The sequence below is a fragment of the Citromicrobium bathyomarinum genome, assembly GCF_038594605.1.
Lineage (GTDB): Bacteria > Pseudomonadota > Alphaproteobacteria > Sphingomonadales > Sphingomonadaceae > Alteriqipengyuania > Alteriqipengyuania bathyomarina_B.
The window spans coordinates 229,225-337,559 of the sequence record NZ_JBCFZM010000003.1 but is presented as its reverse complement, the minus strand read 5'-3'; the positions used below and the strand labels follow the sequence as shown (position 1 = coordinate 337,559).

Sequence of the window (108,335 nt, the reverse complement as noted above, 5' to 3'; positions counted from 1 at the left end):
CGTGCCGCATGCGGTCCTGTTCGGCCTTCGCCGGGCGCAGAGCGACGCCTCCATGGATGCCCACGCCTGGGTGATGGCCGGTGACGTGACGGTATGCGGCGGCGGCGCGATCCCCCATTATACCGTGGTGCGCTGTTTCTCGAGCGACTGAGAAGGGCGCGGGAAAGCGCCTCGGCTAATCGGTGCGGTGCACCCAGCAATTCACCGAAAAGCGCCCGTCCGCCCATTCGCCCGAGGGAACGGACACGGGCAACACCTCGTGCAGGAACATCGACGGGAAGAGAACCATCGTGTTGTCTTCCGGCTCGACCGTGATCGATCCGCTGCGATCGAGCGAATAGAGCTTCAGCTGGCCACCCGAGAAGGCCGCAGGCGTCCGCGAATAGTAATAGACCGCGCTGATCACCCTGCGCGAGCTTTGGGGCCCGCGATTGGTATCGATATGCGCGGTGAACAATGCGCCGTCGCCGCTGTGGACCGATTCGATCTCGAACCAGCGCTCGGCGGGAAATTCGACCCCGGTCGTCGCCTCGATCATGCTCTGGAGCGACACGAGCTTCGCCTCGAATATCTCGCGGAAGGCTTTCGGCAGCTTGCGGACATGCGAATGGCGCACACTCGGATCGACCTGACCGTTGACGCGCGTCATGTCCTCTTCGTATCGCGATATGGTGCTGGATTGATAAAGCGCCTGCGCCTCGAGCGTTTCGGCCAGCAGCGCGGCGTGCTCCTCCGGCGGCAGGAAACCGCGCTCCACATGCACGCGCGGCAGGCGGGCCATGATCCTCGAGCCTGGGCTCTTCACCGAGCTGTCCGACGCCTCCATCGCGCCCGAATATCAAGCGCGACACAAGCCGACAAGCAGCGTTGCGCTGCCCGTCAGATCGCGATCCAGCCCAGCGCCTTGGCGCCCATCCACAGGCCCATGCCGATCATGAACAGGTTCTCGGTCAGCGAGACGAAGCCGAGCGGCACGTTGCTGCCCCCGCCCACGCAGGCGCATTTGAGCTCGCGCTTGTCGACGTAGACGGCCTTGAACACGCTGACCGCGCCGATGGTCCCGATGAACAGCGCAATGGGGACCGAGACGATCGGCAGCGCATGCGCCACCATCAGCACCCCGGCCAGCGCTTCGCCGAAGGGATAGAGGAAGCCGTAGCGCACCCAGCGCCGCGCCAGCAGGTCGTAGTTGAGGAACATGGTCGAAAAGCTGCGCACGTCCTGCAGCTTCTGGATCGCGAGCAGCGCCATCGAGAGGCTGACGAACCACTCGGCGGCCTGCACCGTGAAGACCGTGTCGAAGACATACCAGCTGATCGCGAGGGCGAGCAGGAAGGCCACGCCGAAAATCGCGATGACCGGCTGATAGCTGGTCTCGCCTTCCTTGGGTTGGCTGCGCGACTTGCCGAAATATGCGCGCAGATCGTCGTAGCCACCGATCCGCTCGCCATCGATAAAGGTCTGCGGCGTGGTTTCGACGTTGTGTTTTTCCTTGAAGGCGTCGGTCTCCTCGCGCGTTTCGAGGTGATGATCCTCGATTTCGAACCCCTCGCGCTTCAGCAGGTCGACGGTCTTGAGACCGAAAGGGCACAGATGGTCGGGCATGACCATCCGGTAGACGGTGGCTTTCTTGCTGCTCACGATGCGCTCCCGGGGTAGCTGGCCCACACGCTGCGGCCTTCAGGCCCGAATGCGACGACCTGGAAGGGCTGGCGGTAATTGCCGTGCTCCATCCCCGGCGAGCCCATCGGCATTCCCGCGACGGCCAGCCCCTTCACGCCTGCCGGTCGCTCAACAAGCAGCCGCTCGACATCGGCAGCGGGCACATGGCCTTCGATCAGGTAGCCTTCGACGATCGCCGTGTGGCACGACTGCAGATCGGCGGGTACACCCTTGGCGGCCTTCACCTTCGCCATGTCGGGATGCGCGACCGCCTTGACGTGATGCTTGTCGCCCCGTTCGATGTGCTCGGCCCAGGCGAGGCAGCAGCCGCAATTCGCATCGCGATACATGGTGAAGCTGGCGGCCTGTGCGGCGCAGGCGGTCAGCGCCGCGCCGAGCACCAGCGTGCCGGCGAAAGTGCGGCGCGCGATGGCCGATCCGAGTGTGGCAATCATGGAATTCTCCTCCTGGAAATGGGCACGCACCTAGCGCTTCGTCTTCTCGAACAGCGTCACCAGTTCCTCGAACTTCTCGCGCTGCTCGGCCTCGTCGCCGCTGGCGATGGCTTCGGCGACGCAACAGGCGGCGTGATCTTTCAAGACCTGCGTCTCGACCTTCGCCAGCGCCGACCGGATCGCCTGGATCTGGTGCAGGATGTCGATGCAATAGCGATCGCTCTCGATCATCTGCGCGACGCCGCGCACCTGCCCTTCGATCCGGCTCAGCCGATTGATCTTCGCGCTCTTCATGTCCGACATGGCCCAAGGTCCGATTGTAATACCCTATGGGGGTATATATGGCCCGTATCGGATTTTCAATCGGAAGCACCATCGCATGGTCCAACTGTCCCGCCGCACCCTCATCCGCAGCACCGCCGCGCTCGCCGCCGTGTCTGCCCTCCCCATGCCCGCATGGGCGCGCGGACAATCGCTGGGTCACGCCCGCAACGGGTTCGGCGAAGTCTCGGGCGAGGACATCGAGCTCACCATCGGCAACCACCATTTCAGCACCGGTGGTCGCTCGGGCCACGCGGTGGCGGTGAATGGCACGGTGCCCGGGCCGCTCGTCCGCCTGCGCGAAGGCCGGAACGTGCGGCTCAACGTGACCAACAATCTGGCCGAAGACAGCTCGATCCACTGGCACGGCCTGCTGGTGCCGTTCCAGTTCGATGGCGTGCCCGGCGTCAGCTTCCCCGGCATCCGCCCGGGCGAGCGCTTCACCTACGAATTCCCGATCCGACAGAGCGGCACCTACTGGTGGCACTCGCACTCAGGCCTGCAGGAGCAGGCCGGGCACTACGGTCCACTCGTGATCGAAAGCGCCGAGCCAGACCCGCGCTACGACCGCGATTACGTGGTGCTGTTGAGCGAATTCACCCCGATGCATCCGCACGAAATCATGCGCAAGCTCAAGGTGGGCGAGCACTACTTCAACTATCAAATGCAGACCGCGACCGAGGGCGAGATGTCCGGCGCAATGCGCCGCATGTGGGGCCAGATGCGGATGAACCCGCGCGACATCTCGGACGTGACGGGCAGCACCTATACCTTCCTCATCAACGGCCACGGCCCGGCGGACGACCTGCAATTCGCCTTCCGTGCGGGCGAGCGGGTGCGGCTGCGGATCATCAACGGATCGGCGATGACGTTCTTCAACGTGCGCATTCCCGGCGTGCCGATGACCGTAATCGCCGCCGACGGACAGGATGTCGCCGAGGTCGAGGTGGACGAGTTCCAGATCGGCGTCGCGGAAACCTACGACGTGATCGTCAGCCCGCCCGACGGCAGCCATGCGATCGTCGCCGAGGCGATGGACCGCAGCGGCATGGGTGTCGCCAGCCTGACCAGCCACAAGGGCCATCGCGCTTCTCCGCCGCCGCTGCGCGAGCCGGTAACGCTGACCATGGCCGACATGGGCATGATGGACCACGGCGGCATGGCCGGGATGGAAGGCATGGACCACTCCATGCGCGATACCTCCACCCTGCCCGCTGATGTAAAAGTCGGCCCCGGGCACGACATGGTCTCGCCCATGCCGATGGACCGGATGGATTTCCCCGGCCTCGGCCTCGACACGGTCAATCACCGCGTGCTGCGCTACACCGATCTCAAGGCCAAGCGGATCAACCCGCATCGCGAGGTGGACCGCGAGATGCGCATCCATCTCACCGGCAACATGGAACGCTACATGTGGAGCTTCGACGGCAAGACATTCACCGCCGTCACCGACGATCCGATCCGCTTCGGGTTCGACGAGCGGGTGCGCGTGACGCTGGTCAACGACACGATGATGGCGCACCCCATCCACCTGCACGGCCATTTCTTCGAGCTGGTCAACGGCGCGGACCATATGCACCAGCCGCTGAAGCACACCGTGGTCGTCCAGCCGGGCGGCACCGCGACCTTCGACCTGACCGCCAACGAGCCGGGCGACTGGGCCTTCCACTGCCACCTGCTCTACCACATGCACGCAGGCATGATGCAGGTGGTGACGGTGCGGCCCTTCCCGGCGGGAGACGGCGCATGATCCGCGCGATGCTTCTCGCCGGGGCCGTGCTGCTGCCCGCTCCGCTCGCCGCGCAGGATCATTCCGCCCATGGCAGCAAGAGCGAGCCCGCGCCTCAGATGGATCACTGCGCGATGGGCCATATGCCGCCTGAGCAGTGCGGCAAGCAGGAAGAGAGCGAACCGGCCCCGGCGATGGACGACAGCATGGCAGGCATGGACCACGGCTCTCACGGAGCGATGACCGATAAGTCCGCGGCGGGAGCCGCTCCGGAAGAGGCCGTTCCCGCGCGTGCGCTGGAAGGGCCGCGCCATGCCGCCGACGCGATCTGGGGCGAGGAAGCAATGGCGCCCGCGCGCCGGGAACTCGCGCGTGGAAATGGCGGCATGACCACCGGCATGGTGCTGGTCGAGCGGCTCGAGGCGCGCATTCCCACCAATGGGGGCGACACCGGCTACCTGTGGGATGCGCAAGCCTGGTACGGCGGCGACCTCAACCGCTTCGTCCTCAAGACCGAGGGCGAAGCCGAATTCGGCGGCGCATTGGAAGACGCCGAGATCCAGGCGCTCTACAGCCGCGCGGTCGGGCCGTTCTTCGACTGGCAGGTGGGTGTGCGGTTCGATCCCGAGCCCGACAGCCGCACGCATCTGGTGCTCGGCGTGGCGGGGCTGGCGCCCTACATGTTCCATGTCGACGGCGCGCTGTTCCTGTCCGACCGGGGCGATCTGACCGCTCGGGTCGAGGCGGAATACGACCAGAAGATCACGCAACGCCTGATCCTCCAGCCCCGGATCGAGGCGGAGTTCGCCGCGCAGGACATTCCCGAGCGCGACATCGGCGCAGGCGTCACCAGGGTCGAGCCGGGGCTGCGCCTGCGATACGAAATCGCCCGCGAGTTCGCGCCCTATGTCGGTATCGAATACGAGGCGAAGCTGGGCGAAACAGCCGACCTCGCCCGCGCGGCCGGCGAAGACCCGGATGGCCTGAAAGCGGTCATCGGTCTGCGCACCTGGTTCTGACCGGGGCGTCGCGGCGCGCCGTCAAGCGTAACCGCAGCCTCCGCTTTCGCGCCGACCCGCATAGGCGGTCGCCAGCAAAGGCGCAGCTATACTTATGTTTTCATGGTAAAAAGCTGGATGCCCCGTGAGGATTCGAACCTCAATAGACAGAGTCAGAGTCTGCAGTCTTACCATTAGACGACGGGGCAAGAGCCGTGCGGAAACGATCGCGAAGGCGAGTCTCCGGCTGGGCGAAGCGCGCATTTAGAAAGCCATGGGCGCAGCGTCAAGCACTCAAACTGCTGCCAGCCTTGCCGAAATGCGCCTGGCCGGTTAGCATTGGCGCCAGGTCCCCGCAGGATTTAGGCTGCGGGAGGAATGGAAAAAGTATCATGGCGGACATCGTGCCGCCGGACGATGGCAAGAGGGCTTGCAACACGGAGGGCGATACGTCCGGCGAGGTGACCGAAAAGCGGCACCTCCACTCTCCGAAGCCCGCCGAACCGCGCAGGCGCCCGCGTTCCACCGAGGGCAGGCGGCGCAATCCGGCATCCAAGCAGCCGTCGACCGGCAAACACCAGCCTGCCGGCGCGCATCAACCCGCAGGCCGCCGGCCCGCCCGCTACGGGCGACAGGCCTATGCGGCGCTGGACCTCGGCACAAACAATTGCCGCCTGTTGATCGCGCGGCCCTCGGGACAGGATTTCACGGTGATCGACGCCTTCAGCCGGGTCGTGCGGCTGGGCGAAGGGCTCGCGCTGTCGGGCAGATTGTCGGACGAGGCGATGGACCGCGCGCTCGGCGCGCTGCATGTCTGCGCGGAGAAGCTGCGGCGCCGCAATGTCTTCCTCGCCCGCTCGGTCGCGACCGAGGCATGCCGCAGGGCAGCCAATGGCGAACGCTTTATCGAGCGGGTGCGCGAGGAAACGGGCATCGCGCTCGACATCATTTCCGCACAGGAAGAGGCGCGGCTTGCGGTGCTCGGCTGCCACGTCCTGCTCGAACAGGGCGATGGCCCAGCGCTCATCTTCGATATCGGCGGCGGATCGACCGAGCTCATCCTCGTTGGGCCCGGCGAAGGCGCGATCCCGCGCATTCTCGACTGGCAGAGTGTGCCGTGGGGTGTCGTCTCGCTGACCGACACGGTGATGCGCGAAGGCCAGAGCGCCGAGAGCGAGGCAGACCGCCTCGCGCTCTACGCCGCGATGCGCCAGACGGTGGACGACAGCTTTGCACCTTTCGCGCAGCGCATTGCCGATGCCGCGGAAGATGAGGATATTCGCCTGCTCGGCACCAGCGGCACGGTGACCACGCTGGCCAGCCTCCATCTCGAGCTGCCCCATTACGACCGGCGCGCAGTCGACGGGCTGATCGTGCCCTCGGCCTCGATGCGGAACATCTCCGCACGGCTTTCGCGCCTGAGCCTCGAAGAGCGCGGGCGGGTGCCGTGCATCGGGCACGACCGGGCGGAACTGGTGGTGGCGGGCTGCGCGATCCTCGAATCGATCCTCGACCTATGGCCCGCCGACCGGCTGGGCGTCGCCGACCGGGGCATCCGCGAAGGCATCCTGCGCAGCCTGATGGCGGCCGATTTTGCAGGCCCGGGGACGGGCCAGACTTCCAATAGGAGCGCAAGCTAAGATGGGCAGATCACGCAGTGATCCCGACAAGCGCGTGCGCACCGCGAAGCGGCGCACCGCGTCGTCCACGCGCTGGCTGGAGCGCCAGCTCAACGATCCTTACGTAAAGGAAGCGAAGGCTGCGGGCTATCGCAGCCGCGCGGCCTTCAAGCTGATCGAGCTGGACGAGAAATTCGGCATCCTGCGCGGGAGCGAACGGATCGTCGACCTCGGCATCGCGCCGGGCGGCTGGGCGCAGGTGGTGCGCAAGCAGCGCCCGCAGGCGCGCATCGTCGGCATCGACCTGCTGCCGACCGAACCGATCGAGGGCGTTGCGATTCTGGAAATGGATTTCATGGCGGACGAAGCACCCGACCGAATCATGGAACATCTGGGCGGCGCGCCCGATCTGGTGATGTCGGACATGGCGGCCAATACCGTGGGCCACAAGCAGACCGACCACCTGCGGACCATGGGCCTCGTCGAAACCGCCGCCGATTTCGCGATTGCGACGCTGACGCCCGGCGGGCAGTTCATCGCCAAGGTGCTGGCCGGGGGCACCGATGCCGAATTGCTCACGCTGCTCAAGCGCAACTTCAAAACCGTGAAACACGCCAAACCCCCGGCGAGCCGCAAAGGCTCGTCCGAGTGGTATGTCGTCGCCCAAGGCTTCAAGGGCTAGTTTTCGAAACTAACGCGTCGGACGCGTCGGCGGTCAGCCGCCGACGCGAAAGAACCTAGTTCTCGCCCGCAGCATTGGCCGCAGGCACCGGCTGGTCCGCGCCCATCGCGCCCGCAGCTTCGGCTTCGCCCGCATCGGCGCCTTCGACTGCGCCGGGACCTTCGCCCGCACCGTCGACCTCGTCACCTGCCTCTTCGCCTGCATCCTCGGGCTCAGGCTCGGGCAGCGGCGGGCCTCCGCCATTTTCGAGCAGGTAGAGAATCACATTGGCGCGATCTTCCGGATTCGAAAGGCCGGCAAAGCTCATCTTGGTGCCATTGGCAAAGGCGCGCGGGCTGGTGAGCCACGCGTCCATGTTCTCGAAGTCCCACTCGCCACCATGGCCCGACAGCGCAGAGCTGTAGGCGAAGCCGGCAGCATGCTGGCCGATGCCCGTGCCCATGACGCCGTAGAGATTGGGGCCGATCCCGTCGGCGCCGCCCTGGGCGATCGTGTGGCACGCGGTGCACTTGGCAAACACGCCTTCGCCCGCAGACGCGCTGCCCGAAGCGAGCAGAGTGGCGAGCGAGGGCCCGCTATCGGCGCCGCCCTCTTCCTCTTCGGACTCGATGAAGAAGCCCGGCTTCGCGCCTTCGGGCAGTTCGTGATCGTCGGCCTTGAAGTACATCGAGCTGAGGCTCGACGCGCCGAGGGCGATGATGCCCGAGAACAGGATCCACCCGAAAGCGGTGTTGCGATCGTCTTTCATCGAATTATGCCTGGCCAAGTCTAATGGGAAAGGGTGCGCGCGCGATCTAGCCACCACTCGGGATATGCGCAAGTGCCACGGACCCGGTCCCGAAGCTGCATGCCCCATAAGGAACGGCTTGCGGCACCGGTTGGCGCATGCCAAGCCTCGCACCTGTGACGATCGGGGCAGGCACGGATGAGGGGGCACAGGAAGCCTGGCGCGCGGTACGCGACGATTCCGACATCCAGTTCGAGCCCCTGCCTCCGCCCGAAATGCCCGAAACACCCGCATGGCTGCGCGCCATCGCGGAATTTCTGGCGGAGATCTTCGCCCCTCTCGCCCACGCCTTCGTCGGCGCGTGGCCGGTGCTTCAATGGGTTCTCGTTGCGGTCGGAGTGATCCTGCTGGTGCTGCTGATCGCGCGCATTCTGGGCGTGCCGCTCGCCCGGCTGCACGGCAAAGCGCCCAAGGACGAGCCCGATCTGGTGCCCGACCGCGAAGAAGCGCAGAGCCTGCTGAGCGATGCCGACGCGCTGGCCGCGCAGGGCCGCTACGGCGAGGCGGTGCGCCTGCTGCTCGCCCGTTCGATTCGCCAGATCGCACACCGCCGCCCCGATCTGGTCCAGCCCTCCAGCACGGCGCGCGAACTTTCGCGAATCGAGGCGCTGCCCGAGGCTGCGCGGCGCGCCTTCAGCGCCATAGCCCGCGCCGTGGAGCGCGCGCTGTTCGCACTCGAAGACCTGAGCGAGCGCGACTGGCACGAGGCCCGCGCCGCCTATGCGGATTTCGCGCTGGAGGGTCGCTGAGATGGCTGCGGTCCCGACGCAGGGCGCATCTGGGGGTGCAACCGGGGGCGCATCCCGCGCGGCTTTCGGCAAGCGCGGCACGCTGGCGCTGGTCGGATTCGCGGTGATCGCGTTCGTCGCCTTCCTCTATCTTACCGGACAAGGCGGCCTTTCCGGCTCTGCCAATAATGGCCGCGCCCATGCGGCCGGAACCGGGCTGAACGGATTCGTCGGACTGACCCGGATGCTGGAAGCGGACGATGTGAGTGTGATCCGCTCGCGCGATCGCGGCGCGCTCGACACGCCGGGTCTGCTGGTACTGACCCCGCCGAGCGAGGTGGACGGCGAAGAGCTGAGCGGGATCGTCGATCGCCGCCGCACCATTGGCCCGACGATGATCATCGCGCCCAAGTGGTTCGCGATGCCCGCGCAGGAGCGCGCCGCCAAGCGCGGCTGGGTGCGCCTGACGGGCGCGAGCGGCGATTGGGAGATCGAGATCGCCGGGCGCACGATCGAAGTTGCGGGCGAGACCGACCGCAAGAGTGCAGCCCGGTGGGAGGGGCTGGGCCGCGAGGGCACCATGCCGAGCGAGCAGACCTTGTCGATGGTCGGCTCCGACAGTGCCCCGGGAGCCATCGCACCGCTGGTTACCGATGCGCAAGGCAACATCCTCGCCGGATACCTGGCCGACGACGGCAGCTATCTGGACGGCGACCTCTATCTCGATCCGGATTCGGACGACGCGACGGCCGTCTATGGCGTGATGCTGGTGGCCGAGCCGGACCTCGTCAACAACTGGGGCCTTGCGGACCGCACCCGCGCCGCCGCGGCGCGCGAGCTGGTCGCCATTGCCCGCCAGGGCACCGAGGAATCGGTCCGGTTCGATCTGACGCTCAACGGCCTGGGCGGTTCGCGCAACCTCCTCACCCTCGCGTTCGAACCGCCGTTCCTCGCCGCCACGCTGACCCTGCTGCTGGCGCTCGCCATCGCGATGTGGCGCGCCTTCAACCGCTTCGGCCCCTCGCTGCGCCCCGCGCCCGACATTGCGCCGGGCAAGAGCCAGCTGGTCGCCAACGGCGCGCAGGTGATCGGGCGTAGCGGAAGGTGGCACCTGCTGCGCGATCCCTATGCCAACCTCGTCGCCACCCGCGCCGTCCGCCGGCTCGGCCTGCGCGAGACTCCGGGGCAGAGCGCCGAGGAAACGCTGCACGAACGCGGCGAACACGATCTTGCAAACGCCATTACCGCCCTGCGCAATGCGCGCGGGCGAGCCGAAACCCTGCGTGCCGCCCGTGGGCTGCGCGCATCAGAAAGGACGACCCAGCAATGACGCAAGCTCTCGAAACGCTTCGCGGCCTCGCCGCCGATGTGAAGGCCGAAATCGGCAAGGCGATCGTTGGCCAGGAAGAGGTGATCGACCATCTGCTGGTCGCGCTGATCGCGCAGGGCCACGTGCTGATGGAGGGCCCTCCGGGCACGGCCAAAACCTTCCTTGCGCAATGCTTCGCGCACGCCACGGGGCTCGACTACGGGCGCATCCAGTTCACGCCCGACCTCCTGCCGGGCGATATCCTGGGCTCCAACCTGTTCAACTTCCAGACCAGCCAGTTCACGCTGACGCGCGGCGCGATCTTCACCGAACTGCTGCTGGCGGACGAGATCAACCGCACCCCGCCCAAGACGCAGGCCGCGCTGCTCGAAGCGATGCAGGAGCGCCGCGTGACGCTGGACGGCGAGACGCATGTGCTGCCCGACCGCTTCATGGTCGTGGCGACGCAGAACCCGATCGAGAGCCAGGGTGTCTATCCGCTGCCCGAGGCGCAGCTCGACCGCTTCCTGTTCAAGCTGATCGCCGCCTATCCGACCGAAGAGGAAGAGGCGAACATCGTCGCCCGCTTCGGCGCCGAACAGGGCCCGCCCCGCCCCGAGACCTTCGGGATCGAGGCCGTGACCGGGCGCGAGGCGCTGCAGGAAAGCATAGCGAGCGTGAAGGCGGTGACACTGGCACCGGAGAATGTCGACTACGTCGTGCGGCTGGTGCGCGCGACCCGCGAACACGCCGACCTTGCCACCGGCGCAAGCCCACGCGCCGCCGTGCTGCTCGGCAATGCGGCCCGTGTGCGCGCCGCACTCGACGGGCGCGACTATGTGGTGCCCGACGATATCAAGGGCCTGGCGACGGCGGTGCTGCGGCACCGGCTGATCCTCTCCGCCGCCGCCGAGATCGAGGGCCGTGAGGTCGAGGCGATCGTGGGCGACCTGATCGAAAGCACGCAGGCGCCGCGCTGATCGCAATGGCCGCGCTGCTCCCCACCATCCGCACCGCGCGCCTCGTCGCGCTGGCCGCGCCGCTGGCGCTGGCGGTCGCGCTGCTCGCGCCGCAGGCGTGGCTGGCGGTGCCGGTGGTGGCGGGGATATTGCTGCTGCTGGTGCTGGTCGACGGCGCGCGCGCGGGCACGCTCAGCGAGTGGAAGCTGGAGCACGATGCCGATGTCGAGATCGGCCAGCCCTCTCCCCTGCGCGTCTCCGCCGATCTTTCCGGAACGCCGGGCTCGGCGCGCGCCGCGCTCTCGCTCGATCCGCGCATGGCTCCCGGCGGCCGGGTCGCGCTCGATCTGGCACCGGCGCAAGGCGTGTGGAGCGGCGAGGTGGATCTCGAAGCCAATCGGCGCGGGACAGCGGATGTCGACGGGCTCTGGCTCGCATGGGACGGGCCCTGGGGCCTCGGCGGGCGGCAGAAGCATATCGATCTCGACCGTGCGATCCGCGTCTGGCCCGATCTCTCGCCGATCCGCAGCCGCCCGTTGCAGGCGCTGCTGCGCGACGCGGAGCTGGGCATCATTTCGCGCAGGCGACGTGGGCAGGGCACGCAGTTCGAGGCGCTGACCGAATATCAGCCCGGGATGGACCGCCGCCGGATATACTGGAAGGCGAGCGCGCGCCACGCCGCGCTCTATGCGCGCGAGAACGAGGCGGAGCGTAACAACCAGATCGTCTTCGCCTTCGATTGCGGGCAGGCGATGTGCGAACCGATCGACGGCCTGCCGCGCCTCGACCGCGCGGTGAGCGCAGGCCTGACCGCCGCCTATGTCGCGCTCAAGGGTGGCGACCGCACGATGCTGTTCGGCTTCGCCCGGCGGCCGGTGCTCGCCAGCCCCTTCGTCAGCGAGACGCGCGCCTTTGCCCGCCTGCAACAGGCCGCCGCCGGGCTGGATTACATGCAGGGGCAGGAAGCGAACTACACGCTGGCGCTCGCGACGCTGGCCGCCCGGCTCAAGCGCCGCTCGCTCGTCGTGCTGTTCTCCGACTTCAGCGACACCACCGCCGCCGAGATGATGATCGAGAGCCTCGCCCGTCTGACCAAGCGCCACGCGGTGGTCTTCGTCACACTCGAAGACCGCGAATTGGCAGGCTTCACCGAAGCCGAGCCGGACGATGTCGATACCATCGCCCGCGCGGTCACCGCCGATGCGCTAGCGCGCCAGCGCCAGCTGGTGCTGAGCCGGTTGCGCCGGATGGGCGTCGAGGTGATCGAGGCACCGCACGACAAGCTGGGCTTTGCGGTGATCGACCGCTACCTCGCCCTGCGCGCGCAGGAGGCGATCGCCGGATGAAAACGCCTCTTATTTCTGGCACGATCCGCAATCCCTTCGCGGCGAAACCGCTGCCCGAGCAGCCCGATATCGAGGCCGCGGCGCTGCGCTCCGATCGTTTCCGGCTGGAGCGCGAAGGCGACTGGCGGCGGCTCGAACGGATCGTCTCGCGGCTGGAGAAGAACAGCATCCGCCGTCTTTCAGACGAGGATATCGCCGACCTGCCGGTGCTCTACCGCCAGGCCGCCTCCAGCCTTGCGGTCGCGCGCGAAACCTCGCTCGACGCGGCGACGCTCAGCTTCCTCGAGGATCTGGTCGAGCGCGCGTGGTATCAGGTCTACGGCCCGCGCAACGGTCTCTTCCGCTGGCTCGGCAGGTTCTTCCGCGGTGGCTGGAGCCGTGCGGTCCGCCGCATCTGGATCGACATCGTCCTCGCCGCTGCGGCGATGATCGCGGGCGTGGCGGCAGGCTGGCTGCTCGTCGCGCGCAATGTCGAATGGTATTTCACGCTCGTTCCCGGCGCGCTGGTCGGCGGGCGCATGCCGGGCGCGAGCCGCGCGGAGCTGGCGCAGACGCTGGCGATAGAAGACAGCGCGGGCGGCCTCTCCGCCTTCGCCGCCTATCTGTTCTACAACAATGCGAGCGTCTGTATCCTCGCCTTTGCGCTGGGCTTCGCCTTCGGCGTGCCCACGCTGCTGCTGCTGATCTACAACATGGCGATGCTGGGCGCGATGATGTGGCTGTTCGGCTCGGTCGGCCTGCTGCCAGAGTTTCTCGCCTGGCTGAGCGTCCACGGCACGACCGAGTTCGCGGCGATCCTGCTGGCGGGCGCAGCGGGCGTGCATGTGGGGCGGCAGATGGCCTTTCCGGGCACGGCGAGCATCCTCGCCGCCACGGCGGAGGCGGGCCGCCGGGCCGCGCTGGTCATGCTCGGCTGCATCTTCATGCTGATCGTCGCCGCCCTTCTCGAAGCTTTCCCGCGCCAGCTTGCGGGGTTCGAAACGCGCGCGCTGATCGGCGCATTCATGCTGATCGTGTGGCTCGCGCTGTTCACACTCGTCGGACGCGACAAGGCCGAACGCGGCAGGGCCGAACGCGGCGGGGCTGGCCGCCGTGCCCGGCAGGAGGACGCGGCATGAGTGCGGCACGGCGCGACGCTGAGGAAAAGCGGCGGCGGCAGGTCGTCACGCCCGAAGGCGTGCCGCTGGACATTGTGCTGGCCACGAGAGGCTCGCGCCTGCTCGCGCTGATCCTCGATTACACGTTCATCTCCCTGACGATCTTTCTCGTCACGGTGGCGCTGATCTTCCTCGGCATCAATCTGGAGAAACTCGACCAGCTCGACAGTGGCGGCGGGGAGTTTCTGCTCGTGCTGTTCATCGTTTCGCTGTTCCTGCTGCTGAACGGCTATTTCATCTTCTTCGAGATGGGTCCGCGCGGCGCGACGCTGGGCAAGCGGATGGTGGGCATCAGGGTCGCCGCGAGGCCACAGGGGCAATCGGGCGAACGGCTGACCGCAGAGGCGATCATCGCGCGCAATCTGCTGCGCCAGATCGAAATCTTCCTGCCACTGAGCTTCTTCAGCGCGGCGGGCGAAGGCGGCGCCGGTTCGGCGTGGATCGTGGGATCGCTGTGGTTCGCGGTGTTCATGCTGTTCCCCTTCTTCAACCGCGACGCCCTGCGCGCGGGCGATGTCGTCGCAGGCACCTGGGTGGTCGAGGCTCCGCGCCGCAAGCTGGCCGACGCGCTATCGCTGCATCAGGGAACGCAGGCCGATGCCGCGCCCGCTTATCGCTTCGGCAACGAAGAGCTGTCGGTCTATGGCGAGTACGAGTTGCAGCAGCTCGAACGCGTGCTGCGCGATGGTGACGACAAGACGCTGGAGGCCGTCCACGCGGCGATCGTGCGCAAGCTCGGCTGGCAGGCCGGATCGGGCGACGAGCGCGAGTTTCTGGAAGCGTTCTACACCGCGCTGCGCGCCAAGCTGGAAGGCGACATGCGCTTCGGCCAGCGCAAAGCGGACAAATATGCCGAGGCCGAACGCTGAGGGCTAAGAATGCCGGGCGGGCTCATGATTGCACTCGTCGCACCGCTCCGATAATATCGGTGGCGGAGAGAGACTTATGAGACACGCCCCGGCAATCCGCGATTACATCACCAATGGCGAAGTCGCCGCGCTGAGCAGGAAATCCGACTCACGCGCCGCGACGACCGTGCTGTTCCAGGCCGCGCTGGCGGTGGCTGCCTTCGCGGTGGCGATCGCGTGGCCCAATCCGCTGACGATCCCTGCTGCCATCATCGTGCTGGGCGGGCGCATCCAGGCTTTCGGGATCATCACGCACGACTGCGCGCATGGTGCTTTCTTCCGCACGCCCAAGCTCAACACCTTCGTGGGCAAATGGATCAGCGGCGCGATCGCGCACGTCCCGCTCGATCTCTATCGCCGCTATCATCTGAACCATCACAAGTTCGCAGGCACGCCCGACGATCCCGACAAGTGGATGGTGAAGGCCTACCCGGTCACGCGCGCATCGCTCAAGCGCAAGCTGATCCGCGACATCACCGGCCAGACCGGCTTTCGCGATCTGCTGGGCGAGATCAAGGGCTTCAAATGGAGCCAGACCGGCCCTTCGGTGCTGTTCCATGCGCTGCTGTTTGTGGCGCTGCTGGCGGTGGGCGCGCCCTGGGCTTACCTGATGTGGTGGGCCGCGCGGATCTTCGTCTATCCGCTGACCATGCGGCTGCGGCAGATTTCGGAGCATGGCGTGGCGAAGGATCGCGATGCGATGGACGCGCGGATCAACACGGGCACCACGATCCCGCGCTGGTGGGAGGCGCTGCTGCTGAGCCCGTGCAATGTGAACTACCATCTGGAGCATCACATCTTTGCGGGCGTGCCACCCTATCGGTTGGCGCAGCTGCACCACCTGCTGAAAGAACGCGGCTATTACCGCGACCACGACTGCATCGCCTACGGCTTCGGCGACGTGCTTCGCAGGGCGACACGGGCGGCCTGACCAAAAAGTCTCCCCTCCCCTTGGGGAGGGGTTGGGGTGGGGGTTCGCAACCATCGGCCTGGGCACCACCCCCTCCCAACATCTCCCTTAAAAGGGGGAGGAGCAGGTTGCGCCAAGCGCTTCCGGCGGATTTTCCTACTTCACGCGCACAAGCTAAAGTGGCGATGGCTCTTTCCCATCGTCCTCCCTCCGTCCCGCGCACGCACCACGTCACGGCCCCGCGCGGCGCAAAACCGGCAATGCGTCATCCGGCTTTCCGCAAGCCTTTGACAGACATGACTTTTCCCAGGGTGACACATGGGTGACACGTGTCACCCGTGTCGCGCGCGTCCGATCAGTCGCCCTAGATCGAACCTCGCGCACGACTTCTAAGCCCAAAACACCGAACCACGATCGGGTCTGGCAGACGCTCTACTCGCCCTCGCCGTAGATCGCGATCTCGCGCACGCCTTCGCTGGTCGAGCGGGCGCGATACATGCCGGGCGTGTTGAAGCTGAAGATCGCGTCGCCATCGGGAGTGACGAGGATCACGCCGCCATCGCCGCCGAGTTCCTCGACCTCCGCCAGAACCTCATCGGCGATAAGCTGCGCCTCGTCCGTTGCAAGGTGGAGCGGCCCCCAACACTCACGGAACACGCCTTCTTCCCGTACCCCCGGACAGTCGACCTGTTCGGCCACTCGGAGATAGCGAATCTCCGTACAAATCTCCTGCGCCACGCCGACGCGGATAAAGAACTCGCCCCACCCGGTCGCGGAGACCGCGCAAGAGCGGTTGTCGGCATAGGTCCCCGCACCGATCACCGGCGCATCGCCGATCCGGCCCCAGCGCTTGCCGGTCATCCCGCCCGTGCTGGTCCCCGCCGCAAGGTTGCCTTCCATATCGAGCGCGACCGCGCCGACCGTGCCGAACTTCAGATCGACGTCGATGGACGACAGCGCCTCGGCCTTCATCCGTTCGAGCGACTGCCGGCGCGCATCGGTCGCGAACCATGCGTTCGGCACGCGCTCCAGAGCGGTGTCGTCGGCGAAGGTCTCCGCGCCCGCCCCGCTCAGGAACACGTGCCGCCCCTCGCGCATCACCTCCTGCGCCAGCAGGATCGGATGGCGCACCGTGCTAGTGCCGGTGATCGCGCCCGCCGCCCGGTCGCGCCCGTCCATCAGCGCGGCGTCATGCTCGATCGTGCCATCCCAGGTGAACACCGCGCCGCGGCCCGCGTTGAACTTCGGATCGTCCTCCATCAGCGTGATCGCGGCGGTCACCGCGTCCATCGCGCTGCCGCCGCCCTGCAGGATATCCTCGCCAGCGCTCAATGCCGCATCGAGCGCGGCGCGATACTGCGCCTCCTGCTCGGCGCTCATATTCTCGCGCAGGATCGTGCCCGCCCCGCCATGGATCGCGAAGGACCAGCGCGGCTCGTCCTGATCGGAACCGTCCTGCGCCATCGCGGGCGCGGCGAAAAGCATCGCGGCAAGTGCAAGAGCGAACCTGAAGTGCATGATTGATTCTCCCCGAAAACCGCGCCGATCATGCCCGCAGCCAGGCGCCCGGTCCAGCGCTTCCCTTTTTCGCCACGAACGTTAGTTCGGGCTCATGATCCTGCGACCTGCCACCCCTGAGGATACCGCTGCGCTCGCCACGCTGGGGCGAGAGAGCTTTTGCGCCGCGTTCGAGCATCTCTACCGGCCCGAAGACCTCGCGACATTTCTCGCGGAGACCTATTCCGACGAGGCTGTGGCGGAAGAGATCGCGGATGATCGCTGCATCCACCGCCTCGCCGATGATGGCGCCAGGCTGCTGGGCTTCGTCAAGCTGCGCGCACCCAGCTGGTATGTCGAGTTTTCGGACGCCCCCAATCCGATCGCGCTTGGCCAGCTCTACACCCAGCCGGACCTGACCGGGCGGGGGATCGGGACAGCGCTGACGGACTGGGCGATGGCCGAAGCACGTACGCGCGGCCACGACGCGGTCCAGCTGTCGGTGTGGAGCGAGAATTACCGCGCGCAGGCTTTCTATCATCGCTACGGCTTCGCCAAGATCGCCGATATCTCCTTCTGGGTCGGCGAACATCGTGACGACGAATTCCTCTTCGAGAAGCGGTTCTAGCGCAGACGCACGCGATCCGGCAGCGATGACCATTCGTCGAGAGCGGCCTTGCCAATCCCACGGCATGGGCGCACGCCCCGTGGCCGAAAAGCAATCGGGGAACCGACATCATGAAGACCTTCGCCGCCGCCATCGCGCTCGTCGCGCTGCTCCCCGCCGCGCCCGCTTTCGCGCAAGCCGAAACGACGCAGAGCGCGCCCGCTGCGCAGCCCGACTGGGTCGAAACGAGCAATGCCTACACGGAAAAGCTGATCGCCTTTGAGGCGGAGTTCTATCCCGAAGGCGCTTCGTCGTCGGGTTACGAGCAGTATGACGGGCAGACCTTCGACTATTCGCTCGATTCAGACGAACGCTACGTCGCGGGTGCGAAGGCGCTGAAGGCGGAGTTTACCGCCGCGATGGCGCGGGAGAGCAACCCCTTAGTCAAGCAGGACCTCGCGATCCTGATCGACAGCCTCGAACGCAGCATCGCGTCGAGCGAACTGAACGACAAATACATGCTCGAATGGAGCGAGCTTCCGCAGAGCATCTTCTATTCGATCGGTTCGATGCTGTCAGACCAGACTGCGGAGGACCGCCGCGCCTCGGCGCTTCAGCTGCTGCGCAAATATACCGGCGTCGAAGACGGCTACGAGCCCTATACCGAGCTCGCCAAGGCGCAGTTCGAAGCGAGCCGGAGCTCAAATGGAAGCGGCGGCAAGATCGGGCCGTACCGGGTCGAGGTGGAGGAATCGATCGCCAAGATCCCGACCTTCGTCGCCGGGATTCGCGAGCTGTTCGACAAGTACGAGATCGACGGAGCGGACGAAGCGCTCGACGCGATGGAAGCGCAGTTCACCGATTACGGCGAGTGGACCCGCGAAACCGTGTTGCCGCAAGCCCGCGACACCGCCCGCCTGCCCGAAGAGCTCTATGCGCTCAACCTGCGCAATGTCGGGATCGACATGGACCCGCGCGAAGCGATGAGCCAGGCGCGCCGCGGCTTCTACGAAATCCGCGCCCAGATGGAGGCGCTCGCGCCGCAGATTGCGGAGAAGAACGGCTGGCCGGAAACGGACATGGCCGGGGTGATGAAGCGGCTGAAGCAGCAGACCATCCCCAACGACGAGATCGAGGAATTCTACCGCGGCATCAACCGCCAGCTCGAAGCGAAGGTGCGCGAGAACGACATCGTCAGCCTGCCCGATACCGAGCTGCAGATGCGCGTCGCGAGCGCGGCGGAAAGCGCGGCCCAGCCCGCGCCGCACATGCGCCCGCCCCGGCTGATCGGGAACACCGGCGAACAGGGCACCTTCGTGCTCACCGTCGGCAACCCGACCGCCAGCGCGGACGATGCCTACGACGACTTCAATCACCCCGCCGCCGCCTGGACGCTCAGCGCGCACGAAGCGCGGCCCGGGCACGAGATGCAGTTCGCCGCGCTGGTGGAACAGGGCGTGTCGCTCGCCCGCATGCTCTACGCCTTCAACAGCGTGAACGTGGAAGGCTGGGCGCTCTATACCGAGGCCGAGATCATGCCGCACGAGCCGATCGAGGGCCAGTTCATCGCCCAGCAGTTCCGCCTGCTGCGCGCGGCGCGCGCCTTCCTCGACCCGGCGCTCAACCTCGGCCTGATGACCCGCGACGAGGCAGAATACGTGCTGCGCGAGGAAGCGCTGTTCTCCCCCGGCATGACCAAGCAGGAGCTGGATCGCTACCAGTTCCGCAGCCCGGGCCAGGCGGGCTCATACTACTACGGCTATCGCAAGCTGATCGACCTGCGCGTCGAAACCGAGCTGGCGCTGGGCGCGGCGTTCGACGAGAAGGCGTTCAACGACTTCCTCCTCGCCCAGGGGATCATCCCGCTCGAACTGATCGCCAAGGCGGTGCGTGAGGAATTCATCCCGGCACAGCGCGCCGGGGCCTGATCCTCACAGCCACTTCAGCCGCTTGAAGATCACCAGCAGCACCGCGATGATCGCCAGGCACGCGCCCGCGACCCACCAGAATGCGTCGCCATCGTTCACGCCCGGCATTCCGCCGACATTGATACCGAGCAACCCGGTGAGGAAGCCCAGCGGCAGGAAGATGCCCGCCACGATGGTGAGCATGTAGGTGGCGCGTTCGTTGCTGGCGAGCGCGCGGGTGCGCAGCTCGTCCATCAGCACGACCGCGCTTTCCTTGCTGATGTCGATATCGTCGAGATAGCGGCGCAGCCGGTCGATCGTCTCGGCGATCTCGCGCCGGTCGTGCTCTTCGAACCAGGGCGGCGCCTCGCGGCTGATCGACTCCAGCGCGACGTGCTGTGGCCCCATGTGGCGCTGGAGCCCCAGGCAATTGCGGCGAATGCTGGCGATCTTCTGCAGCATTTCTTCCGGATCATCGTCCATATCCTGCTCTTCGAGCGCGTCGATATGGTTGTTCATGTCGACGATCGAGGCATTCATCCGTGCCACCATCGCTTCGGTCAGCGCGGTGACCACCGCCCCCACGTCGCCCGGTCCCGCTCCGCGATCGATCTGCGCGAGGATCTGGCGCGGCGTCTGTAATGGGTGCCGCCGCAAGGTGATCAGGCGTACGCCGTCGCTCCACACCTGCATGCTGATCATGTCCTCGGGCTGCGCGCCGGGGTTGAAGTTGATCCCCCTCAGCGTCGCGACCAGCGTGTTCCCTTCGCGGAAGGCGCGCGGCCGGGTGTCGTCGCTGGTCAGCAGCTCGGCGGTGGGTTCCGGAATGCCGGCATGGTCCTGCAGCCATTCGTAGACGCCCGGCGTGTTGCGGCACAGGTGCATCCACAGCACGGGCCCGTCGGGGCGCGGCTCCCATTCCCGGATCCCCGCCCAGTCGATCGCGCGCCCGCCGCCCTGCCCGTCCAGCACGCGGGCGAACAGCAGCGGCGTGCCCGGTTCGAGTTCGGTCGGATCGTTCATCGGGCGATCATTGCCCCAGATGCGCGCGATTTCCTACCGGGACGATCGCATGTTAAGGACATTGCCATGTCAAGGGTCGCAAAATCGCAGCATCGCAGCCATATGACAGACGGCGAAGTCCACGAGCGACCCGCTGGTTTTCTTCCCCTGGACACTGTGTCAGGTGTGTCAGCAGTCCGGCACGAAAGACTAAGAGCATGAATGCAATCCGCCCCTGGCGCACGATCGAACGCCGCCAGTCCCGCCAGATCATGGTCGGCAATGTCGCCGTAGGCGGCGATGCGCCGATCACCGTGCAGACGATGACCAACACGCCGACCGAGGATGTCGGCGCGACGCTCGACCAGATCCGCCGGTGCGAGGATGCGGGCGCGGACATCATCCGCGTCTCGTGCCCCACCGAAGAGGCAACGCGGCATTTCGACAAGATCACCCGCGCGGCGAATGTGCCGATCGTCGCGGACATCCACTTCCACTACAAGCGCGCGCTCGAAGCCGCCGACAAGGGCGCGGCCTGCCTGCGGATCAACCCGGGCAATATCGGATCGAGCGAGCGCGTGGCCGAGGTCGTCCGCGCCGCCAAGGCCAATGGCTGCGCAATCCGGATCGGTGTGAATGCCGGCAGCCTCGAAAAGGACCTGCTGGAGAAATACGGCGAGCCTTGCCCCGAAGCGCTGATCGAAAGCGCGCTCGATCATATCAAGCTGCTGCAGGACCACGATTTCCACGAATACAAGGTGGCGGTAAAAGCCTCCGACGTGTTCCTCGCGGTCGCGGCCTATCACGGACTCGCCGAAGCAGTGGACTGCCCGCTCCATCTGGGCATCACCGAAGCGGGCGGGCTGATCGGCGGGACGGTCAAATCCTCGATCGGAATCGGATCGCTGCTGTGGGCAGGGATCGGCGACACGATCCGCGTCAGCCTCTCCGCGGAGCCCGAGCAGGAAGTGCGCGTCGGGTTCGAGATGCTGAAAGCACTGGGCCTGCGCACCCGCGGCGTCCGCGTCGTCTCGTGCCCGTCGTGCTCGCGCCAGGGCTTCGACGTGATCCGCACGGTCGAGGCGCTGGAAAAGCGGCTTGAGCACATCAAGACGCCGATGAGCCTTTCGGTTCTCGGCTGCGTCGTCAATGGCCCGGGCGAAGCGCGCGAGACCGACATCGGCATCACCGGCGGCGGCAAGGGCAAGCACATGGTCTACCTGAGCGGGGTGACCGACCATCATGTCGAAGACGAGAGCATGCTCGATCACATCGTCCGGCTGGTGGAAGAGAAAGCCGCGCGGATCGATGCGGGCGAGGACGTCGCGTTCGATCCGCACGCGGCACCGGCGGTGGAAGCGGCAGAGTGAAGCGCCTCGCAACGCTGGCAATGCTGGTCGCGGTGCTGCTGTTGCCGGGCCACGCCTTCGCCGAGACAGTGGCGGGCGTGCCGGACGCGGCACCCTACGATGAAAGCGTAAGCGAAGCGGAACAGGCGCAAGCGCTGGAGCGCACGATCGCCCAGCTTGAACCGGGACAAAAGGTGCTCGCGGTGTTCGGCGCGAACTGGTGCCACGACAGCCGCGCGCTCGCCGGATGGCTCACCAGCCCCGGGTTCGAGCCGTTGCTGCGCGATCGGTTCGAGGTGGTCTTCATCGACATCGGCACGCCGCAGACCGACAAGGGGCGCAATCTCGATCTCGCAGCGCGATACGGCGTGAGCGATATCGAGGGCACGCCCAACCTGCTGGTGATCGACAGCGAGGGCGCACTGGTGAACACGCCCGAAAGCGCGAAGGGGTGGCGCAATGCTGCGAGCCGCAGCGAAGAAGCGATCTACGCCATCATCGAAAGCTATGCGGGCGAAGCGGGCGCGTTGGATGCGACCGCCGCCGACGCCGCTGGGTAACCCGCGAAGACCTTGCTCGAAGTCCTTTTCCTCGCCCTCGCGCTCGCCATGGATGCCTTCGCGGTCGCCCTCACCCAGGGCGCCCGCTTTCGCCCCGCCGCGGGTGGCGGTGCGGCCATCGCGCTCACCTTCGGCGTGTTCCAGGGGGTGATGCCGCTGATTGGGTGGGGCATCGGCGCGCTCGCGATGGCCTATGTCGCGGCAATCGACCACTGGATCGCCTTCGGCCTGCTGACTTTTCTCGGCGCGAGGATGCTGCGCGGCGATGTGGGCGAGGAGGAAGCGGCGCACGTGCTGACCGGGCGTGCGCTGCTGATCGCGGGAGTGGCGACGAGCATCGACGCGCTCGCCGCCGGGGTAACGCTTCCCACGCTCGCGGTCGATCCGCTGTGGGCCGCTCTGGCGATCGGGGTCGTGACCCTGCTGCTCAGCGCGTTCGGCGTGGCGCTGGGCCGGGTCGCGGGCGACCGCTTCGGCGCGTGGGCCGAACGGGCAGGCGGCGTGATCCTGATCGCGCTGGGGTGCAAAATCGTGGTCGACCACATGGGGTGGGCCTGATGCTCCACGTCGTTCACCACGTCGACTACATGGCCCCCCGGCCCGAGCGCGGGACGTTCAAGTTCGACAAGTACTATCTCGTGATGGAAGCGCTGCGGGCAAGCGGTGTGGCGATGACCGAGCATGCGCCCGATCCCTGCCCGCGCGAATGGCTGGAGGCGGTGCATTGCCCCGACTATGTCGAGCAAGTCTTCACCGCACAGGTCCCGCGCCAGAAGGAACGGCGGATCGGCTTTCCGGTTACGCCCCATATCGCCAGCCGGGTGCGGCACACCAATGGCGGCACCTGGCTCGCCGCACAGCTGGCGTTTGCGCATGGCTACGCCGCCAACAGCGCGGCGGGCAGCCACCATGCGCTCTATGATACCGGCGCAGGCTTCTGCGTGTTCAACGACCTTGCGGTGTGCGCCAACCGCCTGATTGCGGAAGGGGACGCGGCGCGCGTGCTGCTCCTCGATTGCGATGTGCACCAGGGCGACGGCACCGCCAGCCTTACCGCCGGGCGCGACGAGATCTTCACGCTCTCGATCCATGCAGAAAAGAACTTCCCTGTCAGGAAGGCCCGCTCCACCCTCGATATCGCGCTGCCCGACGGAACGGGCGACGCGGAATACCTCGCCACTCTCGCTGATCGTCTGCCGCGCCTGCTGGACGATTTCGCACCCGATATCGTGCTTTACCAGGCTGGCGTCGACCCGCACGAGCGCGACAAGCTGGGTCGGCTGTCGCTGAGCGATGCCGGGCTCGAGCGCCGCGATCGGTATGTGGTCGAGACGGTCCGCCAGCGCGGGCTGCCCGTCGCGAGCGCGCTGGGCGGTGGCTATGGCGAGGACCAGCGCGAGGTGGCCGCGCGGCACGCACGTTCGATGATTGCGATGGCCGATGCCAATGCAAGCTCGCAATTCACTCGGGAGGATGCAGGTTGCAGCACCTAGGAACAGGTCGGCGGCTCGGTCTGTCGCATCCTGATACCGTCCCAAAGGCCGTAGGGTGAATCGGCTTCAAGCATCCATTAAGCTGGGTTATAGCATATGCCGGATATGAAACGTCGCGATCTCATCAAGACGGGCCTTGGCACCGGTATTGCGCTGGGTGCATCTGTCAGCCTGCCGACGCGCGTGTTCGCGCAGCCGATGGCAGGCAGCCCGCGCGACCGGGAGCTGTCCAAGATCGCCAAGCGCGAGCTGGACAAGGCGGGCGATGTCATCTGGCGCAAGGACATCGTCGGGATTGCCGATTTCGGGCTCCATTCCGCCGAACGCCGCTTCCACTTCGTCAATCTGGAGCGGCAGGAAGTGAAGAGCTTCCACGTCAGTCACGGCACGGGTTCCGACCCCGAGCATGACGGCTGGCTCAACACCTTCTCCAACGTCGAAGGTTCCAACGCGACCAGCCGCGGCGCTTACGTTACATGGGAATGGTACACCGGCAAGTTCGGCACATCGGTGCGGCTTGGCGGGCTCGACCCGACCAACAACCACGCGCTGCAACGCTATATCGTGATGCACCGCGCGACCTATGCCGAACCTTCGCATGTCGAGCGGTGGGGTCGGCTGGGCCGCTCCAATGGCTGCTTCGCGCTGGGCGAGGAGCAGTTCAAGATCGCGCTGCTGAATCTCTCGGGCGGGCGCCTGCTCTATGCCGAGGCGCTGGGGCTGAAGGAAGACGGCACCCGCGCCTACCCGCCGACGACCATCGTGGGCGAGCCGGAGAACGGCTACCACATCCTGCGCCAGCCCAAACAGAAAACTTTCGAACAGACCAATCCGGGCGTATTCTAGGGCGATGCCCTACAGGCCGCAGTTCGACAGCAGTCATCTATGGCCCCCGATCGCAGCGCTAATTCCGGCGACGGGATGTGCAGCGATATTCGTCGCGCTCTCGGTATTGCCGGCAGCCGTCGTCGAACCTGTGGTCAAAGGCGCAACACCACTGATCCCCGTGCCTCAGTCCTTCGCCGACGTACCGGGTTTTGCGATCACGAGTGCGATGGTGTTGGTCGCAATCGCAGTGTTCGCATTCATCGCGATCGGGTGTGCGCTGGTAGTGGTCGGCGTGCCCATAGCGTGGATGATCGGCAGACACATCCGCCACCCGGCCTCACTCCTGGCCGCCGTGCTGGCAGCGACCCTGGCATTCTGGTTCGGCTTCGGAAGGTCGGGGTCGCTGACCCAGCAGCCGCTCGTGCTGGCGCTGGGCCTCTGGTGCGCGTTGGGATCGGCGATGATCTACCGCTATTTCCTCATCCGCTTTCGGGACGAGTTGGAGGAGGATTGAGCGCCCCTCACGCAATATCGCGCGGATCGTTCACGATCTCGATCACTTCCTCGTCGGTCACCCGGCTGCGATTGGCCTTGCGCGGTGCATCGAACGCGGCGAGCACCGGTGCATCGCGGTCGTAGATGTCTTTGAAGGTCGCCATCTCGCCCTCGATGTTCGTCGCCATCGTGAAATAGGTGATGTAGGCGGGCATCTTGTTGTTGAACTCGACGCGCGTGTATTCGCCGCTCGCCAGCAGTTCGACGCCTTCGTCCGCAGTCAGTCCGGCCTGCAAAATCGCCAGCGTCAGCGCGAGCTCGGTCGCGCGTTCGGTGCGAATGCAGCCGTGGCTGAGCGCCCGGTTCTCCTGTTTGAAGAAGCCGCGCGACGGCGTGTCGTGGAAGAAGATCGCATGCCGGTTGGGCATGTCCAGCTTCATCCGGCCCAGCGCGTTGCCCGGCCCGGGGCCCTGCACCACCGAAACCCAGCCATTGGCACCCTTGGTCGCCGTGTAGCCCTTGGACTTCGCCCAGGCCGGATTGCCGAGGACGCGCGCGCCCAGCCCTTCGCCCTTCACGATCGACTGCGGCACGGTCCAGTTCGGGTTGAGGATCACGCCCTCGACGCTTTCGGCCAGCTGCGGGGTCGCGGTGCGACCGGGCTTACCCACCACGGTACGATAGGTGCGCATGATCTTGTCGTTGACCGTCAGGCGCAGCTGATATTCGGGCACGTTGGTGATCAGGTACTGGTGCCCCAGATCGCGGGGCAGCCAGCGCCAGCGGTCCATGTTGGCCTGCACCAGCTTGTAGCGCTTGGTACCCGGCGTCGCCTTGGCCAGCTCCGCCTTGAGCGCTTCGTAATCGGGATGCAGCGGCGCAACGCCCTGCAGCGTGCCCATGATGTCGTCGCTCGCCAGTGCCTGCTTCAGCATCGTACCGCTGCGATAGCGGTCCGCATCCGGGTCCATCACGAACCACTGCGTGCGATTATCCATCGGCGTGCGGCCATCACGCATGTCTTCCACCAGCCACACGAAGCGGCGGCTGGCTTCCTGATCGAGCAGCTGCCCCGCACCGGCGGAGATGGCATTGCGCAGCCCGGCAAGGTCGTAGTCGGCGGGGATGAGTCCTTCGGCATCAATGCCCTGAATAACCTCGGCCAGCGCCTCGGCCTGTGCGACGGTCCATTGCTGAACGGTCGGATCGATCTGCTGGACGACCGGATTGCTCGACATTTCGACCGGCCCCGTCGCGGTGCTGGTGCTCACCGCATCGTCGGGCTCGGGCACATCTTCCTGCTCGTCGGGCAACAGGTTCGTCGGTGCCTGCTGCGCGACCAGTGCCGCTGGGAGCGCGAGCCCGGTACCGGCGAGGAGAAGGAACGGAAGTGCAAGCTTTTTCATGGTGATCGGGTGACCCTGTACATCAAATCCGTCGCTGATCGCAGCGACAGGCCGTGGCGAGAACTCTCGCCAAAATCGGCGCAATCTTCAAGCCTTACGGCTTTACCAAGCATGAATTTACCAGCCATCTGCGGCAGAAGAGTGACGCACCTATCGTGCTGGGCTAGTCGCCATCGCCATGCCGCGCCTCGTCCTTTCGACCCCGTTTCTGGCCCCGTTCGCGATGGCGCTGGCCGGTGTCGCGATGCTATCGGCGATGGACGCCTTCATGAAAGGCGCCGCGCTGGCGATCGGTGCCTTTTCCGCCGCACTGCTCCGCGCCGCGATCGCTACCGGGATCGCCGCGCCGCTGTGGCTCGCCCACCGCAAGCACTGGCCCGACCGAGCGACGCTGAAGCTCCACCTGCTGCGCGGTCTGTGCTCGGCCTTCATGGGCCTCACCTTCTTCTATGCGCTGACAAAGCTGCCTATCGCGGAGACCATCGCGATCTCCTTCGTCGCTCCGCTGATCGCGCTGTATCTCGCGGCGATCCTGCTGGGCGAGCAGGTGACGCGGCGCGCCGTCATCGCCTCGCTCGTCAGTTTCGCAGGGGCGCTGGTCATCGTGGGAGCGCGGCTTGGGCAAGGCGAGATGGATGGCGATGCGATGATCGGCTTCGCGTCGATCCTCGTTTCGACCGTGCTTTATGCACTCAACTTCATCATCATCCGCCAGCAGTCGCAGCGGGCCGGACCACTCGAGGTCGCAGCCTTCCATGGCGGGGTTTCGACGGTGGTGCTGGGCCTCGCTGCGCCATGGTTCTTCGTGGCACCGCCTGCCGCTATCCAGCCGAACCTGCTGATGGCAGGCGTGCTCACGGTGGGCGGCTCGATGGCGATCGCCTGGGCCTATGCCCGGGCGCAAGCTCAGGCGCTGCTCCCGGTCGAATATTCCGGCTTCGTATGGGCGGCGCTGCTGGGCTGGCTGTTCTTCGCGGAAGGCGTGGGCATCGGGACGCTGGCGGGCGTCACGTTGATCGTGATCGGCACGTGGATCGCCGCTACGAAAGGGCGCGCACCCGCCCGCGCGGCAGGCGGCGCCGAAACCGGCGCGCCATGACAGCCCGCAGAAAAGCTTGATTTTCGCGCCGCCACACGCCAAGCGCGGCACATCTTCGCGACCCGCCCGTTAGACAGGTGACAGGACGCACGACATCAAAGAACAGAAAGGACCGCCTCCCACATGACCCAGGTCGGCAAGGACACCCTCGGCACCCGCAGCACCCTCACCGTAGAAGGCAAGGATTACGCCTATTATTCGCTCGCCAAGGCGGCAGAGCAGATCGGCGATGTTTCCCGCCTCCCGTTCAGCCTCAAGGTGCTGCTGGAGAACATGCTCCGGTTCGAGGATGGCGGCCATACGGTCTCGGTCGAGAATGCGAAGGAAATCGCGGATCGGGTCAACAACCCCGTCACCGGCGGCGAGATTCAGTATCGCCCCGCGCGCGTGCTGCTGCAGGATTTCACCGGCGTTCCCTGCGTGGTCGACCTCGCCGCGATGCGCGACGCGATCAAGGCGCTGGGCGGCGACACCCAGAAGATCAATCCGCAGGTCCCCGTGAACCTCGTCATCGACCACTCGGTGATGGTCGACGAATTCGGCCATCCCAAGGCGATGGAAGCGAACATGGAACTCGAATACGCCCGCAATGCGGAGCGTTACGACTTCCTCAAGTGGGGCTCCAAGAGCTTCGAGAACTTCTCCGCCGTGCCTCCGGGCACCGGCATCTGCCACCAGGTGAACCTCGAATATATCGCGCGCTGCACGTGGTCGAGCGAAGGACCGGACGGCCAGATGGTCGCCTATCCCGATACCTGCGTCGGTACCGATAGCCACACCACGATGGTCAACGGCCTCGGCGTGCTCGGCTGGGGCGTTGGCGGGATCGAAGCCGAAGCTGCCATGCTCGGCCAGCCGATCTCGATGCTGATCCCCGAAGTGGTCGGCTTCAAGTTCACCGGCAAGCTGGCCGAAGGCGTCACTGCGACCGACCTTGTGCTCACGGCCACGCAGATGCTGCGCGCCCACGGCGTGGTCGGCAAGTTCGTCGAATATTACGGCCCGGGCCTCGAATCGCTCAGCCTCGCGGACCGTGCGACGCTGTCCAATATGTCGCCCGAATACGGCGCGACCTGTGGCTTCTTCGGCATCGACGACAAGACGCTCGAATACCTGCGCCTCACGGGCCGGGACGAGCACGAGATTGCGCTCGCCGAAGCATACGCCAAGGAGCAGGGCCTGTGGGTCCACCCCGATGTGGAGCCGGTGTTCTCCAGCACGATCGAGCTCGACCTGTCGAAGGTCGTGCCGAGCCTCGCCGGACCCAAGCGCCCGCAGGACAAGGTTGCGCTTCCCGAAGTGGACGAGCTGTTCAATCGCGACCTCAAGGAAATCTATGGCAAGTCCGAACCGCACCGCGTCGATGTCGAGAACACCCACCACGATGTGGGCGACGGCGACGTGGTCATCGCGGCGATCACCAGCTGCACGAACACCTCCAACCCGGATGTGCTGATCGCCGCCGGGCTGGTTGCCAAAAAGGCGCGCGAGAAGGGCCTCAAGCCCAAGCCTTGGGTCAAGACCTCACTCGCTCCCGGGTCGCAGGTGGTCACCGACTACCTCGAAAAGTCCGGCCTGCAGGACGACCTCGACGCGATGGGCTTCGATCTGGTCGGCTATGGCTGCACGACCTGCATCGGCAACTCGGGCCCCCTCGCCCCGCCGATCAGCAAGGCGATCAACAGCAACGACATCGTTGCCGCCTCGGTGCTCTCGGGTAACCGCAACTTCGAAGGCCGCGTGTCGCCCGATGTGCGCGCGAACTTCCTCGCCTCGCCGCCGCTGGTGGTCGCCTACGCGATCAAGGGCACGGTGACGCAGGACATCATCGACACTCCGCTTGGTGAAGACCAGCACGGCAAGCCGGTGATGCTGGCGGACGTCTGGCCGACCAACCAGGAAGTCGCGGACCTGCGCGCAGCCAATGTCAGCCGCGACATGTTCGTCGAGCGCTACGCCAACGTCTATGACGGTGACGAGCACTGGCGCGCGATCACGGTCGAAGCGTCGGACACCTACCGGTGGAACCCCGGCAGCACCTATATCGCCAGCCCGCCGTTCTTCGACGGGATGAAGATGGACCCCGAACCGGTGGCGGACATCGCCGATGCCAAACCGCTGGCGATCCTGGGCGACTCGGTCACCACCGACCACATCAGCCCCGCAGGCTCGATCAAGGAAGACTCGCCCGCGGGCGAATACCTGAAGAGCCACCAGGTCGCGAAGGCGGACTTCAACTCCTACGGCTCGCGCCGCGGCAACCATGACGTGATGATGCGCGGCACCTTCGCCAATATCCGCATCAAGAACGAAATGGTTCCGGGTGTCGAGGGTGGCTATACCACCTACAAAGGCGAACAGATGCCGATCTACGACGCAGCGATGCGTCACAAGGAAGACGGCACCCCGCTGGTGGTGATCGGCGGCAAGGAATACGGCACCGGCTCCAGCCGCGACTGGGCGGCCAAGGGCACCATCCTGCTGGGCGTGCGCGCCGTGATCGTCGAAAGCTACGAGCGGATCCATCGCTCCAACCTCGTCGGGATGGGCGTGCTGCCACTGCAGTTCAAGGATGGCGACACGCGTGAGACGCTGGGCCTTGCGGCCACCGACAGCTTCACCATTCGCGGCCTTGCCGACCTGAAGCCCGCGCAGGACGTGACGGTCGATGTGACCCACGAAGACGGCAGCACGTTCAGCTTCACGGCGAAGTGCCGCATCGATACCGAGAACGAGCTGGACTACTACCGCAACGGCGGCATCCTCCAGTATGTGATCCGCAAGCTGGCGAGCTAAAGGCTCACCCGCACCGGAAAAAACGGGGCTCGGTCAGCGATGGCCGGGCCCCTTTTTTGTGTTTGGAATCGAAAGGGCGGAGGCTGCTCCTGGCAAGCGGCCTCCGCCCAAGTCGCAGCGCCTTGCAGCGCCGAACTGTCAGATCGGGATCGACGCGAAACGGCGATCAGTCGTCACTCTTCGATGCCCACTTGCGGCGGGTGATGATCGCCAGCGCGGCCGCGCCGAACAGCAGGCCGACCGGCGGTGCCGGAACCGGCGTTCCGCTGGTTCCCCCGCCCGTCGTACCGCTGGTGCTGGTGTACCCCGTGCTGCCGGGGTGACCTGTGGAGCTGACATCGCCGGAAGACGAGCTCGAGACGTCGCCCGAGCTGCTGCTCGAGACGTCGCCCGACGAGGAGCTCGAAACGTCGCCCGAGCTGCTGCTCGAGACGTCGCCCGAAGACGAACTGGAAACATCACCCGAGCTGCTGCTCGAGACGTCGCCCGAAGACGAGCTCGACACATCGCCAGAGGACGAAGTCGACGAGCTGCTTGAAACATCGCCCGAAGACGAGGTCGACGAACTGCTCGATACGTCACCCGAGGTGGAGCTGCTGCTCGAGACATCGCCCGAACTGGTGGTGGTCGAGGTCAGCCCGCCCGTGGACGTCGAAGTCGAGGTAGAACCGCCCGAGGTCGACGTGGACGTCGATCCGCCCGAAGTCGAAGTGGTGCTGCCGACGTCGATGTCGATGTCGATCCCGCCCGAAGACGAGATATCGCCGCTGGACCCAACGCCTGACGTCGTCGTGCTGATCGCAATATTGCCGCCACTGCCGCCGCCGCCGAAGAAGCCGCCGAAGAAGCCGCCGCCGAAACCGCCGCCGCCGCTGCCGCCGATCACGGTGGTGCCGCCACCCTGGCCGCCGCTGCCACCCGCGAAACCGCCGCCATAACCGCCAATCTGCGCAGCCGCAGGCGCGACCGCAACGACCGTGCGCGATGCGCCATCACCGAACTGTGCGCAGGCTTCCGCCGCAGCGCGCAGGTCCGCGTCGTCGTGCGAGATGCGCGCGGTGCCGGAACGTGCATCGTAGACAATCTGTTCGTCCGCGCCGACGCCAGCATAGCCGCCTGCCATGCCCGCGGGGACGCATTCGACGGTGCGCTTGACCACCCGGCGCTTGCGCAGCGTGGTGCGCGGCACCTCGCGCTCGACCACGCGGTCTTCCTTGATGTAGCGGAGCGCAGGTGCCTCGGCGGTCTGCGACACTTCTTTGACGGACTTGCCGCCGCTGTATGCGGCCTGCTCTTCAGCAACGTGGAGCGCTCCGCCCGCAACGAGGGCAGTGCCCGCGGCGGTCGCGGAGAGTTTTGCGAGGGCAATCTTGATCGACATAGGTCGGGCTCTTTAGTTCAGGAGCGCTTTATAAACCGTTGCCATCGGCGGTTCCGACGGAAGGCTTGCATTGCGCCTATGTGACTTAGAGCCCCTCGCGGCAGCCTTCTGCAACGCGATTAACCATGAAAAAGCATTGCTTTGCGAAGATCTTGCCGGCCGGGGGCTGCAACCCTGCCCACGTGTCCCACGCTGGCACCCTGCCTCGCGAAGAAGTTATGCTTCGGTCAGGGTTTGCCGCCGAACAGGTCGGGCGATTGCCCCTTCTGGCCATCGGCGACGGGCGATTCGAGCCCCAGATGCCGCCAGCCGCCCGCATTGAGGCACCGCCCGCGCGCGGTCCGCGCCACCAGCCCGAGTTGGATCAGGAACGGCTCGACCACATCCTCCAGCGTGTCGCGCGGCTCGGCGAGGCCCGCCGCCAGCGTCTCGATCCCCACGGGGCCACCGCCATAGGTTTGGGCGATCATGGTGAGGTAGCGGCGATCCATCGCGTCGAGCCCCAGCGAATCGACCTCCAGCTTGGTCAGCGCGCTGTCGGCGACCTGCGCGGTGATGCTCGGCGCGTTGTCGACACTGGCGAAGTCGCGCACGCGGCGCAGCAGCCGCCCGGCGACACGCGGCGTACCACGCGAACGCCGCGCGATCTCGCGCGCGCCATCGGGCTCGATGCTCAGCCCCAGCTTGTTCGCGCCGCGCGTCACCACCCGCTCCAGCTCCTCGTGCGTGTAGAAGTTCAGCCGCACCGGAATGCCGAAGCGATCGCGCAAGGGCGTGGTCAGCAGGCCCTGCCGCGTGGTCGCGCCGATCAGCGTGAACGGCGGCAGGTCGATCCGGACGGATCGCGCCGAGGGCCCCTCGCCGATCATCAGGTCGAGCGCGCGGTCCTCCATCGCGGGGTAGAGCACTTCCTCGACCACCGGATTAAGGCGGTGGATCTCATCGATGAACAGCACGTCGTGCGGTTCGAGATTGGTCAGCAGCGCGGCAAGGTCGCCCGCCTTGGCGATGACCGGCCCGCTGGTGGAGCGGAACCCCGCCCCCAGCTCGCGCGCGACGATCTGCGCCAGCGTGGTCTTGCCCAGCCCCGGCGGCCCGAAGAACAGCGTATGATCCATCGCCTCGCCGCGGCGTTTGGCGGCGGCGATGAACACGCCGAGGTTCTCGCGCGCAGCCTCCTGCCCGATGAACTCGGTAAGGCTCTTGGGCCGCAGCGCCGCGTCCGGGTCGTCCGGCAGGCGTTCGGGGGTGTGGAGGGGTTGGTCGGTCATAGTACTAAGTCGTCACCCTGAACTTGTTTCAGGGTCCAGCCAACGGCAGTCTCCAACTCATGCCGACCGAGAAGCAACCTTGCGTCTACATTCTCGCGAGCAAGCCCTTCGGCACGCTCTACATCGGCGTCACGTCCGATCTGGTCGCGCGGCTGTGGCAGCACCGCGAAGGCGCGGTCGAGGGGTTTAGCAAGCGCTACGCCGTACATCGGCTGGTCCACTTCGAGCTGTTCGAGACGATGGAATCCGCAATCAAGCGCGAGAAGCAGCTCAAGAACTGGCACCGCGACTGGAAGCTCAACCTGATTACTCGCGAGAACCCGGACTGGCGCGACCTCGCGGTCGGATTGGGCTTCGAGCCGCTCGGATCGCGCGAAAGGCAAACTGGACCCTGAAACGAGTTCAGGGTGACGAGTAACGAAGCGGAGCTCAAACCAGATTCACCTTATTATTCCGCCGAGCAAGGGGCAGGATATGGTCGCGGCTAAGTGGAGCCAGTTCGAGCGCTCCAGCCGCTGCCGGATCGACCCATTGAGCTTCCGCTATCTCCGCTGCGATCGAGATAGCTCCAATCGTACGAACCTCGAAAATCTCGGCGTGAACATCCGTGTCCGGCTCGTTCGCGGCGGGCGCGACGGCATGTCCGATAGGAATAAGCGCGTCAGGAGCGACTACCATCGACAACTCCTCCGCCAATTCCCGGCACAACGCATCCGCCGCGTGTTCGCCGTCTTCGATCTTCCCTCCGGGTTGCATGAATGCGCTGGTGCCCTGCTTGCGGACGAGCAGGACATGCCCGTCCTCATCGCGGATGATCGCGACCGCAATCCGCAGGATGTTGCTCGCGCCCATCAAAACGGGTTCACCGTGTAGCCCTGCTGCTGGAGCAGCGCGTGGGCGGTCATGGCGGAGAGGGCGAGTTCCACTCCGGGGAGCAGCTCGGACTTTGCCACGCCCTGCCCCGCCGCGCTCTGGCCGCAGACGATGAAGCGCACGCCCTGGTCGATCATTGCGCGCACCGCCGCGCCTGACGGGTTCGCCTCGCCGCGATCGCGCGCGGCCCAGGCGGCGTCGGTCAGCAGGTCGAACACCGCCGCGCCATGCACGACCACCGCTGCGCGGTTCTCCATCGGCGCCACCCCGGCGCGCGCGTGCATGTTGATGAGGCGCGCCGCGCTCTCGAAGCCGCGGTTGAGCTGGCCATCCTGAGCAGCGCGCGAAACGTCGAACGCGACGTGGAAGCTCGCACCCTCGGGAATGGCGAAGTCGGCATCGGGCACGTCGGCGACCGGGCCGAAGTCCTCGAACACCGGGCCGTAGGAGACCTCCTGCGCCGCCGCAGGCGCGCCGATTGCCAGCGCCGCAGCCGTCAGCAGTGCCACTCTCATACCCATCTCCTTCACCCCGCCGCCTTCTTGAGCGCGACGCGGATCAGCTCGCCCTCACTTGCGCCCTCGCCCAGTTCGCCTGCCGCCTCGGCCACGGCCTTCGCCGCAATCGCAGGCTTGAAGCCGAGATTCTCCAGCGCAGAGACCGCGTCGGCGCTCGTCCCGCCCTTGGGAGCGGCCACCGGCACCCCGCCCGGAGCCACAGTGAGCGCGCCTGCCTTGTCCTGCAACTCGTTGACGATCCGGCCCGCCAGTTTGGGGCCCACGCCGTTCGCCCGAGCGACCATCGCCGCATCGCCGCCAGCACAGGCCGCCTGCACCTCGCCCGCCGACAGCACGGAGAGGATCGCCAGCGCCACCTTGCTGCCCACGCCCTGCACGCTGGTGAGCAGCCGGAACCAGTCGCGCTCCGCCGCTTCGGCGAACCCGAGCAGCCGCATGTCGTTCTCGCTCACCTGCAGGTCGGTGAACAGCCGCGCCTCGCCGCCTTCCGATCCCAGCGCGTCGAGCGTGCGGGTCGAGCAGTGGACGAGGTAGCCCACCCCGCCCACGTCGATCACCGCCCAGTCGGGGCCGGTCGCGTCGAGCACTCCTGTGAGCTTTGCAATCATGGTTTGTTCTTGCCCGAGTCGAACGCGCATTGCCAGCGCAGTGCGCAGGTTTTGCCAATCCGGAAGCGCGCCTGACACACCTGACACAGTGTCCAGGGGAGGAAATCCGCTCGATCAATGGGCGGCGTTCAATCGCGTGGAGCGATCACTCGCGCGGATGCCGCTGAACCGACGATGGCAAAGAGCACCCGGCACGCTACTGCGCCCCTGCGGAGTAGGAAAACGCGCTCGCCCGGCGCGGGGCGTGGACAGCACCGGGCTGTTGAGGCAACGCTTTACGCCATGAGCTGGAACACATTCGGGCGGGTCTTCCGCTTCACCACCTGGGGGGAAAGCCACGGGCCTGCGATCGGCGCGGTCGTCGACGGGTGCCCGCCGGGCATTGCTTTGAGCGAGGACGACATCCAGCCGTGGCTCGACAAGCGCAAGCCGGGGCAGAGCAAGTTCACCACCCAGCGGCGCGAGCCCGATGCGGTGCGGATTCTATCGGGCGTGTTCGAGGGCCAAGACGGAAAACAGCGCACCACCGGCACGCCCATCAGCCTGATGATCGAGAACGTCGATCAACGCTCGAAAGACTATTCCAACGTCGCGCAGGCCTATCGTCCCGGCCACGCCGACTACACCTACGACGCGAAGTACGGCTTTCGCGACTATCGCGGCGGCGGCCGGTCGAGCGCGCGCGAGACCGCGATGCGCGTCGCGGCGGGTGCGGTGGCGCGGCTGGTCGTCCCCCAAGTGAGCATCCTCGCCTATGTGGCGGAGATCGGCGGCGACCGGATCGACCCGGCCAAGTTCGATGCCGACCAGATCGGGCAAAACCCCTTCTGGTGCCCCGACGCCGACGCCGCGGCGCGCTGGGAAACGCTGGTCGACGAGGCACGCAAGGCAGGCTCCTCGCTCGGCGCGGTGGTCGAATGCGTGGCGACCGGCGTGCCCGCAGGCTGGGGCGCGCCGCTCTACGCCAAGCTCGACAGCGAGCTGGCGGCGGCGATGATGAGCATCAATGCGGTCAAGGGCGTCGAGATCGGCGACGGCTTCGACGCCGCGCGCCTCTCGGGCGAACAGAACGCCGACCCGATGCGGCCCTCGACGGACGGCGAGGCGCCCGAGTTCACTGCCAACCACGCGGGCGGCATCGCGGGCGGCATCGCCACCGGCCAGTCGGTCACCTGCCGCGTGGCGTTCAAGCCGACCAGCTCGATCCTGACCCCGGTCGACACGATCACGCGCCCAGATGAGACAGGAAAATCCGAGGCAACCCGGATCAGCACCAAGGGCCGCCACGATCCCTGCGTCGGCATTCGCGGCGTGCCGGTGGTCGAGGCAATGATGGCCTGCGTGCTGGCGGATCAGGCGCTGCTTCATCGGGCGCAGTGCGGGTAGGGAGTGGGCCGCCAGCGATCCGGCCGAGGCGCGTTGGGTGCGTAATGGCTTTCGATACCCGCCAAACTATTACCGGGTCCGGCCAGGGTCTGTTCGAGTTACCGATAAAGCATGTCAGCGATGGTGCGTCTGCCGGGTGGCGAATCCGCCTTGGGCAGCGCAAACTTCTATCCGGAGGAGCGTGCGGTAAGGTCGGTCAAGGCACCTGCGTTCCAGATCGATGTTGCGCCCGTCACTAATCGCGAATTCGCCGCTTTCGTGAAGGCGTCCGGACACAGAACTGTCGCCGAAACGCCGCTCGATCCCGCATACTACCCTGGCGCCGACATGGAGAGCCTGCAAGCCGGGTCCATGGTGTTTACAGCTCGGGCGCGCCGTTCATGGCGGTCTTCAACTCGATGATTACCGACGCATCGCGGCTGTTTGGCGAAACCGGCGGTGCCGTATCTCCGGACGATGTGCGGGTGCCTTCATACCTGCCCGACACGCCCGAAGTGCGGCAGGACTTCGCCAGCTATTACAACCTAATGGAGAAGATGGACGATTTCGTGGGCGGCCATCTGCGCGAGCTGGAACAGGCCGGTCTCGCCGACGACACGATCGTCTTCTATTATTCCGATAATGGCGGCTGCCTCCCATGATCGAAGCGCTACTGTTACGAGGAGGGGCACCGCGTCGCGATGGTTGTGCGCGTGCCGGAGAAATGGCGACACCTGGCCCCGGTGCCTTCCGGCAGCGAGATCGCCGCGCCTGTATCATTCATCGATTTCGTGCCGACGCTGCTTTCCCTGGTGGGCGAGGAACAACCGCACGAAATGCCGGGCACGCCGTTTCTGGGGCGCAATATCGCCGATCCGAAAGTCTATGCCTTTGGCATGCGCAACCGGATGGACGAGCGTTACGATTTCATTCGGACGGTCACGGACGGACGCTATCGCTACATCCGCAACTACATGCCGCACCGGCCGCTGAGGCAGGTCGTCGCGTTTCCGTGGATGCTGCAAAGCTACCAGTCATGGCACTCGCAGCACCTTGCGGGGCTCTGTCGCCCGTGCAGGCGCGGTTCTTCCAGCCCAAGCCCTTCGAGGAGTTCTACGACCTTGAGGCCGATCCCGACGAGGTGAACAACATCGCGGACGAGCCTGACGAGGGCGCCGCGGTCCTTTCTGCCATGCGCCGCGCGCTGGACGATCACCTGTTGGCGATCAACGATAACGGCTTCATTCCGAAAGGATGCGCGCTGGAAGGCTATCTCGCCAGCAGGCAACCGGGAAGGTACCCGCTTGGGCAGGTGATCGCGGTCGCGGAGCGCGCTGCCTCTGGACGGGAGGGGGAGGTCCCCGACCTCGTGCGCGATCTGGGTTCAGACAACGAGGTCATCCGTTACTGGGCGGCTACCGGTTTGCTGATCCGCGCCAGCGACGCTGCATCTGCGGTTGGGGCCATGCTGGATGCACTTGAGGCTGAAAGCACCCCCCAGGTTCGCGTTGTCCTGACAGAAGGGCTGGCTCATGTCGGACATACAGATTTGGGAGTAGCAGAGCTGGCCAGCCTGCTATCCGACGACCAGCCCGAAATGGTGCGCCTGCAGGCGCTCAACGCCCTCACCTGGCTTGACGATCCCTCGCCCGCAATGCCGATGGTAGAGCGGCTGGTCGACGATCGCGGCTACCTGGGCCGCGCGGCCACCTATCTTGCTCGCGTGCAGGACGAGACCTTTGATCCGTCCGCGTCGCTGCTGCCGCCGTGGAATGGCTAGACTGGCAGCGAGAGGTCGAAGACCGGCAAATGACAAGCGATCAGACGGTCGTGTCGGAGCAAGTGCCCCGGTTTGTCAGCGTCCCGATACCGGCTGTCGGGCCGCCTCGAATTCCGACACCCCCGTGGGTTTGGAAATGCGGTGAACAGAGCGACCTGATCGCCTGGCGAAGTCGCCTGCGGTCCAGTCGGAGCGCTTTCTTTCGAAATAGCTATCCGCCCGCCGTGAAGGATGCCCCAGGAGATAACCCTGCAGGCAATTTACCCCCATACCGATCAGGGTATCGAGCTGGGCGTCCGTCTCGACACCTTCCGCCACGACATCAAGCTCGAGCCGGTTTGCGATCATGATGATACTCTCGATCACCGCGCGACCGTTGCCATCCAAGTCGGCGACGAAGGACTGGTCGATCTTCACCGCATTGACCGGCAGGTTTTGCAGACGCGAAAGGGATGAATAGCCAGTGCCGAAATCGTCGATCGCGATGAAAACGCCCAATGCGCGCAAGCTGGAGATCGTCTGTTTGATGATCGCCGGGTGATCGTTTTCGAACAGCGACTCGGTCACTTCGATTTCGAGACGGCCCGGGGGAAGCTTCGCACGGGCCAGGATGCGCATGACCTTCAGGGCGAAGGTGTCGTCGCGCAACTGCTTGACCGATACATTGACGGCAACCTTGGGCGCATGATCGCTGCAGGGCCATGTCGCCGCTTCAAAGCAGGCCTTCTCCAGCACGAGATCGCCAAGCGCATTGATCCGGTCCGTGGTTTCCGCCAGTTCGATGAACTCTGCAGGATTGATCTTGCCCAAGGTGGGATGCTGCCAGCGGGCCAGAGCCTCGAATGCGTGGATCCGCCCTGTCGAAGAATCCACGATCGGCTGATATTCGAGGAACAGGTCTCCGTTTTCGATAGCCGCCCCGAGCGCCCGGCCGAGATCGAACCGACGTCGCTGGACCAGGCTCAGCGTCTCGGAATATTCGAGGCTTGCGCCGCGCCCGTTGCGCTTGACCTCTGCCATGGCGAGATCCGCCGCCAGGATCAGGGCGCGGTGATCGCTTGCATCGGTGGGGTAGAACGATACGCCGACCGATAGCCCGATACTCATCGCATGATCGTCGATCAGGAAAGGCCGGCTGATGCCCTCGATCAAACGGGTGGCAACATCCCGGGCAGTGGCTCTGACATTCGCGTTCTGTGGCAGGACCATCACGAATTCGTCGCCACCCCAGCGCGCCAGCACCGCACCCTCGGGCACGCAGGCCGTCATTCGCTGCGAGGCGACTTTCAGCACCTGGTCGCCGACGGAGTGGCCCATCGCGTCGTTGATATGCTTGAATCGGTCGAGGTCCAGGAACAGCGCCGATGCTTCGCGCGGGTCGTCCGGATCGAGGTTACGCTTCATCCACTCGATCAGGCCGCGCCGGTTTGCCAGCCCGGTCAGGTCGTCGCTGTTCGCGGCATTCGCCAGTTGCCTGGTGCGCCTGGCGACCGTGTCTTCCAGGCCCGCATTGACCGATTGCAGTTCCTCGACCAGCCGCCGGTTTTCGACCGAGAGTTCCAGCGCCCTGCGCGTAACCTTGTGATTGCGATCGTGGACCACCAGCATGACGGCCAGAAAGACGAGGCCGAGCGCCATCAGTACCGTGCCGTCCTCAAAGCCCCGGAACATGAGGATCGACGCTGGGCCCAGCATGATCGCGATATAAGTCCGTCCCTCGCGCAACAGGGCGGCCATGATGCCCGTCCCGCCGGCCGCCAGTGCGGAGAAGATTATCGCCAGCGTATAGATCGACGCAACGGAATCATGCCCTACCAATGATATCGGAGCCAGCCACAGCGCCGCCGAAGCATATAGTCCGATTGCATAGGTCCGGCGGTAATAGCCGACCGTAGCCATTTCGGCTCGCTGAATTTTTGCATCCGACACGCCGCGGCTGAGTGCAAACCGGACGAGGTTGAGAAAAACCACCCCGACAAACCAGAACCAGATCCACGTGTATCCGGCCCCGCTCAGCACCACCGACGCACCGAGCGATGCGACCACACTCATGACGAGCAAGGTAGGAAGGTTGCCATAGGCGATCGACAAGAGACCGCGCTCGACCTCGACCGGGTTTGGCTTCGACATCTCTAATTCCTTCCGCAGGAACCGTAATCGAAATCGGCCTTGCGATTGGTTAAAGGCAGAGCGGGTATTTTGAGCCCTAATCAAGGTGTTAGCCCAAATTCGGATATCGAACGCACAGCGTTAGGTATTACCCCCAGGGTCGGTCCATGCCTGGCAGAGGCACGAATGCATCGCGCAAACGGCGTTCTGGGCCGGATATGCCAAGGGGGGAATAGAGCAGATTCCATGGTTCAACCGGCGAGTGTCCAGTTACATTATAGCGCAAATGTGGCCCGGACATTCCGCTCTCGGCCGATTTCTGCTTCACGACCCCGACAGGGCGAACCGGAGGTGTTCCGGTTGAGACAAACCTGCGCAGCGCACGGTAAAATCGCCTTGCACCCCCGCGCAGGAAAGTTCCAACAATTTCATCGATAATTCCGATTGGTGCCATCGCCACAAATCGCTTTTGTGCGTCGCAGCAGCCCCTATCTAGGCTCCGAGTTTCAACCCTGACAGGAGACACGCAATGGGTATCATCGGAAGCCAGATCAAACCGTTCAAAGCCACCGCATTCCAGGCCGGCAAGGACTTCTTCGAAGTCACCGACGAGGATGTGAAGGGCAATTGGGCGGTCTTCTTCTTCTACCCGGCCGACTTCACCTTCGTGTGCCCGACCGAGCTCGAGAATCTTGGCGAGCAGTACGACATGCTCCAGAAGATGGGCGTGGAAGTCTATGCCGTCAGCACCGACACGCATTTCAGCCATAAGGCATGGCACGACACGTCCGAAAAGATCGGCAAGCTGAAGTTCCCGTTCCTCGGCGACCAGCTGCACACCCTCTCCAAGAACTTCGACGTTCTGCGTGAGGAAATGGGTCTTGCCGACCGTGCGACCTTCGTGGTCGATCCCGACGGCGTGATCCAGATCATGGAACAGACCTGCGAAGGCGTGGGCCGCAATGCCAACGAACTCGCCCGCAAGATCAAGGCGGCGCAGTACGTCCGCAACAACCCCGGCCAGGTCTGCCCGGCTGCGTGGGAAGAAGACAGCGACACGCTGACGCCTTCGCTCGACCTCGTGGGCAAGCTCTAAGCGATACTACCGGAGGCTCGGCACAGGCCGGGCCTCCACTCCCCCGCTCGATAGGGGCATCATGACGAAACGATCCATCTTCCAACGCATCGCACGACCGATGCGTTCGACGATGGATTGCCGGGCCGGATGAAACGGCACGCAATCACCAAACAGGATGGAGTTTCCCCATGCTCGACGCTCAGATGACGCAGCAACTTAAGCAATATCTCGAAAACCTGCGCGAGCCGGTAGAGCTTGTCGCATCGCTGGGTGACGACGAGACCTCGGCCAGGACGCGCGAGCTGCTCGAAGAGATCGCCGCGCTGCACGACCTCGTTTCGGTCGATTTCGATGGCGACCACGAGCGCAAGCCCAGCTTCATCATCCGCCGCGGCAGCGATGCCGAAAAGTGGGTCCGCTTTGCGGGTCTGCCGATGGGTCACGAGTTCACCTCGCTCGTCCTCGCGCTGCTGTGGGCGGGCGGGCATCCCCCGAAGGTCGATGCCGATGTGCTCGAGGATATCCGCCGGATCGAGACCGATCTGGAGTTCGAGATGTTCTTCTCGCTCTCGTGCCACAACTGCCCCGATGTCGTTCAGGCGCTCACCCTGATGGCGCTGGAGAATTCCCGCATCACCGCCACGCTGATCGAAGGCGGCGCCTATAAGGACGAGGTCGAGGCGCGCGACATCATGGCCGTGCCCGCGACCTTCCTGAACGGGGAGAGCTTCTACAACGGCAAGATCGAGCTGCCGCAGATCCTCGAACGGCTCGACACCGGATCGGGCGCGAAGGCAGCGGCCAAGCTGAACGAGCGCGAGCCTTACGAAGTGCTGATTATCGGCAGCGGCCCTGCGGGCGTCGCCGCGTCGGTCTATACCGCGCGCAAGGGCTTCCGCACGGGCATTACGGGCGAACGCTTCGGCGGACAGCTGCAGGACACGCTCGGAATCGAGAACCTGCCGGGCACCGCCTATACCGAAGGCCCCAAGCTTTCCGCCGACCTCGACGAGCAGGTGAAGGCCAACGAGATCGACAAGATCGACCTCGTCCAGGCCGAGGAGCTGATCCCGGCGAAGCAGGAAGGCGGGATGCACAAGGTCCGCTTCGCCAATGGCGGCGAGTTGTCGGCCCGTGCGATCGTGCTTGCCACCGGGGCACGCTGGCGCAATCTGGGCGTGCCGGGAGAGCAAGACTATCGCAACAAGGGCGTGGCCTACTGCCCGCACTGCGACGGGCCTTTGTTCAAGGGCAAGCGGATCGCGGTGATCGGCGGCGGCAATTCGGGCGTCGAAGCGGCGATCGACCTCGCCAAGATCGTCGACCACGTGACCCTGATCGAATTCGACACCCAGCTGCGCGCCGATGCGGTGCTGGTGAACAAGCTCGAGAGCCTCGACAATGTCGAGATCATCACCAACGGCCAGACGACCGAGATCACCGGCGACGGCAGCCGCGTGAACGGGTTGATCGTGAAGGACCGCGACAGCGGCGAAGAACGCACGATCGAACTCGCGGGCGTGTTCGTCCAGATCGGACTCGTCCCCAACACCGAATGGCTGAAGGACTCCGGGCTCGAACTCTCGAAGCACGGCGAAATCGTCACCGACGAGCGCGGCACGACCAACCTGCCCGGCATCTTCGGCGCAGGCGACGCCACGACAGTTCCTTACAAGCAGATCGTGGTGGCGATGGGCCAGGGCGCGGAAGCGGGCCTGACCGCCTTCGACTACCTCATCCGCACCGAACCGGCCGACGAAATCGCGCAGGCGGCCTGACGCCTCTCACCTATGCCCACACAAGCGGCGTCACCTGTTCGAGCAGGTGGCGCCGTTTTGCGTTACGCTACGGCAAGCGCCACCACCTATCGCCAAAACAAATCAGTTAGAGCCAATTAATCGATTGGACCAATCACAGCGTCGAGCGCATTCTCCCATCATCAGCGACACGAGTCGCACAAGTGATGGAGAGTACGATGGACGCGAAGACTGGTTCGATGGGCGGCGGATGCCCCTTTCATGGCGATGGCGGCGTGCGTGCGCTGCTGGGGCGCACCAACAAGGACTGGTGGCCCGATGCGCTCGACCTGCATATCCTGACGCAAGGCGGACAGTCGCCCGATCCGATGGGCGAGGATTTCGATTACTGCGAGGCGTTCAACGCGCTCGACTACGATGCGTTGAAGAAAGACCTCCACGCGCTGATGACCGATAGCCAGCCGTGGTGGCCGGCGGACTATGGCCACTACGGCCCGTTTTTCATCCGCATGGCGTGGCACGCGGCGGGCACCTATCGCACCGGAGACGGGCGCGGCGGTGCCTCCAGCGGCCAGCAGCGGTTCGCCCCGCTCAATTCCTGGCCCGACAACGGCAACCTTGACAAGGCGCGCCGCCTGCTGTGGCCGATCAAGCAGAAATACGGGAAGCACATCAGCTGGGCCGACCTGTTCGTGCTGACCGGCAATGTCGCGATCGAGAGCATGGGCGGGCCGGTGTTCGGCTTCGGCGGCGGCCGCAAGGACGTCTACGAGCCGGAGAACGACATCTACTGGGGCTCGGAGGAAGAGTGGGTCGACGAAGGCGTCGAGACGCGCATCATTCCCGATGAAGGCAAGGCGCTCGAAAACCCGCTCGCCGCGATCCAGATGGGGCTGATCTACGTCAATCCCGAGGGCCCTGGCGGCGACCCGCACGATGCGGAAGGGATGGCGCGCGACATGAAGGAAACCTTCGCGCGCATGGCGATGAACGACGAGGAAACCGTCGCGCTGACCGCGGGCGGCCACGCCTTTGGCAAGTGCCACGGCGCCGTCCCGCCCGACCAGCTCAGCGGTGCGCCCGAGAGCGAGGCGCTGCAGCTGATGGGCTTCGGCTGGGCCACGGACGCCGGGCAGATCGAGCAGGGCCACATCACCACCTCCGGCCTCGAAGGCGCATGGACCCCCAACCCGACGCAGTGGGGCGGCGACTATTTCCGCCTGCTGTTCAAGTACGACTACGAGCTGGTGGAAAGCCCGGCGGGCGCGAAGCAGTGGCAGCCGGTCAACCCGGACCCGGAGGACATGGCGCCCGACGCGCGCGATCCTTCGAAGAAGGTGCCGACCATGATGACCACCGCCGACATGGCGCTGAAGCGCGACCCGGATTATCGCAAGATATCCGAACGCTTCCGCGACGATCAGGCCGCGCTCGACGATGCCTTCGCCCGCGCGTGGTTCAAGCTGACCCACCGCGATATGGGCCCCAAGGCGCGCTACCTCGGGCCCGATGTGCCCGCCGAAGACCTGATCTGGCAAGACCCGGTGCCTGCGGGCCGCGAAGTCTCCGATACTGCCGTCACCCTGTTCAAGGACAAGGTACTACGCAGCGGGCTCTCGGTGAGCGAGTTGGTCAAGGCGGCGTGGGCTTCGGCCAGCACCTACCGCAAGAGCGACCATCGCGGCGGCGCCAATGGCGCGCATATCCGCTTCGCCCCGCTCAAGGATTGGGCGGTCAACGATCCCGAGGAACTGGGCAAGGTCCTCGCCAAGCTCGACGAGCTGCGCGACGATATCTCGATGGCCGACGCCATCGTGATTGCCGGTTCGGCTGCGGTCGAGAAGGCGGCGAAGGATGCAGGCTTCGACATTTCCGTGCCCGTCACCACCGGGCGCGGCGATGCGAGCGAGGAGCAGTTCGATGCCGAAAGCTGGGAGCCGCTTGAGCCCTTCGCCGACGGCTTCCGCAACTATCTCAAGACCAAGGCGAGCGTGAAGACCGAGGATCTCCTGATCGACCGGGCCAGCCTGCTCGGCCTCTCGATCCCCGAGATGACCGTGCTGGTCGGCGGGATGCGCGCGTTGGGCGCAGTGAGCAAGCATGCCAAGCATGGCAACAGCATTGGGGTGCTGACAGATCGCCCGGGCCAGCTGACCAACGACTTCTTCGTGAACCTGCTCGACATGGGCACCAAGTGGGCGACGGTCGATGAAAGCGGTGACGAGGAATTCGTCGGCGCCGACCGCGCCTCGGGCGAAGAGAAGTGGCACGCGACCCGCACCGATCTGGTCTTCGGATCCAACTCGCAGCTGCGCGCCGTGGCGGAGGTCTACGCCGAGAACGGACACGAAGCGAAGTTCGTGCGCGATTTCGTGGCGGCGTGGACCAAGGTGATGGACGCCGACCGGTTCGACCTGACCTACGCCAAGTATCGGTAAGCCGGTTGCGGCGTCCGGCTCGCCGCGACGTTATCGAAAAAGCCCCCGGGAGCATCCGCTTTCCGGGGGCTTTGCTTTGCGCATTTCAGGTCGTCCCGCGCTCGCGGGCGCACTCACCCTATGCTTTCGGCCATGTCAGCCGCGCACGGGAAACAAGCGGCGGCGCGCGCCGTTCGACCAGCATGACACATTACGACAATCTCGATTCGATCTTCCTCGCCGGCGAACGCCGCACAGGCTCCGGCGACACCCTCAAGAACATCTGCCCGTGGGACGAAAGCACGATCTTCGAAATGGCATCCGCCACCGAAGACGATGTCGACGAAGCCTGTCGCGCCAGTGCGAAGGCGCAGCGCGAATGGGGCGCGATGCCGCCCGCCGCCCGTGCGGCCAAGATGCATGCCATCGCGGACATTCTCGAAGCGCGGAAGGACGAGATCGCCGGCTGGATCGTGCGCGAGGCCGGCGGCACCAAGCTGAAGGCCGCGCTCGAGCTGATGCTGGTGACGCAGGTTGCCCGGTCCGAAGCCGCGACCCTGCCCTATATGGCAAAGGGGGCGATCATGCCGGAGGATATCCCGGGCAAGGAATCGCGCGCCTATCGTGAGCCTGCGGGCGTCGTGGCGCTGGTCAGCCCGTGGAACTTCCCGCTGCAGCTGACCGCGCGCACGCTGTTCCCCGCGCTCGCGCTGGGCAATGGCGTGGTCATCAAGCCAGCCAGCGACACGATCGTTACCGGCGGCACGATCTTCGCCGCCATCTGCGAGGAGGCTGGCCTGCCCGAAGGGCTGGTCGCGGTACTGCCCGGATCAGGCTCCAGCATCGGCGATGCGCTGATCCGCCATCCGATCCCCACAGTCGTCAGCTTCACCGGTTCCACCCCCGTCGGCCGGGGCGTGGGCAAGGCCGCGCTCGATGGCGATCGGCTCAAATCGGTCGAGTTGGAGCTGGGCGGCAACAGCCCGATCGTGGTGCTCGACGATGCCGACATCGACCGCGCGGTGGAAGCGAGCGTGTGGGGCAAATTCATGCACCAGGGCCAGATCTGCATGATCGCCAACCGCATCGTGGTCGAAGACGCGATCTACGACGCGTTCGTCGAGAAGTTCGTGGAGCGGGTGAAGCAATTGCCGGTCGGCGAGCGTGAGAATCCCGAATGTTTCATCGGCCCCATCGTCAACCGCGACCAGTTCGACGGGATCACCGAGATGATCGCCAAGGCGAAGGAAGAGGGCGCAACGTGCGCTCTCGGCGGCGATGCCGCTGGCCTCGTTATCCCGCCGCATGTCTTCACCGATGTCGGGGAGGATAGCTGCCTCGTCGCGAACGAGATCTTCGGCCCCGTCGCGCCGATCCAGCGCGCACGCGATGAAGACCACGCGCTCGAACTCGCCAACGCCACCGAGATGGGCCTCTCGAGCGCGGTCTTCAGCCGCGACGAAGGCCGCGCGCTGGCCTTTGCCAAGCAGGTCCAGGCGGGGATGACGCACATCAACGACCAGACGGTCAACGATAGCCCCTTCGCCCCGTTCGGCGGGGTCAAGAATTCGGGCATCGGCCGGTTCAACGGCGAGTGGGCGATCGAAGCTTTCACCACCACGCGCTGGATCAGCGTCCAGCACGAGCGGCGCCAGTATCCCTTCAGCGCCGACGATATCGGCTGACATTCAGGCGCTATGGGCCGGTGTGCGCGAACGGGCTTGGCGCCACCGCCGTTATAGCTAAGCCTATTGAAACCAAGGTATTTTCCCATGGCCAAGACCGTCCCCCCCACCACCACCGATGCCGGTATCCGCGTCCAGAGCGACGAGCATTCGCTGACCGTCAGCCCCGACGGCCCGATCGTGCTCAACGATCATTACCTGATCGAGCAGATGGCTAACTTCAATCGGGAGCGGATTCCCGAACGCCAACCGCACGCCAAGGGTTCGGGCGCGTTCGGCACGTGGAAGACGACTGCGGACGTCTCGAAATACACCAAGGCCTGGTGCGCGATGTGATGGACGACGCCCAGCGCGATCGCTTCGTCTCCAACGTCTCGGGCCACCTTGCCGATGGCGTCAGCGAGAAGGTGCTGGTGCGTGCGTTCGACTACTGGAAGAATGTCGACCACGCGATCGGCGAACGGATCGAGAAGACCGTCCGCGACATGATCGGCGGCAAGTCGGACGCTCCGGGTATGGCCAGCGCGAAATCTATCGAACAAGGCTAGCATCGAAAATCAGGCGCTTATGCGCATGTCGATGGGCCGACCGAAAATCGCCCATCGACACGCGTGCCAGCGCTGTTAATGCGAGTCCTTCGCAAAAAGAAAGGCACATCATGCGCAAACTGAAATATCTTGTCCCCGTCGCAGCCACCGCACTGGCGCTCGCCGCCTGCTCGGAAGCGCCCGACGCGACGACCGACGATACCGTTGCGGCCGATGAAGCAACCTCCGATGCCGACGCGATCGAGGCCGTCGACTCCGAGTCCGCCGTGCTCGACGCCAGCACGGCCACCGAGGACGAGCTTGCCGCCATCGATGGCATTTCGCCCGAACTCGCTGCCGCGATCATCGCCGGCCAGCCGTATGACAGCGTTACGGACTTCAACGCCAAGCTGATGGAAAGCTTGAGCGAAGACGAAGCCAAGGCCGTTCTCGTGAACGTCTTCGTACCGATCGACCTCAACTCCGCCAGCGAAGAGGAAATCCGCCTCGTCCCCGGCATGACCGACAAGATGGTCCACGAGTTCGAGGAATACCGCCCCTATGCCGACATGGGCGTGTTCGATCGCGAGATCGGCAAATATGTCGACGAAGCGGAAGTCGCGCGCTTCCGCCAGTACGTCACGCTCTGACGCTGGCGCTGGCCGGGCGTTTTTGACGCCATTGCAGCCAGACCCTGACGATCTCGATCGCCGCCAATATCGCGATGTTGATAGTGGCGGTGGTCGGATCGAAGGCCGACAGGGCCCAGTGCACGAACACCAGCACCGTCGCCGGATAGACCAGCCGGTGCAGCCGCTTCCAGCCCCTCTTGAACTTGCGCATCGAAGCATCGTTGGATGTGATCGCCAGCGGCACGAACAGCGCGAAGGCGATCCACCCGGCGAGGATATAGGGCGTCGATACCTCGTCCCAGATGATCGCCGGATCGCTTTTGCGCCACAGGTAGATGATCGTGTGCCCGGCGGCATAGGCAAAGCTCGCCACGCCGAGGTCGCGCCGCCTGCGCATCAGGTATTGCGCAATCCGGCTGCGGCGAAACGCCAGCCGGATCGGCGTTACCGCGAGCGTTGCCATCAGCAGCCACGCCGCCCAGTCCCCGCTATCGCCGATGATGTGGCCGTAGCCATAAAGATCGGGCGTCGCCCACCAGCTCGCCAGCATCCACGCGCCCGGCAGCGCGAGCGCCAGCCACAACAGCGGTTGCGAGCGGAGAATGGTCTTCATCGCTCATCCCGGTAGGGCGCAAACGCCTCGGGCAAAAGCGCGCGCAAGGCACCGTAATCGGCAGCCACGGCCTCCGCGCCGGCCTTGATCAGCGCCTCGTCGTAGCCGTGTGGAAGGTGCCCCGCACCGGTGAAGCCCAAGACGCGCATCCCGGCTGCGCGGCCGGCGCGCACACCGTTGACGCTGTCCTCTAGCACCACGCACTGGTCGGGCTGCCAGCCCGTGCGCGAAGCCGCATAGAGGAAGATGTCGGGCGCGGGCTTGCCGTGCTCGACCCGGTCGGCGCTGAACACCGCCTCACCGAAAATGCCTGCCAGCCCGGTCGTCTCAAGCTTGAAATGCAGCTCCTCCTCCGCGCTGCTCGACGCGACGCAGACCGCGCAAGTCATCGCGTCCACCGCGTCGTGCGCGCCGCGCACCGCGCGCAAATCGGCACCGGCGCGGGCCCGCACCTCCTGCTTCACCTGCGCGAGATAATCGGCGGGCAGCGCGTGGCCCAGTTCGCCCTCGATCGTCGCGATCATCGCGCGGTCGGTCGTCCCCAGGAACCGTTCGATCAGCTGCGCCTCGTCGATCGCGTAGCCCGCGCGCCGCAGGTTCGCCACATGCACCGCCGAGACCAGCGTCTCGCTGTCCACCAGCACCCCGTCGCAATCGAAGATCACCAGCATCTTAACGGTTACGCGCCGCGCCGAAGCACGACGTAGAGCGCCCCATCGCCCCCGTGGCGGCGGTGGGCCTTGCGGATCGCGGCGATGGAGGCGCCGTGCTCGCTCGCTGCCAGCCAGTCGAGAATCTTCGCGCGGATCGCGCCGCGCCGTTCGCCCCGGTCGGCGGCATCGCCGCCGCGCGGCTTGCCGGTGACCACGAGCACGGTGCGCGCGCCCATCGCGTGTGCCTGCTCCATCCCGTCCATCAGGCGACTATAGGCGCGCTCGAGGCCGTGGTCGTGCAGGTCCAGCTTGAGCTCGGGCGCGATATCGCCAGCCTTCAGTCGCCGGTCCCAATGCGAATCGAGATTGCCGCCAACGCGGCGCGGCGGCGTGCGGCCGGCAGGCTTCGAAGGCACTGCGGCAGGTTTGGGCACGGGTGGCGGGCTGCGCCTGGGACCCGCGGCGGGCGATATGCTCTTGGGCGCAGAGACCGGCGCTGCGAGGCGCCGCGCGGGCGCATTGGGATTGAGCGGCGTAACGCTCTGCGCCAGTTCCGCCCATGCGGCGCTCTCCTCCTCGGAAAGCCCCCTCGGGAAGTTACGCGGCGGTTTCACCGCCCGTTGAGGCGCGCGAGCGTACCCTTGGGCAACAGCACGAGGGCTGCACCGCGCGCGCTCATCCCGCCAGCGACCTCGGCCGCATCGCCGCCATTGCCCCAGAAGGTATCGAAACGGTTGGCGCCCTTGATCGCGCCGCCGGTATCTTGCGCCACCCACATGCCGTCGGCAATGTCGCGGTCCATGTCGAGCACGACGGGCGCGCCATAGGGCACGAAACGCGGGTCCACCGCCACGCTGTTCTGCCGTGTCACGGGCACGCCAAGCGAGCCGAGCGGTCCGCTGGTGTCGAGCTCGCGGAAGAAGATCCAGCTTTCGTTCTCGCGCATCAGCGCGCGCCCTGCGACCGGGTTCTCGTTGAGATATTGCACGATGCCCTGCATCGATCCGGGGTATTGGCCCGGCCCGTCGCCCAGCAGGCCGCGCTCGCGCATCAGGCCGCCGATGCCGGTATAGCCGCGCCCGTTCTGCCCGGCATAGCCGATCCGCATCCGGCTGCCATCGGGCAGGCGCAGCAGGCCCGAGCCCTGGATCTGAAGGAAGAACATCTCCACCGCGTCGGCCGCCCATGCGATTTCGAGGCCGCGCCCGGCGAGCGCGCCCTCCTCGATCTCGGCGCGGCTGTAGTAGGGCACGAAGTCGCCATTATCGTCGTAGCGGCCGAGCGGCGGGCGCCCTTCGCGCTCGCTTTCGGGCGTATCGGCGGGCCACGCGCGCACCAGATCCTCGGGCACGCGATAGACCGGCACGTCGTAGCCGGGGCGACGCGTACGGCTGCCGAGAATTTCGGGTTCGAAATAGCCGGTGGCGAAGGCTTCGCCGTTACCGATCTGCGCGGTTTCGAAATATGTCTCGAAAAACGTCAGCGCATCGCCTTCCCAGCGCAGCGCGGCGGTGCAGATCCCCAGCCAGTCTTCCGTCCGGGTCAGCCCGCTGACGTCTTCCTTGCCCGACGGCCAGTCGCAACTCGACCTGAATGCGATGAGCGCGCTCTGCGCGTCCTGCGGGTCGATCCGCAGCGAGCGGAAGGAGGGTCCGGCAGCGACACCGGCGGAAACGGCATCGCCGACTGCGGGTGGAGGCCGGTCGATCGGGTCGAACGGAGGCTTGTCGCCACCGGGGCCGACACAGCTGGAAAGGGCTACGAGGACCGCGAGGGGCCAAATCCACTTGAACATCGGTCCCCCCTCAAAGGCGCGCTAGAGCGCACGCCACTGGTTGCAGAACTAGCCTTCGTCGGTTTCGACCAGCTGCCAGTCGGGCGTACGCGAATCGGTCCGCCGGGCGAAGGTCCAGATGTCGCGGGTCTCGATCGCATCGTCGAGCGAACCGGCGATCACATTGCCCTCGCCATCGCGCGTCACCGCCGCGATGTCCGCGACGAAGCGAACGGTGATACGCGCTTCCTTGCGCTCCACTTCGGCGTCGCGAACGGTCGCGTCCTCGATCCGGATCAGGCGATTGTCGACCGTTTCGCCCGCGGCTTCGCGCGCATCGATCGCACCGGCGAAACCTTCATAGACCGATTCGTCGCACAATTCGCGCAGCGTTTCCCTGTCGCCGTTCCAGTAAGCTTCGAGGATCATGCCATAGGCACCCTTGGCGCCTTCGAGAAACGAGACGATGTCGAACCCGCGATCCGCCGCGATGATCGACTGCACGCCGCGCTCCACCTGGGGCAGCACATCGGGCTTGGCCTGCTGCTCGGTCACGGCGCGGGCGGGAGCCTGCGTCGCGGAGGCGGCGGGCACCACGTCGGGCTTGTCCTGCGCATCGAAGCGATGCGGCACGGGCTCTTCCTCATGCTCGGCCCGGCGGCCGAGAACGGAATAGAGCCTCAGGCCCAGAAAGACCGCGATCATGGCGAGGATTACGATTTCGGGAATCACTTGCAAGGCACCTGGCTAATCATCGGGCGCGCATCGAACGACAACCGCCGGACGCGCCCTTCACGTTTCGCATTCATTCCCACAGATAGGGGCCGATATCAAATGCACAACGTCCGCCCGAGTGCCTGGAAGCGGCGAAATGTGTCTCATAACGCTGATTCGTTGCCGTTGCGGGGCGTCCAAGCGGCTGCTAGGCGGCTTGCGACCCATCCGGGCGCCCGCGCAAGCGAGCGACCGGCCTTTCAACCTTGCAGACCAGAGAAACCTCACATGGCCGACGAAGGCGACGTTCTGACCAATCTCGACAACCAGCCGGGTGCCAATGGTGCCGACACCCAGCCGACCGCCGGGTTCATCAACCAGTACATCAAGGATCTCTCGGTCGAAAATCCGAGCGCGCCGGCCAGCTTCCAGTGGAAGGATGCGCCGAAGATCGATCTTCAGTTCAACATCGGCGCCAATCCGGTGAACGACGAAGTGAACGAGGTCGAGCTCAAGATCAACGCGACCGCCGAGTGCGATGCCGGGCAGCTTTATGTGATCGAGCTGGTCTATGCCGGCCTCGTCGGCATCCGCAATCTGCCCGAGGATCAGGCGCACATGTTCCTCTATGCAGAGGCTCCGCGCATCCTGTTCCCCTTCGCGCGCCGCGTGATTGCCGAAGCTTCGCGCGATCTGGGCTTCCAGCCGCTGATGATCGACCCGATCGATTTCAACGGCCTCTACGTGCAGCGCCTGCAGCAGAAGCAGCAGGAAGACGCTGCGGCGGGCGCGGCTCCGGCGGGCAACGCCTGACGGCTGCGGCCAAGGGCGAACCCCAGCGGGAGGCGGGCGGATGAGCCTGCTCAAGAATGTCGGTACGATCGGCGGGCTGACCATGGTCAGCCGAGTCGCGGGGCTTGCCCGGGAAATGATCTTTTCCCGGGTGCTCGGCGCCAATGCCGTCACCGATGCATGGTTCCAGGCCTTCATCATCCCCAACGTCTTCCGCCGCCTGTTCGCGGAAGGCGCGTTTTCCGCCGCCTTCGTGCCAATGTTCTCCAAGCGGTTGCACGGCGAGGGCGGGATCGAGGATGCGCGCAGCTTTTCCGACGATGTGCTGAGCGTTTTTCTGCCGGTTCTGATCGCGCTGTGCGCGGTGATGATGCTGGCGATGCCGCTGGTGATCCGGCTGCTGGGCGATGGCGATTCGCCGCCCGCCGACTTCGCGATGGAAGTCGACTTCGCACGGATCATGTTCCCCTACATCGTGCTGGTCAGCCTGGTGACGCTGTTCACGGGGATGCTCAATTCGGTCAGCCGCTTCGCGCCGGGTGCCAGCTTCCCCATCATCCTCAACCTCGTCCTGATCGCCGCGCTGCTGTTCGGCGATTACGCGATGAACGAGTGGGGCTGGACCACACGGCAGGTCGGCTACACCCAGGCCTGGGCGGTGACGGTGGGCGGGGTGCTGCAGCTGGTCTGGCTCTACATCTGGACGCGGGTCGAAGGCTTCCGGCCAAAGCTGCTGTGGCCGCGCATCACGCCCGAGGTGAAGCGGCTGAGCATCATCGCCCTGCCAGCCGCGATCGGCGGCGGGGCGTACCAGATCAACACGCTGGTGCAGCTGTACTTCCTCAACCAGCTCGATGCCGGATCGATCAGTTACATGAATTATGCCGACCGGCTGAACCAGCTGCCGCTGGGCATCATCGGGATCGCGCTGTCGACCGCCATCCTGCCGACCCTGTCGAAGTTCGTCGGCTCCAAGAACAAGGAAGGGACTGACCGGATCCAGTCCGACGCGATCGAGATCGCGATGCTGCTGACGATCCCCGCCGCCGTGGCGCTCGCGATCTGCGCAGTTCCCTTCGTCACGATGATCTTCCAGGGTGGCCGCTTCAGCCTCGATCAGGCGAGCCTTACCGGCAACGTCCTCGGCATGCTCGTCCTCGGCCTGCCGGCGTACGTGCTGGTGAAAGTGCTGGTGCCCAATTTCTACGCCCGGTCGGACACGCGCACGCCGGTCTATGCGGCCTTTATCTCGCTGGTGGTGTTCACCGCGATGAACTTTGCCCTGATCGCCGACTGGGGCGTGGTCGGTGTCGCATTTGCCAGCGTGATCGGGGCATGGATCAACGTGGCCTACCTCTACGCCGTGCTGGTCAGGCGCGACTACTACACGATCCCGCTGAAGCTCGTGGGGCGCATTGCGCGCCAGCTCGTCGCAGCAGCGGCCATGGGCGCGGCCCTGTGGTTCGCGCGCGACCTGCTGACCGGCTGGTACGATGCCGGCCTGTTTGCGCGGGCAGGCGCGCTGATCGCGCTCGTGATCTGTGCAGGCGCGGTCTATTTCGGGGTCGCCTTCGCGATCGGCGCGATCGACAAGCAGCGCATCGTCACGCTGACGCGCAAGCGCCCGATTCCCGAAAGCGGCGGGCCTGAGAGCGGGGGGCCCAAGGCGGGCGGGCCCGACGATCTTGCCCCATGACGGGCCTGTGCTATGCCCCGCAACCATGACTGATACGCCATTCTCGACCCGTTCGGCCCCGGCGCGCTTCGTGCTTCGCGGGCGGGCAGCCTGGCGATGGTTTTGGTAAGCCTGAACCCGGCAACCGACCTTGCCAGTGCGCTCGCTGGCCCCAATTCAGTCTTCCAAGGAAATACCCCCATGCGCGTCGTCTCCGGCATTCAGCCCACCGGCAATCTCCACCTCGGCAACTACCTCGGCGCAATCCGCAACTGGGTGCAGATGCAGGACGATCTCGATGAAGGCAGCGAATGCCTGTTCTTCCTCGCCGACATGCATGCGATCTCCATGCCGCACGATCCGGCAGAGCTGCACAAGGGCACGCTGGAGATGGCCGCCGCGCTGATCGCCTGCGGGATCGATCCGGACCGCTCGGTCCTGTTCAACCAGGCGCAGGTACCCCAGCATGCGGAGCTGCAATGGCTGCTGACCGGCACCGCCCGGATGGGCTGGCTCAACCGCATGACCCAGTGGAAGGACAAGGCGGGCAAGAACCGCGAGGGCGCCTCGGTCGCGCTGTTCGCCTATCCGGTCCTCCAGGCCGCCGACGTCCTGCTGTACCAGGCGACGCATGTGCCCGTGGGCGAGGATCAGAAGCAGCATCTCGAGCTGGCGCGCGACATCGCACAGAAGTTCAACAACGACTTCTGCGCCGAAGACGCGCCGCTCTTCACGCTGCCCGAACCTTTTATTCCGCCTGCCGCTGCCCGGATCATGAGCCTGCGCGACGGGACGAAAAAGATGTCCAAGTCCGACCCTTCGGAAATGAGCCGGATCGCGCTGGTCGACGATGCCGATACGATCATGAAGAAGGTCAAGAAGGCGAAGACCGACCCCGATCCCCTGCCCGACAATCTCGCAGCTCTGGAGGCCCGGCCCGAGGCGCTCAACCTCGTGACGATCTACTGTGCGCTTGCCGACCGCGAGCCCGATGCCGTGCTGGCGGAGCATGCAGGTCAGGGTTTCGGTGCCTTCAAGCCAGTCTTGGGCGAGCTGCTGGTCGAGACGCTCTCGCCGATCTCGGCACGGCTCCGCCAGTTGCTGGAGGATCGCGAGGCGATCGAGGCGGCGCTGGCCCGTGGGGCCGCCAAAGCTCGCGAGCGGGCAGGCCCCACGCTTGCCGATACTTATCGCGCGCTCGGCCTGCTGCGGGGCTAACATTGCGCAATTCGAGAAACCACAGAAGCTTCAAGGGGTTAAAGCAAGGTTCATGATGACCTTCGTAATCCTTTGAACACGATTGGCAGGGCCTCGCCCTCTGTGGCGAGCCCGCAACAAGGGGCCCGACCTATGAAACGACCAAGATTCCTCGCCGCGCTCGGCGTACTCGGATTGCTCGGCGGCAGCCTCACGGCCTGTGCGACCGGCTTCCAGGCCGATGTTTCGCGCTTCCAGGCGCAACTTCCCGCCCCGCAGGGGCAGAGCTTCGCGATTGTCGCGGACGACGCCTCGCTCGCCGGTGGTATCGAGTTCGGCCAGTACGCCGATCTCGTCAGCCAGGAATTGAGCCAGCTCGGTTACGTGCGCGGCAATCCCGAAACCGCCGACCTGATCGTGCGTTTCGACTATGAAGTCGATAACGGCCGCGAGCGCGTTCGTTCAACGAGCAGTTCCTTCCGCGATCCCTTCTACGATCCGTGGTATCGCTATCGCCCGTTCCGCTCGCGCGGATACTGGGGCTATGGCTTCTACGACCCGTGGTTCCACGACAACGACGTGCGCAGCTACACGGTCTACACCAGCGAGATCGAAGTCGACATCGACAACCGCGTGACCGGAGAGCGCCTGTTCGAAGGCACGGCAAGTGCGGTATCGCCAAGCAACCGGCTGCAATATCTGGTGCCGAACCTCGTCGACGCGATGTTCACCGACTTCCCCGGCAATTCGGGCGAAACCGTGCGCATTTCGATCAAGCCGGAAGAGCGGTAGGCGCGGAAATCAAACCGGAACAAGGAAAGGCGGGCCATACGGTCCGCCTTTTTTGTATCAGAGCTTTGCGTGTCCGCCCGTCGAACCGAAGCCCCCCGCCCCGCGTTCGGTCTCGTCCAGATCGTCGACCTCGGTAAAGGCCGCCCGGGTAACGGGGGCGAGCACTAACTGCGCCACGCGGTCGCCGCGCTGGATCGAAAAGCTATCCTGCCCATGGTTGATCAGCAGCACCTTGAGCTCGCCACGATAGTCCGAATCGATCGTGCCCGGTGCATTGGGCACGGAAATGCCGTGCTTGAAGGCGAGACCCGAGCGGGGCCGGACCTGAATTTCATAGCCATCGGGAATCGCCACCGCGAATCCCGTGGCGACCGCATGGCGCGCGCCAGCGGCGAGCTCCACATCCTCCGCCGCGCACACATCCATGCCTGCTGCGCCATCGGTCGCGTAGGCGGGCAAAGGCAGCCTCTCGCCATGGGGCAGACGCTTGATCCGGACGCCGACATCATACGCCATTGGTCGTCTCCATCTCGACCGCGATCCGCTCGACCAGTTTCATCGCCACCTCTTCCTTGGGCATTTCGGGCCAATCCTCGACACCATCCTGCATCACGAGATGCACGCGGTTGTCGGCACCGCCCATGACGCTTTGTCCGACGCCGCCTGACACATCGTTCGCGACGATCCAGTCGGCCCGCTTGCGCTCCCGCTTGGCCTTCGCATGCTCGACCACATCTTCGGTCTCGGCTGCGAAGCCGATGAGTAGCGCGGGCCGCCGGTCCGAGGTGCCGAGAGTGGCGAGGATATCGGGGTTCTCCTCCAGCCGCAGTGCGGGCGGTGCGGAGGAGCGTTTCTTCATCTTCTGGTCGCGCATATCGGCCGCTCGCCAGTCCGCCACGGCAGCCGTCATCACCGCGACATCGGCGGGCAGCGACTCGCGCACCGCATCGGCCATCTCGCGCGCGGTCTGCACGTCGACGCGCGTAACGCCGGGAGGCGTGGCGAGCGTGACCGGCCCGGCGACCAGCGTCACTCGAGCACCCGCAGCGGCAGCCGCCGCGGCGATGGCAAAGCCCTGCTTCCCGCTCGACCGGTTGGCGATGTAGCGGACCGGGTCGATCGGCTCGTGCGTCGGCCCAGCGGTGACGAGCACATGTTTTCCTGCGAGCGGCGTGCCTTCGAACCGGAAGGCGAAGCCGGGCGCGCTTTCGGTCAGTTCGGGCATCGATGCGGTGGCAGCGCCCTTCCCTGCCAGCAGCGGGCCTTCGGCGGGCGCGGACTTTGTCTTTCCGCGCGGGATCAACGACGCAATAAGACCGCCCAGCCCGCCATGCGCGTCCTCGCGAGCAGCCTCAGCTGACGGAGAAGCGACCTGCGGCTCGCCGCCTGCGGCCCAGTCCGCAATCGCGCCCCAGATCGCTGCGGGTTCGGGCAGGCGGCCCGGCCCGTATTCGCCGCAGGCCATGGCGCCTTCGTCCGGGTCGATCACCGCGATGCCGCGCGCGCGCAACGTCGCGACATTCGCCTGCACGGCATCGTGCTGCCACATGCGCACGTTCATCGCGGGCACCGCCATCACCGGCTTGTCGGTCGCGAGCAGCAGCGTGGTCGCCAGATCGTCCGCAATCCCCGCCGCCATCTTGGCGAGCATGTTCGCGGTTGCGGGGCACACCACCACCAAATCCGCCTCGCGGCTGAGCTGGATGTGACCCATCTCGACTTCGTTCCTGAGGTCCCAAAGCGTCGTGTGAACGGGGTTTTCGGAGAGCGCTGCGAGCGTCATCGGGGTGACGAACTGCGCGCCTCCATCGGTCAGCACGCAGGTAACTTCGCCGCCATTCCTGCGGATCAGGCGGACCAGCTCGCACGACTTGTAGGCCGCGATCCCGCCGCCGATCACCAGCAGCACCTTGATGCCGCCCGGCCCCGCCATTAGCCGATCACTCCCGCCGCGAACAGCGCGGCCATGATCCCCGCCCCGCCCAGCACCAGGGCAGCCTGCCCGAACCAGCCGGGCCCTTCGCGGCTCGCCGCCGCGCGTTCCTTGCGCTCCCACATCAGCTCGATCTCGGGCAGTGGCGCGGGCTCCGGAGCGCCGCCCTTGGGCGGGTATTTCTCCTCGAGCCGACGGACGAGCGCCGGTATCCGCTGGAGCGTGTCGAAATCCTCGCGCAGCCGGTCGGCAATCGCAGCCTCCGGCCCCAGCTCATCGCGAATCCAGTTGCGCACGAAGGGCGCGGAGACATCCCACATGTTGATCTTGGGATTGAGCTGGGTGGCGATGCCTTCGACCATCACCATCGTCTTTTGCAGCAGCAGCAGGTGCGGCTGGGTCTGCATGTCGAAATCGCGCGTGATCGCGAACAGCCCGTCGAGCATCTGGCCGACCGACAGCTCGCTGACCGGCTTGCCGCGCATCGGCTCGCCCACCGCGCGCAGCGCCGTGGCGAACTCGCCCACCGAATGGTGGCTGGGCACATATTGCGCTTCGAAATGGATTTCAGCGACGCGGCGATAATTGCCCGTGGTCAACCCGTAGAGGATCTCGGCGAGCCATTGCCGCGCGCGCCGGTCGATCCGGCCCATGATCCCGAAATCGATCGCCGCGATGGTGCCGTCGCCTTCAACGAACAGGTTCCCCTGGTGCATGTCGGCATGGAAATAGCCGAAGGTGATCGCCTGGGTGAGAAAGGCGAGCACCAGCCGCTCGGCCAGCTGCTCAAGGTCGTGCCCGGCGGCGACCAGCCCTTCGCGGTCGCTCATCTTGATGCCGTCGATCCACTCGATCGTCATCACGCGGCCATTGGTGCGATCCCAGTCGACTGCCGGGATGCGATAGCCCGCAAAGCCCTTCATCGCCTCGGCCAGTTCGCTGGCAGAGGCGGCCTCGCGCCGCAGGTCCAGCTCGGAATTGGTCCACCGCTTGAAGTTGGCGATGGTCAGCGAAGGGCGCAGCCGCGCGGCCTCCCCTCCCATCGCCTCGACATGCGCGGCGGCCCATTCGTAGGTCGCGATGTCGCGCGCGAACTGTTCGCGGATGCCCGGGCGCAGCATCTTGACCGCGACCTGGCGCCCGTCCGTTGTCACCGCCCGGTGCACCTGCGCGATGGAGGCCGCGCCCACAGGCTCGGGGTCGATTTCACGGAACAGCTCGCCCAGCGGCTGGACGAAGGTGGATTCGACCACCGGGCGCAGCTTCTCGAACGGCACCGGCGGCAGGTTGTCCTGCAGGCTGAGGAGATTGATCGCCGCCTCGTCCCCGACGAGGTCGGGCCGGGTGGCGAGCGACTGGCCTAGCTTGATCGCCGCCGGGCCGATCGCGCGAAACGCGCCCGCATAGTCGGGCGTCTCCGGCTGCCGCGTGCCGAACCGCGCCACGCGCAGCAGCGACTTGACCGGCGCGGGCGCGTTCGGGTCGTTCTCGATCCCGCGCAGCGCGCCGTGCCGCGCGGCGGTCCGCCCCCACTTGAGGAGGCGCCAGATATGGGTCGCCGGACGTGTCACCGGATCAGATTTTCCAGCCGGAATGAATGTTCACCGCTCCGCCAAGGATCGTCTCGACCCGGGTCTGCGCGAAGCCCGCCGCCTGGATCATCGCCTCGAACTCGGGCGGCCGCGGGAAACGGCGGATCGATTCGGCGAGGTAGCGATAGCTCTCCTCGTCGTCGGCGATCAGCTTGCCCATCAGCGGCATCAGCCGGTGCGAGTAGAGGTCGTAAACCTCCTTGAAGCCGGGCCAGTCCGTGCTGGAGAACTCCATGCAATAAAACCGGCCGCCATGTTTGAGCACGCGGTGCGCCTCGGCCAGCGCCTTGTCGATATGGGTCACGTTACGGATGCCGAACACGATCGTGTAGGCATCGAACTGCCGGTCGGAGAAGGTCAATTCCTCGGCGTTCTGGCACGACCAGACGAGGCCATCGATCCCGCGTTCCATCGCCCGCTCGACGCCCACGTCGAGCATGTCCTGGTTGATGTCGGACACGATCACGTCCGCGCCCGCCGCCGCCATGCGGAACGCGATGTCGCCGGTGCCGCCCGCCATGTCGAGAATCGCCTCGCCCGGCTGCGGCTTGACCCGGCGCACGAAGCGGTCCTTCCACAGCCGGTGCATCCCGCCCGACATCGCATCGTTCATGATGTCGTACTTCGCCGCGACGTTGGAGAATACGGCACCGACGCGCGCGGTTTTCTCGGTCGGGGCAACATCTTCGTAGCCGAAGGAAACGGTTTCGCCGGAAGGCTTCTGGACAGCATCGCTCATGAGTTTGGGCCTTAGGAGGATTTGCCGGAGGCGCAAAGGCTGATAGCCGCAGATACATGCCCGAATTACCCGAGGTCGAGACCACCGTGCGCGGACTCGCCCTGCATCTTCAGGATCGCGTGATTACCTCGGTCCGCACCGCGCGGCCCGATATGCGCCGCCCCTTTCCCGAAGGTCTGGGGCAGGCGCTGGTCGGCGCGCGGGTTACCGGCCTGGCGCGCCGTGCCAAGTTCGGGCTGATCCACACGAGCCGCGATCAGACGCTGATCTTCCATCTCGGCATGAGCGGACGCTGGCGGATCGACCCCGACACGCCCGACAAGCACGATCACCTGCTGATCGAGACCGAATCGAATCGCTTCGCACTCAACGACCCGCGCCGATTCGGCTGGGTCGATATCGTCGACACCGCGCAGCTCGAGACCTGGCCCAGCTTCGTGAGTATGGGCCCCGAACCGCTCGGCCCAGCGCTGACGGCGCAGCACCTCAAGACCGCGCTCGCTGGGCGCAAGCAGGCGATCAAGCTGCTGCTGCTCGACCAGCGAATCATCGCCGGCCTCGGCAATATCTACGTGTGCGAGGCGCTGTGGCGCGCAGCTATCAGCCCCAAGCGCGCCGGCAGCCGGATTTCCCTCGCCGCGCTCGAACGGCTGGTCGTGGCGATTCGCGAGGTTCTGGAGCAATCGATTCGCGACGGCGGTTCGAGCCTGCGCGACTATGCCCGGCCCGACGGAGAGCTGGGCTACTTCGCGACCCGCTTTCACGCCTATGGCCGCACCGGTGAGCCGTGCCACCGCGAGGATGGCGGGCATATCGTCAGATTCGAACAGGGTGGACGCAGCACATGGTATTGTCCAAGGTGCCAAAGGTAAGCACGAGGCGAGCCCGCTTCCCCGGAAATCCTTGACGAGGCCGCGCTTGGACCTTATGTGCCGCGCCTTCCGGCGAGCAATCGCCGCTCCCGATTTGACCAGAGACACTCACGGCCGCGCCACTCGCGGCACGAAACAAGGACGACCATGGCCAATACGCCGCAAGCCCGCAAACGCATCCGTCGCAACGCGCGCCGCGCCGAAATCAACGGTTCGCGCATGAGCCGCATCCGTACCTTCGTGAAGAAGGTCGAGGCGGCGATCGAAGGCGGCGACAAGGAAACTGCGCAGAACGCGCTTCGCGCGGCGCAGCCCGAACTGGCTCGCGGCGTGGCCCGCGGAGTTCTCCACAAGAACACCGCCTCGCGGAAGATGTCGCGCCTTTCCAAGCGCGTTTCGGCTCTCTAGCCTCTTCCCAACAACGAAATTGAGTGCAATTCCGGGGTCGTCGCTGCGTGCGGCGGCCCTTTTGCGTTGTTGTCGTACGTCTGCCGCAGGGCAGCAATGATTCGGCCAAGGAAGTCTGCCGATTCGAGGTCTGCGCGCAGACGAAATTTAACGTTTACAACTAGTTAAACGACGCTCCGCCAGTAACCGCATGTCAATCCGCTTTATTTCAGTTATGCGACGATTTCGCCCTTGCGACTCCCCCCTCCGACCTGCTTATTAACTGCATCGGCGGGAAGGGGACTCTCCCGGCGCTACAAGGCAGATGGCCACCAGGGCCCGTACAGATCCGCTCGCAAATCATGCGATTGCGGCAACGGGCAGGCTGTATGCATCGGTTATGCGGTGACGAAATCCGGGGGCGATAGGCGCTTCCGGAAACGGAGGTTTAGTAGCAGGTTATGGCACGGATTTCGGACAACTCGGGCCCCGCGCGCAAGCGCTCCAAGGGCGACGGCGAAGACGATATGGAGCGCGTCGCGCTGACCGCCGACTGGGACGATATCAGTGCCGGCCTGCGCAAGGACCTGGGCCATCAGTTGCACAGCCAGTGGATCAAGCCGGTCCAGCTCGGCGAGTTCGACTCCGCCACCGGCACGCTCCAGCTGTTCCTGCCTTCCGAATTTGCTGCCGAGTGGGTGCGCAAGCATTTCGCCGATCGCCTCTCGCTTGCGTGGAAAATCATGCGCTCGGAGATCAAGACCGTCGCGATCGAGGTTCACCCGAGCCGCAAGCGCATGGCCGACATATCGCTGAGCGATTCGCGTCGCCCCGCCAATGACGGGCCCGACCTGCGCGTGGTGCCCGACGGGGGCTTCGGCGATCCGGGCTTCAGCTCGGTCGGCCTCGACGCCTCGCTTACCTTCGCCGCCTTCGTCACCGGCGATGCCAACGTGCTCGCCCGCAACGCCGCGCAGCGTATGGCCGCGAACGAGAAGCCGCAATTCTCGCCGCTCTACATCAAGGCCGCCACCGGCCAGGGCAAGACGCACCTGCTCCATGCTATCGGCCACCAGTTCCTCGGCCAGCACCCGCGGGCGCGCATCTTCTACTGTTCGGCGGAGCGCTTCATGGTCGAGTTCGTCCAGGCGCTGAAGCAGAACCGGATGATCGAGTTCAAGACGCGCCTGCGCGGGTTCGACCTGCTGCTGGTGGACGACCTTCAGTTCATCATCGGCAAGGCGAGCGCTCAGGAAGAGCTGCTCTATACGATCGATCACCTTTTGTCGGAGGGCAAGCGACTGGTCTTCGCCGCCGACCGTGCGCCGCAGGCGCTCGATTCGGTCGAACCGCGTCTGCTCAGCCGCCTCTCGATGGGCCTGGTCGCCGACATCCAACCCGCCGACCTCGAACTGCGCCGCTCGATCCTCGAATCGAAGCTGACCCGCTTCGCGCCTTTGAGCGTGCCCGACGATGTGGTCGATTTCCTCGCCCGCACGATCACCCGCAACGTGCGCGAGTTGGTCGGCGGCCTCAACAAGCTGATCGCCTATGCCCAGCTGACCGGCCAGCCGGTTTCGCTGCAACTGGCCGAAGAACAGCTGACCGATATCCTCTCGGCCAACCGCCGCCGGATCACGATCGACGAGATCCAGCGCACGGTCTGCCAGTTCTACCGCCTCGACCGCTCGGAAATGAGCAGCAAGCGTCGCACGCGTGCGGTGGTCCGCCCCAGGCAGGTCGCGATGTACCTTTCGAAGGTGCTCACCCCGCGCAGCTACCCGGAAATCGGGCGCAAGTTCGGCGGACGCGACCACTCGACGGTGATCCACGCGGTCAAGCTGATCGAGGATCTGCGCACCCGCGATGCCGATATGGATGGCGACGTGCGCAGCCTGCTGCGCCAGCTCGAGAGCTGAGCCCCTCCCCTTCCGGCACGCAGCCGATCGACATCTTGCGAACCGCCTATCGACGGCCCTTCCACAGGGCTGTCGACAGGAAGTGCACAGGCTGCCAACAGGCTTGTCCATGGTCGAGCCACCCCACCCCCACGCCCAGCCGAAGCTCCCTGCCGCGGTGGGTGAGGCGCTGCTGCGCGGCGTGCGCGGCACGTGCCCGCGCTGCGGCGAAGCGCCGCTGTTCCGCAAATGGCTCAAGCCGGTCGATACCTGCGCGCATTGCGGGCAGGACTGGTCGATCCAGCAGGCCGACGATTTTCCCGCCTATATCGGCATCTTCGTGGTCGGCCATCTGCTGGCGCCGATCGTGATCGCTATGATCGGCAGTTTCGGCATGTCGGCGTGGCTCACGCTAGCGATCATCCTGCCCGTCGCGGTCGTCATGCTGATCGCGATGCTCCATCCGACCAAGGGCTCGGTGATCGCGTTCCTCTGGTGGCAGGGAATCGGCGGCTTCCGGCAAGAGCGACGCCCCCCGGGTTCGGACGCGGGCCCGGACGAGCCGTGAGCATGCCTCCTGAACGACTCGAGCGGTTCGCACGCCATATCGTGCTGCCCGAAGTCGGCGGCGCGGGGCAGGCGGCGCTGGCGCAAAAGCATGTTGCGCTGGTCGGCCTCGGCGGGATCGGCAGCCCGGTGCTGCAATATCTCAGCGCGGCCGGCATCGGGCGCTTCACGCTGATCGATGCCGGCGATGTCGAACTTTCCAACCTCCAGCGCCAGACGATCTACACCACCCGCGACATCGGCCATGCCAAAGCGGTCGCCGCGCGGCGCTGGCTCGCCAATTTCGACGGGGCGATCCCCGCAGATGTTTATGACGACCGGATCGATCCGGCGAACGCCAGGCGGCTGATCGAAGGCGCGGACCTCGTGCTCGACGGGACCGACAATTTCGCGACCCGGCTGGCGGTGTCCGATGCCTGCGTGAGGGCGGGCGTTCCCTTGCTGAGCGCCGCCGTCGGCCGTTTTCAGGGCCAGGTCGGCGCTTTCGCAGGGCACCTGCCCGACCAGGCCTGCTATCGCTGCTTCGTCGGCGATGCCTTCGACGCCGACGATTGCGACACCTGCGCGGAGGACGGCGTGCTGGGCGCGATGGTCGGCTGGGTCGGCAGCTTCGCCGCGATGCAGGCAATTCGCGTGCTGCTGACGGGCGCGGGCAGCCTCGGCGATCCGCACTGGGCAAAGCTCTACCTGATGGATGGGCTGGACCCCGAGATGCGCAGCTTCAGGATCGCCAAGGACCCGGCATGCAAAGGATGCGGCTCAGGCGCCTAGCACCTCGTCCACCCAGGCGGGGACCAGCTCGCCCGCCCTGCCCTGCCGCGATTCGTCGAACCAGTGCGAGCCTTCGCTGCGCTCTAGATTGAGTTCGAGCGTGCGCGCGCCTGACGCCGCAGCCTCCTGCACGAAGCCTGCTGCAGGATACACCGCCCCGCTGGTCCCGATCGAGACGAACAGGTCGGCCCGCGCGAGCGCGTCGTAGATGCGCCGCATCTGGTAGGGCATTTCGCCGAACCAGACGACATCGGGCCTCAGCGCGGGGGCGCCGCACGCCAGGCACGCGGGCGCATCGCTCAGCGGACCGTCCCAGCGCGAGCGCGCGCCGCATGCACCGCACAGGGCGCTGAGCAATTCGCCGTGCATGTGCAGAACGTCCTGTACGCCGCCCCGCTCGTGCAGGTCGTCGACATTCTGGGTGACCAGCAGCAATTCGTGCGGCCATTCCGCTTCGAGTCGCGCGAGCGACCGATGCGCCGCATTGGGCTCCACGGTGGCCAGCGCCGCGCGGCGGGCATCGTAGAAACCCTGCACCAGCGCTGGATTGCGCGCGAATGCCTCGGGCGTTGCCACATCCTCGATTCGGTGCTTTTCCCACAGGCCCCCGGCATCGCGGAAGGTGTCGATTCCGCTTTCGGCGGAAATTCCTGCGCCGGTCAGGATGACGATGTTGCGAATGTCTGCCATGCACCCATCAAACACTCACGAAGCGAGAGCGCAATGGCGGCAATCGGAATCATCGGGCGCGAAGGGCGCATGGGGCAGGCAATCGCGGCGGCGGTCGAAGCGAGCGAGCACAAGCTGGCAGGCGGAGCCGACAAGGGCGAGGATGTCGCAGGGCTCGCCGATGCCAGCAATGCTCTGATCGACTTTTCCGCGCCCGCCGCGCTCGAGGGCAACCTGCACGCCGCGATCGGCGCCGGAATCCCGATCCTGATCGGCACGACCGGGTTAGAGGATCGCCACCACCGCGCGATCGACGAGGCCGCGCATGCCGTTCCGGTGCTCCAGACAGGCAATACCTCGCTCGGCGTGACCATGCTGGCCAAGCTTGTGCGCGAGGCGGCAGGCGCGCTGGGGCCAGGCTGGGATATCGAGATCGTCGAGATGCATCACCGCAACAAGGTCGATGCGCCCAGCGGTACCGCCTTGCTGCTCGGCGAGGCGGCGGCGAATGCACGCGGCGTCGACCTGGCCGACAATGCCGAACGCGGCCGCGACGGGCACACCGGCGCGCGCGGCGACGGCGCCATCGGTTTCGCGAGCCTGCGGGGCGGCACGGTCGCGGGCGAGCACAGCGTGATCCTGGCGGGCGAGAACGAACGTATCGTCCTGTCGCATGTCGCCGAGGATCGTGCCCTTTTCGCACGCGGTGCGCTCACCGGTGCGGCGTGGCTGATCGGGCGCGAGCCGGGGCGCTACACGATGGAGGATGTGCTGGGGCTGTGAGCAAGGTGACGGCGGCGGCGTGCCGGTGGCGCGAGGAAGGCGGCGGCGAGGATGCGGCCGCGCGATGTCTCGCCTTTCTCGAAGAGGTCGGGCTCGAAGTCGACTGGATCGGCGAAGACGACGAAGCGCAACTGCTCGACGGGCTTGCGATTATCGGCGGGCGTCTGTTGATCGATCCCGGCACCCCTGTCTGGCCAAGCGATCTGCTGCACGAGGGCGGACATATTGCTGCCGCAGCACCCGAAGATCGGGCCACGCTCGGCCCGATCGAACCCGATCCGACCGACGAAATGATGGCGATCGCCTGGTCTTTCGCAGCGGCGCGTCAGTGCAACCTCGCGCTCAAACAGCTGTTCCACTCGGGCGGGTATCGCGACGACAGCGCGAAGCTGATCCAGTCCTTCGCGACCGGGCATTATATCGGCGCGCCCATGCTCGGCTATTACGGGATGTGCGCCGACATGCAGACCGCGCTGGAGCAAGGCGTCCCGTCCTTCCCCAACATGATCCGCTGGCTGCGGTGAGGCGCGTCGATCGATGACCAAAGACCAGATCTTCGAGTTCTTCCGCCGTCTGGCCGAAGGCAATCCCGCGCCCGAGACAGAGCTGGAATATGGCAACCCGTACCAGCTGCTGGTCGCGGTAACGCTGAGTGCCCAGGCGACCGATGTCGGCGTCAACAAGGCGACGCGCGCGCTGTTCGCGCAAGTGCAGACGCCTGCACAGATGCTCGAACTGGGCGAGGACGGGCTGAAGGATCGCATCAAGACGATCGGCCTGTTCAACTCCAAGGCCAAGAACGTGATCGCGATGGCGCGGCTGCTGGTGGATGAACATGATGGCGAGGTGCCGCAGACGCGCGAGGAATTGGTCGAGCTGCCCGGCGTGGGCCGCAAGACCGCCAATGTGGTGCTCAACTGCGCCTTCGGGCAGGAGACCTTCGCAGTCGACACGCATATCTTCCGCGTCGGCAACCGCACCGGGCTTGCCAAGGGCAAGACGCCCGAAGCGGTCGAGGCAAAGCTGGAGAAGCGTGTGCCCGGCCCCTTCCGCCTGCATGCACATCACTGGCTGATCCTGCACGGGCGCTACACCTGCAAGGCGCGCGCGCCCGAATGCTGGCACTGCGAGCTGGCCGACCTGTGCAGCTTCCGCAAAAAGGTGCTAGAACCGCCCAAGGGCCGCTAAACAAAGCGTATTCAGTGCCCGAGGAGAGCACAACATGAAGCTGGCATTGGTATCTCTGGGTTCGCTGGGCGCCCTCGCCGCGCTCGCCTCCTGCGCACCGGTGGGCGACCGGTCGCTCGACTTCCGCAATGTCGCGGACGACCAGCCGGTGCGGGTGCTGGGCGAAGCGGAGAGCTGCATCACCACCTCCGCCCTGCGCGAAACGCGCGTTCGCGACGAGCAGACGATCGATTTCGAGGTCGCGGGTGGCAAGGTGTATCGCAACACGCTCCCCTCGCAATGCCCGCGCCTCAGCTTCAATCGCGGCTTCACCTACGATACGCCGACCGGGCAGCTGTGCCGGGGCGAAGTGATCTACTCGATCGAGCGCGCAGGCGCCGATCTGGAGCGCGGCGTTGCCTGCGGCCTCGGCCAGTTCGTGCCGATCGAATATGTCGAACCGGTGAGCGACGCGCCGGCGACGATGGGTGAATGAGGGCTAAAGGCAGCCACCACAGCAGTGGCATCCCCACACCAGTGTAAAAACGAAGATCGCTGCTGCACCAAGTGGGACATACAGCGCGCTCAATCCGGCCTTCATCCATCGGCCAACCGGCAAGAAATGAATTCCAACGATTCCTGCGATCAGGAAGCCTGCCAAGGCCAACCACCAGCCGTTATCACCTAGCCAAGCCGCGACCGTACCTTCGGACGGGCCCGATTTGCTGAAATCCGGGGGCGCAGCGAAGATGATGATTGCCGCGATTGGCAGGACCACGACGAGCAGGAAGCAGACGGCAATTCGCCATGCCTTCTCGCCTGCCGAGTAGCTACGCTCCTCGCTAAACATCGTCCGCGCTGGCGAGCTCGGCCTTGTCGATCTCGCCCAGCATGGTGGCGGTCGCGACGGTCACGGTCGCATCGCCGGTGACGTTGGTGGCGGTACGCATCATGTCCATGATCCGGTCGACACCCGCGACAAAGGCGATGGTCTCCAGCGGCACGCCCACGGCGGTGAAGATCGCGCCCATCATGACGAGCCCGCCGCCCGGAATGCCCGCCGCGCCGATCGAGCCGACCGTCGCCAGAAGCGCGATCATGCCGTAGTCGCCCCAGCTCAGGTCCACCCCGAAAATCTGCGCGCCGAACAAGGTCGCCAGTCCCAGATACATCGCGGTGCCGTCCATGTTGATGGTCGATCCCAGCGAAACGATGAAGCTCGACGTGGGGCGGCTGACACCGAGGTTGCGCTGCGTGCAGCGCAGGGTCACGGGCAGCGTCGCGCTGGAGCTGGCGGTGGAATAGGCAACCGCGATCGCATCGATCATCCCGCGGAAGAAGCCGATCACCGAGACCCGCGAGAGCAGCAGGATAAAGACGTACATCACGAAGATGATCAGCAGGCAGCCGCCGTAGTTGAGCGCGACCAGCTTGCCGAGCGCGGTCACGGCATTGAGGCCGAGCGTGCCGACCACCCACGCCATCAGCGCGAAGACGCCGAACGGGGTCAGCTCCATCACCACCATGGTGATCTTCTGGAAAATCACCGCGCCCGCGTCGAAAGCACGGGCCACGGCCCCCACGGCGCCCCTGGTGGCGCCGGGAGTGTCCACCGTCTCGCTATCCTCATCCCGCTTGGCCAGCAGGATGCCGATACCGACCAGCAGCGAGAATACGATCAGCGGCAGGACGTTGACGTCCGCCATCACCTTTACCGGGCTGACCGGGATCATCGAGCGCAGCATCTCGCGCCATTCGAACGGCGCGGGCTCGGGCACCGGCCCCATGTCGATGCCCGAGGTGTCGAGGCCGACACCGGGCATGAAGAAGGTGCCGAGGCCCAGCCCCAGCCACACCGCGACCTGTCCGGTCACGACGAACAGCAGGATCGCGCGCCAGCCTACGCTGCCGAGCTTGCCGAGATCGCCGATGGCGGCGACGCCGCCCACGATGCTGAGGAAGATCAGCGGGACGATGAGCATCTTGATGAAGTCGATGAAGATATCGCCGACGATCTTGATGCTTTCGGCCCCGGGGCCCCAGAAATATCCGGCAACCGCGCCGAGGATCAGCGCGAGCAGCACGCGCGCCCACAAAGGCGTCGCAAACCAGAGCTTGAACATTGGTGTCCCCTAGAAATCCCTTGGCGGCATAGTGCCGGGGCGCGAGGGGCGCGGCAAGTGGGCGCGTTCGCTATGCCCTCAATTGTGGAGCGCGGCGCGGGCAATGCGCGCATAAACCCGCGCGAGCACCGCGAGATCCGCGACCGCCACCGCCTCGTCGCGCTTGTGCATCGTCGCGTTGACCAGGCCGAACTCGATCACCGGACAGACGGCCCGCAGGAACCGCGCATCCGACGTGCCGCCGGTGGTCGAGGCTTCGGGAGCGATCCCGGTCTCCGCTTCCACGGCAGCGCTGACCATGGCGGAGAATTCGCCCGGCGGGGTAAGAAAGGGCTCGCCCGAGATGACCGGGTTCACATCGACCTGGTGCTTGGCGCAGATCGCGGTGACCTTCTCGCTCAGGCTCGCGCCCGAATGCAGGTCGTTGAAGCGGATCGAAAGGCGCGCGCGCGCTTCGCCGGGGATGACGTTATGCGCCGGATTGCCGACCTCGATGTCGGTAATCTCCAGATTGCTCGGCTGGAACCAGTCGGTCCCTTCGTCCAGCCTGAGTGCCTCCAGGTCTGCCATCGCAGCGACGAGGCGCGGGATCGGATTGTCGGCCAGATGCGGATAGGCGACATGGCCCTGCGTGCCCTTGGCGCTCAGCCACATGTTGACCGATCCCCGCCGGCCGATCTTCATCATATCGCCCAGCCGGTTGACGCTGGTGGGCTCGCCGACGAGGCACAGATCGGGCTGGTGACCAGCCTCCTCCATGAAGTCGATCAGCGCACGGGTGCCGTGCAGCGCAGGCCCTTCCTCGTCGCCGGTGATGATGAAGCTGATCGTCCCGGCATCGGCGGGAATATCGGCGACGGCGGCGACCATGCAGGCAATCGCGCCCTTCATGTCGACCGCCCCGCGTCCGTAGAGGAGGTCGCCTCTTATCTCCGGTTCGAACGCACCGCTGGCCCAGCCCTCGCCCGGTGGCACCACGTCGAGATGGCCCGCAAAGGCGAGATGCCTGCCGCCTCCTTCGCGAATGGCAAAGAGGTTTTCGACCGGCGCTTCGTCCGTTCCAGCAGCGCCTTCACCGCGGCTAAAACGGTGCACAACGAAGCCTAGCGGTATCAGCATCGCTTCGAGAGCGTCGAACACTGCGCCGGTGGCCGGGGTGACGCTGGGTGCGGCGATCAGCCGCTTGGCGAGGTCGAGAACATCGGTCATGCTCCGAGCGCTAGCAGGAGACTTCGCCGATGCCCAAGCTCGATCTTGATGCGATCCCTCAGACCAACGCCACCGGCTACCCGGCGCCCTTCGACGATGAGGTTCAGGGACGCTGGTATCGCCGCCTCGCGCCGGTTGCCGGGCTGACCCGGATGGGGGTGAGCCATGTGACGCTCAAACCCGGCGCCTGGTCGAGCCAGCGGCACTGGCACCGCGAGGAGGACGAGCTGCTGGTGATGCTGGAAGGAGAGGCCGTGCTGGTCGAGGACCCCGGATCGGGGTCCGGGGCAGGCGACGGCGAGAGCATCGTGCGCCCAGGCGATGTCGTTGCATGGGCGGCGGGCGCGAAGAACGGCCACCACCTCCAGAACCGCAGCGATGCCGATTGCATCTTCGTGGCGATCAGCGCGGGTCCGAAGGACAAGGACTCGGGCGAATATCCCGATATTGATATGGTCTTCGATGCCGAGGGCTATGCGCGAAAGGACGGCACGCGCTACGCTGCAAAGCGCACGCCCTAGTCGCGGGTCGGCTCGGGCAGCGGGCCGGGCTCCATCGCCCTGTCGAGCAGGTCCGCAATCCGCAGGCCCGCCTGCGTCACGCGGCGCTGCGATACCGGGATCGCGGCCTCGATATCCTCTTGCGTCAGCGCGGTCTTATCGGGCAGCGGCCCGTCGAGCGGGCTGCGGTCGAAGGCATTGGGATAGACGAAGTCGCGCGCGGTCTCCCAGCTTTCGCGGCCCCAGTCGGCCGGTTCGCCACCCGCCAGCTCGGCACGTTCGGCAGCACTGTAGCGGCGGACCAATGATGTCCGCGCGGATGTGATCGCGCGTTCGGCCAGCGGACCGTCCCAGATCCAGTGCAGGTTCAGGCCAGGGGCGATGCCATAGGCCGCTTCGCGGTCGTTCCCGCCCCGGTCGTCGAGATCGCCCGAATGCAGCGGCATGTGGATGTCGCCCGCGAAATGGACCACGAAGGCGAGCGCTTCCAGCCGGACATTGTCGGGCAGGCTCTCGTCGGCAAGGATGCGGAAATTGCGCGTCACCTGCGCGCTGACGCAATTGCCGCCGGAGCAGTTCTTGCGCACGTCGTACTCCTCGGTCACAGGCTCGGTCTGGTAATGCCAGGCGGAGGTATAGCCCCAGCGCCAGCCCTCGCGGCGGATGCAGTCGGGCCAGGTCGCCGCCTCGACCAGATTGCCCAGAGCGCAGTCGGGCGTGCCGATCAGCCGCTCGGCAGCGAACAGCCAGTCCAGCTTGGTGCGCGTCTCCGGCTTGATATTGGCGAGCGCGATTTCGGCGGTAATGCCGTGGGCGTAGAAGCCCCAGGCCGAAAGCGGTGCGGGCACCACCAGCGCAACCAGCGCCAGCAGCGCGATCAGGCGCGTTCTCAGCAGGTTTCTCAGGCCGTCGGCACGCTTTCGTATTGTTCGATCACCCATTGCTCGTCCTCGGCTGCGGCGATCCATTGCTGGAGCCAGTCGTGGGTCCAAACCGCCTGCATGTAGCTTTGCGCGAAGCCCGGTACACCGAAGCCATAGGTGATGAAACGGCTGACGACGGGCGCGTAAAAGATATCCGCCGCGCCGAAGGTGCCGAACAGGAACGGCCCGCCACTGCCGAAGCGCGCGCGTGCCTCTGCCCACAGGCCGAGGATGCGGACCACGTCGTGCCTGGTGGTCTCCGAAATCTTCACGTTCTCGTGCCGGACACGGATGTTCATCGGGCATTCGCGGCGCAGCGAGAGGTATGAGCTATGCATCTCGGCCACCATCGCGCGGGCCATCGCGCGGGCCGCATCTTCCTTGGGCCAGAACCGATCGCGTCCGACCTTGTCGGCCAGGTATTCGAGGATAGCGAGACTGTCCCACGCCACGGCGTCGCCATCGGCATCGCCGTCCCACAGCACGGGCACCTTGCCCGACGACGGGGTGAGATCGCCTTCCGCGCGCTTCTTCGCTTCCCAATCCTCGCCGAACATCGGCACCAGGATCTCGTCGAAGGAGAGGCCCGACTGCTTGCACGCAAGCCAGCCGCGCAGGCTCCAGCTGGAATAGTTCTTGTTGCCGATGATCAGTTTCATAGCGTTCCGGACCGGGCCTTCGTCTCTCGGTACACGCGCCTAGAGCGAGCCCTGCGCAGTGTCGAGCTTTCAGCCTATGGCGTCAGCGCGTCGGCCACCAGCGAAGCGCGCAAATGCGCGATCCCCTGTCCCTTTTCGGCACTGGTCAGGTGGATTTCCGGGAAGGCGGCGGGGTGCTTCTTCGCTTCGGCGGCCACCTTTTCGTGCGTCTCCGTCAACGCGCTGGCCTTGATCTTGTCGCTCTTGGTCAAGACGATGCGGTAGCTCACGGCCGCTTCGTCGAGCATCTTCATCATCGCGCGGTCGTTGTCTTTGAGCCCATGGCGGCTGTCGACCAGCACCAGCGCGCGCGCGAGCACGGGCCGCCCGCGCAGGTAGGTGCGCACGAGGCCCTGCCATTTCTCGACCACCGACTTGGGCGCCTTGGCAAAGCCGTAGCCCGGCATGTCGACCAGCCGGAACCGGGTGGGCTCGCCGACCTCGAAGATGTTGAGCTCCTGCGTGCGGCCCGGCGTGACCGAGGCGCGCGCGATGCCCTTGCGCATGGTCAACGCGTTGAGCAGCGAACTCTTGCCGACATTGGAGCGACCGGCCAGCGCAATCTCGGGCACGGTCGGTTCGGGCAGGAACCTGAGCTGCGGTGCGCTCAGCAGGAATTCGACCCGGCCCGAGACCATCCGCGCGGCGGCGACTTCCTCGGGCGTCTGCGGGCCCTGGCCGTGCGCGCTCACGCTTCGGCCTTCGAGCCGTCGGATGCCTTGTCCGCCCGGGCTTTCGCTTCCTTCTCCGCCTTTTCCTTATCCATCGCGGCCTTGAGCTGCGGATGCTTGGAATAGAGGTATTTCTGCTGCGCCAGCGTCAGCAGGTTGGACGTGTTCCAGTAGAGCAGCAGGCCAGCCGCAAAGGGCGCCATGACGAACATCAGGACCCACGGCATGATGCTGAAGATCTGCTGCTGCATCGGGTCCATGCTCGACGGATTGAGCCTGAAGGTCAGCCACATCGTGAAGCCGAGCAGCAGGGCGAGCGGGCCCAGCGCGAGGAAGCCCGGCACCTCGTAAGGCAGCATGCCGAACAGGTTGAGGACATGCGCCGGATCGGGTGCGGAGAGATCCTTGATCCAGAAGATGAAGGGCTGGTGCCGCATCTCGATCGCGAGGACGAGCACCTTGTACAGCGCGAAGAACACCGGAATCTGCAGCACCATCGGCAGGCACCCCGCGACCGGATTGACGCCGCGTTCCTTGAACAGCTTCTGCATTTCCTGCTGCTGGGTGACCTTGTCGTCCTTGTGCTTCTCCTGCAGCTTTTTCATGTCCGGCTGGATCGCCTTCATGCTCGCCATGCTGGCAAAGCCGCGCTGTGCCACCGGGAACATCAGACCGCGTACGCAGCAAGTCAGCAGGATGATCGCGACGCCGAAATTGCCGACCAGGTCGAACAGCGTGCGCAGCAGCCACAGGATCGGCTTTTCGAACCAGCGGAACCAGCCCCAGTCGATCGCGAGGCCGAACTGCGCGATGCCCGCTTCCTGATAGGCGTCGAGCACCTGGCTTTCCTTGGCACCGGCAAACAGCTGCGAGGTGCGCGTCATCTGTCGCCCGGGGCGCAAGGTCATCGGATCGTAGATCATGTCCGCACGGAACAGATCATTGCCGAGCGAGCGGAAGCCCGTATCCAGCCCCGCGCCACCTTGGGGGACGAGCGCGCCCAGCCAGTAGACATCGGTGAACCCGAGCCAGGCCGGATTCGCCGCGCCGGCGATCGCGGTCTCTTCAGCCAGATCGTCGTAATCGGGGCCGTAATCGACCGCGCCGTCGAAGCTGCCGATCGGGCCGGAGTGCGAGATCCAGGTGCTCTGGCTGGCGGTCAGACTGGTGCGGGTGATGGTCGCGAAGGGGGACACCACCACCGGCCCGGCGCCATAATTGGCCACGGTCTGCTCGGCGGTGATCATGTAATTGTCGTCGATCGACAGGCGGATGAGGAAGCGCTGCCCCTCGTCATTGTCCCACCGCAGGTCGACCGGATTGCCCGGCGAGAGCGTGTCGCCACTCGCCTGCCAGACGGTGCTCGCATCGGGCACATTGGTGCCTTGGCCCACGAAACCGAATTGCGCGAAGTTCTGGATCGGCGTGCCCGCAGGTGCGAACAGCTGCACCGGGCCGCTATCCTTGTCGACGGTCGCGCGGTGATCCTTCAGTTCGATATCGTCGACGCGTGCGCCGACGAGGTTGATCGATCCTTCGACGCGCGGGGCTTCGATACGGACCCGGTCGCCCGAGGCCAGCGCCTCCTCCAGGTCCACCGCCTGCTGCGCCACACTGGGCGCGGTGCCGGTTTCATTGGCGATTTCCTGGGCCGCGCGCTGTTCGGGCGTGGTCGCACGCTCGACCTGCTCGGTCTCGGGCGGAGCCGGATAGAAATAGCTGATCGCCGAATCGTACAGCAGGATCATGAGGCCGCACAGAACGACGGCGAAGATGAGATTGCGCTGGTTGTCCAAGAAACTGCGGTCCTGCTAGCTATTCAAACGGTGAAAATGGATGGCTGGGCATCGGCTAGGGTACCGGATCGTGCCCGTGCCCGCCCCACGGATGGCAGCGCATTATACGCTTGAAGCCCAGCCATCCACCCTTGATTGGCCCATGCTTCTCGATCGCCTCGATGGCGTATTGCGAACAGCTTGGCTGGAACCGGCAACTGGGCGGAAGGATCGCGCTGGGGCCGATCTGCCACCCCCGGATCAGCAGGACCATCGCGCGCTTGACCGGCTTCATCGCACGCGCCTCCTGCGCGGGGGGCGACCGCGCTGGCCCTCGCCCCGCGCCGCGCGGCCCAGTGCGCCGGTCAATTCCTCGGCAAGCTTGGCGAAATCACGCTCCACTCCGCCTTCGCGGCCGATTAGCACGTGGTCGTGATCGGGCAGCCCCCTGGTGGGAAGGTGCGCCCACAGAAGCTCGCGAAAGCGCCGTTTCATCCGGTTGCGGACGACGGCATTGCCGATCTTCTTGGTGACGGTGATGCCATAGCGCATGCCCTGCCCGTCATTGGGCCGCACCAGCAGCACAAAACCGGCCATCGGCACTCGCAGCCCGCGATTCGCCGCAAGGAAATCCGCCCGCTTGGTGAGCACATTCTTGGCGGTGACGGGTGAATTCATGGCGCTTAGATAGGCAAACGGGCCCCCGATTGGGAGCCCGCAAGCACATCAACTTGTCTCGTGGGTCGACCGCGATGCGCAATGCACCGCAGGCATCCCTACCGAATCAGGCGCAAAGCTTCTTGCGGCCACGCTTGCGGCGTGCGGCAAGAACCTTGCGGCCACCGGTGGTCGCCTTGCGTGCGAAAAAGCCGTGGCGACGCGCACGAACGAGATTGCTGGGCTGGAAAGTCCGCTTCATAATACCCTCGAAAAAACAGGCAAAAAATGGATCGACCAACCGCGCCCGGCGCGAATCGGCCCAAAACTGTTCCGACCATAAGGCCGGAGCTTCAAGCGCGCGCTACTACGGGGTGGCCGCGCTTACGTCAAGATAGGCGATCCGCGGCGCATTGTCGTTGGCAGCCTGTCCGATCGTCCGCGCCAGCCAGCCGCGCATGTCGCCCGCGTCGAGCCAGCGCGCCCGGGCATGCGGCGCCTGGTTGGTCATCGCGTAGAAGCTGCGCGCGCCATCGGCGCTCATCCCCATTTCGCGGTAATAGTCGAGGTAATAGCGATGCTCGGGCGCACCTTCGGGGAAGTCGCTCGCCTCGCGCCCGCGATTGTCGCGCCACGAATGGACCGCGAAGCGCGCGCCGTCCTCGACCTCGCGCCGGGCCCCGGCAAGAAACAGCTCGACCGCGCCCGAACGCACCGATCCGCCGCGCGGCACCCGCGTGGTCAGCCCCGCCTCGCGGATCATCCGCCCGACGGCGAGGTTGGCGCGGTCGTTCTCGGTCCCCGGGGCCTCCACCAGATCGAGCGTTTCGAGCTGCGGATAGGCCCGCAACAGCGCGGCGAACTGCGCCGGGGTCGCCGTGTTGGTGGTGCCGACCAGCACCGCGCGGGTCGGGCCTACCACGCGGAACGGGCCGAAAGCGGCGAGCGCGGTAGGGGCGCTGGCGCGGAACGACGCGATCGCGCGGTCGGCGGTCTCATAGGCGATGCGCGGCTCGGCTTCTATGAAGTCTTCGGCATAAAGATAGGTGTCGGCAGGCTCGGCGTCGGCGAAGCGCGGATCGCTTTCGTCGATCCATTCCTCGGTGACGGTGACCTTTACCAGCCAGCCCTCGGCCTGGAGGGGGGAAGCAGCCAGGCCGAGGGTGGTCATGAGGGCCGGTATCAGGGGGGTTAGCCAGCGCACCGGCAACGTATTGCCGCCCGCCCCTTACCATCCCCACAGCAAAAGTGGTTTCCGCGCCGGTAACATTCTCCGATTCCATGAGAAACGCCGGAAATCCGCGGCCTCGACAAGCGGGCGGCAAAGCGGCAAAACATTGCCGGGGGGCACGGCAGTCGCAATGCCCCGGGGGGAGGGCCCGCTTGTGGTCGCACTGGTTCGCACGGTCGCCTATCTCGGGCTGGAGGCCCGCCCGGTCGAGGTGCAGTGCCAGCTCGCCTCCGGCTTGCCGCGCTTCAGCGTCGTTGGCCTGCCCGACAAGGCGGTGAGCGAAAGTCGCGAGCGGGTGCAGGCCGCGCTCGCCGCGATGGGCCTTGCGCTGCCGCCCAAGCGGATCACGGTCAACCTCTCGCCCGCCGATCTGCCCAAGGACGGATCGCATTACGACCTGCCGATCGCGCTCGCGCTGCTGGGTGCGATGGGCGTGGCGGACCGCGAACAGCTGGCGGACTTCGTCGCGGTCGGCGAACTCGCGCTGGACGGGCGGATCGTCGGCTCGCCCGGCGTGCTGCTGGCCGCGCTACATGCGAGCGAGGCGGAATGCGGGCTGATCTGCCCCGCCGCGCAAGGCGCCGAGGCCCGCTGGGCGAGCGGCATCCCGGTGATCGCAGCGCCCGATCTGGTCAGCCTGCTCAACCACCTCAAGGGCACGCAGCAGCTCGACCAGCCGCAGATCGGCGCGGTGGAGGATGCCCCGCCGGGCCCCGACCTCAAACAGGTCAAGGGGCAGGAGACCGCCAAGCGCGCGCTCGAGATCGCGGCCGCCGGGGGCCACAACCTGCTGATGAGCGGGCCGCCCGGTGCGGGCAAGAGCCTGCTCGCCGCTTGCCTGCCCGGCATCCTCCCTCCGCTCTCCCCGGCAGAGGCACTCGGCATTATGTAGCAGACGCACCAAGACGGGGATAGATGCCATCGCCTGTTATGCCCTATGTATCGGGGACGATGACAGACTATATGGTAGAGGGGTTGGTCAAGAAACGGGCTGCACTGGCGGGCGAGATGAAGCGCACGCAAGAGGCGCTATCCCGCATGGCCCGCGATCTTGAAACGCTCGACAACGCGATAAAGCTGGTGGCTCCTGAACTGGACATTCCGGCGATAGCGCCCAAGATGGTGCGTCCACCCGAGGATTGGTCCAAGCGCGGTGAAATGTCGCGTCAGATATTCGCCATCCTGCGTACGTCACAGCGTCCCCTCACGAGCCGGGAAATAGCCGCAGCGATGATCGTGCAACGCGGCATGGCTTCGACACCGCAGCTCCTGAACCTGATGACGCGCAGGGTAGCCACCAATCTACGGGACAGGCGCGAACAAGGGCTGGTGGTCAATCCCGAACAGCGCAGCGGGCAATATCTGGAATGGCAGATCGCCTAGAGCCAGCTAAGCGCCCACAGGGCCAAGCCTAGCAGCGACAGGGCTAGCAGCAGGGCAAATTCGAGACGGGTGCGCACTTTTTCCCAGAACAAAAGGTGTCAATTAGCGACCAGACGAGCAGGTCGCTAATTCTTGTCTAACGGAAAGTCAAGTTTTCTGCGGTCCCTGATTGGCAGGCACATATCGCAAACGATGATGTTCCTAGATTTCCTATTTCAGCCCCTTGCGGGCCATTCGCGAATCGGTCATACGGGTCCGGTCTCTGGCCCGATGGCGGAGTGGTCCAACGCATTCCCTTCGCAAGGGGAGGCCGATGTGGTGTCGGCGATCGAGGGTTCGAATCCCTCTCGGGTCTCGGAGGCAGGGTGGGATCACCACTACCACCCACTATAAACCGCGTTTGGCGGTTGTTAATGTCGTGCGCTTATTGTATTGAACGATAGACGCGCACGCCTGCCACACCACCTGCATCGCAGGGCAGTCTTGTGAAAGTCGAGCGAGCTACGGCTTGTCCTAAGTGAGAGACTTAGGTTGGAGACCCGCCAACGGTCAGAGACAATGGAAAGGCCCAGCGCTCTCGCTGGGCCTTTTTGCATTACCGCTGCCAATATCCCGCCCAAGTGCGACTCTGGCGGCTAGCCATCGCACCAAACGTCAGCTTCATCGCCTGCCCGCCGTTATCGACGCGGCGGTTATCCTCGCGCCATGCGGCTTCACCAGCATAGGCGTAGAGATACGGCCCCGCGATATGGTGGTGCGTGCCGGTTTCCATGCGGCGCAGGCGGCTGAAATAGCTCTCCGCTTGGTTGGTGCAGACACCTTCGTCCATGAACGCAACCGAGTGATTGACGCGGCGGGTATCCCAACCAGCATGCAGCGCATCCCAGCCCGACCCCTCGTCAGCGTAGATCGTGGCGAGGTTGGCAGCGTGGTCGCGCACGAACGGAACCGCATCGCCTTCGTTGCGGACCACGAAGGGAAGCGAGCGACCCTTGCGCTCACGCATGATGACGACGCACTGGCGCTTGCCCGAACGGTTGAGCGACAGGCGGCGGTCTTTGCGGTCGGCTTTGCGGTTTTCCGGCTTCACGTAGCCTCCGAAATAGCCGCCGTCGATTTCCACGACACCTTCCAGCTTCGCTTCCGCGAACTCGCGCTGCATCGCTTCGCGCAGCTTGTGAAACAGCACGAAGGCGGTCTTGTATTGAACGTCCAGATCGCGGCTCGCCTGTAGCGCGCTGATGCCCTTCGCGCCGTTCACGAACAGCACGATCGCTGCCAGCAGGTCTGTGTAGGACAGTTTGCGCGAGGCAAAGATAGTGCCGCTAGTGACGCTGAACTGGTGGTGGCAGGCAACGCACTTGAACTTGCGGCGCGTGCTGATGTGATAGCTTTCCGTGCAGCCGCAACGCGGGCAGATCGGCTCGCCATCGGTTTCAGGCCAGCGCATGTCACAGAACACACCGTAAGCCGCATCCTCGCCCATCTTGAAAACTTTCGCGAGAGAGAGGGTGCGAGCCTTAGCGGAGAGGAGGAAGTGCTGTGCCATTGTAACTATATCCGTTGCCTATGCATCGTCTATAGTGGCATTGACGTATCTTGTAAAGTGCTAATGCATCGTCTATGATGATATTTATCATCTAGGAGGCGACATGGCAGACGTGCAGGAAAAGCAATGGGAAGAGCGGGTCAAGACGCTCTTAAAGGTCGAGCTAAAGCGCCAGAACGTGACCTATGCCGAGCTGGTAGGAAAGCTGGCTGACATTGGCGTGATGGACTCTGAGCCGAATATCAGGAACAAGATCAGCCGGGGTAAATTCACGGCGGTGTTTCTTGTACAATGTCTGACAGCGATAGGGGTGACGGAACTGAGGATGTAGGCCGTGGCTTTGCTTTTCTCGTAACGATTGTCCTTTGCTGCCTGATAACTGCTGTTTTAACCTACGCTTGGATAAACAACGCCAGTGGCGACAGAGAGCGCGCCGCCCATTATCAGAGCGAAGCCAAGCATAACCAAGAGACCATCTGCATCGGTCGAACGGGCAGTCTGCTGGCGGAATGCCTTGAAAAACAGCGCGCAGCCGCTCGCGAAGCCTATCAAGCCGAGCAAGATTTGAACGCTCAGCGGAACATGGCGATCTGGGCCATGTGGATGGTAGTAGTAAGCATCATCACTGCTGGCGTCACTGTATGGGCGCTCGTCTATGTTCGAGGCACCTTGCTGGCCACTCGCGAAGCGCTCGCCGACACTAGCAAGGCGACTAAAGCCATGCAGGATGCCAATGCAATCGCCGATAAGGCGACGCGAGGCTGGCTTGAAATCAAGATAAATAAGATTGGTCCGGTAACTCGACACAAAACCGGAGAATTGAGCGTAAGAGTTGAAGCTGTCTACGCAAATCGAGGGAATTATCCTATCGTTCAAGGAAGTTTTGGAGCCCGAGTTTTCGCCCTTTTTGACCACGATGCCCCCTTGGCAAAGAGGATTGCTGATTATTTGGAGGGAAAGCGACGGAGCGGGCTTGCCACGGTCGCGCTGGCACCTGGCGGGACGGTAAATCTCCTTGTTGACGTCTACGTAGAGCCGGACCAAGTCCAAATAACCGATCGGAAGGGGGGGAGCGGTATTTTCCTTCAGGCATGGTTGGGCGGCACATACTACACTAAGGGTGTGTTCGGTTCGACTTTTGCAATCGCTATGCTCAAAGCTGTTGGTCGTGACGGCTTCCCCACCGCAGAGGGTGAATGGGTTCACGATGCCGACTACTTTCAAACCGGTAGCCATTTGTCCTAACACCCCGCAAACGATGACAACCGCCACCAGCAGCGCAGACAGACGCCTACGCATTGGTGCGCTTGCTACATAATGCCGGAGGCACTGGAGGTGAGCATGGTGCAATCGGTCGCCGGGCTGCTCGAGGGCGGGCGGATCAGCCGCGCGCGGCCGTTTCGCGCGCCGCACCATTCGGCGAGCATGGCGGCGCTGACCGGCGGCGGGCTGAAGGTGCGGCCGGGCGAGGTCAGCTTCGCGCATCTGGGCGTGCTGTTCCTCGACGAGCTGCCCGAGTTCCAGCGGCCCGTTCTCGATTCGCTGCGCCAGCCACTCGAGACCGGCAAGGTCGATGTCGCGCGAGCCAATGCGCATGTCACCTTTCCCGCGCGGGTCCAGCTGATCGCGGCGATGAACCCGTGCCGCTGCGGGCACCTCGGCGATCCCGCGCTCGCCTGCAGCCGCGCGCCCAAGTGCGCCGCCGACTACCAGAGCAAGGTCAGCGGCCCGATGCTCGACCGGATCGACCTGCATGTGGAAGTCGAGCCGGTCAGCGCCGCCGACCTCGCCCTGCCCCCACCCGCTGAAGGAAGCGACGAGGTCGCCGCGCGAGTACTTGCAGCGCGGCAGGTGCAGACCGCGCGCGCGAAGGAGAGCGGCGCGCGCACCAATGCCGAGCTCGACGGCGACATGCTCGAACGCTTCGCCACGCCCGACGAGGCGGGCCGCACGCTGCTGATGCAGGCGGCCGAGGCGATGCGGCTATCGGCGCGAAGCTACGTGCGGATGCTGCGGGTGGCGCGGACGGTGGCGGATCTCGGCGGCGCGGAGCAGGTCGGCCGGGTGCACGTGGCCGAGGCGCTGAGCTATCGACGGCAGGCGCCGCGGGCGTGACGGGCGGTTGCGGCGCGCCCGTGTAGGATCGCTGACACACCTGACACACTGTCTAAGAGGTAAAAACCGCCGGCCCTGACGGCGTAGATTTGCGGGGCGGATCGACGGTTTGAAAGAGCGCTATACGGGGTAGCCCCGTGGGGGCGTGTAGGACAGTGGGTAGAGGTCGTCAGCGCAGCAACACCGAGAAGCGAAATTGAAGGGAGGTTTCGAGTCCTCTTTCGAATTGCCAGCCATTCGGTAAGCAAAAGGAAAGAAGACTTTTCGGCCTTCAGTCCAGTCTGGTGATCGGTCAAAAACCGATCAGGCTTGGGAGCCGCGGCCTTATCACCAGCATAGTTCCCACATTATCTCACAGCTTCATTCTTCGCCCTCGTCGGGCAAGACTTCATGAATATGAAGGACGCGATAATAGCGCGGCAGATCATGTCGATCCAGTTCGACGTTAACGTCAACTCGAAAAGCTGCCTTAAAAGGGTTCTGGTTAGGATCGCCTTTCATGTCGTTAATGCGTGCCTGATCGAGTTCAGACGCGAAGTGAACGGGCAAAGCGTCCTTTGAAATCGAACGGATTATCGCTTTATCCGCGGTTCGTCCCACCGCTTTGGCATCGTCGGTGGAGGTTTGTTGGAAATACAGCAACACGTTCGAGTGATCCGCGCCCCCCCGGTAGTCTAATACCTTTTTCGCGATGAGTGCGCCTCTCTGAGCCTCAGCCGCCTCGTCGCTTGTCAGTTCGATTTCAGCATATACCTTGCGCCCGTCCGACGTTTCGGATCCAGCACGCGCACGCAAAGCGAACTTCCCGCTGCGGTTTTTGCCCACCACGCCCATCAGGTCGGCGATCGCTTGGGCGCCAGCCTTAGTTGTTTCTATCTCCGCTGCTCGAACTTCTTTAGCCTTGGACAAGCCCCTGAAATACGTCACCGTGTCACGAAAATTGCGAACATAATCAGTGAAGATGTTTTGGTAGTCCATCACGCTGTAGACCGCGCCGAGAATGGACGAGCCACCAGCCAATTCCGCGAGGATGCAGTTGGATTCGATTTTCGTGATGTAGAGCTTCACGTCCTCGACGTTTATTTTCTTACCATCAGACCGCGCTCGGTCGTGCAAGAAGCGCTTATAGTCGCGCCCAAGCCCCTGAAAGGCGAGGGTCAACTCGACCAATTCAACTGGCTCGTGAACATCAAAATGTATTTCGATGCGGTCGTCGCTATAGCTCATAATTCCCCCAATTTAGCGTCACGGACGCTAATACCCTCTGAACCAGCGAGCGCGGCAGGAGCGGTAGGACGTGCTGAATTTGAGTCAAGCGCTACCCATACGTGAGGGAATGCACTGCGAGATTAGGCGTGGCAGCATGGACCAGCAAGACACCTGCACCCCCCTTGACCTCCCCGCCCCCACGCGGGACCACCCCGGCATGACACAGCCCATCACCCTGTGGGGCCTGCCCCATTCGCTCTATACCGGCCGCGCGCGTTCCTATCTGCGCACGCAGGGGATCGCTTTTGTCGAGCGGCCGCCGACCGATCCCGACTTTGCCGCGCGGATCATGCCCGCGATCGGGCGGGCGATCATCCCGGTGGTCGAGCTGGCCGACGGCACGATCATTCAGGACACGGTCGATATCATCGACCATTTCGAGGGGGAGGACAGCGCGCCCGTCCCCCACCCCGCCTACCCCGGCGACGCGCGGTTGCTCGCGCTGGCGCATCTGGTCGAACTCTACGCGGTGGTCGCTCTGACGCGCCATGCGATGCATTACCGGTGGAGCTATCTGGCCGAGCAGGAGCTGTTCCTGCGCGATGCCTTTGCCACCGGCGGCGATGAAGAACGCGCCGAGGCGACGATGGCGCGGATGCATTCCTACCTGCCGATGCTGGGCGTCGATGCCGCGACAATTCCTGCGATCGAGGAAAGCTATGGCGAACTGCTTGCCACGCTCGATGCGCATTTCGCGGCCTTTCCCTTCCTGCTGGGCGCGACGCCGAGCATCGCAGACTACGCGCTGTTCGGGCCGCTGTTCGCGCATCTGGGGCGCGATCCGGTCCCGCTGGCGATCATGCAGAAGAGCGCGCCGCGCGTGTTCCGCTGGGTCGAGCGGATGCATGCGCCCGGCCTCGACCTGGTGGACTTCGCGCAGCCTGCGCCCGCATTTCCCGAGGACGCGCTGCCCGCAACGCTCCCCCCGCTGCTCGCGCAGATCGCGCGCGAGTTGACGCCCGACCTGATCGACCGGCTGGCCTTCCTGCGCAGCTATGTCGCCGAGCACAAGCCGCAGCCGGGCGAGCCGGTGGCGGACAAGCCGCACCGCCGCGTGATCGGGCAGGTGGAAACCTCGTTCCGCGACGTCGCCTATACCGGCGGCGTGCAGCCCTACACGGTCTTCCTGTGGCAGCGGCTGATCGCGGCAGGTCGCCACCCGGCGGCCAAGGCGCTGTTCGCGGAGCACGACCTTAGCCCGCTGGTCGACGTCGACCTGCCGATCCGCGTCGAACGGCGCGACAATATCGAAGTGTGGGGCTGAGGGCGGCAAACGGAGCGGGCGGCAAGCCCGCCCGCTCCGCGTTGCAGCTCAGAACGCCTTCTGCCAGCCGACCGTCAGCATCCAGTCGCCCGCCATCTGCGGGCCGTTGAGGTTCTGGTAGACCGGCGCGCCAAGCTCGATCCCGAGGCGGTGCCCCGCCAGCGGGCCGTGCGTGCCGACCAGGTTGATCCCGCCGATCAGGTCGATCCGGTCGCCGCCCTGGAAATCGGGATTGGCGGTTTGCACCGGACCCATGATGTTGGGATCGATCCCGTCGATGCTGGCCATGGTCCGGCCCTTCACCCTGCCCGAGAGGCTGATGAACTTCGCCGGGCGATAGCTGAGCCATGCGGTCGCTTCGTAGGTGTCGCCGAAGGCATAGCCCCACTTGTTCTCGTCCAGCTTGATCGAAGCAGCAGCCTGCGCGCCGAAGCCCAACTTCCCGCGCCGACCCTTGTAGGTGAGCGCAGGCTCGAGATCGAAGGTCCCGGTGCCCGCCTGCATCATGTAGGGCGCGCGCACCGTGGGGGTCCCGCCCATCGGGGTGAGGATCTGCGCGGTCTCGTCGGTCGATCCGGTCGGCAGGCTGACACCCGCCTTCAGCGTCAGTTCGTCGCTGTCGATCGCGCCCTTCGCGGGCAGGCCGAGCAGCGGGAACAGTGCGGAAACCTTGGTGTCGCCGAAGGCCTTGGGATTGGTCTCGAAATTGCCGCGCACCGTGGTGCCCATGCCGCCCATATAGGTGACGTGGTCCATCTCCTTCTCGACATAATTGCCCATCACCATCAGCGTGACCGAGTCCGACGGCGCATACATCGCGCCGAGCATCACCATGTCCGTCCGCATCTCCAGCGGGACGATGCGCAAGGTCGGCGGCTGGCCGGGCATGCCGGCGAAGCGGTTGGGGATGGTGGTGACGATGGTGTCGGGCGACACGTCGTCGGTGTCGATTTGGTTGCCCTGCATTTCCATGTGCATCACGCGGGCGGAGAACATGAACTCGCCCTTCGCGTGCGCATGGTCGCCCATGACGCCGATCGGTGCGTGATCGTCTGCATACACATCGTGTGCGTGGGCGGGAGAGATGGCGGCACTGCTCGAAAGGGCGAACGCCAGCGCGGCGCCGCCCGTGAAATATACGGGTTTCATAAGTGATTTCCTGAATGATCGTGAGCTTGGGATGCGGCGCATGGCCGCGTCGCGATCAGGCGGAAGGAGGCCCGGTGGACGGGGGGAGATGGGGCGGGAACAGCCCCGTCAGAGGATGCTGGACAAGCGGCTCGTCGGCGAGCGGCAGGACGATCCGGTCTTCGACCAGCGCGGCCGCAGGCATCGCGGCAAGGCCGGGCACCGCGTAATTGCAGCGGATCTCGTGCTGGTCCGACGATGACTGGTCCTTCTTGTCATGGGCACCGTGATGCATCGAGCCTGCAGATGCCTCGTGCCCGCTGCGATGGACCATCGGCATCGTGCCGCCGCAGATCCGTAGGACGAAGCCTCCGTCCGCACCCCGATCCGGCATGTAGCCGAAGGGCATGCTGGCGAGCGAGAGGATCGCCAGGGCTGCCATCAAGATGCGGAGGCGGAACACGCACGGCTCGCTAGAGCGCCGCGCAGCGAATTGCCACCGCGTTCGGCAAACGAATACGCATGCGCCCGATCCGAACCAGCGTCCAACCCATCAAATCCTGACGGCATTTGTAACTGGAGCCAGCACGCGCACCGGCTAGGCTCGTCCGGGTCAAGAACACCGGGAGTCCCCTTGCATGAGCATCGCCTTGGCCATCGGCCTCACCCTGTCGCCCGTCATCGCCCTACAGGCGATTACGTTTTACGATGGCCCCAAGATCGACGAGAACGGTCTGGCCATCGAGTATAACAACGGCGTCTGCCGCGTCGCCGTAAAGGGCAAGGACAGCGACGGAGAGCGGATTTTCGCCGAATTCTCGCGCCGCCTGCGCGACGGCAATCTCAGCGTCTCGCTCGAAGGGCCCTTCATGCAGCAGTTCAGCGATGCGGACCCGAACGCGAACCACCCCGTCACCGTCGTCTTCGATACGGGCAGCAGCGCGCCATCGCGCTCGGGCGGATATGATGTCGGTGGGTTTCGCGAATCTGCGTGGGGCGGCTGGGGCCCGGGTGAAGCGTCCGACGCTACCTACGCGGCGCTGCGGGGGAAAAGCGCCTTCTCGGTCGAGATGGATGGCAATACCTACGGCCCGTTCACCTGGACCGGTTCGGGCGCGCTCTGGACCGCGCTGGACGATTGCGAAGCCGACAACAGCTGATGCTTGTGCGGCTGACAGCGGGGTTGCTGGCATTGCTGCTCGCGATGTCGGCCGGGCCGATCGCCGCGCAGGCGCCATCGGTGGACGCGAAGTCGCAATGGTGGGCCAGCCTCGAAGCGTGCAGTTCGACAAACCGCGCTGCCTGCTACAAGGCGATCGACCTGGCCGCGCAGCTCTTCGGCCGGACCGACCGCGATGTCGCGACGACGTGGATGAAGGCCTGTTCGGCAGGCGATATGGACCGCTGCGAGATCGGCTATCGCCGCTTCAAGAACACCAGCTTCGAAGGCGACGATCGCCCGATCTCGCACATGTTCGCGCGCATATCCTGCTTCGGCGGGATGTATGACCTGTGCCGCCCGTGGGACGATTTCGAAACCACCGACCGCGCCAAGCGGGCGATCGTGATGGCCGATGTCTGCATGCTCGGTGCTGCGCCCAGCACCTGTTACCAAGCGCTGGCCTATTTCAAGAACGAGGCGGGCTTCTACAACGCGATCACCTACGACCTCTCGCAGACGCTGTGCGAACGCTACGAATCCGGCAGCGCATGCCGCGCCTGGGCGCAGGCGCTGGAGGCGAACTGGGGCTACCGCCGCGCCTACAAGTACCACACGATGGCCTGCCGGACGGGTTTGCAGGAAAGCTGCCCCGATGCCGCACGGCTGAAGAAACGGGTCGATTACCTTAACCGACAGCAGCAGGCGGCGGACGAGGCGCGGATGCGCGCGCAGATCGCAACGCAGCAGACCAACACCTGGCGATCGCAGGCCAACAACGCGGGCTACACCTCGCCCGGACGGGTGCGCCAGCCGATCACGCCGTTCGGCAGTTCGTCACGCGATATCGCGAATTGGAGACGATATGAGAAGAACCTGTGCCTCGGAAATCCGGTCAACAAGTATTGCTAGCCCGGCCCGTCCGAAGCGGAGCGGTTCAATGAGCGCGCTGCTGGTGGCGGCGGCTATGCTGGGCCTGTCGGGTGTCGCCCCGGTCACCGCGTCCGCCCGCGACCTGCTGCCATCCAACCTCTTTGACGCCCGGATCATCGCCGCCAATCGGTGCAACACTGCTGCCAAGCAGGGTGGCTTCGCGTCGATGGTGCTCGACCAATGCCGCGCCGTCTACGATGAGACCGTGCGGTTCGAACGCTCCGTGCCGGAGATGACTGCAGCGCAGCGCAACACGCTGATCGTCGCAAAGGGCCTTTCGATGATGACGCTCGCCGGTGGCTATCTGAACCTGGACGGAGTGATGAGCGCACGGGTGTGCCAGGCCGTCATGACCATCGATCAGGCCTTGTCGGGCTACGACCCGAGCGCGCCCAACGGCTTGGAAAAGCTCCACCAGATGCTGGCGAACACGCGCGATGGCGCCGTGCCCAAATGCCGCAAGGGCGGCCACTGGCCAGACTGAACGCCGGTTAGGAACCGGTGCCGACAGCCGACGCCGGAGCGGCTCGTCTGAATTCTACTCCGCCGCCTCGCGCGGCTCGTCGTCCAGCTTGCTATCCGGATCGTCGCAATTGTGGAGCGCGTGCGGGGCGTCGGCGGGCGCACCCTCGCGCCGGTCGCGGCCGGCCTCGGGCAGGTCCTTGCGCGCAATCATGTTGAGGTCGGCGGGGCCGAGGATTCGGCCATCATGCGCCAGCATCGCGACGGGGCCGATCGGCATCCGGTCGCGCTCGTCTACGATCACCGGGTCCATCCCGGCGGTCTCGATGCCGTATTTGAGGCCCCAGTGCCGCAGCGAGACCATCGCGGGCAGCAGGTCGAAGCCCTTCTCGGTCAGCGCATATTCGACCCGCCGCCGATCCGCCTCGTCCTGCACACGGTCGAGGATGCCGTGCTCGACGAGACGGCTGAGCCGGTTTGAGAGGATGTTGCGGGCAATGCCCAGCTCGCTCAGGAATTCTTCGAAATGATGCACGCCGTTGAAGCTGGCGCGCAGGATCATGAAACTCCACCGCTCGCCCATCACTTCGAGCGCCGCCGGAAGGCCGCAGGCACTCAGTTCCTTCAAGGGCTCGCGTACGTCAGTACCCATGATCGATCATCTCCAAGCAGCAAGACCTACCGCAATTCGCGATAGGCACAAAATCGAAACTAAGTTTTCAGTTGCAACCTGCAACCTAGGAAGATAGGTGGTGATTCGCAACCTAATGTGGTTGCCCTTCGACACACCGCCCCTAGGGAGCCCGCCATGACCCTCTTCAAGACCCCCCTCCGCCAGACCGCCATCGCCGGCGTCGCCATTTTGACCACCGCGCTGACCTTCGGTGCCGCGCTCGCCCCCGCGCCTGCGCAGGCACTCCCGTCCAAGGGCTCGAGCGTCTATTACCGCGCGACGCTGGAACAGTCGGTCGAACGGCGGACCGAAGTGATCCGCGGGGGCACCTTCATCTGTTCGGACACGATCTGCGTAGGCAGCAAGGCCCGCTCGCGCCCCGAAGTGGTCTGCGAGCGCCTGGCCCGCAAATTCGGTCCGGTCGCGACCTTCACCTTCGACGGCACCGAGCTCGATGCGGACGCCCTCGCGAACTGCCGTGCGGCGGGCGCCGACGCCTGATCGCATCCTGTCCCGGCCGGTCGCTCACCCACTGCGGGGCGAGCGGCGCGGCCGCAACGAAAAAGCCCTCCGGCCGTTAACGGCGCGGAGGGCTTTTTCGTGCGTGGCGACCACGCGCAACAGCGATCGCGCAGCACGTATCGTGCGCGCGTCGCGAGAACGACCTAACCAGCGTAAGGCGCGGGTTCCATGGGCATCAGCCCGAGGATCAACCCTGGCGCGCCTTCATCCGCTTGTTGGTCTTGTTGATCACATAAGTGCGGCCGCGACGGCGAATCACGCGGTTGTCGCGGTGACGCTTCTTGAGCGACTTGAGGCTGTTGCGAATCTTCATGGTACTACCCTGAATCTAGCTAGGTCCGGGGAAAACGGAGCCTATACAAAACAAATCGGCACCGCAGATCAGCCTGCGATGCCGCCATCGTTGCGGGCCCATTTATGGCGCAGCGCCAAAAAGTCAAGCAGGACTGCGTGCAACCCGCGCTTCAGGGGGCGCGAAGGGCTGGCCCGATGCGTGGTGCCGTCGGCACGGATTGCCAGTGTCGTGCGTTGCCCGCAACAAGCACCTTCTTTGCAACAGAAAGGCCCCGCCATGAAGGCTCGCCGCAGACTCGCCATCCCCTTCGCCGCCATCGCCCTCCCGCTGGCGCTGAGCGCCTGCTCGACCACCAAGCCCGCAGGCCCGATCGAGGTCACGCGCTTCGTCGATGCCGATGCGCGCTCGCAACTCGGCAATACGCGATTATTCGTGGAGACCGCACCCGGTTCGCCCGAGCAAGGCCTCGCGCTGACGCCGTACAAGGCTGCGGTCGCGGGCGAACTCGCGGCCTACGGCTATAACGAAAGCGCGCGCAGCAGCGCACGCCAGACCGCCAGCGTCAGCGTGGAGCGCACGCAGATCGACAGCCGCGGACGGCGCAGCCCGGTAACCGTGGGTGCGGGCGGATCGACCGGCAGCTACGGTAGCGGCGTGGGCATCGGCGTCGGCATCAATCTGGGCGGCGGCCCGCAGCCGCGCGTCGTGACCCGCATGGAAGTGCGCATCCGCGACGTGGCCACCAACGAAGTTCTGTGGGAAGGGCGTGCGCGACTCGATGCGCCAGCCAAGTCGCCACTTGCGAAAAACGAGCCCGCAGCAGCCGCGCTGGCAGACGCCTTGTTCCGCGGCTTTCCCGGTAATAATGGCGAGACAATCGAAGTGGAGGTCAATCCTTGAGCAATATCGTCATCGACAGCGTATTCGACAGCGGCAGCATCGACGTGATGACCGTGCATCAGGGGAGCGCGATGCTCCGCCTGAAGCCCGATCGCGACAGCGAATTCAAACAGTGGTTCCATTTCCGCGTCGCCAACACCGGCGGGCGCGAACTGGTGCTGAAGATCGTGGGGCTGAACGACAGCGCCTATCCGGCGGGCTGGCCCGACTACAACGCCTGCGTTTCCGAAGACCGCGATTTCTGGGGCCGCGCTCCGTCGACCTTCGACAAGGACGAGGAAGGCGGTACGCTTACGATCCGCTATACGCCCGCCGGCGATCTCGTCTGGTTCGCCTATTTCGCGCCCTTCTCGATCGACCGCCATCACGATCTGATCGCCGAATGCGCGAGCGGCGAGGGCGTATCGCATCGCAAGCTGGGCGACACGCTCGACGGGCGCCCGCTCGACTGCCTCGAAATGGGCGAAGGCGAAACGCAGGTCTGGCTCTACGCGCGCCAGCATCCGGGCGAGAGCATGGCTGAATGGTGGATGGAAGGCGCGCTGCAACTGCTGTGCGATCCGGCGGACACGCTGGGACGGGCGCTGCGCGAGAAGTGCCGCTTCCACATCGTGCCCAACTGCAACCCCGATGGCAGCGCGCGCGGGCACCTGCGCACCAATGCCAGGGGCGTGAACCTCAACCGCGAATGGGCCGAGCCCAGCGCGGAACGCTCACCCGAAGTGCTCGCCATCCGCAATGCGATGGACGAAACCGGCGTCCACTTCGCGATGGACGTCCACGGCGACGAGGCGATCGACGCGGTTTTCCTCGCCGGGTACGAAGGCATCCCGAGCTGGAGCGACGAGCATGGCGAGCGTTACTACCGCTACCAGCGCATCCTCGACCGGCGGTGCCCCGACTTCCAGACCAAGAAGGGCTATCCCAAGTCCGGCCCGGGCAAGGCCAACCTCGCGATCAGCACCAACCAGGTGGCGGAACGCTACGCCGCGACCGCGATGACGCTGGAAATGCCGTTCAAGGACAATGCGGACTATCCGGACGATCTGCAGGGCTGGAGCCCGGACCGCTCCAAGATGCTAGCCCGCGAATGCCTTGGCGCGCTGCTCGAATGGCTGGAGAGCGAGGAGGACTAGAAACCCTCTGGAAAAAAGACCCGCTCATCCTGAGCCTGTCGAAGGATCGTCCTTCCTTTTTGAGCCAAGATCTCAGGAAGAAGAACAGCCCTTCGACAAGCTAAGGGCGAGCGGTATCAGGTTACCGGTGCGCCCCACCCCCAGATGCGCCTAATCGAGATGCGCAGGCCCGAAGCCGTGCGGCAGCAGGTCCGACAGGCGCAGTTCCATCACCTCATGCGCGCCGACGCACAGGATCAGCGGATCGGTGCCGCCGAGTTGGGCGATCTCGTTGAGCACCTGGCGGCAGCGCCCGCATGGCGTGATCGGCGCATCGCCGCCCTTGCCCGTCGGTCCGGTCACCGCGAGCGTCACCAGCCCGCCGCGCCGCCCTTCGGCCAGCGCCTTGGCTACCGCGACCGTCTCGGCACACAGCGACAACCCGTAGCTCGCATTCTCGATATTCGTGCCGGTGACGATCGCGCCATCGGCAAAGCGCAGCGCCGCGCCCACCGCATAGTCCGAATAGGGCGCATAGGCATGACCCGCCGCGCTGCGCGCCGCTGCGATCAGATCTTCGTCGCGTGTCTTGCTCATGGTCTCACCACTGCCCAGGCGACCGGCTGGTCGCTCGCCCCGCTCTCGTATTTCTCGTTCGCCGTCCAGATCAGCCACGGGCGCCCGCCATAGTCGGGTTCCAGCCGTGTGCGCACTAGCCACAGGTTGCGCTCTATCCGCGCGGCGACGCCGTGCGTCTCCTCGAACTTGCGCCCCAGTTTCAGGATCGCGGGGCGGCCCGCATGCGCCTCGATCTGATTGGCGAGGATCGTCAGCTCGCTGCGCACCTGCCCGCTGGTGACCGGCTCCAGACACTCCTCGCCCGTATCGATCAGCGCGATCGCCGGCGGCAGCAGATCCGCGTCGCGCGGGACGATGGTGACGAAATTCGCCGCCTGCCCGTCGGCGGGGACGCAGGGGTCGAACAGGTGGACCGCGCCCACCTCCAGCCCTTCGGCCCGCGCGGCGGCGAGGTTGCGGGTGAAGCTGGCCGAGCGTTCGCCCTCGCCCCCTGTAGCGGGGAGATAGACGAAATCGGCTCCATGGCCCTTGAGCACCGCGAAATTCATCTCGCCGGTGCCGCCGGAAAGGTCCGCGCCCTGTTCGGGATATTCGCTCTCGGGCGGCTGCCAGGTTCTCAGGTCCCACCATAGCCAGGCGCCGCCACCCAGCGGCGCGAGAATCAGCACGACAAGCATCAGCTTGAGCCACAGCGGGCGTTTCGAAGTCCGGGCCACCGCGATCACCCCCGGATGTGAAGCACGCAGATCAGCGTGAAAAGCCGCCGGGCGGTCGCGAAGTCGGTCTCGACCTTGTCTTCCAGCCGTTCGACCAGCAGCTCGGCGGCGTTGTTGTGAACGCCGCGCCGGGCCATGTCGATCGTCTCGATCTCGGCCGGGGTCGCCTTGCGGATCGCCTGGTAATAGCTGTCGCAGATCGCGAAATAGTCGCGGATCGGGCGGCGGAAGCGCGCGAGGCCGAGCATGATCGTCTCCAGCGGCTCGCCATCCTCGGTCGCGATGTCGAGCGCGAGCCGGTCGTCGCGCACGCCCAGCCCGAGGTGATAGGGTCCGGTCGCGCCTTTTTCCGCCGCGCGGACAGGCTTGAAGGTGTTCTCCTCGATCAGATCGAAGATCGCGACGCGCCGCTCCTGCTCGACGTCGGCATTGCGCCACAGGATCGTCGAGTCGTCGAGATCGATTTTCGAGATGCGGTGGTCGGCCATGTGATCGCGACTGCCTTCGCAGAAATGTGATAGCCCCGGCAAGGCCTCATCGGCTTGTTTGCCTTATTCACAGGGGGGAGAAGATTTTGCGCGCGCGGGATGGGTTGCGGGCCGCCGCGGGTTCGCACACTGTCCCGCAAATGCCCGACGACACACTCATGCTCAATCCAGCCGCAACCGATTCCCAAGCCAACGCCGCCACGCCGGGCACTGCCGCGACCGAAGTGGGCCGCGCCTTGCCGTCCAACGTGGAGGCGGAGGCGGCGTTTCTGGGCGCGATCCTGATCGACAATTCGGTCTACGAGGAACTGCCCAACCCGCTGCGGCCCGATCATTTCTTCGTGCCCGCGCACCGCCTGATCATGGAACGCGTGCTGACCATGATGGAGCGCGGCAGCACCGCGAGCCCGGTGACGCTCAAGCCCTATTTCGAAGGCAGCGAGCATCTCGAGCAGCTGGGCGGCACCAGCTATCTGATGCGCCTGACCGCCGACGGGCAGGGCCTGCTCGCGGTACGCCAGCTGGCCGAACAGATCTACGACCTGGCGCTGCTGCGCGAGCTCGTGACGGTAGGCCGCACGCTGGTGACCGACGCGCTCGACACATCCGAATCGGTCGAACCGCTCAAGCAGATCGAATCGGCGGAAGCCGCGCTCTACGAGATTGCCGAGGGCACCAACATCGGCAGCGACGCGAGCACCTTCAAGGACGCCTCGATCGCCGCGCTGAAACTCGCGCAGAAGGCGATGAATTCGGATCGCGGCCTCTCGGGGCGCACCACTGGCCTCGCCACGATCGACGAGAAGACCGCCGGTCTGCACAATTCCGACCTCGTGATCCTCGCCGGTCGTCCGGGCATGGGCAAGACCTCGCTGGCGACCAACATCGCGTTCAACACGGCTTACGAATATCTCAAGCAGCAGCGCGACGGCGGCCCCGATTCGGGCGGCGCGCCGGTGGCCTTCTTCAGCCTCGAAATGAGCGCCGACCAGCTGGCCACGCGTATCCTTGCCGAACAGGCCGAGATCAGTTCGGAAAAGCTGCGCTCGGGCGATATCGGGCGCGACGAATTCACGCGCCTCTCCGAAGCGAGCCAGCGCCTGGCCGACCTGCAGCTGTTCATCGACGATACGCCCGCGCTCACCATCGACGCGCTGCGGATGCGCGCGCGGCGGCTGAAGCGGAAGAACAAGATCGGCCTCGTCGTGGTCGACTACCTGCAGCTGCTCCAGGGGTCGGGCCGCGCGAGCGACAACCGGGTCAACGAAATCTCGGAAATCAGCCGGGGTCTCAAGACGATGGCGAAGGAGCTGGAGCTGCCGGTCATCGCACTCTCGCAGCTGAGCCGCGCGGTCGAACAGCGCGAGGACAAGAAACCGCAGCTGGCCGACCTGCGCGAATCGGGCTCGATCGAGCAGGACGCCGACATGGTCTGGTTCATCTATCGCGCCGAATATTACCACAAGGCGCAGATGCCCAACGTGCCGGACGGCTCGGAATCGCCCGACGAAGCGCAGAAGTATCAGGACTGGATGGAAGAGCACCAGAGGCTGGTGAACAAGGCGCTGCTGATCGTCGCCAAGCAGCGTCACGGCTCCACCGGCAACGTGCCGCTGATCTTCCAGAGCGAATACACCAAGTTCAGCTCGCCCTCGTATCGCGATTATTCAGACTTCGGCGAAGAATAGGGGCGGCGAAGAACACTCAGCGAGGATCAGGCGCGCAGCGGCGCACCGGATTTGCGTTGAAAATCGCCGCACCTGTCGCTATGTGGCGCGCTCGATCCCGAAATGACCGTTTGTATGGAGTGCCCCGGATATGGCGCGCGTTACCGTTGAAGATTGCGTCGACAAGGTTCCCAACCGCTTCGACCTCGTCCTGCTGGCCGCCGAGCGCGCGCGCGAAATCTCGGGCGGAGCCGAAATCACGCTCGATCGGGATCGCGACAAGAACCCGGTCGTCGCGCTGCGCGAAATCGCCGAACAGACCGTCAAGCCGAAGGACCTGCAGGAAAGCATGGTCACCAACCTGCAGAAGATCCTGCCGGACGACGATGACGAGATCGATGAAGTCGGCTCGCTCAGCCAGTCGGCCGAAGCGCTGCGGGTGACCGCCGCGACCCCGACCCGTTCGACCTCGGTCGGCGGCGACTACGAGGGCTGATCGCCCACACGAAATTACGCGAATGCGGGGCGGGCCTCTAACGAGGTGCCGCCCCGTTTTCGTTTCGGCCCACTCCTGGCCCGGCATGGCACCCTCGGGCTCCCCGATTTGCGGGCTTTTCGATTGCATGTCCTGCGCGGTTGAAACACTATCAAAAGCGTTCGCGGCAAGGGAGAACGGCGAGAAATGGCGGTCGTTGCGATCTACAGCGTTAAGGGCGGGGTCGGAAAGACGACCTTCGCTGCCAACCTCGCGTGGTGCGCAGCCAATCAATCGAGCCGGCGCACTTTGCTGTGGGATCTCGATGCGGCAGGCGGCGCGGGCTTCCTGCTGGGCGTCGACCCGAAGAAGAAGAAGCGCGCGACCAGCGTGATCGCCAAGGAAATCGATCCCGCAAAACTCATCCGCAAGACCGACTATGCGCGGCTCGACCTGCTGCCCGCCGATGAATCGATCCGCGCGCTGGACGTGCAGCTGGCCGAGATCGGCAAGAAGAACCGCATGGCGAAGCTGACCGCCGAGATGATGAAGGATTATGACCGGCTGATCCTCGACTGCCCGCCGGTGCTCAGCGAGCTCTCGAGCCAGATCGTGCGCGCCGCTGATCTGATCCTCGTGCCGATCCCGCCCTCGCCGCTATCGGCCCGCGCGCTCGAAACCGTGCGCGAGCAGGTGAGTGCGCAGGGCAAGAAGGCCCCGCGAATCATGCCGGTGTTCTCGACGGTAGATCGCCGCCGCACGCTCCACCGCGAAGCGGTTGCGCAAGCCCGGGAATGGCCCGTCATCCCGGCCGCAAGCGCGATCGAGCAATGCGCGACGAAGCTCGCCCCCGTCGGTGCCTTCGCTCCGCGCAGCGCCGCGGCGCGTGCCTTCAAGAAGCTATGGACCGACGTGGAGCGGCAACTGGCGCAGGGTTAGGGGCCGGGCGCGGTTACGCGTCGTCGCTGCCCCGGCCGGTTGTCTGCTGCAATTCGTCGATCCTGACCGATGCATCGGCCTTGCTCAGACCCGGATCGTAGGCCTCGGGCGTGCCCGCTTCTTCGGCCAGCGTCTTGAGGTAACTGGCCTGTGCGCCGGTCATCGCCTCGTCGCCGGTCGTCCAGTTCTCGGGCGCCTTTTCGGCATTGGAAGCAGGGTCCGCCTTGGGGTGTTCGCCGATCTTGTTCATGGGTTGTCTCCTTTTCCGATCAACGGGTTATGTTCGCCGTTCGTTCCCGTGTGCGTGCGGGTAATTCGCCGAGCGGTCTCTGGCCTTCGCGCGCGGGCGCGCTATGACGATTGACGATGCCCGAGCCCCGCGCGCCCTCTCCCGAAATGTCTCGTCGTACCCGGCTGCTCGACGAACCGGTGCTGCGCGCGCTCGCGATCTTCGTTGCGGGGATGGCGCTGCTGCTCGCCATCGACCTCGCCAGCGAGCCGGCCGGCGAAATCGGGCAGGACCGTGCCGTCGAAAGCGCACTGTCCGCCAGCAACAGCGCGCTGGCCGACATCGTCGGGCCGGTGGCATCGCCCGACGACACCCCCGAAGCGGCAGAGCGGCGCGAACGGGCCCAATCGACGGCGTTCTTCCTCGAGCAGGCGAACCTCGCGTGGCGCCGCGGCGATACCGCCTTGCCCCGGGAGGTGGCATTGGAAGTGGGCGCGGCGGCCATCCTCGCGCTACTCGGCAAGCTATGGATGGGGGGTTGGCTGCTGCTGCCGCTGGGTGCGCTCGCCGCGCGGCTCGCCTGCCCGCGCACCGAAGGACGGCACGCACACTGGGTGCTCAGTTTCGCCGCCCGCAGCCTCGGCGGATCGGCCGGACTGATCGGTCTTGCGCTAACCGCCTATGCCCTTGGCGCACCCGCCCCCTTCGTCCTTGCCCCGCTGGTCAGCGCCATCGTCGCGCTCAACGCATGGCTGCTGAGCGAACATGCCAGGCTAGACCGGTCGGCGACGCTGCTGCGGCTGGCCCCGCTGCTCGTGCTCGTCACGGTGTTGCTGGTGCTCGCGCGCGAGGTGCTGGTGCGCCTAACGATCCTCCCCTGACCGCCGCCGAACGACTGAAGTCTCGACCCCGCCGGTTACGGCGACTAGAAACACCTGCGGAGGGCCTACGATATGAGCGACATTCCCGATGCCTTCGGCACCGCGATGGAGGGCGGGCTCTATGCACGCGCGGTCCAGCGGGAGACCGGCGAGGGCTCGCCCGGCAAGATCGAGACCGACGAGAACGGGCATTTCGTCGAACAGGCCTGCCTCAACTGCGGCGCCAAACTGATGGGCCGCCACTGCCACATCTGCGGTCAGCAGGCGCATCTGCACCGCACGCTCTCCGCCGTGGGCCACGATCTGCTGCATGGCGTGCTGCATCTCGACGGCAAGCTGTGGCACACGCTTCCCCTGCTTACGCTGCATCCGGGCAAGCTGACGCGCCGCTATATCGACGGCGAACGCGCCGATTTCGTCTCGCCGATGGCCATGTTCCTGTTCAGCGTCTTCCTGATGTTCGCGGTGTTCCAGGCGGTCGGCCTTACCACCCCGACCGACATCGGCGGGGCAAATCTCGGCAAGATCGGCGATGATCTGGCCGAAGTCCGCGAAGACATGGTGGCAGAGCGGCAGGATCTGCGCGAAGAGCTGGCCGAGGCTAGGTCATCCGGCGCGAATGACGACGAGGTTGCCACCATCGAAGCCGATATTGCCGAGATCGACCAGACGATCGCGAGCCTCGATCGGGGCCAGGAGCTGATCGGGGGGGATGGCGAAAAGGCCTCGCCCGACGATTACGACGCAACCGACGCCGGCGAGATAAAGCTGTTCAAGAAGCTTGAGGAGAAGTGGCGCAAGAACCCGGGCCTCATGCTCTACAAGCTGCAATCGAACAGCTACAAGTTCAGCTGGCTGCTGATCCCGCTATCGCTGCCCTTCGTATGGCTGCTGTTTGCATGGAAACGGCGGTTCAAGGCCTATGACCACGCGATCTTCGTCACCTACTCGCTGGCTTTCATGTCGCTGTTCTTCATCGCGCTGTCGCTGCTCGGCAAGCTGGGCATCGGCGCGGGATGGCTGTTCACGATTTTCGCAACGCTCGCGCCGCTGCATATCTACCGACAGCTCAAGCAGACTTACGATCTCTCGCGCCGGTCCGCGATCTGGCGGCTGCTCGTGCTGCTAGTGGGTATCTTCTTTATCCTGAGCCTGTTCTTGCAGATCCTCGTGGTGCTGGGCGCGTTCTGATTGCGCATCGCGCGAGAGAGCGCCGTCCCTCAGTCCTCCCTGTCCGGAGATCCGCCCCTCGTGCAATTCCTTCATCGCCTCGATGGGCTCCGCGGCGAAGCGCAATGGGTCGAGACGACGCCCGAGGACCTGGCGCGCGCCACCTTCCTCGATGGGCGCGAGACGTTCTGGTCATCTTCGCGGATCGGCAATGTGGAGCCGGGCGAGAGCAAGGATGCCCCGCGCGCGCGGCTGATCTTCCATGTCGGATTCTGCGGCTCGACACTGCTCACCCGCATGATCGAACGCTGGCCCGGCGTGCTGGCCCTGCGCGAGCCGCAGGCGCTGACCGATCTGGCGAGCCAGCAGGCGCAGCTGGCGGCGGGGCAAGGCACGGCTTCGCTCGCCCGCCTGCTTTCCTATGCGCTCACGCCCCTGGGGGCGGTCGGCGGCGCGCGCGACACGATCATCAAGCCATCCAACTGGGTGAACGGGCTGATCCCGGTGCTCGCGGAACATGGCCTGGCCAAGCAGGCGCTGTGCATGACGATGGAGCGCCGTGCCTATCTGCGCGCGATCTTCCGCGGCGGGCGGGACCGGATCGCCTTCGCCCTGCGCCACGTCCAGCTGCTTGGCGCGAGCGACGCGGTACTGGCGGACCAGCTGCGCGCGGCCATAGCGCTGGATGGCGATGCGCTCAACCAGGCCGCCCGCGCGGCGGCGCTGCTCCACCGCGCGCAGGAAGACCTGTTCGCGCAGCTCGCTCCGCGTAAGGCGTGGCTCTGCTTCGAAACGCTGGTCGACGATCCACAGGCGGCGCTTCGCCTCGCCGCGGAGCGGTTGGAACTGGCGGGCGATGCCGACGTGGGCGGCCTGCCTGCGCAAGATGCGAAAGACCCGACGCGGCCCTTCTCGCACGGCGATCGCGCAGGCGAGGATGCGGCGGTGGAGGCCCATCACGGCCAGCGCTTCGATGCTGCGCTCGCCTGGCTGGCCGGGCTCGGCTAGCGGCGCAGCCAGCCGGTGATCGAATAGCGGCGCACCGGCGTCGCCCGGCTGACGAGGCTGACGCTGTGCGGCTGGCCGACCCTGAACAGGGTGAGCCGGTTGAGCGCGGGCACGAGGAAATCTCCGCTCGCGCCGTCTTCGCCATGGAACAGCAGCAACCCGCCCCATTCCGGGCGCCACATAGGGCTCAGGCCCAGCACATAGGCGGCGGTGCGGTTCTTGCCCTCCACCGCGTCGTCATGCCCGGTCAGGAAATCGCCGGGCGAATACGCAGTGCCCTGCGCATCGGCGAAGCGGATCGCGGGGTCTCCCACCACGGTCCGCAGGAATTCGCGCGGCTCGTCGCTCGACAGCCAGCGCGCATAAGCGGCCAGCGGATCGTCACTTTGCGCGCGCGCGCTCGCGTCATCGGGCACGCGGATCGTTTCGTAGCGATACTGGAAGCCGTAGCGCGCACCGGCATAGACCGCATCGTCGAGGTCGGAGCGTTGCGGATCGGTCAGCGAAGCGCGGGTCTGCCGGTCGAGTTCGACCAGCTTGTCGCCGCTGTTGAGCACCTGCTTCCAGTCCTGCCGCGCCTTCAGGAGATCGTGCAGCGCCTGCGCCTGCCCATCGGCGAGGAAGTTCTCGACGACCACGCGCCCGCGCGCCGCGAATTCCTCGGCCAGCGCGGCGCTATCCAGATCGGGGGCGAGCGCGAACCTAATGACGCACGCTCCCGCGCCGCCGCAGCGGCCTGTCATAGGTCGTGCGGGCAGACGCACGTTCGGGCGCGCGGTTGCGGAGGCTGGGTCTGGCGTGGGCGATAGCGTGGCGGTCCCGGTCTGGCGTGCAGGTTCTGCCGCTGCCCGGTACGATCCGCGCGCCCTGCCGGTCAATCCGTTCCGTCGAGCTCTTCGTCGGTCTGCGGCTCGGTCGCTTCGTCCTTGGCCATTTCGTCGCGCATATTGGCGGCACCCTCGCTCACCTTGTCGCTCGCCACGATCGCCGCGTCCTCAACCTTTTCCTGCACGACTTCGGCATTTGCGGCCGTATCGGCGGCAGCACCTTCGACGAAGGCTTCGCCATCTTCCTGCGTCTGCTCGGAACAGGCGGCAAGACCAAGCGAGACGGCGCCAAGCGCGGCGAGAACGGCGATATTCGGACGATACATGGCAGGTACTCCCTCGGTGACCAGGCAGTGTTAACCATCAGCGCCGGTCTGCGGTTCCCCGGCCCGGTGAGGAAACGCCAGGGCGCCGCGCACGAAAAAGCCCCGCCAGAGCGATTCCGGCGGGGCTTTTTCGATCATCTGGCGATGCCTGGGCAGGTAAAGCCTACGCCCCCTGCGGGCTCGCTCCGCCTTCGCTGCCAAAGCGCTTGCCCGCCTTGGGCACGGCCGATCCGTTCGTTGCCTGCGGCTTCAACGGGCCCTTGGGCTCGTCGGGCCGGTCGAGCTTGCCGTCCTTCAGAAGCTGGTCGATCTCTGCACCGGTCAGCGTTTCGTATTCGAGCATGGCCTGCGCGAGAAGGTGGAGCTTGTCCTCCTGGTCGGTCAGGATGTCGGTCGCACGCTTGAGACCGCCTTCGACCAGCGACTTGATCTCGGCATCGATGAGCTTGTTCGTTTCCGAACCGCCCATCGTACGCTGGGTCTGGCCCATGCCGAGATAGCCTTCCTGGCTCGATTCGTACTGCAGCGGGCCGAGCTTGTCGCTCATCCCCCACTTGGTGACCATGTTGCGCGCCAGATCGGTGGCGTACTGGATATCCGACGAGGCACCGGAACTGACCTTGTCGTGCCCGAAGATGATTTCCTCGGCCACGCGGCCACCCATCGCGACCGCCAGGTTCGCGTGCATCTTGTCGCGGTGGTACGAGTAATTGTCCCGCTCGGGCAGGCGCATCACCATACCCAGCGCGCGGCCGCGCGGGATGATCGTCGCCTTGTGGATCGGGTCCGATGCCGGCTCGTTCAGCGAAACGAGCGCATGGCCCGCCTCGTGATAGGCGGTCATCTTCTTCTCGTCGTCGGTCATGACCATGGAGCGGCGTTCCGCCCCCATCATCACCTTGTCCTTTGCGTCCTCGAATTCCTGCATCGCGACGAGGCGCTTGTTGCGGCGTGCGGCGAGCAGCGCCGCCTCGTTGACGAGGTTGGCGAGGTCCGCACCGGAGAAGCCGGGCGTACCGCGCGCGATGGTGCGCGAATTCACGTCGGGCGCCAGCGGCACCTTCTTCATGTGCACGGCGAGTATTTTCTCGCGCCCTTCGATATCGGGAATCGGCACGACCACCTGGCGGTCGAACCGTCCGGGACGCAGCAGCGCAGGGTCGAGCACGTCGGGGCGGTTGGTCGCGGCGATGATGATGATGCCTTCATTGGCCTCGAAACCATCCATCTCGACCAGCAGCTGGTTGAGCGTCTGCTCACGCTCGTCGTTCGAATTGCCGAGGCCGCCGCCACGGCTGCGACCGACCGCGTCGATTTCGTCGATGAACAGGATGCACGGCGCATTCTTCTTCGCCTGTTCGAACATGTCGCGCACGCGGCTGGCACCGACGCCGACGAACATCTCGACGAAGTCGGAACCCGAGATGGTGAAGAAGGGCACGCCCGCCTCGCCCGCGATCGCCCGCGCCAGCAGCGTCTTACCCGTACCGGGCGAGCCGACCAGCAGCGCGCCCTTGGGGATCGTGCCGCCCAGCTTGGAGAACCGCGAAGGGTCCTTCAGGAACTCGACGATCTCCTCCAGCTCCTCGCGCGCCTCGTCGATCCCGGCGACATCGCTGAAGGTCACCTTGCCCTGCTTTTCGGTCAGCATCTTGGCCTTCGACTTGCCGAAGCCCATCGCGCCGCCCGCGCCGCCGTTCTTCTGCACCTGGCGCAGCGCGAAGAACGCGATGCCGAGGATCAGCAGGAAGGGTAGCGACTGGATCAGGATAACCCACAGGATGTTCATCTGCTCGGTCGGCGTACCCGAGTAGGTCACGCCGTTATCCTCGAGCAGCTTGGTCAGGCTGGTATCGTTCCTGACCGGCACCGTGGTGAAGGTTTCGTCATTGGTGAGCTTGCCGGTGATGCGATCATCGGCGATCTGCACTTCCTCGACCGTGCCAGCGGCCACCCGCTCACGGAAATCGGAATAGCTGATCTGCGTACCCGCATTATCGCTCGCCCCGCCGAACATCGACACCGCGAGGAGCAGGGCGAGAAATATCCCGCCCCAGATCATCAGGCTGCGGATCCAGGGGTTCGGCCCACCCCCGCCATTGCCGGATCCCGGGCCATTCGGCCCCTGCCCGCCGGGCGTGTTGTTCTCACTCATGCTAGATACGAGTCCTTTCCCTCACGAATGTAAGCGCGAGGGAATGAATGACAAGTTGTCAGGCGCGCGATGGTCTCGCGTTTTGGCAGGCGCAGACGGCCCGCAGCACGTCAGAAGCTGAAAGCGCGGCGGGCAAATGCTTCGTCGGTGCCCGTGCTTGCGCGGCGTGCCGGGGCCGGGGCACCGCTTGCGTCATGCGGGCGCGCGGCACCGGCATCGCGGATCGGGACCACCCGGGCACCCGTTTCGCGCGGCGTTTCGTGGCCCGGCTCCTGCGGTCGGGACGCGTCGGGTTGCGGGAGCGCGCGCTGACCGGAACCAGGAGGGCCCGCGAGCCCCATCTGGGCCAGCTTCGCCTCGAGCGCGCCGTGCAGCTGCTCGAACCCCTGCGAGGCGGGCGACCAGTTGGCGAAAGCGGCGATCGGCTCGCGCCGGACCGCGACCTGTTCGACATAGGAGCTTTGCGGGATCACCGGCCAGTTGGCGCCCGCGTTTTCGCGCACCCAGCGATGCAGCTTGCGCCGCCCGTCATACATCGAGAGCACCGGCAGCACCGGCGGATGGCCGGGCCGCTTGGCCAGCTCCTTGCGAATGAAGCCGAACGCCCGCGCGGCCAGCGGCGATGCGGGCAGCGGCACCACGATCAGGTCTGCCGCTTCCATGATCTGCTCGCTCACCTCGTTGATCATCGGCGGGCAGTCGAGCACGATGCGCGGATAATCGCCCTTCATGAAGTTGAGCATCTGCGCCAGCCGCTTCTTCGCGCCGATCCGGGCCAGTTGCACCGGCAGATCGCGCAAGGACTGGTCGGCACCGATCAGCGACAGGCCGTCATATTTGGTGGGCTCGATCAGGTCGCGCGGGGCCTTGGCGTGGTGGAAGGCGGAGATCGCGCGCTGCACCTTGCGCTCTTCATGGCCCAGCAGGAAGCCCGCGCCGCCCTGCGGATCGAGATCGAACAGCAGGGTGTCGTGTCCGCCGCGTTGCGAGAAGCGCCAGGCCAGATCGACCGCCATGGTCGTTTTCCCGACCCCACCCTTCATGCTGTAGACGGCGATGACGGCCATGATTGTGCGCTCCCTCGATAGTGAACCGAATCGGTACCCGACCCCTGTGTCGAGCGTTAACCGAGCACTCTTATCAATTGGCTACAAGGGCCAGGATTGGCCGCCATCCGCCGTGGGACACCCTCAATCACACAGGTTAACGCGGGCGAAGGACTTGGGCTCGACACCCGCCCATCCGCTCACATCGAACGTGCGATGACCATCTTCATGATCTCGTTCGATCCGCCGAAAATGCGGCTGATCCTGCTGTCGCGGAACATGCGCGCGATCGGGTAATCGTTGATGTAGCCCGATCCGCCGTGCAGTTGCAGGCACTTGTCGACCACTTCTCCCTGCAGTTCGGTCACCCACAGCTTCGCCATGCACGCCGTCGGCACGTCGAGCTTGCCCTCCAGGTGTTGCGCGATGCAGTGATTGACGAAGACCTTGGCCGCGGTGGCGCGCGCCTTCAGTTCGGCGAGCGTGAACTGGGTGTTCTGGAAATCCCAGATGGTCTTGCCGAAGGCCTTGCGATCCTTGGTGAAGGCGACCGTTTCTTCCAGCGCGCGCTCGATCGTCGACATCGCGCCCATTGCGATGATCAGCCGTTCCTGCGGCAGCTCGCCCATCAGCTGGTAGAAGCCCTTGCCTTCCTCTCCGCCGAGCACAGCGTCGCTGGGCACGAAGACGTCGTCGAAGAACAGCTCGCTGGTGTCCTGCGCATCGAGGCCGATCTTGTCGAGCTTCTTGCCGCGCTGGAAGCCTTCCGCACCCTCGGTTTCCAGCAGCATCAGCGAGATGCCCTTGGCCCGCTCGTTCGGGTCGGTCTTGGCGACGACGATGATGAAGTCGGCGGTCTGGCCGTTGGAGATGTAGGTCTTGGCGCCGTTGATCTTGTAGCCGTTGCCGTCCTTCAGCGCGGTCGTCGTGATGCTCTGCAGGTCGCTGCCGACGCCCGGCTCGGTCATCGCGATCGCGCTGACCAGCTCGCCGCTTACCAGCCTGGGCAGGTATTTCTTCTTCTGCTCCTCGGTGCCGTGACGCACCAGGTAGGGCAGGATGATCGTGTTATGCAGGCTGGCGGCGAAGCCTTCGACATTGTGCCGGCCCTGCTGGTCGATCACGACCATCTCGTGCCGGAAATCGCCACCGTGGCCACCATATTCCTCGGGAACCGACGCGCCGAGCAGCCCGGCCGCGCCCGCTTCGTTCCAGAACTCGCGCTCTACCATCCCGTCTTCGCGCCACTTGAGCACGCGCTTTTCGGGCGCATGCTTCTCGTAGAACTTGCCGACCGCGTCGGCGAAGATCGCGATTTCTTCGTCTTCCATGAATTCGGGCTGGGGAACGTCGATGACGGGCATGGGAAATCCTCTCGATTATGCTTTTGGGGGCGAACCTACCAAATCGGTTGCGAACTGCAATCTTTCGTGAGCGCTAGGAAACCGTGCCCGATCTGCGCAGCGCGGCGATCTGGTCCGCGTCGATCCCCAGTCCATCGAGAATCGCGTCGCTATCGGCGCCCGGTGCTACCGCCGCCTGCGGCGTTGCGGTGGCCGTGCCCGAATAGCGCGGCGCGGGGGCGGGCTGCGGCGAACCGGCGATCTCGACGAAAGTGCCGCGTGCCGCATTGTGCGGGTGCTCGCGCGCCTCGCTCATGGTCAGCACCGGCGCATAGCAGACGTCGGTGTGTTCGAGCAGGTCGTCCCACTCGGCGCGGGTCTTGCCCTTGAAGATCGCGGCGAGCTTCTCCTTGAGGACAGGCCATTGCGCCGGGTTCATTTGCGCATCGAACTCGGAGTCTTCGGCAAGGCCCAGCCGCGCGCGAAGCTCGGCGTAGAACTGCGGCTCGATGCTGCCGATGCTCACGAACTTGCCGTCGGCGGTTTCGTAAGTGTCGTAGAAATGTGCGCCGGTATCGAGCAGATTGGCGCCCCGATCCTCGCGCCACATGCCCTGATTGGCGAAGCCCTGGATCATGCCCATCAGGACTGCCGTACCATCGGTCATCGCGGCGTCGATCACCTGGCCGCGCCGTTCGTTTGAGCCGCCATGCGCGACATGCAGCAGCGCCGAGACCATTCCAAACGCGAGCATCATGCCGCCCCCGCCGAAGTCGCCGACCATGTTGATCGGGGGCGTGGGCTTGTCGCCCGCCCGCCCGAAATGCGCGAGCGCACCGCCCAGCGCGATATAGTTGATGTCGTGGCCCGCATGGGGCGCATAGGGGCCGGTCTGCCCCCACCCGGTCATCCGTCCGTAGACGAGCCTCGGATTGTCGGCGAGCAGCACGTCGGGCCCCAGCCCCAGCCGCTCCATCACCCCGGGGCGAAACCCTTCGATCAGGCCATCGGCAGACGCGCACAGCTTGCGGGCGAGCGCTATGCCCTCCTTGCTCTTGAGATCGAGCGCGATCGACTTGCGCCCGCGCGCCAGCACATCCTTGGTCGGATCGGGCTGGAGGCCGCTGCGTGCTCCGGCGCGATCCACGCGGATCACCTCTGCGCCGTGATCGGCCAGCATCATGCCGCAGAACGGTCCGGGGCCGATCCCGGCGAATTCGACGATGCGCAGGCCTGCAAGAGGGCCTGCACGTTCGCCGGGCATTACTTGCCCTTCCAATTGGGCGCGCGCTTTTCGGCGAAGGCCGCCGCGCCCTCGCGCGCATCCTCGCTCGCAAAGACCAGCGGCGTCAGCTTGGCCTGCTCGTCCCAGCGGGATTCGAGGCTCCAGCCGCGCGATTCCTCGATGATCTGCTTGGAAATCCGCACCGCCAGCGGGCCATTGGCGCAGATTGCCCGTGCCAGCTCCATCGCGCCATCCATGGCCGAGCCATCGGTGACGCGATTGACGAGGCCCAGCTCGTGAGCGCGGGCGGCGTCGATGAATTCGCCGGTCAGCGCCATTTCCATCGCAACCTTGTGGGGGATCTGGTCGGGCAGCTTCATCAGCCCGCCCGCTGCCGCGGCGAGGCCGCGCTTGACCTCGGGAATGCCGAATTTTGCGTTCGCATTGGCGACCACCAGATCGCAAGAGATCATCAGCTCGAGCCCCCCGGCGAGCGCATAACCCTCGAC

At 65.4% G+C, this 108,335-nt stretch carries 117 protein-coding genes, 2 tRNA genes and 2 pseudogenes (2 of these 121 only partly in view); 68 read left to right on the top strand and 53 right to left on the bottom strand.

Annotated elements, in window-relative coordinates:
- Positions 1–151 carry the final stretch of a lasso peptide biosynthesis B2 protein gene (locus tag AAG612_RS13040; RefSeq protein WP_342510753.1) on the top strand. 314 nt of this gene lie to the left of the window's left edge, so only the last 151 of its 465 coding nucleotides appear in the window; its start codon lies off the left edge, out of view; the stop codon is at positions 149–151.
- A gap of 24 nt (positions 152–175) precedes the next feature.
- Here the strand turns inward: AAG612_RS13040 and AAG612_RS13035 are convergent, their stop codons facing one another.
- The 4 genes from AAG612_RS13035 to AAG612_RS13020 all read right to left on the bottom strand — a co-directional run bounded on the left by AAG612_RS13035 (position 176) and on the right by AAG612_RS13020 (position 2,420).
- Positions 176–805, bottom strand: coding sequence for a 2OG-Fe(II) oxygenase (locus tag AAG612_RS13035; RefSeq protein WP_342510751.1), 630 nt, complete (start codon positions 803–805; stop codon positions 176–178).
- Between the two features lie 74 nt (positions 806–879).
- A complete protein-coding gene (locus AAG612_RS13030) occupies positions 880–1,611 on the bottom strand; it encodes a glutaredoxin family protein (RefSeq protein ID WP_342511207.1) in 732 nt (243 codons plus the stop codon).
- Between the two features lie 26 nt (positions 1,612–1,637).
- Positions 1,638–2,117 (bottom strand): DUF411 domain-containing protein, encoded by a 480-nt coding sequence (locus AAG612_RS13025; RefSeq protein ID WP_342510750.1) that lies wholly within the window; start codon positions 2,115–2,117, stop codon positions 1,638–1,640.
- Between the two features lie 30 nt (positions 2,118–2,147).
- Entirely contained in the window at positions 2,148–2,420 is a 273-nt protein-coding gene (locus tag AAG612_RS13020) for a metal-sensitive transcriptional regulator (protein WP_342510749.1), read from the bottom strand.
- Positions 2,421–2,496: 76 nt separating this feature from the next.
- Between AAG612_RS13020 and AAG612_RS13015 the strand changes: the two genes are divergently transcribed.
- The gene (locus AAG612_RS13015) at positions 2,497–4,188 is read left to right on the top strand and encodes a copper resistance system multicopper oxidase (protein WP_342510747.1); all 1,692 of its coding nucleotides are present in this window, start codon (positions 2,497–2,499) and stop codon (positions 4,186–4,188) included.
- Positions 4,185–5,186, top strand: a complete 1,002-nt coding sequence (locus AAG612_RS13010; RefSeq protein WP_342510745.1) for a copper resistance protein B — start codon at positions 4,185–4,187, stop codon at positions 5,184–5,186. Before AAG612_RS13015 ends, AAG612_RS13010 begins: the two co-directional genes overlap by 4 nt.
- Before the next feature lie 114 nt (positions 5,187–5,300).
- Here AAG612_RS13010 and AAG612_RS13005 read toward each other — a convergent pair.
- A tRNA-Gln gene (locus tag AAG612_RS13005) sits at positions 5,301–5,374 on the bottom strand.
- Positions 5,375–5,557: 183 nt separating this feature from the next.
- Here AAG612_RS13005 and AAG612_RS13000 point away from each other — a divergent pair.
- On the top strand, positions 5,558–6,805 hold the full coding sequence (locus tag AAG612_RS13000) for a Ppx/GppA phosphatase family protein (RefSeq protein WP_342510743.1): 1,248 nt from the start codon (positions 5,558–5,560) through the stop codon (positions 6,803–6,805).
- A gap of 1 nt (position 6,806) precedes the next feature.
- Entirely contained in the window at positions 6,807–7,466 is a 660-nt protein-coding gene (locus AAG612_RS12995) for an RlmE family RNA methyltransferase (protein ID WP_342510742.1), read from the top strand.
- A gap of 55 nt (positions 7,467–7,521) precedes the next feature.
- Here the strand turns inward: AAG612_RS12995 and AAG612_RS12990 are convergent, their stop codons facing one another.
- Positions 7,522–8,214 (bottom strand): c-type cytochrome, encoded by a 693-nt coding sequence (locus AAG612_RS12990; protein WP_342510739.1) that lies wholly within the window; start codon positions 8,212–8,214, stop codon positions 7,522–7,524.
- 155 nt (positions 8,215–8,369) lie between these two features.
- On the opposite strand from AAG612_RS12990, the gene AAG612_RS12985 reads away from it, so the two are divergent.
- From AAG612_RS12985 to AAG612_RS12955, 7 genes are all read left to right on the top strand, one after another.
- Positions 8,370–9,002, top strand: a complete 633-nt coding sequence (locus AAG612_RS12985; protein ID WP_342510736.1) for a hypothetical protein — start codon at positions 8,370–8,372, stop codon at positions 9,000–9,002.
- A gap of 1 nt (position 9,003) precedes the next feature.
- A complete protein-coding gene (locus AAG612_RS12980) occupies positions 9,004–10,311 on the top strand; it encodes a DUF4350 domain-containing protein (RefSeq protein WP_342510735.1) in 1,308 nt (435 codons plus the stop codon).
- A complete protein-coding gene (locus AAG612_RS12975; RefSeq protein WP_342510732.1) occupies positions 10,308–11,270 on the top strand; it encodes an AAA family ATPase in 963 nt (320 codons plus the stop codon). Before AAG612_RS12980 ends, AAG612_RS12975 begins: the two co-directional genes overlap by 4 nt.
- A gap of 5 nt (positions 11,271–11,275) precedes the next feature.
- Positions 11,276–12,595 carry a DUF58 domain-containing protein gene (locus AAG612_RS12970; RefSeq protein ID WP_342510731.1) on the top strand — a complete coding sequence of 440 codons (1,320 nt, stop codon included), beginning with the start codon at positions 11,276–11,278 and terminating at the stop codon, positions 12,593–12,595.
- Complete coding sequence (locus AAG612_RS12965; RefSeq protein ID WP_342510729.1) at positions 12,592–13,713, top strand: stage II sporulation protein M; 1,122 nt, start codon at positions 12,592–12,594, stop codon at positions 13,711–13,713. The genes AAG612_RS12970 and AAG612_RS12965 overlap by 4 nt, the downstream gene beginning before the upstream one ends.
- A complete protein-coding gene (locus tag AAG612_RS12960; RefSeq protein ID WP_342510727.1) occupies positions 13,710–14,621 on the top strand; it encodes an RDD family protein in 912 nt (303 codons plus the stop codon). Before AAG612_RS12965 ends, AAG612_RS12960 begins: the two co-directional genes overlap by 4 nt.
- A gap of 76 nt (positions 14,622–14,697) precedes the next feature.
- Complete coding sequence (locus AAG612_RS12955) at positions 14,698–15,591, top strand: fatty acid desaturase family protein (RefSeq protein WP_342510726.1); 894 nt, start codon at positions 14,698–14,700, stop codon at positions 15,589–15,591.
- Between the two features lie 411 nt (positions 15,592–16,002).
- Here the strand turns inward: AAG612_RS12955 and AAG612_RS12950 are convergent, their stop codons facing one another.
- A complete protein-coding gene (locus AAG612_RS12950; RefSeq protein WP_342510724.1) occupies positions 16,003–17,088 on the bottom strand; it encodes an isoaspartyl peptidase/L-asparaginase family protein in 1,086 nt (361 codons plus the stop codon).
- 94 nt (positions 17,089–17,182) lie between these two features.
- Here AAG612_RS12950 and AAG612_RS12945 point away from each other — a divergent pair, with 94 nt between their 5' ends.
- Positions 17,183–17,695 (top strand): GNAT family N-acetyltransferase, encoded by a 513-nt coding sequence (locus tag AAG612_RS12945; protein ID WP_342510722.1) that lies wholly within the window; start codon positions 17,183–17,185, stop codon positions 17,693–17,695.
- A gap of 110 nt (positions 17,696–17,805) precedes the next feature.
- Entirely contained in the window at positions 17,806–19,602 is a 1,797-nt protein-coding gene (locus AAG612_RS12940; RefSeq protein ID WP_342510720.1) for a DUF885 domain-containing protein, read from the top strand.
- A gap of 3 nt (positions 19,603–19,605) precedes the next feature.
- On the opposite strand, the gene AAG612_RS12935 is transcribed toward AAG612_RS12940, so the two are convergent.
- Entirely contained in the window at positions 19,606–20,604 is a 999-nt protein-coding gene (locus tag AAG612_RS12935; RefSeq protein ID WP_342510718.1) for a zinc transporter ZntB, read from the bottom strand.
- Positions 20,605–20,801: 197 nt separating this feature from the next.
- Between AAG612_RS12935 and ispG the strand changes: the two genes are divergently transcribed.
- The 6 genes from ispG (at position 20,802) to AAG612_RS12905 (ending at position 25,327) form a co-directional block, all read left to right on the top strand.
- Positions 20,802–21,953, top strand: coding sequence for a flavodoxin-dependent (E)-4-hydroxy-3-methylbut-2-enyl-diphosphate synthase (gene ispG / locus AAG612_RS12930; protein ID WP_342510717.1), 1,152 nt, complete (start codon positions 20,802–20,804; stop codon positions 21,951–21,953).
- Positions 21,950–22,492 (top strand): thioredoxin family protein, encoded by a 543-nt coding sequence (locus AAG612_RS12925; RefSeq protein WP_342510715.1) that lies wholly within the window; start codon positions 21,950–21,952, stop codon positions 22,490–22,492. Before ispG ends, AAG612_RS12925 begins: the two co-directional genes overlap by 4 nt.
- Positions 22,493–22,540: 48 nt before the next feature.
- Positions 22,541–23,050: a manganese efflux pump MntP gene (locus AAG612_RS12920; RefSeq protein WP_342510713.1), complete on the top strand. Its 510-nt coding sequence runs from the start codon at positions 22,541–22,543 to the stop codon at positions 23,048–23,050.
- The gene (locus AAG612_RS12915; protein WP_342510711.1) at positions 23,050–23,985 is read left to right on the top strand and encodes a histone deacetylase family protein; all 936 of its coding nucleotides are present in this window, start codon (positions 23,050–23,052) and stop codon (positions 23,983–23,985) included. Before AAG612_RS12920 ends, AAG612_RS12915 begins: the two co-directional genes overlap by 1 nt.
- A gap of 105 nt (positions 23,986–24,090) precedes the next feature.
- Positions 24,091–24,831, top strand: coding sequence for a murein L,D-transpeptidase catalytic domain-containing protein (locus tag AAG612_RS12910; RefSeq protein WP_342510709.1), 741 nt, complete (start codon positions 24,091–24,093; stop codon positions 24,829–24,831).
- A 4-nt stretch (positions 24,832–24,835) separates the two neighbouring features.
- Positions 24,836–25,327: a hypothetical protein gene (locus AAG612_RS12905; RefSeq protein ID WP_342510707.1), complete on the top strand. Its 492-nt coding sequence runs from the start codon at positions 24,836–24,838 to the stop codon at positions 25,325–25,327.
- A 7-nt stretch (positions 25,328–25,334) separates the two neighbouring features.
- Here AAG612_RS12905 and AAG612_RS12900 read toward each other — a convergent pair whose 3' ends face one another.
- Positions 25,335–26,714: a L,D-transpeptidase family protein gene (locus AAG612_RS12900; RefSeq protein WP_342510705.1), complete on the bottom strand. Its 1,380-nt coding sequence runs from the start codon at positions 26,712–26,714 to the stop codon at positions 25,335–25,337.
- Positions 26,715–26,892: 178 nt separating this feature from the next.
- Between AAG612_RS12900 and AAG612_RS12895 the strand changes: the two genes are divergently transcribed.
- On the top strand, positions 26,893–27,813 hold the full coding sequence (locus AAG612_RS12895) for a DMT family transporter (RefSeq protein WP_342510703.1): 921 nt from the start codon (positions 26,893–26,895) through the stop codon (positions 27,811–27,813).
- A gap of 123 nt (positions 27,814–27,936) precedes the next feature.
- Positions 27,937–30,609 carry an aconitate hydratase AcnA gene (gene acnA / locus AAG612_RS12890; RefSeq protein WP_342510702.1) on the top strand — a complete coding sequence of 891 codons (2,673 nt, stop codon included), beginning with the start codon at positions 27,937–27,939 and terminating at the stop codon, positions 30,607–30,609.
- A gap of 166 nt (positions 30,610–30,775) precedes the next feature.
- On the opposite strand, the gene AAG612_RS12885 is transcribed toward acnA, so the two are convergent.
- Positions 30,776–31,990, bottom strand: coding sequence for a PEP-CTERM sorting domain-containing protein (locus AAG612_RS12885; protein ID WP_342510700.1), 1,215 nt, complete (start codon positions 31,988–31,990; stop codon positions 30,776–30,778).
- Between the two features lie 227 nt (positions 31,991–32,217).
- Positions 32,218–33,261 (bottom strand): Holliday junction branch migration DNA helicase RuvB, encoded by a 1,044-nt coding sequence (ruvB, locus tag AAG612_RS12880; RefSeq protein ID WP_342510698.1) that lies wholly within the window; start codon positions 33,259–33,261, stop codon positions 32,218–32,220.
- A gap of 59 nt (positions 33,262–33,320) precedes the next feature.
- Between ruvB and AAG612_RS12875 the strand changes: the two genes are divergently transcribed.
- Complete coding sequence (locus AAG612_RS12875) at positions 33,321–33,656, top strand: GIY-YIG nuclease family protein (protein WP_342510695.1); 336 nt, start codon at positions 33,321–33,323, stop codon at positions 33,654–33,656.
- Positions 33,657–33,690: 34 nt separating this feature from the next.
- On the opposite strand, the gene AAG612_RS12870 is transcribed toward AAG612_RS12875, so the two are convergent.
- Genes AAG612_RS12870 through ruvA form a run of 3 tightly spaced genes read right to left on the bottom strand, consistent with a single transcriptional unit; the run spans position 33,691 to position 35,260 of the window.
- Entirely contained in the window at positions 33,691–34,113 is a 423-nt protein-coding gene (locus AAG612_RS12870) for an NUDIX hydrolase (protein ID WP_342510694.1), read from the bottom strand.
- Positions 34,113–34,649 (bottom strand): DsrE family protein, encoded by a 537-nt coding sequence (locus AAG612_RS12865; RefSeq protein WP_342510692.1) that lies wholly within the window; start codon positions 34,647–34,649, stop codon positions 34,113–34,115. Before AAG612_RS12865 ends, AAG612_RS12870 begins: the two co-directional genes overlap by 1 nt.
- Before the next feature lie 11 nt (positions 34,650–34,660).
- Positions 34,661–35,260, bottom strand: a complete 600-nt coding sequence (gene ruvA, locus AAG612_RS12860; RefSeq protein ID WP_342510690.1) for a Holliday junction branch migration protein RuvA — start codon at positions 35,258–35,260, stop codon at positions 34,661–34,663.
- Between the two features lie 282 nt (positions 35,261–35,542).
- On the opposite strand from ruvA, the gene aroC reads away from it, so the two are divergent.
- The 5 genes from aroC (at position 35,543) to AAG612_RS12840 (ending at position 38,405) form a co-directional block, all read left to right on the top strand.
- Positions 35,543–36,646: a chorismate synthase gene (gene aroC / locus AAG612_RS12855; protein WP_342510687.1), complete on the top strand. Its 1,104-nt coding sequence runs from the start codon at positions 35,543–35,545 to the stop codon at positions 36,644–36,646.
- Positions 36,647–36,757: 111 nt separating this feature from the next.
- Positions 36,758–37,048 carry an SUMF1/EgtB/PvdO family nonheme iron enzyme gene (locus tag AAG612_RS16330; RefSeq protein ID WP_425341863.1) on the top strand — a complete coding sequence of 97 codons (291 nt, stop codon included), beginning with the start codon at positions 36,758–36,760 and terminating at the stop codon, positions 37,046–37,048.
- A complete protein-coding gene (locus AAG612_RS12850) occupies positions 37,027–37,287 on the top strand; it encodes a sulfatase-like hydrolase/transferase (protein WP_342510685.1) in 261 nt (86 codons plus the stop codon). Before AAG612_RS16330 ends, AAG612_RS12850 begins: the two co-directional genes overlap by 22 nt.
- Before the next feature lie 39 nt (positions 37,288–37,326).
- Positions 37,327–37,770 carry an alkaline phosphatase family protein gene (locus AAG612_RS12845; RefSeq protein ID WP_342510683.1) on the top strand — a complete coding sequence of 148 codons (444 nt, stop codon included), beginning with the start codon at positions 37,327–37,329 and terminating at the stop codon, positions 37,768–37,770.
- Positions 37,698–38,405 (top strand): HEAT repeat domain-containing protein, encoded by a 708-nt coding sequence (locus tag AAG612_RS12840; RefSeq protein ID WP_342510681.1) that lies wholly within the window; start codon positions 37,698–37,700, stop codon positions 38,403–38,405. The genes AAG612_RS12845 and AAG612_RS12840 overlap by 73 nt, the downstream gene beginning before the upstream one ends.
- A gap of 75 nt (positions 38,406–38,480) precedes the next feature.
- On the opposite strand, the gene AAG612_RS12835 is transcribed toward AAG612_RS12840, so the two are convergent.
- Entirely contained in the window at positions 38,481–40,535 is a 2,055-nt protein-coding gene (locus AAG612_RS12835; protein ID WP_342510679.1) for a putative bifunctional diguanylate cyclase/phosphodiesterase, read from the bottom strand.
- A gap of 508 nt (positions 40,536–41,043) precedes the next feature.
- Between AAG612_RS12835 and ahpC the strand changes: the two genes are divergently transcribed.
- The 7 genes from ahpC to AAG612_RS12800 all read left to right on the top strand — a co-directional run bounded on the left by ahpC (position 41,044) and on the right by AAG612_RS12800 (position 48,628).
- The gene (gene ahpC, locus AAG612_RS12830; RefSeq protein WP_342510677.1) at positions 41,044–41,610 is read left to right on the top strand and encodes an alkyl hydroperoxide reductase subunit C; all 567 of its coding nucleotides are present in this window, start codon (positions 41,044–41,046) and stop codon (positions 41,608–41,610) included.
- A gap of 170 nt (positions 41,611–41,780) precedes the next feature.
- Positions 41,781–43,370 carry an alkyl hydroperoxide reductase subunit F gene (ahpF, locus tag AAG612_RS12825; RefSeq protein WP_342510675.1) on the top strand — a complete coding sequence of 530 codons (1,590 nt, stop codon included), beginning with the start codon at positions 41,781–41,783 and terminating at the stop codon, positions 43,368–43,370.
- 197 nt (positions 43,371–43,567) lie between these two features.
- Positions 43,568–45,787, top strand: a complete 2,220-nt coding sequence (gene katG / locus AAG612_RS12820) for a catalase/peroxidase HPI (protein WP_342510674.1) — start codon at positions 43,568–43,570, stop codon at positions 45,785–45,787.
- A gap of 182 nt (positions 45,788–45,969) precedes the next feature.
- Complete coding sequence (locus AAG612_RS12815; protein WP_342510671.1) at positions 45,970–47,451, top strand: aldehyde dehydrogenase family protein; 1,482 nt, start codon at positions 45,970–45,972, stop codon at positions 47,449–47,451.
- An 87-nt stretch (positions 47,452–47,538) separates the two neighbouring features.
- Positions 47,539–47,787 carry a catalase gene (locus AAG612_RS12810; protein WP_425341862.1) on the top strand — a complete coding sequence of 83 codons (249 nt, stop codon included), beginning with the start codon at positions 47,539–47,541 and terminating at the stop codon, positions 47,785–47,787.
- On the top strand, positions 47,787–47,999 hold the full coding sequence (locus AAG612_RS12805; RefSeq protein WP_342510669.1) for a catalase-related domain-containing protein: 213 nt from the start codon (positions 47,787–47,789) through the stop codon (positions 47,997–47,999). Before AAG612_RS12810 ends, AAG612_RS12805 begins: the two co-directional genes overlap by 1 nt.
- Positions 48,000–48,109: 110 nt before the next feature.
- Positions 48,110–48,628: a hypothetical protein gene (locus AAG612_RS12800; protein WP_342510666.1), complete on the top strand. Its 519-nt coding sequence runs from the start codon at positions 48,110–48,112 to the stop codon at positions 48,626–48,628.
- Here the strand turns inward: AAG612_RS12800 and AAG612_RS12795 are convergent.
- Genes AAG612_RS12795 through AAG612_RS12775 form a run of 5 tightly spaced genes read right to left on the bottom strand, consistent with a single transcriptional unit; the run spans position 48,618 to position 52,382 of the window.
- A complete protein-coding gene (locus tag AAG612_RS12795) occupies positions 48,618–49,223 on the bottom strand; it encodes a protein-methionine-sulfoxide reductase heme-binding subunit MsrQ (RefSeq protein ID WP_342510664.1) in 606 nt (201 codons plus the stop codon). The genes AAG612_RS12800 and AAG612_RS12795 overlap by 11 nt on opposite strands.
- On the bottom strand, positions 49,220–49,894 hold the full coding sequence (locus tag AAG612_RS12790; protein ID WP_342510661.1) for an HAD family hydrolase: 675 nt from the start codon (positions 49,892–49,894) through the stop codon (positions 49,220–49,222). The genes AAG612_RS12795 and AAG612_RS12790 overlap by 4 nt, the downstream gene beginning before the upstream one ends.
- Positions 49,895–49,902: 8 nt before the next feature.
- Positions 49,903–50,490 (bottom strand): Smr/MutS family protein, encoded by a 588-nt coding sequence (locus tag AAG612_RS12785; RefSeq protein ID WP_342510660.1) that lies wholly within the window; start codon positions 50,488–50,490, stop codon positions 49,903–49,905.
- The gene (mltA, locus tag AAG612_RS12780) at positions 50,487–51,671 is read right to left on the bottom strand and encodes a murein transglycosylase A (protein ID WP_342510658.1); all 1,185 of its coding nucleotides are present in this window, start codon (positions 51,669–51,671) and stop codon (positions 50,487–50,489) included. Before mltA ends, AAG612_RS12785 begins: the two co-directional genes overlap by 4 nt.
- A gap of 48 nt (positions 51,672–51,719) precedes the next feature.
- The gene (locus AAG612_RS12775; RefSeq protein WP_342510656.1) at positions 51,720–52,382 is read right to left on the bottom strand and encodes a Tim44/TimA family putative adaptor protein; all 663 of its coding nucleotides are present in this window, start codon (positions 52,380–52,382) and stop codon (positions 51,720–51,722) included.
- A gap of 270 nt (positions 52,383–52,652) precedes the next feature.
- On the opposite strand from AAG612_RS12775, the gene secB reads away from it, so the two are divergent.
- From secB to AAG612_RS12755, 4 genes are all read left to right on the top strand, one after another.
- The gene (secB, locus tag AAG612_RS12770; RefSeq protein ID WP_342510654.1) at positions 52,653–53,177 is read left to right on the top strand and encodes a protein-export chaperone SecB; all 525 of its coding nucleotides are present in this window, start codon (positions 52,653–52,655) and stop codon (positions 53,175–53,177) included.
- Positions 53,178–53,217: 40 nt separating this feature from the next.
- Entirely contained in the window at positions 53,218–54,852 is a 1,635-nt protein-coding gene (gene murJ, locus AAG612_RS12765) for a murein biosynthesis integral membrane protein MurJ (RefSeq protein ID WP_342510652.1), read from the top strand.
- Between the two features lie 180 nt (positions 54,853–55,032).
- A complete protein-coding gene (gene trpS, locus AAG612_RS12760; RefSeq protein ID WP_342510650.1) occupies positions 55,033–56,049 on the top strand; it encodes a tryptophan--tRNA ligase in 1,017 nt (338 codons plus the stop codon).
- 132 nt (positions 56,050–56,181) lie between these two features.
- Positions 56,182–56,820: a DUF4136 domain-containing protein gene (locus AAG612_RS12755; RefSeq protein ID WP_342510648.1), complete on the top strand. Its 639-nt coding sequence runs from the start codon at positions 56,182–56,184 to the stop codon at positions 56,818–56,820.
- A 57-nt stretch (positions 56,821–56,877) separates the two neighbouring features.
- Here the strand turns inward: AAG612_RS12755 and dut are convergent, their stop codons facing one another.
- From dut to AAG612_RS12735, 4 genes are read right to left on the bottom strand one after another with little or no spacing between them, the layout of a single operon-like run.
- On the bottom strand, positions 56,878–57,336 hold the full coding sequence (gene dut, locus AAG612_RS12750; protein ID WP_342510646.1) for a dUTP diphosphatase: 459 nt from the start codon (positions 57,334–57,336) through the stop codon (positions 56,878–56,880).
- Entirely contained in the window at positions 57,326–58,753 is a 1,428-nt protein-coding gene (locus AAG612_RS12745; protein WP_342510644.1) for a bifunctional phosphopantothenoylcysteine decarboxylase/phosphopantothenate synthase, read from the bottom strand. The genes dut and AAG612_RS12745 overlap by 11 nt, the downstream gene beginning before the upstream one ends.
- Positions 58,753–60,324 (bottom strand): 2-polyprenylphenol 6-hydroxylase, encoded by a 1,572-nt coding sequence (ubiB, locus tag AAG612_RS12740; RefSeq protein ID WP_342510643.1) that lies wholly within the window; start codon positions 60,322–60,324, stop codon positions 58,753–58,755. Before ubiB ends, AAG612_RS12745 begins: the two co-directional genes overlap by 1 nt.
- A gap of 4 nt (positions 60,325–60,328) precedes the next feature.
- Positions 60,329–61,084 (bottom strand): class I SAM-dependent methyltransferase, encoded by a 756-nt coding sequence (locus AAG612_RS12735; protein ID WP_342510641.1) that lies wholly within the window; start codon positions 61,082–61,084, stop codon positions 60,329–60,331.
- Between the two features lie 56 nt (positions 61,085–61,140).
- Between AAG612_RS12735 and mutM the strand changes: the two genes are divergently transcribed.
- From mutM to AAG612_RS12710, 5 genes are all read left to right on the top strand, one after another.
- Complete coding sequence (gene mutM, locus AAG612_RS12730) at positions 61,141–61,956, top strand: bifunctional DNA-formamidopyrimidine glycosylase/DNA-(apurinic or apyrimidinic site) lyase (RefSeq protein ID WP_342510640.1); 816 nt, start codon at positions 61,141–61,143, stop codon at positions 61,954–61,956.
- Positions 61,957–62,103: 147 nt separating this feature from the next.
- Positions 62,104–62,364, top strand: coding sequence for a 30S ribosomal protein S20 (rpsT, locus tag AAG612_RS12725; protein ID WP_342510639.1), 261 nt, complete (start codon positions 62,104–62,106; stop codon positions 62,362–62,364).
- Positions 62,365–62,804: 440 nt separating this feature from the next.
- Positions 62,805–64,262: a chromosomal replication initiator protein DnaA gene (dnaA, locus tag AAG612_RS12720; protein ID WP_342510637.1), complete on the top strand. Its 1,458-nt coding sequence runs from the start codon at positions 62,805–62,807 to the stop codon at positions 64,260–64,262.
- 109 nt (positions 64,263–64,371) lie between these two features.
- Positions 64,372–64,809, top strand: a complete 438-nt coding sequence (locus AAG612_RS12715; RefSeq protein WP_342510635.1) for a DUF983 domain-containing protein — start codon at positions 64,372–64,374, stop codon at positions 64,807–64,809.
- A 2-nt stretch (positions 64,810–64,811) separates the two neighbouring features.
- Positions 64,812–65,579, top strand: coding sequence for a HesA/MoeB/ThiF family protein (locus AAG612_RS12710; RefSeq protein ID WP_425341861.1), 768 nt, complete (start codon positions 64,812–64,814; stop codon positions 65,577–65,579).
- On the opposite strand, the gene AAG612_RS12705 is transcribed toward AAG612_RS12710, so the two are convergent.
- Positions 65,568–66,269 carry an NAD-dependent deacylase gene (locus AAG612_RS12705; RefSeq protein WP_342510631.1) on the bottom strand — a complete coding sequence of 234 codons (702 nt, stop codon included), beginning with the start codon at positions 66,267–66,269 and terminating at the stop codon, positions 65,568–65,570. The two genes, AAG612_RS12710 and AAG612_RS12705, sit on opposite strands and share 12 nt — an antisense overlap.
- 33 nt (positions 66,270–66,302) lie before the next feature.
- Here AAG612_RS12705 and dapB point away from each other — a divergent pair, with 33 nt between their 5' ends.
- From dapB to AAG612_RS12685, 4 genes are read left to right on the top strand one after another with little or no spacing between them, the layout of a single operon-like run.
- Entirely contained in the window at positions 66,303–67,031 is a 729-nt protein-coding gene (dapB, locus tag AAG612_RS12700) for a 4-hydroxy-tetrahydrodipicolinate reductase (RefSeq protein ID WP_342510629.1), read from the top strand.
- Entirely contained in the window at positions 67,028–67,555 is a 528-nt protein-coding gene (locus AAG612_RS12695) for a hypothetical protein (protein ID WP_342510627.1), read from the top strand. The genes dapB and AAG612_RS12695 overlap by 4 nt, the downstream gene beginning before the upstream one ends.
- A 13-nt stretch (positions 67,556–67,568) precedes the next feature.
- Positions 67,569–68,219, top strand: coding sequence for an endonuclease III (nth, locus tag AAG612_RS12690; protein ID WP_342510625.1), 651 nt, complete (start codon positions 67,569–67,571; stop codon positions 68,217–68,219).
- Between the two features lie 34 nt (positions 68,220–68,253).
- Positions 68,254–68,694, top strand: a complete 441-nt coding sequence (locus AAG612_RS12685) for a hypothetical protein (RefSeq protein ID WP_342510623.1) — start codon at positions 68,254–68,256, stop codon at positions 68,692–68,694.
- 3 nt (positions 68,695–68,697) lie between these two features.
- Here AAG612_RS12685 and AAG612_RS12680 read toward each other — a convergent pair whose 3' ends face one another.
- From AAG612_RS12680 to dapE, 3 genes are all read right to left on the bottom strand, one after another.
- Positions 68,698–69,048, bottom strand: coding sequence for a hypothetical protein (locus AAG612_RS12680; protein ID WP_342510621.1), 351 nt, complete (start codon positions 69,046–69,048; stop codon positions 68,698–68,700).
- Positions 69,041–70,321 (bottom strand): dicarboxylate/amino acid:cation symporter, encoded by a 1,281-nt coding sequence (locus AAG612_RS12675; protein WP_342510619.1) that lies wholly within the window; start codon positions 70,319–70,321, stop codon positions 69,041–69,043. Before AAG612_RS12675 ends, AAG612_RS12680 begins: the two co-directional genes overlap by 8 nt.
- A 78-nt stretch (positions 70,322–70,399) precedes the next feature.
- Positions 70,400–71,530 carry a succinyl-diaminopimelate desuccinylase gene (dapE, locus tag AAG612_RS12670; RefSeq protein ID WP_342510618.1) on the bottom strand — a complete coding sequence of 377 codons (1,131 nt, stop codon included), beginning with the start codon at positions 71,528–71,530 and terminating at the stop codon, positions 70,400–70,402.
- Between the two features lie 29 nt (positions 71,531–71,559).
- Between dapE and AAG612_RS12665 the strand changes: the two genes are divergently transcribed.
- On the top strand, positions 71,560–72,051 hold the full coding sequence (locus tag AAG612_RS12665; protein WP_342510616.1) for a cupin domain-containing protein: 492 nt from the start codon (positions 71,560–71,562) through the stop codon (positions 72,049–72,051).
- On the opposite strand, the gene AAG612_RS12660 is transcribed toward AAG612_RS12665, so the two are convergent.
- The 8 genes from AAG612_RS12660 to AAG612_RS12625 form a co-directional block, all read right to left on the bottom strand.
- Positions 72,048–72,971, bottom strand: coding sequence for a S1/P1 nuclease (locus AAG612_RS12660; protein ID WP_342510613.1), 924 nt, complete (start codon positions 72,969–72,971; stop codon positions 72,048–72,050). The genes AAG612_RS12665 and AAG612_RS12660 overlap by 4 nt on opposite strands.
- A complete protein-coding gene (locus AAG612_RS12655) occupies positions 72,932–73,612 on the bottom strand; it encodes a glutathione S-transferase family protein (protein WP_342510611.1) in 681 nt (226 codons plus the stop codon). The genes AAG612_RS12660 and AAG612_RS12655 overlap by 40 nt, the downstream gene beginning before the upstream one ends.
- 74 nt (positions 73,613–73,686) lie before the next feature.
- A complete protein-coding gene (gene yihA / locus AAG612_RS12650) occupies positions 73,687–74,289 on the bottom strand; it encodes a ribosome biogenesis GTP-binding protein YihA/YsxC (RefSeq protein ID WP_342511205.1) in 603 nt (200 codons plus the stop codon).
- A gap of 50 nt (positions 74,290–74,339) precedes the next feature.
- Positions 74,340–76,118: a membrane protein insertase YidC gene (gene yidC / locus AAG612_RS12645; protein WP_342510608.1), complete on the bottom strand. Its 1,779-nt coding sequence runs from the start codon at positions 76,116–76,118 to the stop codon at positions 74,340–74,342.
- A gap of 55 nt (positions 76,119–76,173) precedes the next feature.
- Positions 76,174–76,392: a membrane protein insertion efficiency factor YidD gene (gene yidD / locus AAG612_RS12640; protein WP_342510606.1), complete on the bottom strand. Its 219-nt coding sequence runs from the start codon at positions 76,390–76,392 to the stop codon at positions 76,174–76,176.
- Positions 76,389–76,775 carry a ribonuclease P protein component gene (gene rnpA / locus AAG612_RS12635; RefSeq protein WP_342510605.1) on the bottom strand — a complete coding sequence of 129 codons (387 nt, stop codon included), beginning with the start codon at positions 76,773–76,775 and terminating at the stop codon, positions 76,389–76,391. The genes yidD and rnpA overlap by 4 nt, the downstream gene beginning before the upstream one ends.
- A gap of 106 nt (positions 76,776–76,881) precedes the next feature.
- A complete protein-coding gene (gene rpmH, locus AAG612_RS12630; RefSeq protein ID WP_010235936.1) occupies positions 76,882–77,016 on the bottom strand; it encodes a 50S ribosomal protein L34 in 135 nt (44 codons plus the stop codon).
- A 105-nt stretch (positions 77,017–77,121) separates the two neighbouring features.
- Complete coding sequence (locus tag AAG612_RS12625) at positions 77,122–77,925, bottom strand: alpha/beta hydrolase (protein WP_342510603.1); 804 nt, start codon at positions 77,923–77,925, stop codon at positions 77,122–77,124.
- A gap of 214 nt (positions 77,926–78,139) precedes the next feature.
- Between AAG612_RS12625 and AAG612_RS12620 the strand changes: the two are divergent.
- The 3 genes and pseudogenes from AAG612_RS12620 to AAG612_RS12610 all read left to right on the top strand — a co-directional run.
- A pseudogene (locus tag AAG612_RS12620) lies at positions 78,140–78,871 on the top strand (magnesium chelatase domain-containing protein); the annotation flags it as partial.
- 65 nt (positions 78,872–78,936) lie between these two features.
- The gene (locus AAG612_RS12615) at positions 78,937–79,368 is read left to right on the top strand and encodes a hypothetical protein (protein ID WP_342510601.1); all 432 of its coding nucleotides are present in this window, start codon (positions 78,937–78,939) and stop codon (positions 79,366–79,368) included.
- A 264-nt stretch (positions 79,369–79,632) separates the two neighbouring features.
- A tRNA-Ala gene (locus tag AAG612_RS12610) sits at positions 79,633–79,723 on the top strand.
- A 240-nt stretch (positions 79,724–79,963) separates the two neighbouring features.
- On the opposite strand, the gene AAG612_RS12605 is transcribed toward AAG612_RS12610, so the two are convergent.
- The gene (locus tag AAG612_RS12605) at positions 79,964–80,917 is read right to left on the bottom strand and encodes an IS1595 family transposase (protein WP_342510599.1); all 954 of its coding nucleotides are present in this window, start codon (positions 80,915–80,917) and stop codon (positions 79,964–79,966) included.
- A 103-nt stretch (positions 80,918–81,020) separates the two neighbouring features.
- On the opposite strand from AAG612_RS12605, the gene AAG612_RS12600 reads away from it, so the two are divergent.
- From AAG612_RS12600 to AAG612_RS12590, 3 genes and pseudogenes are all read left to right on the top strand, one after another.
- Positions 81,021–81,248, top strand: a complete 228-nt coding sequence (locus AAG612_RS12600; protein ID WP_342510598.1) for a DUF6471 domain-containing protein — start codon at positions 81,021–81,023, stop codon at positions 81,246–81,248.
- Positions 81,209–82,162, top strand: a complete 954-nt coding sequence (locus AAG612_RS12595; RefSeq protein WP_342510596.1) for a hypothetical protein — start codon at positions 81,209–81,211, stop codon at positions 82,160–82,162. Before AAG612_RS12600 ends, AAG612_RS12595 begins: the two co-directional genes overlap by 40 nt.
- A 78-nt stretch (positions 82,163–82,240) precedes the next feature.
- A pseudogene (locus AAG612_RS12590) lies at positions 82,241–83,032 on the top strand (YifB family Mg chelatase-like AAA ATPase); the annotation flags it as partial.
- Between the two features lie 360 nt (positions 83,033–83,392).
- Here the strand turns inward: AAG612_RS12590 and AAG612_RS12585 are convergent.
- Complete coding sequence (locus AAG612_RS12585; protein WP_342510594.1) at positions 83,393–84,259, bottom strand: hypothetical protein; 867 nt, start codon at positions 84,257–84,259, stop codon at positions 83,393–83,395.
- A gap of 199 nt (positions 84,260–84,458) precedes the next feature.
- On the opposite strand from AAG612_RS12585, the gene AAG612_RS12580 reads away from it, so the two are divergent.
- Positions 84,459–85,565 (top strand): glutathione S-transferase family protein, encoded by a 1,107-nt coding sequence (locus tag AAG612_RS12580; RefSeq protein WP_342510591.1) that lies wholly within the window; start codon positions 84,459–84,461, stop codon positions 85,563–85,565.
- A gap of 48 nt (positions 85,566–85,613) precedes the next feature.
- Here AAG612_RS12580 and AAG612_RS12575 read toward each other — a convergent pair whose 3' ends face one another.
- Both AAG612_RS12575 and AAG612_RS12570 read right to left on the bottom strand, forming a co-directional pair.
- Entirely contained in the window at positions 85,614–86,714 is a 1,101-nt protein-coding gene (locus AAG612_RS12575) for a transporter (protein WP_342510589.1), read from the bottom strand.
- Positions 86,715–86,769: 55 nt separating this feature from the next.
- Positions 86,770–87,156 (bottom strand): DUF2946 family protein, encoded by a 387-nt coding sequence (locus AAG612_RS12570; protein WP_342510587.1) that lies wholly within the window; start codon positions 87,154–87,156, stop codon positions 86,770–86,772.
- A 175-nt stretch (positions 87,157–87,331) separates the two neighbouring features.
- Between AAG612_RS12570 and AAG612_RS12565 the strand changes: the two genes are divergently transcribed.
- From AAG612_RS12565 to AAG612_RS12555, 3 genes are read left to right on the top strand one after another with little or no spacing between them, the layout of a single operon-like run.
- Positions 87,332–87,853, top strand: coding sequence for a hypothetical protein (locus tag AAG612_RS12565; RefSeq protein WP_342510585.1), 522 nt, complete (start codon positions 87,332–87,334; stop codon positions 87,851–87,853).
- On the top strand, positions 87,853–88,764 hold the full coding sequence (locus tag AAG612_RS12560; RefSeq protein ID WP_342510583.1) for a hypothetical protein: 912 nt from the start codon (positions 87,853–87,855) through the stop codon (positions 88,762–88,764). The genes AAG612_RS12565 and AAG612_RS12560 overlap by 1 nt, the downstream gene beginning before the upstream one ends.
- Positions 88,765–88,792: 28 nt before the next feature.
- Positions 88,793–89,269 carry a hypothetical protein gene (locus AAG612_RS12555; RefSeq protein WP_342510581.1) on the top strand — a complete coding sequence of 159 codons (477 nt, stop codon included), beginning with the start codon at positions 88,793–88,795 and terminating at the stop codon, positions 89,267–89,269.
- 54 nt (positions 89,270–89,323) lie between these two features.
- Here AAG612_RS12555 and AAG612_RS12550 read toward each other — a convergent pair whose 3' ends face one another.
- Entirely contained in the window at positions 89,324–89,899 is a 576-nt protein-coding gene (locus tag AAG612_RS12550) for a winged helix-turn-helix transcriptional regulator (protein WP_342510579.1), read from the bottom strand.
- Positions 89,900–90,055: 156 nt separating this feature from the next.
- Here AAG612_RS12550 and AAG612_RS12545 point away from each other — a divergent pair, with 156 nt between their 5' ends.
- The gene (locus AAG612_RS12545) at positions 90,056–90,421 is read left to right on the top strand and encodes a CC_3452 family protein (RefSeq protein WP_342510577.1); all 366 of its coding nucleotides are present in this window, start codon (positions 90,056–90,058) and stop codon (positions 90,419–90,421) included.
- A 208-nt stretch (positions 90,422–90,629) separates the two neighbouring features.
- On the opposite strand, the gene ykgO is transcribed toward AAG612_RS12545, so the two are convergent.
- Positions 90,630–90,755 (bottom strand): type B 50S ribosomal protein L36, encoded by a 126-nt coding sequence (gene ykgO, locus AAG612_RS12540; RefSeq protein ID WP_010410131.1) that lies wholly within the window; start codon positions 90,753–90,755, stop codon positions 90,630–90,632.
- A 258-nt stretch (positions 90,756–91,013) separates the two neighbouring features.
- Here ykgO and AAG612_RS12535 point away from each other — a divergent pair, with 258 nt between their 5' ends.
- Positions 91,014–91,637, top strand: coding sequence for a DUF4136 domain-containing protein (locus tag AAG612_RS12535; RefSeq protein ID WP_342510572.1), 624 nt, complete (start codon positions 91,014–91,016; stop codon positions 91,635–91,637).
- Positions 91,634–92,773: a M14 family metallopeptidase gene (locus AAG612_RS12530; protein WP_342510570.1), complete on the top strand. Its 1,140-nt coding sequence runs from the start codon at positions 91,634–91,636 to the stop codon at positions 92,771–92,773. The genes AAG612_RS12535 and AAG612_RS12530 overlap by 4 nt, the downstream gene beginning before the upstream one ends.
- A 150-nt stretch (positions 92,774–92,923) precedes the next feature.
- Here the strand turns inward: AAG612_RS12530 and AAG612_RS12525 are convergent, their stop codons facing one another.
- Genes AAG612_RS12525 through AAG612_RS12515 form a run of 3 tightly spaced genes read right to left on the bottom strand, consistent with a single transcriptional unit; the run spans position 92,924 to position 94,535 of the window.
- Positions 92,924–93,349 (bottom strand): cytidine deaminase, encoded by a 426-nt coding sequence (locus AAG612_RS12525; RefSeq protein ID WP_342510569.1) that lies wholly within the window; start codon positions 93,347–93,349, stop codon positions 92,924–92,926.
- A complete protein-coding gene (locus tag AAG612_RS12520; RefSeq protein WP_342510567.1) occupies positions 93,346–94,047 on the bottom strand; it encodes a glycoside hydrolase family 25 protein in 702 nt (233 codons plus the stop codon). The genes AAG612_RS12525 and AAG612_RS12520 overlap by 4 nt, the downstream gene beginning before the upstream one ends.
- Positions 94,048–94,052: 5 nt before the next feature.
- Positions 94,053–94,535, bottom strand: coding sequence for a UPF0262 family protein (locus AAG612_RS12515; protein ID WP_342510565.1), 483 nt, complete (start codon positions 94,533–94,535; stop codon positions 94,053–94,055).
- A 140-nt stretch (positions 94,536–94,675) separates the two neighbouring features.
- On the opposite strand from AAG612_RS12515, the gene AAG612_RS12510 reads away from it, so the two are divergent.
- From AAG612_RS12510 to AAG612_RS12500, 3 genes are all read left to right on the top strand, one after another.
- Positions 94,676–96,223 (top strand): replicative DNA helicase, encoded by a 1,548-nt coding sequence (locus AAG612_RS12510; RefSeq protein ID WP_342510563.1) that lies wholly within the window; start codon positions 94,676–94,678, stop codon positions 96,221–96,223.
- 130 nt (positions 96,224–96,353) lie between these two features.
- Positions 96,354–96,698, top strand: a complete 345-nt coding sequence (rpoZ, locus tag AAG612_RS12505; RefSeq protein WP_342510561.1) for a DNA-directed RNA polymerase subunit omega — start codon at positions 96,354–96,356, stop codon at positions 96,696–96,698.
- Positions 96,699–96,884: 186 nt separating this feature from the next.
- Complete coding sequence (locus AAG612_RS12500; RefSeq protein WP_342510558.1) at positions 96,885–97,616, top strand: ParA family protein; 732 nt, start codon at positions 96,885–96,887, stop codon at positions 97,614–97,616.
- A 13-nt stretch (positions 97,617–97,629) separates the two neighbouring features.
- Here AAG612_RS12500 and AAG612_RS12495 read toward each other — a convergent pair whose 3' ends face one another.
- Positions 97,630–97,866 (bottom strand): DUF3072 domain-containing protein, encoded by a 237-nt coding sequence (locus AAG612_RS12495; protein WP_342510556.1) that lies wholly within the window; start codon positions 97,864–97,866, stop codon positions 97,630–97,632.
- Between the two features lie 146 nt (positions 97,867–98,012).
- On the opposite strand from AAG612_RS12495, the gene AAG612_RS12490 reads away from it, so the two are divergent.
- From AAG612_RS12490 to AAG612_RS12480, 3 genes are all read left to right on the top strand, one after another.
- A complete protein-coding gene (locus tag AAG612_RS12490) occupies positions 98,013–98,726 on the top strand; it encodes a hypothetical protein (protein ID WP_342510554.1) in 714 nt (237 codons plus the stop codon).
- 72 nt (positions 98,727–98,798) lie between these two features.
- Entirely contained in the window at positions 98,799–99,917 is a 1,119-nt protein-coding gene (locus AAG612_RS12485; protein ID WP_342510552.1) for a DUF3667 domain-containing protein, read from the top strand.
- A 60-nt stretch (positions 99,918–99,977) separates the two neighbouring features.
- Positions 99,978–100,904: a hypothetical protein gene (locus tag AAG612_RS12480; protein WP_342510550.1), complete on the top strand. Its 927-nt coding sequence runs from the start codon at positions 99,978–99,980 to the stop codon at positions 100,902–100,904.
- Here the strand turns inward: AAG612_RS12480 and AAG612_RS12475 are convergent.
- The 7 genes from AAG612_RS12475 to AAG612_RS12445 all read right to left on the bottom strand — a co-directional run.
- The gene (locus AAG612_RS12475) at positions 100,901–101,647 is read right to left on the bottom strand and encodes a 2OG-Fe(II) oxygenase (RefSeq protein WP_342510548.1); all 747 of its coding nucleotides are present in this window, start codon (positions 101,645–101,647) and stop codon (positions 100,901–100,903) included. The two genes, AAG612_RS12480 and AAG612_RS12475, sit on opposite strands and share 4 nt — an antisense overlap.
- A 131-nt stretch (positions 101,648–101,778) precedes the next feature.
- Entirely contained in the window at positions 101,779–102,057 is a 279-nt protein-coding gene (locus tag AAG612_RS12470) for a hypothetical protein (RefSeq protein WP_342510546.1), read from the bottom strand.
- Positions 102,058–102,220: 163 nt separating this feature from the next.
- Complete coding sequence (ftsH, locus tag AAG612_RS12465; RefSeq protein ID WP_425341860.1) at positions 102,221–104,212, bottom strand: ATP-dependent zinc metalloprotease FtsH; 1,992 nt, start codon at positions 104,210–104,212, stop codon at positions 102,221–102,223.
- 110 nt (positions 104,213–104,322) lie between these two features.
- Positions 104,323–105,279, bottom strand: coding sequence for a ParA family protein (locus tag AAG612_RS12460; RefSeq protein WP_342510544.1), 957 nt, complete (start codon positions 105,277–105,279; stop codon positions 104,323–104,325).
- 179 nt (positions 105,280–105,458) lie between these two features.
- A complete protein-coding gene (locus AAG612_RS12455; protein WP_342510541.1) occupies positions 105,459–106,622 on the bottom strand; it encodes an acyl-CoA dehydrogenase family protein in 1,164 nt (387 codons plus the stop codon).
- A gap of 73 nt (positions 106,623–106,695) precedes the next feature.
- Positions 106,696–107,865 carry a CaiB/BaiF CoA transferase family protein gene (locus tag AAG612_RS12450; RefSeq protein ID WP_342510539.1) on the bottom strand — a complete coding sequence of 390 codons (1,170 nt, stop codon included), beginning with the start codon at positions 107,863–107,865 and terminating at the stop codon, positions 106,696–106,698.
- Positions 107,865–108,335 carry the 3' portion of a crotonase/enoyl-CoA hydratase family protein gene (locus tag AAG612_RS12445; protein WP_342510537.1) on the bottom strand. Its footprint extends 303 nt past the window's final position, so 471 of the gene's 774 nt are visible here — the last part of the coding sequence; the start codon falls outside the window, past its right edge; the stop codon is at positions 107,865–107,867. The genes AAG612_RS12450 and AAG612_RS12445 overlap by 1 nt, the downstream gene beginning before the upstream one ends.

What these genes read in the sequence shown, in the direction of transcription:
- AAG612_RS12460 (WP_342510544.1), bottom strand. Translation starts at nt 105,279, where the DNA reads ATGGCCGTCATCGCCGTCTACAGCATGAAGGGTGGGGTCGGGAAAACG.
- AAG612_RS12675 (WP_342510619.1), bottom strand. Translation starts at nt 70,321, where the DNA reads ATGTTCAAGCTCTGGTTTGCGACGCCTTTGTGGGCGCGCGTGCTGCTC.
- AAG612_RS12975 (WP_342510732.1), top strand. Translation starts at nt 10,308, where the DNA reads ATGACGCAAGCTCTCGAAACGCTTCGCGGCCTCGCCGCCGATGTGAAG.
- AAG612_RS12600 (WP_342510598.1), top strand. Translation starts at nt 81,021, where the DNA reads ATGGCAGACGTGCAGGAAAAGCAATGGGAAGAGCGGGTCAAGACGCTC.
- AAG612_RS12470 (WP_342510546.1), bottom strand. Translation starts at nt 102,057, where the DNA reads ATGTATCGTCCGAATATCGCCGTTCTCGCCGCGCTTGGCGCCGTCTCG.
- AAG612_RS12705 (WP_342510631.1), bottom strand. Translation starts at nt 66,269, where the DNA reads ATGGCAGACATTCGCAACATCGTCATCCTGACCGGCGCAGGAATTTCC.
- secB (WP_342510654.1), top strand. Translation starts at nt 52,653, where the DNA reads ATGGCCGACGAAGGCGACGTTCTGACCAATCTCGACAACCAGCCGGGT.
- acnA (WP_342510702.1), top strand. Translation starts at nt 27,937, where the DNA reads ATGACCCAGGTCGGCAAGGACACCCTCGGCACCCGCAGCACCCTCACC.
- rnpA (WP_342510605.1), bottom strand. Translation starts at nt 76,775, where the DNA reads ATGAATTCACCCGTCACCGCCAAGAATGTGCTCACCAAGCGGGCGGAT.
- AAG612_RS12680 (WP_342510621.1), bottom strand. Translation starts at nt 69,048, where the DNA reads ATGTTTAGCGAGGAGCGTAGCTACTCGGCAGGCGAGAAGGCATGGCGA.
- AAG612_RS12450 (WP_342510539.1), bottom strand. Translation starts at nt 107,865, where the DNA reads ATGCCCGGCGAACGTGCAGGCCCTCTTGCAGGCCTGCGCATCGTCGAA.
- AAG612_RS12550 (WP_342510579.1), bottom strand. Translation starts at nt 89,899, where the DNA reads ATGGGTACTGACGTACGCGAGCCCTTGAAGGAACTGAGTGCCTGCGGC.
- AAG612_RS12655 (WP_342510611.1), bottom strand. Translation starts at nt 73,612, where the DNA reads ATGAAACTGATCATCGGCAACAAGAACTATTCCAGCTGGAGCCTGCGC.
- AAG612_RS12485 (WP_342510552.1), top strand. Translation starts at nt 98,799, where the DNA reads ATGAGCGACATTCCCGATGCCTTCGGCACCGCGATGGAGGGCGGGCTC.
- AAG612_RS12850 (WP_342510685.1), top strand. Translation starts at nt 37,027, where the DNA reads ATGGCGGTCTTCAACTCGATGATTACCGACGCATCGCGGCTGTTTGGC.
- AAG612_RS12835 (WP_342510679.1), bottom strand. Translation starts at nt 40,535, where the DNA reads ATGTCGAAGCCAAACCCGGTCGAGGTCGAGCGCGGTCTCTTGTCGATC.
- ruvA (WP_342510690.1), bottom strand. Translation starts at nt 35,260, where the DNA reads ATGATTGCAAAGCTCACAGGAGTGCTCGACGCGACCGGCCCCGACTGG.
- AAG612_RS12490 (WP_342510554.1), top strand. Translation starts at nt 98,013, where the DNA reads ATGTCTCGTCGTACCCGGCTGCTCGACGAACCGGTGCTGCGCGCGCTC.
- AAG612_RS12990 (WP_342510739.1), bottom strand. Translation starts at nt 8,214, where the DNA reads ATGAAAGACGATCGCAACACCGCTTTCGGGTGGATCCTGTTCTCGGGC.
- trpS (WP_342510650.1), top strand. Translation starts at nt 55,033, where the DNA reads ATGCGCGTCGTCTCCGGCATTCAGCCCACCGGCAATCTCCACCTCGGC.
- AAG612_RS12805 (WP_342510669.1), top strand. Translation starts at nt 47,787, where the DNA reads ATGGACGACGCCCAGCGCGATCGCTTCGTCTCCAACGTCTCGGGCCAC.
- AAG612_RS12555 (WP_342510581.1), top strand. Translation starts at nt 88,793, where the DNA reads ATGAGCGCGCTGCTGGTGGCGGCGGCTATGCTGGGCCTGTCGGGTGTC.
- rpmH (WP_010235936.1), bottom strand. Translation starts at nt 77,016, where the DNA reads ATGAAGCGGACTTTCCAGCCCAGCAATCTCGTTCGTGCGCGTCGCCAC.
- AAG612_RS12870 (WP_342510694.1), bottom strand. Translation starts at nt 34,113, where the DNA reads ATGGGCGCGAGCAACATCCTGCGGATTGCGGTCGCGATCATCCGCGAT.
- AAG612_RS12525 (WP_342510569.1), bottom strand. Translation starts at nt 93,349, where the DNA reads ATGAGCAAGACACGCGACGAAGATCTGATCGCAGCGGCGCGCAGCGCG.
- mltA (WP_342510658.1), bottom strand. Translation starts at nt 51,671, where the DNA reads ATGTTCAAGTGGATTTGGCCCCTCGCGGTCCTCGTAGCCCTTTCCAGC.
- aroC (WP_342510687.1), top strand. Translation starts at nt 35,543, where the DNA reads ATGAGCTGGAACACATTCGGGCGGGTCTTCCGCTTCACCACCTGGGGG.
- AAG612_RS12845 (WP_342510683.1), top strand. Translation starts at nt 37,327, where the DNA reads ATGGTTGTGCGCGTGCCGGAGAAATGGCGACACCTGGCCCCGGTGCCT.
- AAG612_RS12940 (WP_342510720.1), top strand. Translation starts at nt 17,806, where the DNA reads ATGAAGACCTTCGCCGCCGCCATCGCGCTCGTCGCGCTGCTCCCCGCC.
- AAG612_RS12950 (WP_342510724.1), bottom strand. Translation starts at nt 17,088, where the DNA reads ATGCACTTCAGGTTCGCTCTTGCACTTGCCGCGATGCTTTTCGCCGCG.
- AAG612_RS12545 (WP_342510577.1), top strand. Translation starts at nt 90,056, where the DNA reads ATGACCCTCTTCAAGACCCCCCTCCGCCAGACCGCCATCGCCGGCGTC.
- murJ (WP_342510652.1), top strand. Translation starts at nt 53,218, where the DNA reads ATGAGCCTGCTCAAGAATGTCGGTACGATCGGCGGGCTGACCATGGTC.
- katG (WP_342510674.1), top strand. Translation starts at nt 43,568, where the DNA reads ATGGACGCGAAGACTGGTTCGATGGGCGGCGGATGCCCCTTTCATGGC.
- rpoZ (WP_342510561.1), top strand. Translation starts at nt 96,354, where the DNA reads ATGGCGCGCGTTACCGTTGAAGATTGCGTCGACAAGGTTCCCAACCGC.
- AAG612_RS12710 (WP_425341861.1), top strand. Translation starts at nt 64,812, where the DNA reads ATGCCTCCTGAACGACTCGAGCGGTTCGCACGCCATATCGTGCTGCCC.
- AAG612_RS12475 (WP_342510548.1), bottom strand. Translation starts at nt 101,647, where the DNA reads ATGACAGGCCGCTGCGGCGGCGCGGGAGCGTGCGTCATTAGGTTCGCG.
- AAG612_RS12955 (WP_342510726.1), top strand. Translation starts at nt 14,698, where the DNA reads ATGAGACACGCCCCGGCAATCCGCGATTACATCACCAATGGCGAAGTC.
- ftsH (WP_425341860.1), bottom strand. Translation starts at nt 104,212, where the DNA reads ATGAGTGAGAACAACACGCCCGGCGGGCAGGGGCCGAATGGCCCGGGA.
- AAG612_RS12495 (WP_342510556.1), bottom strand. Translation starts at nt 97,866, where the DNA reads ATGAACAAGATCGGCGAACACCCCAAGGCGGACCCTGCTTCCAATGCC.
- AAG612_RS13020 (WP_342510749.1), bottom strand. Translation starts at nt 2,420, where the DNA reads ATGTCGGACATGAAGAGCGCGAAGATCAATCGGCTGAGCCGGATCGAA.
- dapE (WP_342510618.1), bottom strand. Translation starts at nt 71,530, where the DNA reads ATGACCGATGTTCTCGACCTCGCCAAGCGGCTGATCGCCGCACCCAGC.
- AAG612_RS12935 (WP_342510718.1), bottom strand. Translation starts at nt 20,604, where the DNA reads ATGAACGATCCGACCGAACTCGAACCGGGCACGCCGCTGCTGTTCGCC.
- AAG612_RS12915 (WP_342510711.1), top strand. Translation starts at nt 23,050, where the DNA reads ATGCTCCACGTCGTTCACCACGTCGACTACATGGCCCCCCGGCCCGAG.
- AAG612_RS12625 (WP_342510603.1), bottom strand. Translation starts at nt 77,925, where the DNA reads ATGACCACCCTCGGCCTGGCTGCTTCCCCCCTCCAGGCCGAGGGCTGG.
- AAG612_RS12535 (WP_342510572.1), top strand. Translation starts at nt 91,014, where the DNA reads ATGAAGGCTCGCCGCAGACTCGCCATCCCCTTCGCCGCCATCGCCCTC.
- AAG612_RS12895 (WP_342510703.1), top strand. Translation starts at nt 26,893, where the DNA reads ATGCCGCGCCTCGTCCTTTCGACCCCGTTTCTGGCCCCGTTCGCGATG.
- ruvB (WP_342510698.1), bottom strand. Translation starts at nt 33,261, where the DNA reads ATGACCGACCAACCCCTCCACACCCCCGAACGCCTGCCGGACGACCCG.
- AAG612_RS12900 (WP_342510705.1), bottom strand. Translation starts at nt 26,714, where the DNA reads ATGAAAAAGCTTGCACTTCCGTTCCTTCTCCTCGCCGGTACCGGGCTC.
- AAG612_RS12500 (WP_342510558.1), top strand. Translation starts at nt 96,885, where the DNA reads ATGGCGGTCGTTGCGATCTACAGCGTTAAGGGCGGGGTCGGAAAGACG.
- AAG612_RS12795 (WP_342510664.1), bottom strand. Translation starts at nt 49,223, where the DNA reads ATGAAGACCATTCTCCGCTCGCAACCGCTGTTGTGGCTGGCGCTCGCG.
- AAG612_RS12745 (WP_342510644.1), bottom strand. Translation starts at nt 58,753, where the DNA reads ATGGCGGGGCCGGGCGGCATCAAGGTGCTGCTGGTGATCGGCGGCGGG.
- mutM (WP_342510640.1), top strand. Translation starts at nt 61,141, where the DNA reads ATGCCCGAATTACCCGAGGTCGAGACCACCGTGCGCGGACTCGCCCTG.
- ykgO (WP_010410131.1), bottom strand. Translation starts at nt 90,755, where the DNA reads ATGAAGATTCGCAACAGCCTCAAGTCGCTCAAGAAGCGTCACCGCGAC.
- AAG612_RS12565 (WP_342510585.1), top strand. Translation starts at nt 87,332, where the DNA reads ATGAGCATCGCCTTGGCCATCGGCCTCACCCTGTCGCCCGTCATCGCC.
- AAG612_RS12715 (WP_342510635.1), top strand. Translation starts at nt 64,372, where the DNA reads ATGGTCGAGCCACCCCACCCCCACGCCCAGCCGAAGCTCCCTGCCGCG.
- AAG612_RS12580 (WP_342510591.1), top strand. Translation starts at nt 84,459, where the DNA reads ATGACACAGCCCATCACCCTGTGGGGCCTGCCCCATTCGCTCTATACC.
- AAG612_RS13010 (WP_342510745.1), top strand. Translation starts at nt 4,185, where the DNA reads ATGATCCGCGCGATGCTTCTCGCCGGGGCCGTGCTGCTGCCCGCTCCG.
- ahpF (WP_342510675.1), top strand. Translation starts at nt 41,781, where the DNA reads ATGCTCGACGCTCAGATGACGCAGCAACTTAAGCAATATCTCGAAAAC.
- AAG612_RS12615 (WP_342510601.1), top strand. Translation starts at nt 78,937, where the DNA reads ATGACAGACTATATGGTAGAGGGGTTGGTCAAGAAACGGGCTGCACTG.
- AAG612_RS12980 (WP_342510735.1), top strand. Translation starts at nt 9,004, where the DNA reads ATGGCTGCGGTCCCGACGCAGGGCGCATCTGGGGGTGCAACCGGGGGC.
- AAG612_RS12735 (WP_342510641.1), bottom strand. Translation starts at nt 61,084, where the DNA reads ATGAGCGATGCTGTCCAGAAGCCTTCCGGCGAAACCGTTTCCTTCGGC.
- yidD (WP_342510606.1), bottom strand. Translation starts at nt 76,392, where the DNA reads ATGAAGCCGGTCAAGCGCGCGATGGTCCTGCTGATCCGGGGGTGGCAG.
- AAG612_RS12660 (WP_342510613.1), bottom strand. Translation starts at nt 72,971, where the DNA reads ATGGGTGATCGAACAATACGAAAGCGTGCCGACGGCCTGAGAAACCTG.
- AAG612_RS16330 (WP_425341863.1), top strand. Translation starts at nt 36,758, where the DNA reads ATGTCAGCGATGGTGCGTCTGCCGGGTGGCGAATCCGCCTTGGGCAGC.
- AAG612_RS12510 (WP_342510563.1), top strand. Translation starts at nt 94,676, where the DNA reads ATGCCCGACGACACACTCATGCTCAATCCAGCCGCAACCGATTCCCAA.
- dapB (WP_342510629.1), top strand. Translation starts at nt 66,303, where the DNA reads ATGGCGGCAATCGGAATCATCGGGCGCGAAGGGCGCATGGGGCAGGCA.
- AAG612_RS12515 (WP_342510565.1), bottom strand. Translation starts at nt 94,535, where the DNA reads ATGGCCGACCACCGCATCTCGAAAATCGATCTCGACGACTCGACGATC.
- AAG612_RS12575 (WP_342510589.1), bottom strand. Translation starts at nt 86,714, where the DNA reads ATGAAACCCGTATATTTCACGGGCGGCGCCGCGCTGGCGTTCGCCCTT.
- AAG612_RS12885 (WP_342510700.1), bottom strand. Translation starts at nt 31,990, where the DNA reads ATGTCGATCAAGATTGCCCTCGCAAAACTCTCCGCGACCGCCGCGGGC.
- yihA (WP_342511205.1), bottom strand. Translation starts at nt 74,289, where the DNA reads ATGGTCTCGGGCCGGGTCGAATTCCTGCTGAGCGCACCGCAGCTCAGG.
- AAG612_RS12970 (WP_342510731.1), top strand. Translation starts at nt 11,276, where the DNA reads ATGGCCGCGCTGCTCCCCACCATCCGCACCGCGCGCCTCGTCGCGCTG.
- AAG612_RS12800 (WP_342510666.1), top strand. Translation starts at nt 48,110, where the DNA reads ATGCGCAAACTGAAATATCTTGTCCCCGTCGCAGCCACCGCACTGGCG.
- AAG612_RS12560 (WP_342510583.1), top strand. Translation starts at nt 87,853, where the DNA reads ATGCTTGTGCGGCTGACAGCGGGGTTGCTGGCATTGCTGCTCGCGATG.
- AAG612_RS12910 (WP_342510709.1), top strand. Translation starts at nt 24,091, where the DNA reads ATGAAACGTCGCGATCTCATCAAGACGGGCCTTGGCACCGGTATTGCG.
- AAG612_RS13030 (WP_342511207.1), bottom strand. Translation starts at nt 1,611, where the DNA reads ATGGTCATGCCCGACCATCTGTGCCCTTTCGGTCTCAAGACCGTCGAC.
- AAG612_RS12815 (WP_342510671.1), top strand. Translation starts at nt 45,970, where the DNA reads ATGACACATTACGACAATCTCGATTCGATCTTCCTCGCCGGCGAACGC.
- ispG (WP_342510717.1), top strand. Translation starts at nt 20,802, where the DNA reads ATGAATGCAATCCGCCCCTGGCGCACGATCGAACGCCGCCAGTCCCGC.
- AAG612_RS13015 (WP_342510747.1), top strand. Translation starts at nt 2,497, where the DNA reads ATGGTCCAACTGTCCCGCCGCACCCTCATCCGCAGCACCGCCGCGCTC.
- rpsT (WP_342510639.1), top strand. Translation starts at nt 62,104, where the DNA reads ATGGCCAATACGCCGCAAGCCCGCAAACGCATCCGTCGCAACGCGCGC.
- AAG612_RS12945 (WP_342510722.1), top strand. Translation starts at nt 17,183, where the DNA reads ATGATCCTGCGACCTGCCACCCCTGAGGATACCGCTGCGCTCGCCACG.
- AAG612_RS12685 (WP_342510623.1), top strand. Translation starts at nt 68,254, where the DNA reads ATGAAGCTGGCATTGGTATCTCTGGGTTCGCTGGGCGCCCTCGCCGCG.
- AAG612_RS12605 (WP_342510599.1), bottom strand. Translation starts at nt 80,917, where the DNA reads ATGGCACAGCACTTCCTCCTCTCCGCTAAGGCTCGCACCCTCTCTCTC.
- AAG612_RS13000 (WP_342510743.1), top strand. Translation starts at nt 5,558, where the DNA reads ATGGCGGACATCGTGCCGCCGGACGATGGCAAGAGGGCTTGCAACACG.
- AAG612_RS13025 (WP_342510750.1), bottom strand. Translation starts at nt 2,117, where the DNA reads ATGATTGCCACACTCGGATCGGCCATCGCGCGCCGCACTTTCGCCGGC.
- AAG612_RS12585 (WP_342510594.1), bottom strand. Translation starts at nt 84,259, where the DNA reads ATGAGCTATAGCGACGACCGCATCGAAATACATTTTGATGTTCACGAG.
- nth (WP_342510625.1), top strand. Translation starts at nt 67,569, where the DNA reads ATGACCAAAGACCAGATCTTCGAGTTCTTCCGCCGTCTGGCCGAAGGC.
- AAG612_RS12920 (WP_342510713.1), top strand. Translation starts at nt 22,541, where the DNA reads ATGGATGCCTTCGCGGTCGCCCTCACCCAGGGCGCCCGCTTTCGCCCC.
- AAG612_RS12595 (WP_342510596.1), top strand. Translation starts at nt 81,209, where the DNA reads ATGTCTGACAGCGATAGGGGTGACGGAACTGAGGATGTAGGCCGTGGC.
- AAG612_RS12810 (WP_425341862.1), top strand. Translation starts at nt 47,539, where the DNA reads ATGGCCAAGACCGTCCCCCCCACCACCACCGATGCCGGTATCCGCGTC.
- AAG612_RS12455 (WP_342510541.1), bottom strand. Translation starts at nt 106,622, where the DNA reads ATGCCCGTCATCGACGTTCCCCAGCCCGAATTCATGGAAGACGAAGAA.
- AAG612_RS12875 (WP_342510695.1), top strand. Translation starts at nt 33,321, where the DNA reads ATGCCGACCGAGAAGCAACCTTGCGTCTACATTCTCGCGAGCAAGCCC.
- dut (WP_342510646.1), bottom strand. Translation starts at nt 57,336, where the DNA reads ATGGCGTATGATGTCGGCGTCCGGATCAAGCGTCTGCCCCATGGCGAG.
- AAG612_RS12905 (WP_342510707.1), top strand. Translation starts at nt 24,836, where the DNA reads ATGCCCTACAGGCCGCAGTTCGACAGCAGTCATCTATGGCCCCCGATC.
- AAG612_RS12865 (WP_342510692.1), bottom strand. Translation starts at nt 34,649, where the DNA reads ATGAGAGTGGCACTGCTGACGGCTGCGGCGCTGGCAATCGGCGCGCCT.
- AAG612_RS12755 (WP_342510648.1), top strand. Translation starts at nt 56,182, where the DNA reads ATGAAACGACCAAGATTCCTCGCCGCGCTCGGCGTACTCGGATTGCTC.
- AAG612_RS12965 (WP_342510729.1), top strand. Translation starts at nt 12,592, where the DNA reads ATGAAAACGCCTCTTATTTCTGGCACGATCCGCAATCCCTTCGCGGCG.
- AAG612_RS12790 (WP_342510661.1), bottom strand. Translation starts at nt 49,894, where the DNA reads ATGCTGGTGATCTTCGATTGCGACGGGGTGCTGGTGGACAGCGAGACG.
- AAG612_RS12995 (WP_342510742.1), top strand. Translation starts at nt 6,807, where the DNA reads ATGGGCAGATCACGCAGTGATCCCGACAAGCGCGTGCGCACCGCGAAG.
- AAG612_RS12665 (WP_342510616.1), top strand. Translation starts at nt 71,560, where the DNA reads ATGCCCAAGCTCGATCTTGATGCGATCCCTCAGACCAACGCCACCGGC.
- dnaA (WP_342510637.1), top strand. Translation starts at nt 62,805, where the DNA reads ATGGCACGGATTTCGGACAACTCGGGCCCCGCGCGCAAGCGCTCCAAG.
- ahpC (WP_342510677.1), top strand. Translation starts at nt 41,044, where the DNA reads ATGGGTATCATCGGAAGCCAGATCAAACCGTTCAAAGCCACCGCATTC.
- AAG612_RS12960 (WP_342510727.1), top strand. Translation starts at nt 13,710, where the DNA reads ATGAGTGCGGCACGGCGCGACGCTGAGGAAAAGCGGCGGCGGCAGGTC.